Origin of the sequence: Streptomyces sp. NPDC051452 (assembly GCF_044454765.1) — a bacterium.
In the GTDB taxonomy this organism is placed as follows: domain Bacteria; phylum Actinomycetota; class Actinomycetes; order Streptomycetales; family Streptomycetaceae; genus Streptomyces.
On sequence record NZ_JBITEB010000004.1, the window covers coordinates 54,604 to 165,869 of the forward strand.

102 protein-coding genes, 1 pseudogene and 1 riboswitch (2 of these 104 only partly in view) are annotated in these 111,266 nt (G+C 71.9%); of the genes and pseudogenes, 42 read left to right on the forward strand and 61 right to left on the reverse strand.

Translation table 11 applies throughout. The features are described from left to right. The 3 genes from ACIBA9_RS12490 to ACIBA9_RS12500 all read right to left on the reverse strand — a co-directional run. Positions 1-1,236, reverse strand: the 5' portion of a protein-coding gene (locus tag ACIBA9_RS12490) for a hypothetical protein (RefSeq protein WP_399362220.1). It extends 177 nt beyond the left edge of the window; 1,236 of the gene's 1,413 nt are visible here — the first part of the coding sequence; the start codon lies at positions 1,234-1,236; its stop codon lies beyond the left edge, outside the window. Between the two features lie 355 nt (positions 1,237-1,591). Beyond that, entirely contained in the window at positions 1,592-2,719 is a 1,128-nt protein-coding gene (locus ACIBA9_RS12495; RefSeq protein WP_399362222.1) for an alpha/beta hydrolase, read from the reverse strand. 175 nt (positions 2,720-2,894) lie between these two features. After that, the gene (locus tag ACIBA9_RS12500) at positions 2,895-3,671 is read right to left on the reverse strand and encodes a class II aldolase/adducin family protein (RefSeq protein ID WP_399362224.1); all 777 of its coding nucleotides are present in this window, start codon (positions 3,669-3,671) and stop codon (positions 2,895-2,897) included. A 233-nt stretch (positions 3,672-3,904) separates the two neighbouring features. Here ACIBA9_RS12500 and ACIBA9_RS12505 point away from each other — a divergent pair, with 233 nt between their 5' ends. The 8 genes from ACIBA9_RS12505 (at position 3,905) to ACIBA9_RS12540 (ending at position 13,449) form a co-directional block, all read left to right on the forward strand. After that, entirely contained in the window at positions 3,905-4,792 is an 888-nt protein-coding gene (locus tag ACIBA9_RS12505; RefSeq protein WP_399362226.1) for a lysozyme, read from the forward strand. Positions 4,793-4,945: 153 nt separating this feature from the next. Beyond that, on the forward strand, positions 4,946-6,214 hold the full coding sequence (locus tag ACIBA9_RS12510; RefSeq protein WP_393900828.1) for an anion permease: 1,269 nt from the start codon (positions 4,946-4,948) through the stop codon (positions 6,212-6,214). 31 nt (positions 6,215-6,245) lie between these two features. Then, on the forward strand, positions 6,246-6,473 hold the full coding sequence (locus ACIBA9_RS12515) for a hypothetical protein (protein WP_362162002.1): 228 nt from the start codon (positions 6,246-6,248) through the stop codon (positions 6,471-6,473). Positions 6,474-6,630: 157 nt separating this feature from the next. Then, positions 6,631-6,773: riboswitch (cobalamin riboswitch) on the forward strand. 99 nt (positions 6,774-6,872) lie between these two features. Beyond that, a complete protein-coding gene (locus ACIBA9_RS12520; protein ID WP_399362229.1) occupies positions 6,873-7,817 on the forward strand; it encodes a cobalamin biosynthesis protein in 945 nt (314 codons plus the stop codon). After that, on the forward strand, positions 7,814-9,322 hold the full coding sequence (locus ACIBA9_RS12525) for a cobyric acid synthase (RefSeq protein ID WP_399362231.1): 1,509 nt from the start codon (positions 7,814-7,816) through the stop codon (positions 9,320-9,322). The genes ACIBA9_RS12520 and ACIBA9_RS12525 overlap by 4 nt, the downstream gene beginning before the upstream one ends. A gap of 73 nt (positions 9,323-9,395) precedes the next feature. Beyond that, positions 9,396-11,429, forward strand: a complete 2,034-nt coding sequence (locus ACIBA9_RS12530) for a putative cobaltochelatase (protein WP_399362233.1) — start codon at positions 9,396-9,398, stop codon at positions 11,427-11,429. Beyond that, positions 11,429-12,028, forward strand: a complete 600-nt coding sequence (gene cobO / locus ACIBA9_RS12535) for a cob(I)yrinic acid a,c-diamide adenosyltransferase (protein WP_399362235.1) — start codon at positions 11,429-11,431, stop codon at positions 12,026-12,028. The genes ACIBA9_RS12530 and cobO overlap by 1 nt, the downstream gene beginning before the upstream one ends. Further along, on the forward strand, positions 12,028-13,449 hold the full coding sequence (locus tag ACIBA9_RS12540) for a cobyrinate a,c-diamide synthase (protein WP_399362236.1): 1,422 nt from the start codon (positions 12,028-12,030) through the stop codon (positions 13,447-13,449). Before cobO ends, ACIBA9_RS12540 begins: the two co-directional genes overlap by 1 nt. Before the next feature lie 47 nt (positions 13,450-13,496). Here ACIBA9_RS12540 and ACIBA9_RS12545 read toward each other — a convergent pair whose 3' ends face one another. Next, on the reverse strand, positions 13,497-14,228 hold the full coding sequence (locus tag ACIBA9_RS12545) for a ZIP family metal transporter (RefSeq protein ID WP_362162019.1): 732 nt from the start codon (positions 14,226-14,228) through the stop codon (positions 13,497-13,499). A 116-nt stretch (positions 14,229-14,344) separates the two neighbouring features. On the opposite strand from ACIBA9_RS12545, the gene cobC reads away from it, so the two are divergent. Continuing rightward, positions 14,345-15,931, forward strand: coding sequence for an Rv2231c family pyridoxal phosphate-dependent protein CobC (gene cobC / locus ACIBA9_RS12550; protein WP_399362239.1), 1,587 nt, complete (start codon positions 14,345-14,347; stop codon positions 15,929-15,931). A 180-nt stretch (positions 15,932-16,111) separates the two neighbouring features. Here the strand turns inward: cobC and ACIBA9_RS12555 are convergent, their stop codons facing one another. The 5 genes from ACIBA9_RS12555 to ACIBA9_RS12575 all read right to left on the reverse strand — a co-directional run bounded on the left by ACIBA9_RS12555 (position 16,112) and on the right by ACIBA9_RS12575 (position 20,743). Further along, entirely contained in the window at positions 16,112-17,020 is a 909-nt protein-coding gene (locus tag ACIBA9_RS12555) for an SCO1860 family LAETG-anchored protein (protein ID WP_399362241.1), read from the reverse strand. 142 nt (positions 17,021-17,162) lie between these two features. Then, on the reverse strand, positions 17,163-18,254 hold the full coding sequence (locus ACIBA9_RS12560; RefSeq protein WP_399362243.1) for an amidohydrolase family protein: 1,092 nt from the start codon (positions 18,252-18,254) through the stop codon (positions 17,163-17,165). A gap of 19 nt (positions 18,255-18,273) precedes the next feature. Continuing rightward, positions 18,274-19,068, reverse strand: a complete 795-nt coding sequence (locus ACIBA9_RS12565) for an amino acid ABC transporter ATP-binding protein (RefSeq protein WP_399362245.1) — start codon at positions 19,066-19,068, stop codon at positions 18,274-18,276. Continuing rightward, positions 19,065-19,898 carry an amino acid ABC transporter permease gene (locus ACIBA9_RS12570; protein ID WP_399362247.1) on the reverse strand — a complete coding sequence of 278 codons (834 nt, stop codon included), beginning with the start codon at positions 19,896-19,898 and terminating at the stop codon, positions 19,065-19,067. The genes ACIBA9_RS12565 and ACIBA9_RS12570 overlap by 4 nt, the downstream gene beginning before the upstream one ends. Further along, positions 19,895-20,743 (reverse strand): transporter substrate-binding domain-containing protein, encoded by an 849-nt coding sequence (locus tag ACIBA9_RS12575; protein WP_399362249.1) that lies wholly within the window; start codon positions 20,741-20,743, stop codon positions 19,895-19,897. Before ACIBA9_RS12575 ends, ACIBA9_RS12570 begins: the two co-directional genes overlap by 4 nt. A 197-nt stretch (positions 20,744-20,940) precedes the next feature. Here ACIBA9_RS12575 and ACIBA9_RS12580 point away from each other — a divergent pair, with 197 nt between their 5' ends. From ACIBA9_RS12580 to thpD, 5 genes are all read left to right on the forward strand, one after another. Further along, entirely contained in the window at positions 20,941-22,041 is a 1,101-nt protein-coding gene (locus ACIBA9_RS12580) for a pyridoxal-phosphate-dependent aminotransferase family protein (RefSeq protein ID WP_399362963.1), read from the forward strand. 430 nt (positions 22,042-22,471) lie between these two features. Beyond that, positions 22,472-22,984 (forward strand): diaminobutyrate acetyltransferase, encoded by a 513-nt coding sequence (ectA, locus tag ACIBA9_RS12585; RefSeq protein WP_399362251.1) that lies wholly within the window; start codon positions 22,472-22,474, stop codon positions 22,982-22,984. 13 nt (positions 22,985-22,997) lie between these two features. Further along, on the forward strand, positions 22,998-24,269 hold the full coding sequence (gene ectB, locus ACIBA9_RS12590; RefSeq protein WP_399362253.1) for a diaminobutyrate--2-oxoglutarate transaminase: 1,272 nt from the start codon (positions 22,998-23,000) through the stop codon (positions 24,267-24,269). Positions 24,270-24,302: 33 nt separating this feature from the next. Next, the gene (locus ACIBA9_RS12595) at positions 24,303-24,707 is read left to right on the forward strand and encodes an ectoine synthase (protein WP_362162044.1); all 405 of its coding nucleotides are present in this window, start codon (positions 24,303-24,305) and stop codon (positions 24,705-24,707) included. A 15-nt stretch (positions 24,708-24,722) separates the two neighbouring features. Further along, entirely contained in the window at positions 24,723-25,610 is an 888-nt protein-coding gene (thpD, locus tag ACIBA9_RS12600; RefSeq protein WP_399362255.1) for an ectoine hydroxylase, read from the forward strand. Positions 25,611-25,695: 85 nt separating this feature from the next. Here the strand turns inward: thpD and ACIBA9_RS12605 are convergent, their stop codons facing one another. The 3 genes from ACIBA9_RS12605 to ACIBA9_RS12615 all read right to left on the reverse strand — a co-directional run bounded on the left by ACIBA9_RS12605 (position 25,696) and on the right by ACIBA9_RS12615 (position 28,665). Further along, entirely contained in the window at positions 25,696-26,757 is a 1,062-nt protein-coding gene (locus tag ACIBA9_RS12605; protein ID WP_399362257.1) for an aminotransferase class V-fold PLP-dependent enzyme, read from the reverse strand. A 95-nt stretch (positions 26,758-26,852) separates the two neighbouring features. Continuing rightward, positions 26,853-27,572: a DsbA family oxidoreductase gene (locus tag ACIBA9_RS12610; RefSeq protein ID WP_399362259.1), complete on the reverse strand. Its 720-nt coding sequence runs from the start codon at positions 27,570-27,572 to the stop codon at positions 26,853-26,855. Positions 27,573-27,681: 109 nt separating this feature from the next. Further along, positions 27,682-28,665, reverse strand: coding sequence for a GlxA family transcriptional regulator (locus tag ACIBA9_RS12615; RefSeq protein WP_399362262.1), 984 nt, complete (start codon positions 28,663-28,665; stop codon positions 27,682-27,684). A gap of 71 nt (positions 28,666-28,736) precedes the next feature. Between ACIBA9_RS12615 and ACIBA9_RS12620 the strand changes: the two genes are divergently transcribed. After that, entirely contained in the window at positions 28,737-30,125 is a 1,389-nt protein-coding gene (locus ACIBA9_RS12620) for an MFS transporter (protein ID WP_399362263.1), read from the forward strand. On the opposite strand, the gene ACIBA9_RS12625 is transcribed toward ACIBA9_RS12620, so the two are convergent. Together ACIBA9_RS12625 and ACIBA9_RS12630 are read right to left on the reverse strand one after the other, a co-directional pair. Next, the gene (locus ACIBA9_RS12625) at positions 30,085-30,693 is read right to left on the reverse strand and encodes a DUF1349 domain-containing protein (RefSeq protein ID WP_399362265.1); all 609 of its coding nucleotides are present in this window, start codon (positions 30,691-30,693) and stop codon (positions 30,085-30,087) included. The genes ACIBA9_RS12620 and ACIBA9_RS12625 overlap by 41 nt on opposite strands. 35 nt (positions 30,694-30,728) lie before the next feature. After that, on the reverse strand, positions 30,729-32,258 hold the full coding sequence (locus tag ACIBA9_RS12630; RefSeq protein ID WP_399362267.1) for an aldehyde dehydrogenase (NADP(+)): 1,530 nt from the start codon (positions 32,256-32,258) through the stop codon (positions 30,729-30,731). A gap of 156 nt (positions 32,259-32,414) precedes the next feature. On the opposite strand from ACIBA9_RS12630, the gene ACIBA9_RS12635 reads away from it, so the two are divergent. The 3 genes from ACIBA9_RS12635 (at position 32,415) to ACIBA9_RS12645 (ending at position 35,605) form a co-directional block, all read left to right on the forward strand. Further along, positions 32,415-33,188, forward strand: coding sequence for an IclR family transcriptional regulator (locus ACIBA9_RS12635; protein ID WP_362162060.1), 774 nt, complete (start codon positions 32,415-32,417; stop codon positions 33,186-33,188). Between the two features lie 400 nt (positions 33,189-33,588). After that, complete coding sequence (locus ACIBA9_RS12640; RefSeq protein ID WP_399362270.1) at positions 33,589-34,083, forward strand: GNAT family N-acetyltransferase; 495 nt, start codon at positions 33,589-33,591, stop codon at positions 34,081-34,083. A 64-nt stretch (positions 34,084-34,147) separates the two neighbouring features. After that, positions 34,148-35,605, forward strand: a complete 1,458-nt coding sequence (locus tag ACIBA9_RS12645) for a peptidoglycan D,D-transpeptidase FtsI family protein (protein WP_399362272.1) — start codon at positions 34,148-34,150, stop codon at positions 35,603-35,605. A gap of 21 nt (positions 35,606-35,626) precedes the next feature. Here ACIBA9_RS12645 and ACIBA9_RS12650 read toward each other — a convergent pair whose 3' ends face one another. From ACIBA9_RS12650 to ACIBA9_RS12675, 6 genes are all read right to left on the reverse strand, one after another. Further along, positions 35,627-37,078, reverse strand: coding sequence for an NCS2 family permease (locus ACIBA9_RS12650; protein ID WP_399362274.1), 1,452 nt, complete (start codon positions 37,076-37,078; stop codon positions 35,627-35,629). 157 nt (positions 37,079-37,235) lie between these two features. Beyond that, positions 37,236-38,033: an HAD family acid phosphatase gene (locus ACIBA9_RS12655; protein WP_399362276.1), complete on the reverse strand. Its 798-nt coding sequence runs from the start codon at positions 38,031-38,033 to the stop codon at positions 37,236-37,238. A gap of 188 nt (positions 38,034-38,221) precedes the next feature. Next, positions 38,222-39,958: an L-arabinonate dehydratase gene (araD, locus tag ACIBA9_RS12660; protein WP_399362278.1), complete on the reverse strand. Its 1,737-nt coding sequence runs from the start codon at positions 39,956-39,958 to the stop codon at positions 38,222-38,224. Next, the gene (locus tag ACIBA9_RS12665) at positions 39,955-40,866 is read right to left on the reverse strand and encodes a dihydrodipicolinate synthase family protein (RefSeq protein ID WP_399362280.1); all 912 of its coding nucleotides are present in this window, start codon (positions 40,864-40,866) and stop codon (positions 39,955-39,957) included. The genes araD and ACIBA9_RS12665 overlap by 4 nt, the downstream gene beginning before the upstream one ends. After that, entirely contained in the window at positions 40,863-41,612 is a 750-nt protein-coding gene (locus ACIBA9_RS12670) for a GntR family transcriptional regulator (RefSeq protein WP_399362282.1), read from the reverse strand. The genes ACIBA9_RS12665 and ACIBA9_RS12670 overlap by 4 nt, the downstream gene beginning before the upstream one ends. A gap of 82 nt (positions 41,613-41,694) precedes the next feature. Further along, positions 41,695-42,288 carry a TIGR03086 family metal-binding protein gene (locus tag ACIBA9_RS12675; RefSeq protein WP_399362284.1) on the reverse strand — a complete coding sequence of 198 codons (594 nt, stop codon included), beginning with the start codon at positions 42,286-42,288 and terminating at the stop codon, positions 41,695-41,697. Positions 42,289-42,433: 145 nt separating this feature from the next. On the opposite strand from ACIBA9_RS12675, the gene ACIBA9_RS12680 reads away from it, so the two are divergent. Continuing rightward, on the forward strand, positions 42,434-43,666 hold the full coding sequence (locus ACIBA9_RS12680) for an MFS transporter (protein WP_399362286.1): 1,233 nt from the start codon (positions 42,434-42,436) through the stop codon (positions 43,664-43,666). Here the strand turns inward: ACIBA9_RS12680 and ACIBA9_RS12685 are convergent. Then, positions 43,603-44,766: a hypothetical protein gene (locus ACIBA9_RS12685; RefSeq protein ID WP_393900268.1), complete on the reverse strand. Its 1,164-nt coding sequence runs from the start codon at positions 44,764-44,766 to the stop codon at positions 43,603-43,605. The genes ACIBA9_RS12680 and ACIBA9_RS12685 overlap by 64 nt on opposite strands. A 79-nt stretch (positions 44,767-44,845) precedes the next feature. Beyond that, a complete protein-coding gene (locus ACIBA9_RS12690; protein ID WP_399362288.1) occupies positions 44,846-45,787 on the reverse strand; it encodes a 5-dehydro-4-deoxyglucarate dehydratase in 942 nt (313 codons plus the stop codon). A gap of 222 nt (positions 45,788-46,009) precedes the next feature. Here ACIBA9_RS12690 and ACIBA9_RS12695 point away from each other — a divergent pair, with 222 nt between their 5' ends. The 7 genes from ACIBA9_RS12695 (at position 46,010) to ACIBA9_RS12725 (ending at position 53,378) form a co-directional block, all read left to right on the forward strand. Beyond that, positions 46,010-46,819 carry an NAD-dependent epimerase/dehydratase family protein gene (locus ACIBA9_RS12695; protein ID WP_399362290.1) on the forward strand — a complete coding sequence of 270 codons (810 nt, stop codon included), beginning with the start codon at positions 46,010-46,012 and terminating at the stop codon, positions 46,817-46,819. Between the two features lie 274 nt (positions 46,820-47,093). Next, a complete protein-coding gene (locus ACIBA9_RS12700; RefSeq protein WP_399362292.1) occupies positions 47,094-47,864 on the forward strand; it encodes a DeoR/GlpR family DNA-binding transcription regulator in 771 nt (256 codons plus the stop codon). A 132-nt stretch (positions 47,865-47,996) separates the two neighbouring features. Next, positions 47,997-49,367: an ABC transporter substrate-binding protein gene (locus ACIBA9_RS12705; protein WP_399362294.1), complete on the forward strand. Its 1,371-nt coding sequence runs from the start codon at positions 47,997-47,999 to the stop codon at positions 49,365-49,367. Further along, positions 49,364-50,302, forward strand: a complete 939-nt coding sequence (locus tag ACIBA9_RS12710) for a carbohydrate ABC transporter permease (protein ID WP_399362296.1) — start codon at positions 49,364-49,366, stop codon at positions 50,300-50,302. Before ACIBA9_RS12705 ends, ACIBA9_RS12710 begins: the two co-directional genes overlap by 4 nt. Beyond that, positions 50,299-51,132, forward strand: a complete 834-nt coding sequence (locus ACIBA9_RS12715) for a carbohydrate ABC transporter permease (RefSeq protein ID WP_399362298.1) — start codon at positions 50,299-50,301, stop codon at positions 51,130-51,132. The genes ACIBA9_RS12710 and ACIBA9_RS12715 overlap by 4 nt, the downstream gene beginning before the upstream one ends. Continuing rightward, positions 51,129-52,118, forward strand: coding sequence for a zinc-dependent alcohol dehydrogenase family protein (locus tag ACIBA9_RS12720; protein ID WP_399362300.1), 990 nt, complete (start codon positions 51,129-51,131; stop codon positions 52,116-52,118). The genes ACIBA9_RS12715 and ACIBA9_RS12720 overlap by 4 nt, the downstream gene beginning before the upstream one ends. 60 nt (positions 52,119-52,178) lie before the next feature. After that, a complete protein-coding gene (locus ACIBA9_RS12725) occupies positions 52,179-53,378 on the forward strand; it encodes a TerD family protein (protein WP_399362302.1) in 1,200 nt (399 codons plus the stop codon). Between the two features lie 151 nt (positions 53,379-53,529). On the opposite strand, the gene ACIBA9_RS12730 is transcribed toward ACIBA9_RS12725, so the two are convergent. From ACIBA9_RS12730 to ACIBA9_RS12740, 3 genes are all read right to left on the reverse strand, one after another. Further along, on the reverse strand, positions 53,530-54,096 hold the full coding sequence (locus ACIBA9_RS12730) for a TetR/AcrR family transcriptional regulator (protein WP_399362304.1): 567 nt from the start codon (positions 54,094-54,096) through the stop codon (positions 53,530-53,532). 64 nt (positions 54,097-54,160) lie between these two features. Next, positions 54,161-55,615, reverse strand: coding sequence for an alkaline phosphatase PhoX (locus ACIBA9_RS12735; RefSeq protein ID WP_399362307.1), 1,455 nt, complete (start codon positions 55,613-55,615; stop codon positions 54,161-54,163). A 393-nt stretch (positions 55,616-56,008) separates the two neighbouring features. After that, positions 56,009-57,436, reverse strand: coding sequence for a hypothetical protein (locus tag ACIBA9_RS12740; protein ID WP_399362309.1), 1,428 nt, complete (start codon positions 57,434-57,436; stop codon positions 56,009-56,011). Positions 57,437-57,701: 265 nt separating this feature from the next. Here ACIBA9_RS12740 and ACIBA9_RS12745 point away from each other — a divergent pair, with 265 nt between their 5' ends. Then, the gene (locus tag ACIBA9_RS12745; RefSeq protein WP_399362311.1) at positions 57,702-59,528 is read left to right on the forward strand and encodes an endonuclease/exonuclease/phosphatase family protein; all 1,827 of its coding nucleotides are present in this window, start codon (positions 57,702-57,704) and stop codon (positions 59,526-59,528) included. 18 nt (positions 59,529-59,546) lie between these two features. Here the strand turns inward: ACIBA9_RS12745 and ACIBA9_RS12750 are convergent, their stop codons facing one another. From ACIBA9_RS12750 to ACIBA9_RS12775, 6 genes are all read right to left on the reverse strand, one after another. Continuing rightward, a complete protein-coding gene (locus ACIBA9_RS12750) occupies positions 59,547-60,284 on the reverse strand; it encodes an SRPBCC domain-containing protein (protein ID WP_399362313.1) in 738 nt (245 codons plus the stop codon). A gap of 13 nt (positions 60,285-60,297) precedes the next feature. Then, positions 60,298-60,900 (reverse strand): ArsR/SmtB family transcription factor, encoded by a 603-nt coding sequence (locus ACIBA9_RS12755; RefSeq protein ID WP_399362315.1) that lies wholly within the window; start codon positions 60,898-60,900, stop codon positions 60,298-60,300. 115 nt (positions 60,901-61,015) lie between these two features. After that, the gene (locus tag ACIBA9_RS12760) at positions 61,016-61,606 is read right to left on the reverse strand and encodes a DUF3618 domain-containing protein (protein ID WP_399362316.1); all 591 of its coding nucleotides are present in this window, start codon (positions 61,604-61,606) and stop codon (positions 61,016-61,018) included. Beyond that, a complete protein-coding gene (locus ACIBA9_RS12765; protein ID WP_362162120.1) occupies positions 61,603-62,022 on the reverse strand; it encodes a phage holin family protein in 420 nt (139 codons plus the stop codon). Before ACIBA9_RS12765 ends, ACIBA9_RS12760 begins: the two co-directional genes overlap by 4 nt. Before the next feature lie 53 nt (positions 62,023-62,075). Continuing rightward, entirely contained in the window at positions 62,076-62,789 is a 714-nt protein-coding gene (locus ACIBA9_RS12770) for a hypothetical protein (protein ID WP_399362318.1), read from the reverse strand. Further along, positions 62,786-62,926, reverse strand: coding sequence for a hypothetical protein (locus ACIBA9_RS12775; protein WP_399362320.1), 141 nt, complete (start codon positions 62,924-62,926; stop codon positions 62,786-62,788). Before ACIBA9_RS12775 ends, ACIBA9_RS12770 begins: the two co-directional genes overlap by 4 nt. Before the next feature lie 179 nt (positions 62,927-63,105). Here ACIBA9_RS12775 and dapA point away from each other — a divergent pair, with 179 nt between their 5' ends. Further along, a complete protein-coding gene (dapA, locus tag ACIBA9_RS12780) occupies positions 63,106-64,008 on the forward strand; it encodes a 4-hydroxy-tetrahydrodipicolinate synthase (protein WP_399362322.1) in 903 nt (300 codons plus the stop codon). A 77-nt stretch (positions 64,009-64,085) separates the two neighbouring features. Here dapA and dapD read toward each other — a convergent pair whose 3' ends face one another. From dapD to ACIBA9_RS12795, 3 genes are all read right to left on the reverse strand, one after another. Continuing rightward, positions 64,086-65,072, reverse strand: coding sequence for a 2,3,4,5-tetrahydropyridine-2,6-dicarboxylate N-succinyltransferase (gene dapD / locus ACIBA9_RS12785; protein ID WP_399362324.1), 987 nt, complete (start codon positions 65,070-65,072; stop codon positions 64,086-64,088). A 73-nt stretch (positions 65,073-65,145) separates the two neighbouring features. Further along, positions 65,146-65,682, reverse strand: coding sequence for a TetR/AcrR family transcriptional regulator (locus tag ACIBA9_RS12790; protein ID WP_399362327.1), 537 nt, complete (start codon positions 65,680-65,682; stop codon positions 65,146-65,148). Beyond that, on the reverse strand, positions 65,682-66,005 hold the full coding sequence (locus tag ACIBA9_RS12795; protein ID WP_362162138.1) for a multidrug efflux SMR transporter: 324 nt from the start codon (positions 66,003-66,005) through the stop codon (positions 65,682-65,684). Before ACIBA9_RS12795 ends, ACIBA9_RS12790 begins: the two co-directional genes overlap by 1 nt. A 158-nt stretch (positions 66,006-66,163) precedes the next feature. Here ACIBA9_RS12795 and ACIBA9_RS12800 point away from each other — a divergent pair, with 158 nt between their 5' ends. Further along, positions 66,164-66,916, forward strand: coding sequence for an AbfB domain-containing protein (locus ACIBA9_RS12800; protein WP_399362329.1), 753 nt, complete (start codon positions 66,164-66,166; stop codon positions 66,914-66,916). Positions 66,917-66,973: 57 nt separating this feature from the next. Here the strand turns inward: ACIBA9_RS12800 and ACIBA9_RS12805 are convergent, their stop codons facing one another. From ACIBA9_RS12805 to ACIBA9_RS12840, 8 genes are all read right to left on the reverse strand, one after another. Continuing rightward, on the reverse strand, positions 66,974-67,306 hold the full coding sequence (locus tag ACIBA9_RS12805) for a metal-sulfur cluster assembly factor (RefSeq protein ID WP_307064113.1): 333 nt from the start codon (positions 67,304-67,306) through the stop codon (positions 66,974-66,976). After that, complete coding sequence (sufU, locus tag ACIBA9_RS12810) at positions 67,303-67,770, reverse strand: Fe-S cluster assembly sulfur transfer protein SufU (RefSeq protein WP_362162144.1); 468 nt, start codon at positions 67,768-67,770, stop codon at positions 67,303-67,305. The genes ACIBA9_RS12805 and sufU overlap by 4 nt, the downstream gene beginning before the upstream one ends. Before the next feature lie 18 nt (positions 67,771-67,788). Next, positions 67,789-69,045: a cysteine desulfurase gene (locus tag ACIBA9_RS12815; protein WP_399362332.1), complete on the reverse strand. Its 1,257-nt coding sequence runs from the start codon at positions 69,043-69,045 to the stop codon at positions 67,789-67,791. Next, complete coding sequence (gene sufC / locus ACIBA9_RS12820; RefSeq protein WP_362162149.1) at positions 69,042-69,806, reverse strand: Fe-S cluster assembly ATPase SufC; 765 nt, start codon at positions 69,804-69,806, stop codon at positions 69,042-69,044. The genes ACIBA9_RS12815 and sufC overlap by 4 nt, the downstream gene beginning before the upstream one ends. Before the next feature lie 7 nt (positions 69,807-69,813). Further along, positions 69,814-70,131 carry a non-heme iron oxygenase ferredoxin subunit gene (locus ACIBA9_RS12825; protein WP_362162152.1) on the reverse strand — a complete coding sequence of 106 codons (318 nt, stop codon included), beginning with the start codon at positions 70,129-70,131 and terminating at the stop codon, positions 69,814-69,816. Next, positions 70,128-71,312, reverse strand: a complete 1,185-nt coding sequence (sufD, locus tag ACIBA9_RS12830; protein WP_399362334.1) for a Fe-S cluster assembly protein SufD — start codon at positions 71,310-71,312, stop codon at positions 70,128-70,130. Before sufD ends, ACIBA9_RS12825 begins: the two co-directional genes overlap by 4 nt. Positions 71,313-71,376: 64 nt before the next feature. Beyond that, entirely contained in the window at positions 71,377-72,798 is a 1,422-nt protein-coding gene (gene sufB / locus ACIBA9_RS12835; protein WP_362162158.1) for a Fe-S cluster assembly protein SufB, read from the reverse strand. Beyond that, positions 72,795-73,529: a helix-turn-helix transcriptional regulator gene (locus tag ACIBA9_RS12840; RefSeq protein ID WP_399362336.1), complete on the reverse strand. Its 735-nt coding sequence runs from the start codon at positions 73,527-73,529 to the stop codon at positions 72,795-72,797. Before ACIBA9_RS12840 ends, sufB begins: the two co-directional genes overlap by 4 nt. 183 nt (positions 73,530-73,712) lie before the next feature. Here ACIBA9_RS12840 and ACIBA9_RS12845 point away from each other — a divergent pair, with 183 nt between their 5' ends. From ACIBA9_RS12845 to ACIBA9_RS12860, 4 genes are all read left to right on the forward strand, one after another. Next, positions 73,713-74,549 (forward strand): aminoglycoside N(3)-acetyltransferase, encoded by an 837-nt coding sequence (locus tag ACIBA9_RS12845; protein WP_399362339.1) that lies wholly within the window; start codon positions 73,713-73,715, stop codon positions 74,547-74,549. 11 nt (positions 74,550-74,560) lie between these two features. Beyond that, entirely contained in the window at positions 74,561-75,484 is a 924-nt protein-coding gene (locus ACIBA9_RS12850) for an ABC transporter ATP-binding protein (protein ID WP_399362341.1), read from the forward strand. Next, the gene (locus tag ACIBA9_RS12855; RefSeq protein WP_399362342.1) at positions 75,481-76,251 is read left to right on the forward strand and encodes an ABC transporter permease; all 771 of its coding nucleotides are present in this window, start codon (positions 75,481-75,483) and stop codon (positions 76,249-76,251) included. The genes ACIBA9_RS12850 and ACIBA9_RS12855 overlap by 4 nt, the downstream gene beginning before the upstream one ends. Positions 76,252-76,323: 72 nt before the next feature. After that, positions 76,324-77,340 carry a heme A synthase gene (locus ACIBA9_RS12860; protein ID WP_399362344.1) on the forward strand — a complete coding sequence of 339 codons (1,017 nt, stop codon included), beginning with the start codon at positions 76,324-76,326 and terminating at the stop codon, positions 77,338-77,340. A gap of 54 nt (positions 77,341-77,394) precedes the next feature. Here ACIBA9_RS12860 and ACIBA9_RS12865 read toward each other — a convergent pair whose 3' ends face one another. The 3 genes from ACIBA9_RS12865 to ACIBA9_RS12875 form a co-directional block, all read right to left on the reverse strand. After that, positions 77,395-78,501, reverse strand: coding sequence for an amidohydrolase family protein (locus tag ACIBA9_RS12865; protein ID WP_362162176.1), 1,107 nt, complete (start codon positions 78,499-78,501; stop codon positions 77,395-77,397). 206 nt (positions 78,502-78,707) lie between these two features. Further along, the gene (locus tag ACIBA9_RS12870; protein ID WP_399362347.1) at positions 78,708-79,040 is read right to left on the reverse strand and encodes a hypothetical protein; all 333 of its coding nucleotides are present in this window, start codon (positions 79,038-79,040) and stop codon (positions 78,708-78,710) included. A gap of 77 nt (positions 79,041-79,117) precedes the next feature. Then, positions 79,118-80,104: a heme o synthase gene (locus tag ACIBA9_RS12875; RefSeq protein ID WP_399362965.1), complete on the reverse strand. Its 987-nt coding sequence runs from the start codon at positions 80,102-80,104 to the stop codon at positions 79,118-79,120. Positions 80,105-80,482: 378 nt separating this feature from the next. Between ACIBA9_RS12875 and tkt the strand changes: the two genes are divergently transcribed. The 6 genes from tkt (at position 80,483) to ACIBA9_RS12905 (ending at position 87,763) form a co-directional block, all read left to right on the forward strand. Further along, positions 80,483-82,570, forward strand: coding sequence for a transketolase (tkt, locus tag ACIBA9_RS12880; protein WP_399362349.1), 2,088 nt, complete (start codon positions 80,483-80,485; stop codon positions 82,568-82,570). A 33-nt stretch (positions 82,571-82,603) separates the two neighbouring features. Beyond that, a complete protein-coding gene (gene tal, locus ACIBA9_RS12885) occupies positions 82,604-83,722 on the forward strand; it encodes a transaldolase (protein WP_399362351.1) in 1,119 nt (372 codons plus the stop codon). A gap of 1 nt (position 83,723) precedes the next feature. Further along, entirely contained in the window at positions 83,724-85,253 is a 1,530-nt protein-coding gene (zwf, locus tag ACIBA9_RS12890; RefSeq protein ID WP_362162191.1) for a glucose-6-phosphate dehydrogenase, read from the forward strand. Beyond that, positions 85,250-86,329, forward strand: coding sequence for a glucose-6-phosphate dehydrogenase assembly protein OpcA (gene opcA, locus ACIBA9_RS12895; protein ID WP_399362353.1), 1,080 nt, complete (start codon positions 85,250-85,252; stop codon positions 86,327-86,329). The genes zwf and opcA overlap by 4 nt, the downstream gene beginning before the upstream one ends. Continuing rightward, positions 86,326-87,108, forward strand: a complete 783-nt coding sequence (gene pgl, locus ACIBA9_RS12900) for a 6-phosphogluconolactonase (RefSeq protein WP_362162195.1) — start codon at positions 86,326-86,328, stop codon at positions 87,106-87,108. The genes opcA and pgl overlap by 4 nt, the downstream gene beginning before the upstream one ends. Positions 87,109-87,268: 160 nt before the next feature. After that, complete coding sequence (locus ACIBA9_RS12905; protein ID WP_399362355.1) at positions 87,269-87,763, forward strand: lamin tail domain-containing protein; 495 nt, start codon at positions 87,269-87,271, stop codon at positions 87,761-87,763. A 25-nt stretch (positions 87,764-87,788) separates the two neighbouring features. On the opposite strand, the gene ACIBA9_RS12910 is transcribed toward ACIBA9_RS12905, so the two are convergent. From ACIBA9_RS12910 to ACIBA9_RS12930, 5 genes are all read right to left on the reverse strand, one after another. Continuing rightward, on the reverse strand, positions 87,789-88,628 hold the full coding sequence (locus tag ACIBA9_RS12910) for a carbohydrate ABC transporter permease (protein WP_362162201.1): 840 nt from the start codon (positions 88,626-88,628) through the stop codon (positions 87,789-87,791). A 24-nt stretch (positions 88,629-88,652) separates the two neighbouring features. Beyond that, complete coding sequence (locus ACIBA9_RS12915) at positions 88,653-90,005, reverse strand: ABC transporter permease subunit (RefSeq protein ID WP_399362357.1); 1,353 nt, start codon at positions 90,003-90,005, stop codon at positions 88,653-88,655. Between the two features lie 11 nt (positions 90,006-90,016). Further along, positions 90,017-91,342: an ABC transporter substrate-binding protein gene (locus tag ACIBA9_RS12920; protein ID WP_399362359.1), complete on the reverse strand. Its 1,326-nt coding sequence runs from the start codon at positions 91,340-91,342 to the stop codon at positions 90,017-90,019. Positions 91,343-91,401: 59 nt separating this feature from the next. Further along, the gene (locus ACIBA9_RS12925; RefSeq protein ID WP_399362361.1) at positions 91,402-93,027 is read right to left on the reverse strand and encodes a glycoside hydrolase family 13 protein; all 1,626 of its coding nucleotides are present in this window, start codon (positions 93,025-93,027) and stop codon (positions 91,402-91,404) included. A 133-nt stretch (positions 93,028-93,160) separates the two neighbouring features. Then, positions 93,161-94,432: an ABC transporter substrate-binding protein gene (locus tag ACIBA9_RS12930; protein WP_399362363.1), complete on the reverse strand. Its 1,272-nt coding sequence runs from the start codon at positions 94,430-94,432 to the stop codon at positions 93,161-93,163. A gap of 123 nt (positions 94,433-94,555) precedes the next feature. Between ACIBA9_RS12930 and ACIBA9_RS12935 the strand changes: the two genes are divergently transcribed. From ACIBA9_RS12935 to ACIBA9_RS12945, 3 genes are all read left to right on the forward strand, one after another. Next, positions 94,556-95,071: a PadR family transcriptional regulator gene (locus ACIBA9_RS12935; RefSeq protein ID WP_362162214.1), complete on the forward strand. Its 516-nt coding sequence runs from the start codon at positions 94,556-94,558 to the stop codon at positions 95,069-95,071. Next, positions 95,068-95,820 carry an ABC transporter ATP-binding protein gene (locus ACIBA9_RS12940; protein WP_362162217.1) on the forward strand — a complete coding sequence of 251 codons (753 nt, stop codon included), beginning with the start codon at positions 95,068-95,070 and terminating at the stop codon, positions 95,818-95,820. Before ACIBA9_RS12935 ends, ACIBA9_RS12940 begins: the two co-directional genes overlap by 4 nt. Positions 95,821-96,202: 382 nt before the next feature. Further along, positions 96,203-98,485 (forward strand): ABC transporter permease, encoded by a 2,283-nt coding sequence (locus tag ACIBA9_RS12945; RefSeq protein ID WP_399362366.1) that lies wholly within the window; start codon positions 96,203-96,205, stop codon positions 98,483-98,485. Positions 98,486-98,647: 162 nt separating this feature from the next. On the opposite strand, the gene ACIBA9_RS12950 is transcribed toward ACIBA9_RS12945, so the two are convergent. The 11 genes and pseudogenes from ACIBA9_RS12950 to yvcK all read right to left on the reverse strand — a co-directional run. After that, a complete protein-coding gene (locus tag ACIBA9_RS12950) occupies positions 98,648-99,406 on the reverse strand; it encodes a DsbA family protein (RefSeq protein WP_399362368.1) in 759 nt (252 codons plus the stop codon). A gap of 103 nt (positions 99,407-99,509) precedes the next feature. Continuing rightward, the gene (pgi, locus tag ACIBA9_RS12955) at positions 99,510-101,162 is read right to left on the reverse strand and encodes a glucose-6-phosphate isomerase (RefSeq protein WP_399362370.1); all 1,653 of its coding nucleotides are present in this window, start codon (positions 101,160-101,162) and stop codon (positions 99,510-99,512) included. Between the two features lie 283 nt (positions 101,163-101,445). Next, positions 101,446-101,661, reverse strand: a pseudogene (locus ACIBA9_RS12960) (MFS transporter); the annotation flags it as partial. 121 nt (positions 101,662-101,782) lie between these two features. Continuing rightward, the gene (locus ACIBA9_RS12965) at positions 101,783-102,118 is read right to left on the reverse strand and encodes an RNA polymerase-binding protein RbpA (RefSeq protein ID WP_003957010.1); all 336 of its coding nucleotides are present in this window, start codon (positions 102,116-102,118) and stop codon (positions 101,783-101,785) included. Positions 102,119-102,351: 233 nt separating this feature from the next. Continuing rightward, the gene (gene secG, locus ACIBA9_RS12970; protein ID WP_362153563.1) at positions 102,352-102,588 is read right to left on the reverse strand and encodes a preprotein translocase subunit SecG; all 237 of its coding nucleotides are present in this window, start codon (positions 102,586-102,588) and stop codon (positions 102,352-102,354) included. Between the two features lie 108 nt (positions 102,589-102,696). Then, on the reverse strand, positions 102,697-103,473 hold the full coding sequence (gene tpiA / locus ACIBA9_RS12975; RefSeq protein WP_399362372.1) for a triose-phosphate isomerase: 777 nt from the start codon (positions 103,471-103,473) through the stop codon (positions 102,697-102,699). A gap of 5 nt (positions 103,474-103,478) precedes the next feature. After that, a complete protein-coding gene (locus tag ACIBA9_RS12980; protein WP_399362374.1) occupies positions 103,479-104,690 on the reverse strand; it encodes a phosphoglycerate kinase in 1,212 nt (403 codons plus the stop codon). Positions 104,691-104,825: 135 nt separating this feature from the next. After that, a complete protein-coding gene (gene gap / locus ACIBA9_RS12985; RefSeq protein WP_393900308.1) occupies positions 104,826-105,836 on the reverse strand; it encodes a type I glyceraldehyde-3-phosphate dehydrogenase in 1,011 nt (336 codons plus the stop codon). A 297-nt stretch (positions 105,837-106,133) separates the two neighbouring features. Next, positions 106,134-109,088: a M14 family zinc carboxypeptidase gene (locus tag ACIBA9_RS12990; protein WP_399362376.1), complete on the reverse strand. Its 2,955-nt coding sequence runs from the start codon at positions 109,086-109,088 to the stop codon at positions 106,134-106,136. A 244-nt stretch (positions 109,089-109,332) separates the two neighbouring features. Continuing rightward, positions 109,333-110,322, reverse strand: a complete 990-nt coding sequence (whiA, locus tag ACIBA9_RS12995; RefSeq protein WP_089100932.1) for a DNA-binding protein WhiA — start codon at positions 110,320-110,322, stop codon at positions 109,333-109,335. Continuing rightward, positions 110,313-111,266: the 3' portion of a uridine diphosphate-N-acetylglucosamine-binding protein YvcK gene (yvcK, locus tag ACIBA9_RS13000; protein WP_399362378.1), read on the reverse strand. It continues 141 nt past the right edge of the window; the window shows 954 of its 1,095 coding nt (coding positions 142-1,095); its start codon lies off the right edge, out of view — the gene reads right to left on this strand; its stop codon occupies positions 110,313-110,315. Before yvcK ends, whiA begins: the two co-directional genes overlap by 10 nt.

The following is a 111,266-nucleotide window of genomic DNA, read 5'->3' on the forward strand; positions in this document are numbered from 1 at the left end:
CAGCATCGGCGCCTCGCCGTGGTCGGCGACGGCGGCGGCCGTGTCCACCCACAGCCAGGTGGCCTCCTCACGGGTGAGGGCCTCGTGGGCGTCCTCCGGGTCGACGCCGTCGTGTTCGGCGAGCCACAGCAGGGCGTACGGTCTGAGCGCCGGTTCGTCCACGACGGCCCGTACCTCGGGCTCGGCGGGGGCGCCGACGACCCGCAGCGCCTCGAAGGCCAGGCCGCGCGAGAGGGCGTCCTCGCCCCGGGCGGCCTCGATCAGCTCGGTGACGGCGCTGCCCACGGGGCGGGCGGCGAGCCAGGCGCGGTACTCGGCGCGGGCCGCGTTGGGGCGCAGCTGGGCACAGCCGCGCAGCATGTCCTCGGCGGACTGCTCGATGTTCCCGGCGGGGCTCTGCGCGGCCACGCAGATCTGCTCCAGCTTGACCCAGACCGCCCAGCTGCCCAGTGAGGTCAGCGTGGCCTGTCCCTCGCCGTAGGTCAGGGCGCCGACGGAGGCGAGCGCCCGCAGCGCCCAGTCGAGCAGGGGCGCGAGCGGGGCGTGAGCGGCGGGGGCGGCCAGGCCCGAGGGGCCGGTGGACCGCTCGGTGCCGGGCCCGTAGGGGACCTCGCAGCGCTCGGTGCGCAGTTCGGTGACCCGCTGCTGGAGCAGGTCGAGCAGCTGCTCGACCGGGACCGGCCCGGCGGACAGCTGGAGAAAGGAGAGCACCTGGGGCATGGCGGAGACGACCTCGGCGACCTCGGCCGCTTCATGGCCCCCGGGTTCGGGGTAGGCCAGCGACCAGGCGTCGAAGAGGGCGACCCAGCCGCGCAGTACGGCACTGTCGTCGCGGTCCCAGGCGCGCAGCCGCCAGCCGGGGCGCGCGCTGTCGCCGTGCACCTCGACGAGTCCGGCGAGCCGGGCGGTGTCCCAGTCCGCGCAGACCTGAGCGGCGCTCAGGCCGAGGTCGGCGGCGGCTCGTTCGGCGCTCGCCTCGGAGAGGGTGGCCTTGCCGTCGGCGGTGGCGCTGTCGCTTCCGGGGCCGAGGGCGGTGTCGGCCCAGCGGGCGACGCGGACCGGGCCGGCCAGGCGGGTGCGTGCCGTTCTGGCCAGTTCGGCGGGGGCGGGGGTGCCCTCCGGCGGCCGGGGTGCGGGGCGGCGCGGGCGCCGCTGGTTCACAGCTCTGGGGGCGGCGGCCAGGGGTCGCGGACGGACGAGTCGAAGCCTGGAGTCGCGCGGGATACGGGACGTCACGGGTGCAGTCTTCCGGTTGACGGTCCGAAAACCCAAACGGAATGTCACGGCGGGCGACGAGGCTGGCCAACGCACCGCCTCCGAAGCGGGCGCGGCAGGCGCGATCAGGCCGGCCGCGCGTCCTCGACCGGAACGGTCCGGGGCCCGGACCGGAACGGCGGGCGGGCGTGATCGAGACGGTGGGTGCGGCGGTGGCGGCGGTGAGGGCTGAGGGTGGACGACGGGCGGGCGACGGCTTGACGAACCCGGCCGGGAGGGCTGGGGAGGGCTGACGGAGACGGCGGGCGTTCGACAGGGACGAGTGACGCCCGGTCGGGTACGGCCCCGGCGCGGCAGCGGCTTCCGACGGGTGCGGTTACATCAGGGGCGTCAGGAAGCGGCGCAGGCGCTCCTCGTACTCCTTCGGGTCGGCGTTCCACATCGCCGCGTGCGGGGCGTCCGGGACGGTGTGCAGCGCCACCAGGTCGGGGCGGTGCCGGGCGAGCGCGCGCGAGTACTCCCACGGGGCCACCTGGTCGTCGGGGCCGTGGATGATCAGGGTGGGCACGGCGAGCCGGGCGGGGTCGGCGATCTCGGCGACCCGGTCGGGGTGCAGTCCGGCCCGGCCCTGGGCGGCCCGCACCGCGAGCGGCAGCAGCGACTGCGGGGTGTGGCGGGCCCGGGCGAGGGCGCGCAGCGTGGCCTCCCAGCTGAGCACCGGGGAGTCGAGGGCCAGTCCGGCGATGTGCTCGCGCACGGTGGAATGCTCGGCCGCGCGCAGCGCCATGGTGGCACCGGTGGACCAGCCGAGCAGGACGACCCGGCGGGCGCCCTGTCGGACGGCGTAGCGGATCGCCGCGTCCACGTCCCGCCACTCGGTCTCGCCGAGGTGGTTCAGCCCGTCCGGCGACCGGGGGGCGCCGAGGTCGCCGCGGTAGGCGAGCGCGAGGACGGGCAGGCGGCGGGAGTGCAGGAAGCCCATCACGTTCATGACCTGCTCGCGGGTGGTGCCCAGGCCGTGCACGGCGATCACCCAGGTGTCCCGTTGGCCCGGCAGGAACCAGGCGGGCAGGGTGCCCAGCTCGCCGGGCACGTCGACGTCGGCGTGGTCCAGGCCCAGGGCGGCGCGCGGATTGCCGACGTAGACGTTGGGGGTCAGCCACACCGCGTCGCCCGCGGCGAAGGTGCCGTGCGTGACGCGCTCCAGGCGGCGCACGACGGTGTCGGCGGTGTGCGGGGCCGAGTGCAGGACGGGCCCGACGACGGCGTGGGAGCCGTCTCCCGCGAGGCCGTAGGTGCCCGGGCGCAGGGACGCCAGGTCGCGGGTGAGCGTGATCCGGCCGGGGTCCGTGCCGTGCACGGTGAGCCGGGGCTCCGTGGGCAGCGGGCGCCCGGGAGGCGCCTTCAGCGCGGCATCGCTGGCCAGCCGCCCGGCGGCCACGGATGCCACGCCGGCGGCGAGGACGGCGGTGAGTGCGCTGGTGGTCGCTTTGGCTGGGCCCACGGCTCCAGTGTCCCGGTGGTTTTCGCCACCGGCCAGCGGAAGGGCGCCACGGAGCGCCGTACGGGTCGGCTTGCGTGGACGGGAGAGCCGGGACAGAGCGGGGAGACCGGAAAGCCCGGGCAGGCCGGACAGTCGGTCGAGGGCGCGTCGGGACACAGGACCGTGCAGCAATGGGTCACCTCCGTTGGCCGTATCCCTTCAAACGTGCCCCGGCTTCGGCCACTTGTGCCTCGGTCAGCAAGGAGGGCGTCAGCCCCGGTACCGAGGAGGCCGCCAGCCACAGACGGCACATCCATTCCAGCTGGGCGGTGCGGTCGTAGGCCTGGTCGAGGTCCGCGCCGTAGGTGATCGTGCCGTGGTTGCGCAGGAGGCACCCGGAGCGGCCGGCGAGGGCGCCGAGCATGTGGTCGGCGAGCTGCTCGCTGCCGTACGTCGCGTACGGGGCGACCCGGACGGTTCCGCCGAGGGCGCCCGCCATGTAGTGGACCGGCGGGAGTTCGGTCACGAGCGTGGAGACGGCGGTGGCGTGCACGGCGTGGGTGTGCACCACCGCGCGGGCGTCGGTGGTGCGGTAGACGGCGAGGTGCATGGGCAGTTCGCTGGTCGGCACCAGGCTGCCGAGCACCTGGCGTCCGGTGAGGTCGACGCCGGTGAGGTCGGCCGGGGTGAGCCGGTCGTAGGGCACGCCCGACGGGGTGACCAGCACGAGGTCCCCGACGCGCGCGGAGACGTTGCCGGAGGTGCCGACGACCAGTCCGTCGGCGACCGTCCTGCGCGCCGTCGCGACCAGCGCCTCCCAGACCGCCGCCACCTCCGCCACCGCGTCCGTGTCCGGCTGCGCCACCGCCTCCGCGTTCGTCTGCCCGGGGCCCGCCGTCCGGTCGCGGCCCGGTACCCCGCCCGGTTCGCGATCCGCCGCTTCCCCTGACGCGTCCCGCCGCTGATCAGCCATGCGGCGATCCTGCCAGCCGGACGGCACGGACGGCAGCCCGCGGCACCGCACGCCATCCGACGGATCCGCGACCCGCCGGTCCCGCAACCCGGAGGCGGCCGGACGGCTTACCGCCGAACGGATGGATGTCGTATGAATCACCGCATTCCGTCACCAATCCGGCATGCACCGGCCCTTGAATGATCTCTCTTGCCCGCCCGGCGATCCCTCGCCCGCCATCCCGGGGAGACCACATGGCCCGTGTACGCACTCTCGCCCGGCACCGCGCCGGTGTCCTCGTGGCGGCCACCGCGGCGCTCGCCGTCGCCCTGACCGGCCCCGCCACCGCCACCCCCGCCACCACCCCCGCCCCATCGGACTCGTCGGACCCGGGCGACCCCTACCCGAGCGACCCCGACGCGGGCATTCCCGTCGCCGGCGCTCTCGAGGCGGGCACCCCCGACGCGACCTCCGTCAAGGCGTTCACGCCGGCCCTGGCCGCACAACTGCCCCGGGGCCACGACGTGTCGTCCTACCAGGGGCGGGTCGACTGGACGGCCGCCCGGCGGAAGGGCGCGCGCTTCGTCTACGTCAAGGCCACCGAGTCCACGAGCTACCGCAACCCCCGCTTCTCACAGCAGTACGACGGCGCCCGCAAGGCCGGCCTGATCCGGGGCGCGTACCACTTCGCGCTGCCGGACAGGGCCTCCGGCACCCGGCAGGCGGCGTACTTCGTGCGGCACGGTGGCGGCTGGCGCGCGGACGGCTGGACCCTGCCGCCGGTGCTGGACATCGAGTACAACCCCTACAGCGAGAAGCACAAGTGCTACGGGCTGAGCGCGCAGCGGATGGTCCGCTGGATCCGCTCCTTCAGCGACGAGATCAAGCACGAGACCGGCCGCCGCCCGATGATCTACACGACCACCCAGTGGTGGAAGCTCTGCACCGGCAACAGCCGGTCCTTCTCCTCGTCCCATCCTCTCTGGGTGGCCCGGCACGGCACCGCGCGGCCCGGGACGCTGCCCGGCGGCTGGCGGTACTGGACGTTCTGGCAGTACAGCATCAAGGGCGGGCTGCCAGGTGACCAGGATCTCTTCAACGGGTCGCCGAGCCGGCTGCGGACCTTCGCCCGCGACCGGTAACCAAGGGACGCCTGGGCCGCCGATCGCCGCCGACCGTAAACGGAACCCCAAGCATGGATCCCGGTCACCACCACGCCCGTCCCAGTTCATCTTCCGTTCACCCAGGTTGCCTACGTTCATCCAGCCAACAACCTCGAACGATTGCCTGGGTAAATGGAAAGCTTCTCGCTGATCCTCGCGATTGTGGTCGTAACCGCACTCGCGTTCGATTTCACGAACGGTTTCCACGACACCGCGAACGCGATGGCGACCACCATCTCCACAGGCGCCCTGAAGCCCAAGATCGCGGTGGCCATGTCCGCCGCCCTCAATCTTGTGGGCGCCTTCCTCTCCGTGGAGGTCGCGAACACGATCTCCAAGGGTCTCGTCGACGAGACCGGCATCCGTCCCGAGGTCATCTTCGCCGCCCTGGTCGGCGCGATCCTCTGGAATCTGCTGACCTGGCTGGTGGGCCTGCCCTCCAGCTCCTCGCACGCCCTGATGGGCGGCCTGATCGGCGCCACCGTCGCCTCCGCGGGCTTCGGCGCCGTCCACGCCGACGCCCTGGTCACCAAGGTGCTGCTCCCGGCGGTCGCCGCGCCGATCGTGGCGGGTCTCGCGGCCATGCTGGCCACGCGCTTCTCCTACGGCATCGGCGACAAGGCCGAGAGCGAGGCCACCCGCAAGGGCTACCGCGCCGGCCAGATCGCCTCCGCCGGCCTGGTCTCCCTCGCCCACGGCACCAACGACGCCCAGAAGACGATGGGCATCATCACCCTCGCGCTGATCGCGGGCGGCGCCATCGCCCCGGGCTCGAACCCTCCCACCTGGGTGATCCTCTCCGCCGGTCTGGCGATCGCGCTCGGCACCTACATCGGCGGCTGGCGCATCATCCGCACCATGGGCAAGGGCCTGACCGACCTGGAGCCGCGCCAGGGCTTCGCCGCCCAGACCAGCGCCGCGACCGCGATCCTGGCCTCCGCCCACCTCGGCTTCTCCCTCTCCACCACCCACGTCGTCTCCGGCTCGGTGATGGGCGCCGGTCTGGGCCGCAAGGGCGGTGTGGTCCGCTGGTCCACCGCGACCCGCATGGTCGTCGCCTGGGTGCTGACGCTGCCGGCCGCCGCGCTGGTCGGCGCGGGCGCCGAATCGGTCACCGACCTCGGTGACTGGGGCACCGCCCTCGTCGCCGTCTTCCTGGTCGCCGCGAGCGCCGCGATCTGGAAGATCTCCCGCCGTGAGGTCGTCGACCACACGGACGTCGTCACCGAGACGGAGGAGCCGGCCGGGGTGGTGACCACCGCCATCGCCGCGGTGATCCCGCCTCCCACGGCCGCCGTCGCCGAGCAGTCGGCTCTCGCCTTCCCGCAGCAGGCCGCCGGCCCCGCGCAGCCCGCCGCCTCGGTCCCCGCTCCGGCGACCCCGCCGGCCGCCACGGTCTGACCCCGAGCCCTCAGGTACTGAAGGAAACATCATGACGATCGACTGGGCGGCCCTCGGCTCCGTCTTCGGCACCAGCCTGGTGTTCACGGTGGGCCTGGTGGCCCTGTTCACCCTCGGCATCAACGGCCTGTCGCGGCGCGAGAAGGCCGCGGCCCAGGGCGGCTCGGCCACCCTCGCGGTCACCGGCGCCTACGTCTGCTTCGCGGCCTGCGCGGCGGCGGTGGCGTACGGCATCTACCTGATCGTGGCCAAGGCCTGAACCGCCCGCCGATCGTGGCCGCGTCCTGATCGAACACGCCCGAGGCTCCCCTCCCGTCGCCCGGGAGGGGAGCCTCCGGCGTGTCCACGCCTGCCGGGGGCGGGCGTCGGCGCTCCCTCCCCCCGCAGGTCAACGGCTGGTCAACGGCAGGTTGACGGCTGTTCGGGGCGCATGGTGGACTGCCCGGGCCATGTACGGCGGCAAGAGAGGAAGCCGGTGCGAATCCGGCGCGGTCCCGCCACTGTCACCGGGAGGAGACTCCCGGGAAGCCAGGAACTCTCACCGCCGAATCTCGTCGAACCAGGGCGTGGACACCCTGAGTGAGGACCCGGATCGCCATGCTCGGCCGCCGAAGGACCAGTACCAGGCCCACCCCCCTACCCACGGCCGTCTGAGCCGATGGGTGCCGATCGCTCCTACGCGTACGGCGCCGCCGCCGGCCTGCTGGGTGACCTGATCCTGGGCGATCCGCGCCGGGGGCACCCGGTCGCCGCGTTCGGACGGGCCGCCGCCGCGGTGGAAGGCGCCTTGTGGCACGACCACCGGGGCTGGGGCGCCGTGCACACCGCGGTGTGCGCCGGCGGCGCCGTCGCGCTCGGCGCGCTGACCGCACGGGCCGTACGCCCCTCGCCTGCCGCGTCCGCCGCGCTGACCGCCGCCGCCACCTGGGCGGTCGTCGGCGGCACCTCGCTCGCCCGGGAGGCACTCGGCATCGGGCGCGCCCTGCGGGCCGGTGACGTCGAGGCGGCCCGGGCGCGGCTGCCCCATCTGTGCGGCCGGGACCCGCAGGCGCTGGACGCCGACGGGATCGCCCGGGCCGTGGTCGAGTCGGTGGCCGAGAACACCTCCGACGCCGTCGTGGGCGCGCTCGTCTGGGGCGCCGTGGGCGGAGTGCCCGGTCTGCTCGGGTTCCGGGCGGTCAACACCCTGGACGCGATGGTCGGTCACAAGTCGCCTCGTCTGCGCCGCTACGGCTGGGCCTCCGCCCGCCTGGACGACGTCGCCGGGTGGCCGGGGGCCCGGCTGACCGCCGTACTCGCCGCCGCGGCCGGGCCCGATCCGCGCGGCGCGCTGCGCGCCTGGAAGGCCGACGCGCGAAGGCATCCGAGCCCCAACGCCGGACCCGTGGAGGCCTCCTTCGCGGGCGCGCTCGGGGTACGCCTGGGCGGGACGCTCGCCTACGGCGGCCGGGTCGAGCACCGCCCGGTGCTCAACGGGGCGGCCGGGCGCCCCGTCCATGTCAACGACATCGAGCGGGCGGTACGGCTGTCCCGCCGGGTCGGCCTGCTCGCGTTCGGCGTCACACTCGCCGCGCGCCGACTCGTGAAGGGAGCGGGGAAGTGACCGGGGGTCTCCTCGTCGCCGGCACCACCTCCGACGCCGGCAAGAGCGTCGTGACGGCCGGAATCTGCCGGTGGCTGGTGCGCCAGGGCGTGAAGGTCGCGCCGTTCAAGGCGCAGAACATGTCGCTCAACTCCTTCGTGACCCGGGAGGGCGCGGAGATCGGGCGGGCCCAGGCCATGCAGGCCCAGGCGTGCCGGGTCGAGCCGACCGCGCTGATGAACCCGGTGCTGCTCAAGCCCGGCGGTGAGCGCAGCAGCCAGGTGGTGCTGCTGGGCAAGGCCGTGGGCGAGATGAGCGCGCGCGGCTATCACGGAGGTCGCCAACAGCGGCTGCTCGGCACGGTGCTGGACTGTCTGGCCGAGTTGCGGGGCACCTATGACGCGGTGATCTGCGAGGGGGCGGGAAGCCCGGCCGAGATCAATCTGCGGCGCACCGACATCGTCAACATGGGCATCGCCCGCAACGCGCGCCTGCCCGTGCTCGTCGTCGGCGACATCGACCGCGGCGGCGTCTTCGCCTCGTTCTTCGGCACCGTCGCCCTGCTCTCGCCGGAGGACCAGGAACTGGTCGCCGGGTTCCTGGTGAACAAGTTCCGGGGCGATGTCGGCCTGCTGGAGCCCGGGTTGGAGATGCTCCGGGGCCTGACCGGGCGGCGGACGTACGGTGTGCTGCCCTTCCGGCACGGACTCGGCATCGACGAGGAGGACGGGCTGCGGATGTCCCTGCGGGGCACCGTCCGGGAGTCCACCGTCGCTCCCCCCGTCGGCGAGGACGTGCTGCGGGTCGCGGTGTGCGCGGTCCCGCTGATGTCCAACTTCACGGACGTGGACGCGCTGGCGGCCGAACCGGGCGTCGTGGTGCGGTTCGTGGACCGTCCGGAGGAACTGGCGGACGCCGACCTCGTGATCGTCCCGGGCACCCGTGGGACCGTACGGGCGCTGCGGTGGCTGCGGGAGCGGGGGCTGGCGGACGCCCTCGCCCGAAGGGCCGCCCAGCACCGGCCGGTCCTCGGCGTCTGCGGCGGCTTCCAGCTCCTCGGCGAGCACATCGAGGACGACGTCGAGTCGCGCGCCGGTGAGGTGCCCGGGCTCGGCCTGCTGCCCGTACGGGTGCGGTTCGCCCGCGACAAGACCCTCGCCCGGCCGGCCGGAGAGGCCCTCGGCGAGCGGGTCGAGGGGTACGAGATCCATCACGGGGTCGCCGAGGTGACCGGGGGCGTCCCGTTCCTGGACGGCTGCCGGGTCGGCCAGACGTGGGGCACGCACTGGCACGGCTCCCTGGAGTCGGACGGTTTCCGGCGGGCCTTCCTGCGCGAGGTGGCCGCCGCGTCGGGCCGCCGCTTCGTGCCGGCCCCCGACACGTCCTTCGCCGCGCTCCGCGAGCAGCAGCTCGACCGGCTGGGCGACCTTGTCGAACAGCACGCGGACACCGACGCACTCTGGCGGCTGATCGAGTCCGGCGCGCCCCCGGGGCTGCCGTTCGTCCCACCGGGAGCACCCGCGTGAACGCCACTCGCGTGAACACCGGCCGTGTGCACGCCACTTACCTTGATCCGGAAGGCGACCTGGAGGGCGCTTCGTGACAACCCCCTTCCCATTCACGGCCGTTGTCGGTCAGGACGATCTGCGGCTCGCGCTGCTGCTGAACGCGGTCTCCCCGGCGGTCGGCGGCGTGCTGGTACGCGGCGAGAAGGGCACCGCCAAGTCCACGGCCGTGCGTGCCCTCTCGGCGCTGCTGCCCGCCGTGGACGTCGTCCCCGGATGCCGGTTCTCCTGCGATCCGGCGGCACCCGACCCGTCCTGCCCGGACGGCCCGCACGAGCCGGGTCCCGGTACGGCACGACCGTCCCGCATGGTCGAGCTGCCCGTCGGCGCCTCCGAGGACCGGCTGGTCGGCGCCCTCGACATCGAGCGGGCGCTCGCGGAGGGCGTGAAGGCGTTCGAGCCGGGCCTGCTGGCCGACGCGCACCGCGGCATCCTGTACGTGGACGAGGTCAACCTCCTCCACGACCACCTGGTCGACCTGCTGCTGGACGCGGCGGCGATGGGCGCCTCCTACGTGGAGCGCGAGGGCGTCTCGGTGCGGCACGCGGCCCGCTTCCTGCTCGTCGGCACCATGAACCCCGAGGAGGGCGAGCTGCGGCCGCAGTTGCTGGACCGGTTCGGACTGACCGTGGAGGTCGCCGCCTCCCGGGAGCCGGACCAGCGGGTGGAGGTCGTACGGCGCAGGCTGGCGTACGACGACGACCCCGCCGCCTTCGCCGCCCGGTGGGCCGCGGAGGAGGCGGACGTACGGCAACGGGTCGTGGCGGCGCGGGAGTTGCTGCCGCAGGTCCGGCTGGGTGACGCGGCGCTGCGGCAGATCGCGGCGACCTGCGCGGCCTTCGAGGTGGACGGCATGCGGGCCGACATCGTGATGGCGCGTACGGCGACCGCGCTGGCCGCGTGGGCCGGGCGCACCGACGTGCTCGCCGACGACGTGCGCCAGGCCGCGCTGCTCGCGCTGCCGCACCGGCGCCGGCGCAACCCGTTCGACGCGCCGGGGCTGGACGAGGACAAACTGGACGAGACGCTGGAGGAGTTCGCCGGCGACGACGACCCCGGCACGGGCGACGGCGGCCCCGACGGCGACGACGATCCCGGCCCGGGCGGCCCTGGCGGAGGCGGCGGAGGCGGCGGACGGCCCGAGCCGGACACCGGTCCGCGGGGCGGCGACGCCGCCGCCCGGCCGGAAGCCGGCGAGGGCGGCGAGCCACGGCCCGCGGGCGATGGCGAGCGGGCCCCCGCACGGGCCGCCGAGCCGTTCAGGACCAAGGTGCTGAGCGTGCCCGGCCTCGGGGAGGGTGCCGCCGGCCGGCGTTCGCGGGCCCGCACCGAACACGGGCGCACGACCGGGGCCCGGCGGCCCCGGGGCGCGCTGACCAAGCTCCACCTGGCGGCGACCGTGCACGCCGCCGCCCCGCACCAGCGGGCCCGCGGCCGGTCCGGGCCGGGGCTGGTGGTCCGCAGGGACGATCTGCGGCAGGCGACCAGGGAAGGGCGCGAGGGCAACCTCGTGCTGTTCGTGGTGGACGCCTCGGGTTCGATGGCGGCGCGGCGACGGATGAGCGCCGTGAAGGGCGCCGTGCTGTCGCTGCTGCTGGACGCCTACCAGCGCCGGGACAAGGTGGGTCTGGTGACCTTCCGGGGCACGGGAGCCGAGGTCGCGCTGCCGCCGACCTCGTCGGTCGACGCGGCCGCCGTACGGCTGGAGTCGCTGCCCACGGGCGGCCGGACACCGCTCGCGGCCGGGCTGCTGAAGGCCCACGAGGTGCTGCGGGTGGAGGGGCTGCGGGATCCGGCGCGGCGGGCGCTGGTCGTGGTGGTCACCGACGGGCGGGCCACCGGCGGCCCGGAGCCGGTCGCGTTCGCGGAGCGGGCCGCGCGCCTGTTCGCGGCCGCGCAGGTCGCCTCGGTGGTCGTGGACTGCGAGACGGGTCCGGTACGGCTCGGGCTCGCCGGACGGCTCGCGGGTGAGCTGGGCGGCACGGCCGTCACGCTGGACGAGCTGCGGGCCGACTCGATCGCCGGTCTGGTCAGGGATGTGCGGGAAACGTCTAGGAGGGCCGCGTAATGCCGCAGGGACAGCCGAGTGTCGTGCCGGAGGACGGACTGACGACCCGGCAGCGCCGCAACCGTCCGCTGGTGCTCGTGCACACCGGGGTCGGCAAGGGGAAGTCCACCGCCGCGTTCGGGCTCGCGCTGCGCGCCTGGAACCAGGGGTGGCCGATCGGGGTGTTCCAGTTCGTCAAGTCGGCGAAGTGGAAGGTCGGCGAGGAGAACGCGCTGCGCGTGCTCGGCGACTCCGGGCAGGGGGGCACCGTCGACTGGCACAAGATGGGCGAGGGCTGGTCCTGGGTCCAGCGCGATGACCAGCTGGACAACGAGGAGAAGGCCCGGGAGGGCTGGGAGCAGGTCAAGCGGGACCTGGCCGCCGAGACCTACCGGCTGTACGTGCTCGACGAGTTCGCCTATCCGCTGCACTGGGGGTGGGTGGACACCGACGAGGTGGTGGAGGTGCTGCGCGAGCGGCCCGGTACCCAGCACGTGGTGATCACCGGGCGGAACGCGCCGCCCAAGCTGCTCGACTTCGCCGACCTCGTCACCGACATGTCCAAGGTCAAGCACCCCATGGACGCGGGGCAGAAGGGCCAGAAGGGCATCGAGTGGTGATGTCGTCGATGCCCCGCCTGGTCGTCGCCGCGCCTTCCTCGGGCAGCGGCAAGACCACCGTCGCCACGGGGCTGATGGCCGCGTTCGCCGCGCGGGGGCTCGCCGTGTCCCCGCACAAGGTCGGCCCGGACTACATCGACCCCGGCTACCATGCGCTCGCGACCGGCCGGGTGGGGCGCAACCTCGACGCCTATCTGTGCGGGCCGGGGCTGGTCGCCCCGCTGTTCCTGCACGGGGCCCGGGGGTGCGACCTCGCCGTGGTCGAGGGGGTGATGGGGCTGTACGACGGGGCCGCCGGCGAGGGGGAACTCGCCTCCACGGCCCATGTCGCCAAGCTGCTGCGGGCGCCGGTGGTGCTCGTCGTGGACGCGTCGTCGCAGTCGCGGTCGGTGGCGGCGCTGGTGCACGGGTTCGCGTCCTGGGACCCCCAGGTGCGGATCGGGGGCGTGATCCTGAACAAGGTGGGCTCGGACCGCCACGAGTGGCTTCTGCGCGAGGCGCTGGAATCCTCCGGGGTGCCGGTGCTGGGCGTCGTACGGCGGGCGGCCCGGGTGGACACGCCCTCAAGGCACCTGGGGCTGGTGCCGGTCGCCGAACGGCACTCCGGCGCGGTCGACGCGGTGGCGGCGATGGCGGCGCAGATCTCCGCCGGGTGCGACCTGGACGCGCTGCTGGCGCTGGCCCGCGGTGCCGGGCCGCTGCCGGGCGCGGCCTGGGACGTGGCCGCCGAACTCGCCTCGGCCCAGCGTGGCAGCGGCACCGGCCGCGACGACGGTGCCGGCCGGCCGACCGGATCGGCCGGATCGGCCGGGGGGCGGGCGCCGGTGGTGGCCGTGGCCGGCGGGGCGGCGTTCACCTTCTCCTACGCCGAGCACACCGAGCTGCTCACCGCCGCCGGTGCCGAGGTCGTCACCTTCGACCCCCTGCGCGACGAGCGGCTGCCCGAGGGCACCTCGGGCCTGGTCATCGGCGGCGGGTTCCCGGAGGTGTACGCCGCCGAGCTGTCCGCCAACGAGGGCCTGCGCAAGTCCGTCGCCGAACTGGCGCTGAGCGGGGCCCCCGTCGCCGCCGAGTGCGCGGGGATGCTGTACCTGTGCCGGGAGCTGGACGGGCAGCCCATGTGCGGTGTGCTGGACGCGACCGCGCGGATGAGCGAGCGGCTGACCCTCGGCTACCGGGACGCCGTGGCCGTGGGTGACAGCGTGCTGGCGGTGGCGGGGACGCGGATGCGGGGGCACGAGTTCCATCGCACGGTCGTGGAGCCCGGCGCCGGTCCCGCGCCCGCCTGGGGGGTGCGGACCCCCGCCCGGCGCGTCGAGGGCTTTGTGTGGCGGGGCGTGCACGCGAGCTATCTGCACACGCACTGGGCGTCCGAGCCCGCTGTCGCCCGGCGGTTCGTGGAGAGCTGTCGGGGGTCATGAGCGGCGGGCCGGCCGGGGGCACCGGGGATCACGCGTGGCCGGGGCGGTCAGCCGCCGGAGATGCCGACCACCAGCCAGATGAAGGCCGCGCCGGCCACCGTGCACAGCAGGGTGGAGCGGGCGGGGTGTTCATGGTGGGCCTCGGGGAGGATCTCGGCCGCGGCGAGATACAGCAGGACACCGCCGAAGAGGCCGAGATAGCCGCCGAGCACCGGTTCCGGAATGTGGAAGAAGATCGTCGACAGCGCTCCCAGCAGGGGGGCGCAGGCATCGGCCACGAGCATGCCTATCGCCCGGCGGCGCGCGTTGCCGTACAGGCTCGTGAGGGTGAAGGTGTTGAAGCCGTCGGCGAAGTCGTGCGCGATCACCGCGAGCGCGACGGAGGTGCCCATGCCGCCGCCCACCTGGAAGGCCGCGCCGATCGCCACTCCGTCCATCGCACTGTGGCCGACCATCGCGGCGGCCGCCGTCAGGCCCACCTCGGGCGCCCGGTGGGTGTGCTCACCGGCGCCGTGCGCCGCCTGGCGGGCGGCGAGGAGACGTTCCACCAAGTGGGCCAGCAGGAAGCCGAGCACGAACAGCAGCAGCGCGGCGGGCACGCCGAACACCTCGCGGTCGGCCGCGTGCAGCGCCTCCGGCAGCAGGTCAAGGCCGACCACGCCCAGCATCAGGCCGCCGGCCAGTCCCAGGACGAGATGGCGACGGTCGGTAACCCGCTGTGCCGTCCAGCCGCCGGCCAGCGTCATCAGGAACGCGCCGAGCGCGACGAAGACCGCCATAGGCACTTGCTATCCGATGGAGCCGCCTTCGCGCACATCCGGCGCCGTCCACACCCGGGCAGACCTTGACATTTCACCCATCTCTTAGTCGCTTTCCCCTACGAGAGGACCTTCCCATGCCCGACGCCTCCACCGGTGGGGTGACGCCCGCCGTCGCCGGTCCGAGCGGGCCCCCGGGACGGCCGTCGCCCCTGGTGGTCGGGGTGGGTGCGGCCAGGGGCGCGTCGGCCGAGGAGGTGCTCGCCCTGATCGAGGAGGCGCTGCGCGAGGCCGGGCTCGCGCCGGAGTCCGTGGCCGAACTCGCCACCGTGGACGGCAGGGCCCGGGAGCCGGGTCTCCTCGCGGCCGCCGCGCGGATCGGGGTGCCCCTGGTGTCGTACGCCGCCGAGGAGTTGGCGGCCGTCGAGGTGCCCACCCCCTCCGGCGCGCCCCTCGCGGCCGTCGGCACCCCCTCGGTCGCGGAGGCCGCCGCGCTGCTCGGTGGCGGCGAGCTCCTCGTCCCGAAGCGGAAGTCGTCGGCGCGGCCCGCGAGGGTGACCTGTGCCGTCGTGCGGCGGCGGACCGAGGACCGGGGGGCGGCCACCACCGAGGACAGGTACAGGCACACGGACAGGGACACGAGCACGGACGCGGACATGGATACGGATATGGGCACGGACGCCGGGCACGACCTTCTTCGTCATCACGGGGACGCCGAGGTGCGCGACGACGGGGCCGCGCTGGTCGACCTCGCCGTCAACGTCCGGGCGAACACCCCTCCCCCGTGGCTGCGCGAGGAGATCGCCGCGTCCCTGGCGTCCCTCGCGGCCTACCCCGACGGTCGGGCCGCGCGGGCGGCGGTGGCGGCGCGGCACGGGCTGCCGGTGGAGCGGGTGCTGCTGACGGCGGGGGCGGCGGAGGCCTTCGTGCTTCTCGCGCGTGCGCTGCGGGTCCGGCGGCCGGTGGTCGTGCACCCGCAGTTCACCGAGCCCGAGGCGGCGCTGCGGGACGCCGGGCACCAGGTGCGGCGGGTGCTGTTGCGGGCGGAGGACGGTTTCCGGCTGGATCCGGCGGCGGTGCCGCAGGACGCGGACCTGGTGGTGATCGGGAATCCGACGAACCCGACGTCGGTGCTGCATCCGGCCGGGGTGCTCGCCGGGCTCGCGCGTCCGGGACGGGTGCTGGTGGTCGACGAGGCGTTCATGGACGCGGTGCCGGGTGAGCGGGAGGCGCTCGCCGAGCGGACGGATGTGCCGGGTCTGGTCGTGCTGCGCAGTCTGACGAAGACGTGGGGGCTCGCGGGGCTGCGCATCGGGTACGTGCTGGCCGACCCCACGGTCATCGCCTCGCTGGAGCGGGCCCAGCCGTTGTGGCCGGTGTCCACGCCCGCGCTGGCCGCCGCCGAGGCGTGTGTGGCGCCGAGGGCGCTGGCCGAGGCGGGGCACGCGGCGCATCGGATAGCGGCGGACCGGGGGCATCTGGTCGCGGGGCTGGCCGGGTACGCCGATCGTGGCGTGCGCGTGGTGGGGCCGTCGGAGGGGCCGTTCGTCCTGGTGCGGATGCCGGGTGCGGAGGGGGTACGACGACGGTTGCGCGAGCTTGGCTACGCCGTGCGGCGTGGGGACACGTTTCCCGGGCTCGGTGAGGAGTGGGTGCGGGTGGCGGTACGGGACCGAGCGACGGTGAGCGGATTCCTCCGGGCGCTGTCGACCGCGCTGGGGTAGCGGGGGCCCCGCCCTCCACCCGGACCGCCCTCACCCCCAACCGGTCGGCCGAGCAGTGCCCGAGGGGCGTCGCCGGACTGGGGCCCCGGACGACCGTCCCCCCGCCCCCCGGGGCCCACCGCCGCGGACCCGAGCCCTCCCCCGGGGAGCTCGGGTCCGCGGAAGCGGCGGGAGCCGGGGTCAGCTCTTGCGGCGGCGGGCGATCGTCACCGCTCCTCCGCCCGCCAGGAGCAGGGCGACGGCGCCGCCGGCGATGTACGGCGTCACCGGGCTGCCGCCGGTTTCCGCCAGGTCGGCCTTGGCGGGGGCGCCCTGGGGGCGGACGTCGGCGGCCGGGTCGTGGCTGGGCACGGGGTGCTTGGTGGGCGGGGCCACCGGCGTCTCGCAGGTGGCCTTGGCCAGCGTGACCGTGCCCTCGACGTCGGCCACGTTGAGCTTCAAGGGGTTGATGGAGACCTTGAGTTCGAGGGCGGTCGCGGCGGCCGTGCGGGTCGTGGTGCTGCGCCGGGAGAGGTCGAGCCGGACCTCGCCGACCCCGGGCACCTTCACCTCGACCGGGCCGCCCGCGGTCAGCGTGACGCGCTTGCCGAGGACGCTGACCGCGCCGAGGACGTTCGACGACGCGGCCGGTGCCTTGCCGGCCTCGCAGGTGGCCTTGGCGGTGACCGTGTCGGCCTCGACGAGGGACAGCAGGGGCAGACCGGGGACGTGCAGCCTGGCGTGGGCGAGCCGGACCGAGCCCTCGGCGCGGCGCCCGGTCACCGTGGCCTTCGCCGAGGCGACGTCCGCGTCGAGCACGCTGAACGGCTTGTCGCCGGCCACGCCGTCGAGCCGGGCGGACAGCGCGGTCCGGTCGGCGCTCCGCGGGGCCTGGACCTCGTCGAGGGAGACCGCGAGCGGGACGTGCACGCTGTTGTCGAGCAGGGAGACGTCGAGCCCGGTGCGCAGGACGACGGCGGAGGCGCGACCGTGGGCGCCGGTAGCGTGCGCGGCGCTCGCGCCCAGCACGGCGGGTGCCGCGCAGAGCGCGGTGACCGTCGCGACGGCCGCGAGACGGCGTGCGGGCATGCGGAAGTTGTTGCTGTTCAAGGCGGTGGGACCCCCAGACGAGACTTGCTTGGGACCCGTCAACCATTACGCACTGTGGGTGAACGGTCAGCGATCCTGAGTCACTTCACCCGATCGAGGTGTTTCAGCACGCCTCTTCGAATCACCGGGCACAGGCGTTCCCCTACTCGACCACGGCCCCGTTCAGCACCACCCTGCGCGGCGCCGCCAGCACCCGTACGTCGGCCCGCGGGTCGCCCTCGTAGACCACCAGGTCGGCCGGTGCGCCCTCCTCCAGGCCCGGTCGGCCGAGCCAGGCCCGCGCACCCCAGCTCGTCGCCGACACCGCCCGCACCGGTGGGATGCCGGCGGTGACCAGTTCCGCCACCTCCGCCGCGACGAGGCCGTGGGCCAGCGAGCCGCCGGCGTCGGTGCCGACGTAGACGGGGACGCCGGCGTCATAGGCGCCGCGCACGGTGTCGTAGCGGCGTTCGTGCAGCCGTCGCATATGGGCCGACCAGCGCGGGTAGCGGCTGTCGCCGCCGGCCGCGAGCCGCGGGAAGGTGGCGATGTTGACGAGGGTGGGGACGATCGCGACGCCCCGTTCGGCGAACAGCGGGACCAGGTCCTCGGTCAGGCCCGTGGCGTGCTCGACGCAGTCGATGCCCGCCTCGACGAGGTCGCGCAGCGAGTTCTCGGCGAAGCAGTGCGCGGTGACCCGGGCACCGAGCCGGTGGGCCTCGGCGATGGCGGCCTCGACCGCTTCACGGGGCCAGCAGGGGGCCAGGTCGCCGAGGTCGCGGTCGATCCAGTCGCCCACCAGCTTGACCCAGCCGTCCGAGCGCCGGGCCTCCTGGGCGACGTAGGCGACGAGGTCCTCCGGCTCGACCTCCCAGGCGTAGTTGCGGATGTAGCGGCGGGTGCGGGCGATGTGCCGGCCGGCCCGGATGATCTTCGGGAGGTCCTCGCGGTCGTCGATCCAGCGGGTGTCGGAGGGTGAGCCCGCGTCGCGGATCAGCAGGGTGCCGGCCTCCCGGTCGGTGAGCGCCTGCTTCTCGGCGGTGTCCGCGTCGACCGGGCCGTGGGCACCGAGGCCGACGTGGCAGTGCGCGTCGACCAGGCCGGGCAGCGCCCAGCCCTCGACGGTGGTGATATCGCGGGCCCCGGCGGGCCGGTCGTAGGAGATCCGCCCCCCGACCACCCACAGCTCGTCACGGACGTCCTCGGGGCCCACCAGTATCCGGCCCTTCACGTGCAGCACCGCGCCATCGCTCATGACACCGCACCTTAACGACCTACGGGGTGTCCCGGCCCGCCCGGTCGGTGCTCTCCTCCTCCACCTCGGCCATCGCGGGGTCGAGCAGCCGGGAGAGGAAGTGGCGGGTGCGCTCGTGCCGCGGGGCGCCGATCACCTGGTCCGGGGCGCCGTCCTCGACGACGACACCGCCGTCCATGAAGACGACCCGGTCGGCGACCTCGCGGGCGAAGGTCATCTCGTGGGTGACGACCATCATCGTCATGCCCTCCTGCGCGAGTCTGCGCATGACGGCGAGGACGTCCCCGACGAGTTCGGGGTCGAGGGCCGAGGTCGGCTCGTCGAAGAGCATCACCCTGGGTCCCATGGCGAGCGCGCGGGCGATGGCCACCCGCTGCTGCTGGCCGCCGGACAGGGAGGAGGGGTAGGCGTCCGCCTTCTCCGCGAGGCCGACGCGGGCGAGGTTCTCGGCGGCGGTCCTGGCGGCCGTCGCCTTGTCCCGCCGCAGGACCCGACGCTGCGGCAGTGTCAGGTTCTCGGTGACGCTCAGGTGCGGGAAGAGGTTGAACTGCTGGAAGACCATGCCGATACGGCGGCGTACGGCGTCGATGTCCACGTCGGGATCGGTCACCTCGGTGCCGCCGACGAAGACCCGGCCCTCGGTGGGCTCCTCCAGCAGGTTCACACAGCGCAGCAGTGTGGACTTGCCGGAGCCGGAGGGGCCGATGACGCAGACGACCTCGCCCTGGCCGATCTCCAGGTCGATGCCGCGCAGCACCTCGTTGTCGCCGAAGGACTTGTGCAGCCCCCGTACCTCGATCTCGGGGGGGTTCACCGGATCGCCTCCTGGGTCTTGGTCTCCATGCGGCGTACGACGAAGCTGAGCGGGATGGTGACCAGCAGATAGCACAGGCCCGCGACCAGGATCGGCGTGGAGTTGGCGGTCGTACTGGCCAGATCGCGGCCGAACTTGGACAGTTCCCGCTCCTCCAGCGTGACGCCGAGGAACAGCACCAGCGAGGAGTCCTTGAAGAGCAGGACGAGTTCGTTGGTGAGCGGCGGCAGGATGATGCGGAAGGCCTGCGGGGCGATGATCGAGATCATGGCCCTGGCCGGTGAGAAGCCGAGCGAACGCGCCGCCTCCATCTGCCCCTTGGGCACGGCCTGGATGCCGGCGCGGATGGTCTCCGCCATGTAGGCGGCGGAGACCAGGCCGAGCGCGATGGCGACCTTGCCGTAGGTGCCGCCGGGGATCTCGGTGCCGGGGAAGGCCAGGGGCACGGCGACGCCGACGAAGATGAAGATCAGCAGTGCGGGCAGGCCGCGGAAGATCTCGATGTAGATGCCGGCCAGCCAGCGGTAGGGGCCCACGGAGGACAGCCGCATCAGCGCGATGACCATGCCGAGGGCAAGCCCGACGACGAAGCCGGACACCGTGTACAGCATGGTGTTCTTCAGCGCCAGCGTGATGACCTCGGGGAACATCTGCTTGGCGATGTCGGCCTGGGCGAACTGGTTCTGCAGCCGGCCCCAGTCCGCCGTGACCGCGAAGGCGATCACGGCGGCGACGAAGACGGCGTACTGCGCGCCCCGGGACAACGACCGCCTCTGACGCCTGGTCAGTCCCTTTTTCCGCAGCGGGGGCCGGGTGTCCGTATCGGTCATGAGGCGGCGGGCGAGGCGACGGCGGCGTTGTACGGGCCGATCCACTTCTCGTAGATCTTCTTGTAGGTGCCGTCGGCCTTGGCGTCCTTGAGCGCCTTGTTGAGGGCGGCGAGGAGCGCCTTGTTGCCCTTCTTCACGGTGAAGCCGTACTGCTCACCGGTCTTGAGGTTCTCGACGACCTTGAACTTGCCGGCGTTGGCCTTGTCCTTGAGCCAGCCCTGGACGACCGGGTAGTCGATGACGACGGCCTGGACCTGGCCGGTGCGCAGACCGTTGAGGACCGCGTCGGAGGACTCGAAGGAGATCGGGTCGTAGCCCTTGCCCTTGACGTAGTCCTCGCCGGTGGTCTGCGCCTGGGCGCCGAGCTTCTTGCCCTTGGCCTTGACGTCGGCGAGGGAGCCGATGCCGCTGTTCTTGTCGACGAGGACGGCCTGGGTGGCCTCGAAGTAGGGGTCGGAGAAGTCGACGTTCTTCTTGCGCTCGGCGGTGATCGTCATACCGGCGGCGGCGAGGTCGCACTGGCCGGAGTTGAGGAAGGCGCCGGTCTTGAAGTTCTCGAACGGCGTGTCGAGGATCTGCTGCTTGACGCCGAGGTTCTTGGCGACGAGGTCGACCAGGGAGACGTCGAAGCCCTGCACCTTGCCGTCGATCTCCGACTGGAACGGCGGGTACGGCAGGTGGGTGCAGGTGGTCAGCCGGCCGGCCTTGGCCAGATGGACGCCCTTGACGGTGGTCTTGCCGCCCCCGGAGTCGCTGGAGGAGCAGCCTGCCGCGAGGAGGACCAGTCCGGTGGTCGCGGTGGTGGCGGCCAGGAGGCGGGTCCGGCGCCCGAGGAGCGTTTTCATGGGGGGATCTCCCTGGTGGCGGAATGAGGGTTCCGATTATAAGGAAATGTTTGGGTCTCTCAAATTAAACCGATGGCCACGGAGCCGTCCGGCCTGAGAAGTCGCCGGTCGTCGGGGGCCGTGGAGCGAGAGTTACTCTCGTCACCGTCGGCCGTCGGCCGACCTCGTGGACCCTCGTGAGCGAAGAGAGCACCGCCGTGACCCACCCCTTCCTCGACCTGCCCCCGCTGAGTGCCGAGGGCTTCGCCGCCATCGAGGACCGGGTGGCGCGACTGCTGGACACCCGGCAGGACGTGCTGATCACCCAGGGCGAGGCGCTGCTGCCGCTGGAGGGCGCGATCCGCGCGGCGGCCGGTCCGGGCACGGTGGCCCTGAACGTGATCACGGGCCCCTACGGGCAGACCTTCGGCGACTGGCTGCGGGACGCCGGCGCGACCGTGCACGACCTCTGCGTCCCCTTCCACACGGCCGTGACCGCCGAGCAGGTCCGGGAGGCGTTCGCCGAGCACCCGGAGATCGACTTCGTGTCGCTGGTGCACGCGGAGGCGGCGACCGGCAACACCAACCCGGTGGCGGCGGTCGGCGAGGTGGTGCGGGAGCACGGGGCGCTGTTCTACCTGGACGCCGTCGCCTCCGTGGGCGCCGAGCCGGTCCTGCCGGACGCGTGGGGCGTGGACCTGTGCGTGATCGGCGCGCAGAAGGCGATGGGCGGTCCGGCGGGCGTGTCGGCGATCTCGGTGAGCGAGCGGGCGTGGGCCCGGATGGCGGCGAATCCGCAGGCCCCGCGCCGCTCCTATCTGTCCCTGCTGGACTGGAAGGACCGCTGGATCGACGGCGGCCGCAAGGTGCTGCCGCACGCTCCCGCGCAGCTGGAGATGCTGGCGCTTCAGGCGTGCCTTGAGCGCATCGAGTCGGCGGGGCGGGACGCGGTGATGGCCCGGCACGCTCGCGCCGCGCGGGCGACACGGGCCGGCGCGGTGGCGCTGGGCGGGGGGCTCGAGCCCTACGTGACCGAGGAGCGCGACGCGGCGCCGGTGGCCACGACGCTGCGCGTGCCGACCGGCGTGGTGGCCTCGGAGCTGGTGGCGCGGGCGCTGGCGAGCGATCCGGCGCTGCCGCTGGCCGCGGGCGGCGGTGCACTGGCCCGGGAGATGATCCGGGTCAACCACTACGGGGCCGACGCGACGCCCGGTGCGGTGCAGGGATCCCTGGCTGCGCTGGGCGCGGCCCTCGCGGAGCAGGGGCGGCAGATCGATCCGATGGCCGCGCGCCGCGCCGCGGAGCGGGCCTGGCGCTGACGCCACCACCGGCACGGAAAATCGGCAGGACCGGCAGGACCGCTGCCATCGGTACGGCCCGCGCACACCGCGCGGGCCGTTGTCGTGTCCGCCGGTGTCGACGCCGTGGCCGCCGTACCCGCGCGGCACCTTTTCCCGGGAACGAATCACGGGACCAGCAGAGCGTGAATTGAATTCCCTTTCACGATTCTCTTCCATTCCCCAATTCCCTGGAGTGGGTTTCCCACCTTCTTCTGCCCGATTTTTGCAAAGCTAAACGGGAAAATTTTCCGGCAGATTTCAGACGGTTTCCGTGCTGTGACACACTCCACAACACTATACTTTTGTCCGTATTTTCCCTGGGTCAATTCGGGCATACCGCACTCGCCTCCTGGTCGCACCGAGACAGCGGCCGTGCATTTTCGAATTCGCCTCGCTAAATTCGTGCCGCATGACTGCCGCACCAGCAGACCTGCTCATCGACCGACCGGCGATGTCCGACGGAGCCGCCCTCTGGCGTCTCGCCAAGGACTCCAAAACCCTCGACCTGAACTCTTCGTACAGCTATCTGCTGTGGTGCCGGGACTTCGCCGACACCTCCGCGGTGGCGCGCGGCGCCGACGGGGAGCCGGTCGGCTTCGTCACCGGCTATGTGCGGCCGGACCGCCCCGGCACCCTGCTCGTCTGGCAGGTGGCCGTGGACTCCCGCCACCGCGGGCTCGGCATCGCCGCCGCGCTGCTGGACGGGCTGACCGCGCGGCTCACCGCCGAACGCGGCATCACCGACGTGGAGACGACCATCACCCCCGGCAACACCGCCTCCGAGCGCCTGTTCACCTCCTTCGCCGCCCGGCACGGAGCGCAGGTCGGCCGTGAGGTGCTGTTCCCCGCCGACCTCTTCCCGGACAGCCCGCACGACCCGGAAGTCCTGTACCGCATAGGCCCGCTGACCACCGCCCACTGAGGAGCCATCCACCGTGACCATCACCCAGCCCGACCTCAGCGTCTTCGAAACCGTCGAGTCCGAGGTGCGCAGCTACTGCCGCGGCTGGCCCACGGTCTTCGACCGCGCGCAGGGCAGCCGGATGTACGACGAGGACGGACACGCCTACCTCGACTTCTTCGCCGGTGCCGGCTCACTCAACTACGGCCACAACAATCCCGTGCTGAAACGGGCGCTGATCGACTACCTGTCCCGGGACGGGCTCACCCACGGCCTGGACATGTCGACCACGGCGAAACGTTCCTTCTTGCAGACGTTCCAGGATCTGGTGCTGCGCCCGCGCGACCTGCCGTACAAGGTCATGTTCCCGGGCCCGACGGGCACCAACGCCGTGGAGTCGGCGCTCAAGCTGGCCCGGAAAGTGAAGGGCCGCGAGGCGATCGTGTCGTTCACGAACGCCTTCCACGGGATGTCACTCGGCTCGCTCGCCGTCACCGGCAACGCCTTCAAGCGGGCCGGCGCCGGTATCCCGCTGGTGCACGGCACGCCCATGCCGTTCGACAACTACTTCGACGGCCAGGTCCCGGACTTCCTGTGGTTCGAGCGGCTGCTGGAGGACCAGGGCTCCGGCCTCAACAAGCCGGCCGCCGTGATCGTGGAGACCGTGCAGGGCGAGGGCGGCATCAACGTTGCCCGGCCCGAGTGGCTGCGCGCGCTCAAGGAGCTGTGCGAGCGGCAGGACATGCTGCTGATCGTCGACGACATCCAGATGGGCTGCGGACGCACCGGCGCCTTCTTCTCCTTCGAGGAGTCGGGGATCGTGCCCGACATCGTCACGGTGTCGAAGTCGATCAGCGGGTACGGGCTGCCCATGTCGCTGTGCCTGTTCAAGCCCGAGCTGGACGTCTGGGAGCCCGGCGAGCACAACGGCACCTTCCGCGGCAACAACCCCGCGTTCGTCACGGCCACCGCCGCCCTGGAGACGTACTGGACCGACGGCTCGGCCATGGAGAAGCAGACCCGCGCCCGGGGGGAGCAGGTCGAGCAGGCGCTGATCTCCATCACCGAGGAGAACCTCGCCGACGTGAAGGAGTACCGCGGCCGCGGTCTCGTGTGGGGTCTGGAGTTCCGTGACAAGGACCGGGCCTCACGGATCGCCAAGCGCGCGTTCGAACTGGGGCTCCTCATCGAGACGTCCGGCCCGGAGAGCGAGGTCGTCAAACTGCTGCCCGCCCTCACCATCACCCCCGACGAGCTGGACGAGGGGCTGAGCATCCTCGCCCGTGCCGTCCGGGAAACCGCCTGACCCCGCCCACCGACCAGGAGGAAGAGCACCACCGTGATCGTTCGTTCGTTCAAGGACATCGAAGGCACCGACCGGCACGTCAAGGCGAAGTCCGGCACCTGGGAGAGCAAGCGGATCGTCCTCGCCAAGGAGCGGGTCGGCTTCTCGGTGCACGAGACCATCCTGTACGCCGGGACCGAGACGTCGATGTGGTACGCCAACCACATCGAGGCCGTCGTCTGCACCAAGGGCGAGGCCGAACTCACCGACCACGAGGCCGGGAAGACGTACACGATCACTCCCGGCACCATGTACCTCCTCGACGGGCACGAGCGGCACACGCTGCGCGTCAAGGAGGACTTCCACTGCCTCTGCGTGTTCAACCCGCCGGTCACCGGACGGGAGGACCACGACGAGAACGGCGTCTACCCGCTGCTCACCGAGCCCGAGGAGGTGTGACATCCAGTGACCACCATGACCACCGTCACCGATCTGTACCCCACCCGCGGCACCACCGAGGTGACCGTCCCCCGCAAGGACCCGGTCGTCTGGGGCTCCCCGGACACGCCGGGGCCGATCCCGACCGCCGATCTGGGGGCGTTCGAGCGTGACGGTTTCCTCGCCGTCGACCAGCTGATCACCCCGGCCGAGGTCGAGGTGTACCGGGCCGAGCTGGACCGGCTGGTCACCGACCCCGCGATCCGCGCCGACGAGCGCTCCATCGTCGAGCCGCAGTCCAAGGAGATCCGCTCGGTCTTCGAGGTGCACAGGATCAGCGAGGTGTTCGCGAAGCTGGTGCGCGACCCACGCGTGGTCGGCCGGGCCCGGCAGATCCTCGGCTCGGACGTGTACGTCCACCAGTCCCGGATCAACGTCAAGCCGGGCTTCGGCGCGAGCGGCTTCTACTGGCACTCGGACTTCGAGACCTGGCACGCCGAGGACGGCCTGCCCAACATGCGCACGGTGTCCGTCTCGATCGCGCTGACCGAGAATCTCGACACCAACGGCGGACTCATGATCATGCCGGGTTCGCACCGGACGTTCCTCGGCTGCGCCGGGCAGACGCCCAAGGACAACTACAAGAAGTCGCTGCAGATGCAGGACGCGGGCACGCCGTCCGACGAGGCGCTGACCGCGCTGGCGGGCGAGCACGGCATCCGGCTGTTCACCGGCAAGGCCGGCTCGGCGACCTGGTTCGACTGCAACTGCATGCACGGCTCGGGCGACAACATCACGCCGTTCCCGCGCAGCAACGTCTTCATCGTGTTCAACAGTGTGGAGAACACGGCCGTCGAGCCGTTCGCGGCACCGGTGCGCCGGCCGGACTTCATCGGCGCGCGTGACTTCACTCCGGTGAGGTGACACCCCCCGAGCACCGGGCCGGGGCCTTCTCGTGTGGGACGGGAGGCCCCGGCCCGGTCGTGTCATCCCACCGGGCCGGGCCGGGTCACTCGGACAGCGCCGCCAGCAGGCGGTCCACGTCCGCGGCCGTGTTGTAGAGGTGGAAGGCGGCGCGCAGGTTGCCCGAGCGGTCCGAGACCTCGATGCCCGCCTCGCTCAGCGCGGCCTGCCGGTAGCCGAGGCCGGGCACCGAGACGATGGCCGAGCCGGGAGCGGGCAGCGGCTCGTGGCCGAGGCCGGCGAGCCCGGCGCGGAACCGGCCGGCGAGGCCGACGGCGTGCGCGTGCAGCGCGGGCGCCCCGAGTTCCTCGATCAGTTCCAGCGAGCGGCGCAGGCCGGCGTAGCTGAACAGGGCGTGGGTGAGGTCGAACCGGCGGGCGGAGTGGGCCAGTTCGGCTACCGGGCCGTAGCAGCTGTCCCAGGGGGCCTCGCCCGCGACCCAGCCCGCGAGGATCGGGACGAGGCCGCCGAAGTCCTCGGGGACGGTGAGGAAGGCCGCGCCGTGCGGGCCGAGCAGCCACTTGAAGGAGACGCAGGCGGTGAAGTCGTAGGCGCCGGCGTCCATCGGCAGCCAGCCGCCGGCCTGGGAGAAGTCGACGTAGGTGCGTGCGTCGTGCTCGCGGGCGGCCTCGCGCAGGGCGGTCAGGTCGGCGAGGCGGCCGTCGGCGGACTGGGCCGCGCTGATCGCGACGAGCGCGGTGCCGGGGCGGACGGACTCGGCGATCCGCTCCAGCGGGACCGCGCGGACCTTGAGGTCGCAGCGGACGTGGAACGGGTTGAGCACGGAGGTGAAGTCGTCCTCGGCGGTGAGGACTTCGGCGCCGGCCGGCAGCGAGGCGGCGATCACGCCGCTGTGCGCGGCGACGGAGGCCCCGGCCGCCACGCGGTCGGCGGGCACACCGGCCAGCCGGGCGTACCCGGCCCGGCATGCCTCCACGTCCTCGATCAGCGGGAGCAGCGGCCGGCCCTCCGCCCGCAGCAGCGCCGCCTCGTGCAGGGCCGTGACGGTACGGGCGGGCAGCAGACCGCTGCTCGCGGTGTTGAGGTAGGTGTTCCTCGGGTTGAACTCGGCGCGGACGCGGCTCTCGAACGTCTCCGTGGTGTCCATGGGACCACTTTGCGGCCCGGTGAAGTCGCCGTCCATCGCCGATTTTTACGTGGAACCGCTCAGCGTTGCTTATACATCCGCTCCGACCTGCGGTTTCAGTGGTGTCGCGGGACCGCGCACCCGTCCGGGCCGCAGGCCTCGGCGTCACCCTGGTCGACCAGCGTCAGCGGGGAGCGCTCGCCCCAGGCCTGGGTCAGCGCCCGGGTGAAGACCTCGGCGGGCTGGGCGCCGGAGACGCCGTAGGTGCGGTCGAGGACGAAGAAGGGCACCCCGTTCGCACCGAGCCGGGCGGCCTCGCTCTCGTCGGCCCGGACCTCCTCGGCGTACGCCTGCGGATCGGCGAGCACCGCGCGCACCCGGTCGGCGTCCAGTCCGGCCTCGACGGCCAGCTCCACGAGGCGTTCGTCGCCCTCGGTGAAGACCGACCGCTCCTCGGCGAAGTTGGCCCGGTAGAGGATCTGGACCAGCTCGTCCTGCCTGCCGTGCTCCTTGGCGAGGTGCAGCAGGCGGTGCATGTCGAAGGTGTTGCCGTGGTCGCGGTCCCGGGTGCGGTAGTCCAGACCCTCGGCGGCGGCCTGGGCGCCCAGGTTGTCCTCGCCGGCCTGGGCCTGCGCCTCGCTCATGCCGTACTTGCCGGTGAGCATGGTGATCACGGGCTGGACATCGCCCTTGGCGCGGCCGGGGTCCAGCTCGAAGGAGCGGTGCACCACTTCGACCTCGTCGCGGTGCGGGAAGGCTGCCAGCGCCTTCTCGAAGCGGGCCTTGCCCACATAGCACCAGGGGCAGGCGATGTCGCTCCAGATCTCGACGCGCATTCTTCGGCTCTCTTCGGGTCGTGCGGGTGCGGGGGCTCTCCCCGCGGGCTATATGTGAACGTTCAAGCAGCGGGTCTCATTCCCTCGTGCCCGTGCGCCGCCACCGGGGTCACGCCACCGCCCGGGGCCCGGTGCCGTGCCGGCTGAACTGGGCGCGGTAGGCGCTCGGAGTGAGGCCGGTGCGGCGGGTCAGATGGGTGCGCAGGGAGTCGGCGGTGCCGAGGCCGCAGGCGGTGGCCACCTGGTCCATGGGCAGGGTGGTGGTCTCCAGCAGTTCCTTGGCGCGCTCGATGCGCTGGTGCAGCAGCCACTGCAGCGGGCTGACCCCGCTCTCGGCGTGGAAGCGCCGGGTGAGGGTGCGGACCGAGACGCCGGCGTGCCGGGCGAGGTCGGTGAGGGTGAGCGGCTTGTCCAGGTTGCGCATGGCCCAGCCGCGGGTGTCGGCGCAGACGGTGCCGCGCTCGGGCGGCAGCGGGGTCTGGGTGAACTGGGTCTGGCCGCCGGGGCGGACCGGGGCGACCAGGGCCCGGCGGGCCACCTCGTTGGCGACGGCGGCGCCGTAGTCGGTGCGGATGACGTGCAGGCACAGGTCGATGCCGGCCGCGTAGCCGGAGGAGGTGAGGAACGGGCCGTCCTGCACGTACAGCACGTCTCCGCGCAGGTCGACCTGCGGGTAGCGCCGGCGCATCTCGTCGGCGTGCGCCCAGTAGGTGGTCGCCTTGCGGCCCTGGAGCAGGCCCGCCGCGGCCAGCTGGAAGGCGCCGGTGCAGATGGAGGCGACGCGCTTGCCCTCGGCGGCCGCCTCGCGAACGGCGGCCACGATCCGCGGGTCGGGTTCGAAGGGCGCACCCGTGCCGGCGACGACCACCGTGTCCGCGTCCCGGACGGCGTCGAGGCCGTGCGGGACGTACAGGTCCAGTCCGCCGGTCGTGGGCAGCGGGCCCGGCTCGGCCGTGCAGACGAGCACCTCGTAGCCGGGCCGGCCGTCCACCTCGACCTTGCCGAAGAGCAGTTCGGGCATCGCGAGGTTGAACAGGGAGACGGGGGACGGGGCGATGACGGTGACGCGGTGCGGGACGAGCCTGTCGGGCATGGCCAGAACCTCCGGGTGCATGGCGTTCGGGCCACTACTGTACGGCGCGGCGGCCCCGCAGCATGAGGGGCATGTCGACGAACCAGATACCGAAGGCTCCGCAACTCGCCCCGTCCCGGCCCCGACCGGAGTCCGCGAGGACCTCCTCCGCCCTCACCCTCACCGCCTCGCTGCTCGGCTTCGCGCTGATCTGCCTCGACGCGTCCGTGGTGAACGTGGCCCTGCCCGCCATCGGTTCCACCCTCGGGGCCGGCATGTCCGGCCTGCAGTGGGTGGTGGACGCCTACACGCTGGCCTTCGCCGCGCTGATGCTGTCCACCGGGGCCTTCTCCGACCGGGCCGGGGCGAGCCGGGCCTTCGCGCTCGGCACGGTGGTGTTCACGCTGTCCTCGGCGGCCTGTGGGCTGGCGCCGGACCTCGCCTCGCTGATCGGCGCCCGGGTGGTGCAGGGCGTGGCCGCGGCGGTCGTGCTCCCGGCCTCGCTGGCGCTGGTGCGGCAGGCGTACACCGATCCGGCGCGGCGGGCCCGGGCGGTGGCCGCGTGGGCGGCGGGCGGTTCGCTGGCGGTGGCGCTCGGCCCGGTGGCGGGCGGCGCGTTGACCACGGTGTGGGACTGGCGCGGCGTCTTCTTCGTCAACCTGCCGGTGGGCGCGGTGATCCTGGCGCTGCTCGTCCGGGCCCCGCGCTCACGGCCCCGCCCCGCCCCACTGGACCTGCCGGGCCAGCTGACGGCGGTGGTGGCGCTGACGGCGCTGACGTTCGCGGTGATCGAGGGCGGCGCCCTGGGCTGGGCCGCCCTGGTGGTGGCCGTCGTCGCGGGCGCCGCGTTCCTGCGTGTCGAGGGGCACCGGCCGCATCCGGTGGTGCCCCTCGGCCTCTTCCGGGAGCGGGCCGTGGCCACGGCGGTCGCGGCGGGCGCCGCGGTCAGTGTGGCCTTCTACAGCATGGTGTTCGTCTTCTCCCTCTTCTTCCAGCAGGTGCAGCGGCACTCCGCCCTGTACACGGGGCTGATGTTCCTGCCGATGACGGGCCTGATCGCGGTGACGAACGTGGTGGCGGGCAAGGTCGCCGGCCGCTACGGCCCGCGGCTGCCGATGCTCGTGGGCCAGCCCGTCGCCGTCGTCGGCCTGCTCGTGCTCCTGTACGTCGACGCCGACACGCCGCCGCTGCTGGTGGCCGCGCTGCTGATCCCGCTGGCGCTGGGCTGCGCGCTGACGGTGCCACCGCTGACCGCCGCCATGATGGACGCCGTACCGGCCGACCGCGCGGGTCTGGCGGCCGGGGTCCTCAACGCGGCCCGGCAGGTGTCCGGAGGGCTCGGCATCGCGGTGTTCGGGGCGCTGGTCGCCGACGGTTTCGAGGCCGGACTGCGGGTCAGCCTGGCCATCAGCGCGGCCCTGCTGACGGTGACGTTCGCCCTCAGCTTCCGTCTCGCAGGTCCTGCGGCCAGGCGGCCTTGAACTCGATGTGATCGTAGGTCACCACGCACCCCTCTCCCAGCGGCGACTGGGTCATGAACCCGACCAGCGCGGCGCCCGTCTCCTTCTCCTCGGCCAGGGTGAAGAGCCGGACGAACGTCCAGCGCGCACCGTCGCGCGAGGCGTGGAAGGCGAAGGCCCGCCCGGTCCGGCTGATCCGCAGCCACACCGAACTTCCCTCCACGGTGAAGGAGTTGGCGTCGTCGGAGTGTCCCCGGGTGACCACCGTGCAGACGGTGGCCACGTCCGGGGAGTACTCCAGACAGAGCTTGGCCCAGGCCCGCTCGCCGACATGGACGTAGAGCACGCCGGCGTCGAACGCGGCGCGGAACCCGACGGTGACCCGCGCGATCAGCTGGAAGTCCCCCTCGGGCGCCCCGAGCAGCCGGGGCGCGTCGGAGGCGGGGTCCAGCGCCTCCCCGGTGGGCGGCACGAAGCGGTCCTGCCGGGGGCCGGCCCAGCCGGTCAGCACACCGTCCTCGTGGCTCCAGTGACCGTCTGGTCCATACGTCCGCAACGGGAAAGGGAGTTCGGGAAGTTCCACGTCCATCGTCCGATTGTCGCAGGGCGGCCGGAGCCGGGACGCTACCGCTCCAGCACCCCGTCGAACCGGCGGGGAAGCCCCAGGGGGTTGTCGTCGCGCAGTTCCCTCGGCAGCAACGCCTGCGGCGCGTTCTGGTAGACGACCGGCCGCAGCCACCGTTCGATGGCGCTGCCGCCCACGGAGGTGGAGGTGGAGGTGGTCGCCGGGTACGGGCCGCCGTGATGCTGGGCCGGCGCCACGGCCACCCCCGTCGGCCACCCGTTCACCAGCACCCGGCCGGCCAGCGGGGTCAGCTCGGCGAGGATCTCCGCTCCCCGCCCCTTGCCGGCCGCCTCCTCGGCGGACAGGTGGACGGTCGCCGTCAGATTGCCGGGCAGCCGCGACAGCACCGCCTTCGCCTCGGCCTCGTCCGCGTAGCGGACCACGACGGTGACCGGCCCGAAGCACTCCTCCAGCAGCAGGTCGTGAGCGCCCTGCCCGACCAGTCGGCTCGCCGCCACCGTGAGGAATCCGGCGCCTACCGTGTGCGCGCCGTCCGCGCCCGGGACCACCGGGGCCTGCACGCCCTCCAGCCCGGCGCGCCGGGCCACCCCGGCGATGAAGTCGTCCCGCATGCGGTGGTCCAGCAGCACCCCGGCGCGGGTACCCGCGACCGCGTCGGCCAGGGACTTCACCAGCCGGTCGCCGCCCGCGCCGGACGGCACGAGCACGAGCCCCGGCTTGACGCAGAACTGGCCGGTGCCGAGCGTCATCGACCCGGCGAGCCCGCCGCCGATCTCCTCCGCGCGCTCGGCCGCGGCCGCCTCGGTGACCAGCACCGGGTTCAGCGAACCCAGTTCGCCGTGGAACGGGATCGGCACCGGGCGCGCGGCGGCCGCGTCGAAGAGGGCACGGCCGCCCCGTACGGAGCCGGTGAAGCCCGCGGCGGCGACCAGCGGGTGCCTGATCAGCTCGACGCCCGCCTCGAAGCCGTGGACGAGTCCGACGACGCCCTCGGGGATGCCGTGACCGGCGGCGGCCCGGCGCAGCACCCGCGCGACCTGCTCGGACAGCGCCGGGTGGTCGGGGTGGGCCTTGACGACGACCGGGCAGCCGGCGGCCAGCGCGCTCGCGGTGTCGCCGCCCGCGACGGAGAAGGCGAAGGGGAAGTTGGAGGCCGAGTAGACGGCGACGACACCGAGCGGGACCTTGTAGCGGCGCAGGTCCGGGACGGGCGGGGTCGCCGTGTCGTCGGGGTGGTCGATGATGACGTCGAGGAAGGCGCCCTCGTCGACGATGTCGGCGAAGGCCCGCAACTGGTAGGAGGTGCGGGCGAGTTCGCCGGTCAGCCGGACCGGCCCCAGCGCGCTCTCGGCGTCCGCGGTCTCCACCAGGCCGTCCCTGGCCGCGTCCAGGCCCTCGGCGGCCGAGCGCAGGAACGCCGAGCGGACCGCCCGGTCGGCCAGGGCGGCGCGGACGGCGTGAACCGCCCGGACCGCCTCGTCCACCTCCCGGGCTGTGGCTTCCACCGCAACCTGTTCCCGCTGCTTCCCGGTGCGCGGGTCGACACTCCAGACTGGTGCTGCTGCCACCGCGGGTTCCCTCCCAGTAAGGCCGCACTGTCTCGGTCATCCCTCAGCCGCGTTCTATATACTGAACGCCGTCTCTGATGATGAATACGCTGCTCGGAGACTATCCACCTGGGTCCTCAATATCCAGGTCCTCGTCGAACGAAGGAGTCAGGGGCGATGACGGCAGGCGACGCAGGGGGCGGGGCGCAGGTCAAGTCCGCGGTACGGACCGTTGAACTCCTGGAGTACTTCGCGGGCCGGCCCGGTATGCACTCGCTCGCGGCCGTCCAGGAGGCCGTGGGCTACCCCAAGTCCAGCCTGTACATGCTGCTGCGCACGCTCGTGGAGCTGGGCTGGGTGGAGACGGACGCGACGGGCACGCGGTACGGCATCGGGGTGCGGGCGCTGCTCGTGGGCACGTCGTACATCGACGGCGACGAGGTGGTGGCCGCCGCCCGCCCGACCCTGGACCGGTTGTCCGACGACACCACGGAGACCATCCACCTGGCCCGGCTGGACGGCGTCAACGTCGTCTACCTGGCCACCCGCCAGTCCCAGCACTACCTGCGCCCCTTCACCCGGGTAGGGCGCCGGCTGCCGGCCCACTCGACCTCGCTGGGCAAGGCGATCCTCGCCACGTACACCGACGAGCAGGTGCGCAAGCTGCTGCCGGAGACGCTGCCCGCGCTCACCGAGCACACCATCACCGACCGCGAGAAGCTCATCGGGGAACTCCACCAGGTCCGGGAGCAGGGCTTCGCGGTCGACCGCGAGGAGAACACGCTGGGTCTGCGCTGCTTCGGGGTGGCCATCCCCTACCGCACGCCCGCCCGCGACGCCATCAGCTGCTCGGTCCCCGTGGCCCGGCTGACCCCCGCCCACGAACAGCTGATCAGGGACGCCCTGTTCGACGCCCGCGACCGCCTCACCCTGGCCACCCGCCGCCTCTGACGAACCGGCCCGGTGGCCGCCGCCCGCCCCGAGCGCCTGGGCGCGGGGCCCTTGCGGAGACCCGCCGGGGGAAGGCCGTGGACCAGAGCCCGGCCGGATGGCGCACGCCCGGTCCCGACACGGCTGCCCCACGGCGCGGGGCACATCACGACCCCAGGCACACCCACCACCCACCACCCGGCCGCGAACACCCCGTCGGCGCCGCGCCGGTGGTCGCCGTACGCCCCGAGGCGGGTGGCTCGTCCGCTTCGACGGGGCGAGGCCGGGCATGGCGGCCGAGGGCGTCCGGGCGTGATGTCCGCGCGCAGGTCGGGGATCGCGCTCAGGCGCGGGCCGGGCGCCTCCCCGGCTGGGGCGGCGGGAGCGTGTGGGCGGGGGTGGGGGGTCGTAGGCTCGGGGGATGGAGATCGCTCTGCGGGCCGTGAAGGACGACGATCTGGCGCTGTTCTTCCGGCAGATGACCGACCCGGAGGCCGCGCGGATGGCCGCCTTCGGGCTGCCGGACGCGGCCGACCTGGACGCCTTCGAGGCCAGGTGGAAACGGCTGCGGACGTCCTGCGACGTCGTGCGCACGGTTCTCGCCGACGGGCGGGTGGCGGGCAGCGCGGCGGTCTACGGCGAGCCCGGCGAGCGCGAGGTGACGTACTGGATCGACCGCGCCTACTGGGGCCGGGGCGTGGCCACGGCGGCCCTGCGGGCGCTGCTCGCCGAGGTGCCCGAGCGGCCTCTGTACGCGCGGGCGGCGGCCGACAACGCGGCCTCGCTGCGCGTGCTGGACAAGTGCGGGTTCCGGGAGACGGCCCGCGCCCGGGGGTACGCGAACGGACGCGGCCGGACGATCGAGGAGGTCGTCCTGGTCCTGGCGGGCCGGCCCTCCCCGCCCCGGGGTTCCTGAGCGCTCCATGAGAAAGCGGGCGGGAGGGAACGATCACCCCCCTTCCGGTCGTCTTCCAGGCGGGATGAACAAGACGATCAGGCGGGCATCCGTCTTCGCGCTGCTGCTCGTGCTCGCCCTGCTGGTCAGGGCGACATGGGTGCAGTTCTACGACGGCACGGCCCTCGCGGACGACAAGGCCAACCGGCGGAACGCGATCGAGACGTACTCGCGGCCGCTCGGGAACATCATCGTGGCCGGAGAGGCGATCACCGGCTCCACGCGCACGAAGGGGGGTGACCTGGCGTACAAGCGGACGTACAAGGACGGCGAGCTCTACGCCGCGGTGACCGGTTACGCGTCGCAGGCCTACGCGCCCACCCAGTTGGAGGGCATCTACGCGGACCTGCTCAACGGCACGGACACCCGGCTGAAGACCGTGATGGACACCGTCACCAACCGCCGCGCCGATCCCGGCGAGGTCCTGACGACGATCGACCCGGACGTGCAGAAGGCGGCGTACCGCGCGCTGGGCGACAAGAAGGGCGCCGCCGTCGCGATCGACCCCAGGACCGGCAAGATCCTCGCGGCGGTGTCGACCCCGTCCTACGCCCCCTCCTCGCTGACCGACGCGAACACGGCCGGCTCGGCCTGGAAGTCGCTCAACGCGGACAAGGACAAGCCGCTCACCAACCGCGCGCTGCGCCAGCCGCTCCCGCCGGGCTCCACGTTCAAGCTGGTCGTGGCGGCCGCCGCGCTGGAGGACGGGCTGTACAAGAACGTGGACGAGTCCACCGACAGCCCGGACCCCTACATCCTGCCGGGCACCGTGCGCCCGCTGGACAACGAGAACAAGTCAGCGCCGTGCAAGGACGCTCCGATCCGCGTCGCCCTGAAGTACTCCTGCAACAACGTCTTCGGTCATATGGCCGCCCAGCTCGGGCAGGACAAGGTCAGGGCCATGGCCGAGAAGTTCGGCTTCAACGACCGGAAGCAGGACGTGCCGGTGCGGGCCTACCCGAGCGTCTACCCCTCCGGTATGGACAAGGCGCAGACGGCGCTGTCCGGCATCGGCCAGTTCGACGTCACCGCGACCCCGTTGCAGATGGCCATGGTCTCCGCGGCCATAGCCAACGGCGGCAAGCTGGTCTCGCCGCACATGGTGTCCCAGATCACCGACAGCGGCGGTGAGGTGCTGCGGAACTACGACGACAGCGCCGGCACCCGGGAGGTCATCAGCTCCTCGACCGCCGAGCAGCTGCGGTCGGCCATGGAGACGGTCGTCAAGGACGGTACGGGCACCAACGCGCTGATCGACGGCGTGACCGTCGGCGGCAAGACCGGCACCGCCCAGCACGGCGAGAACAACAGCAAGACGCCGTACGCCTGGTTCACCTCCTACGGCAAGTCCGACGGCAACGGCAAGGAGGTCGCCGTCGCGGTGATGGTCGAGCAGTCGGACGCGGCCCGGTCGGAGGTCAGCGGCAACGGTCTGGCGGCGCCGGTGGCCAAGGCGATGATGCGGACGGCGCTGAAGCGCTGAGCGGGGGCCGGGGCGGGGTGCCTAGCGCACCCCCAGCACCTGCTCCAGCGGATCGATCGCGAAGTAGAGGAGGAACAGCGCCGTCACCCCCCACAGCAGCCAGCCCACTTCCCTCGCCCGGCCGAGGACGGTCTTGATGACGACGTAGGACACGAAGCCGGCGCCGATGCCGTCGGTGATGGAGTACGTGAACGGCATCGCGGCGATGGTCAGGAACGCCGGGATCGCGATCTCGTAGGTGTCCCAGTCGATGTGCTTGACGTGGGTCATCATCAGGAAGCCCACCGCGATCAGCGCGGGTGCCGCCGCCTGCAGCGGGACGATGGTGAGCAGCGGGGTGAGGAAGAGGGCGAGGCCGAAGAGGCCGCCGGTGACGAGGTTGGCGAAGCCGGTGCGGGCGCCCTCGCCGACGCCGGCCGCGGACTCGATGTAGGCGGTGTTGGAGGAGGCCGAGCCGACACCGCCGGCGACGGCCGCGGCACCGTCGATGAACAGGACGCGGCCGATGCCCGGCACCTGGCCCCCCTCGTCGAGCAGCCCGGCCTCGGCGCTGATGCCGACGATGGTGCCCATGGCGTCGAAGAAGTCCGACAGGATGAGCGTGAAGACCAGCAGGACGGCGGTGAGGACTCCGGCCTCGGCGAAGCCGCCGAACAGGCTGAAGTGACCGACCAGCGCGAAGTCCGGGGCGGCGACGAGCCGGTCCGGCACCTTTGGAGTGGTCAGGCCCCAGCTCCTGATGTCGGCGACGGCGTCGACGACGATCGCGACGACGGTCATCGTCACGATGCTGATGAGGATCGCGCCCCTCACCTTGCGGGCGACCAGCGCGATGGTGAGCAGGACGCCGAGGCAGAAGACGAGGACGGGCCAGCCGGTGAGGCGCCCGACGGCACCTAGCTGCACGGGCACGGTGGTGTGCGCGGCGTCCGGGATCCGGCTGACGAACCCGGCGTCGACGAAGCCGATGAAGGCGATGAACAGACCGATGCCGACGCCGATCGCCTGCTTCAGCTGCTGCGGGATCGCGTCCATGATCGCTCTGCGCAGACCGGTGAGCACCAGCAGGCAGATGATCAGGCCCTCGATGACGACCAGACCCATCGCGTCGGACCAGCTCATCAGCAGCGCGAGCTGGAAGGCGACGACGGCGTTGAGGCCGAGGCCGGCGGCGATCGCGAGCGGCAGGTTGCCGCCGACGCCCATGACGATCGTCATCACACAGGCCACCAGGGCCGTGGCGGTGGCGAGTTGTCCGGTGTCGAGGGTGTGGCCGTACTTGTCCTTGGCGCTGCCCAGGATGATCGGGTTCAGGACGAGGATGTAGGCCATGGTGAAGAACGTGGCGAAGCCGCCGCGTATCTCCCGGCCGAACGTGGAACCCCGCTCGGTGATCCGGAAGTACCGGTCGACACGGTTCGGGGCGGGCGGCACGGCGCCGGTGCGCTGATCCACCTTCTGCGTCTCGGACATGACCAACTCCTGGGGCCTGAAGAGGGGTGCGGGATGCTGGCTGGATTGTTCCCTCGTCCGGCCCGCTTCAGGTTTTCTCCGTGTTACGACTCGCCGCGACGAGGGCACCCATCCGCGATGGGTGCCCCGGCGCCGCCGGTCGTGCGCCCGGACCGGATCAGCTGACGAAGTACGTCGGGTTCGGCAGCTTGTACGTGCGGTCCGCGTAGCCGCCGTCGAGGTCCGAGTACTGGTCGCCGAAGTTGGCGATGATCTCGTATCCGAGGTCCTGTTCGATGTGCCTGCGGGTGCCCGCCTTGTACTGGACGGTCGTGCAGGTCCAGGCGCCCGGCGTGGCGCAGTCCTTCAGGTAGGCCGGCGGGTTGGCCTTGTCCTTGAGGAACATGTGGTCGGCGTCGAGGTCGACGTCGGCACCCACCTTCTTCAGGTTGGCGACGGCGGCGGCTCGCTGGGCCTCGGTGAGACCGGAGTTGTAGAAGACCTCGACGCCCTTGGACTGGGCGTACCGCACCAGTTCGGGGCTGCCGAAGACGGCCGGCCGGTCGGCCTTGTTCACGTAGTCGTTCCACGTGGTGGAGTTGTACGTGTAGTTGTAGCGCTTCTCGTAGTCGAGGCTGAGCAGCAGCGTGTCGTCGACGTCGAAGACGACGGCCGGCTTCTCGCCGTGCCGGCGCGCCGCGCGGGCCTCCTTGTCGATGTGGTGCCGGGCGTCGGCGTCGATGCGCGCCAGGTCCTTGGCGTACTGGCTGTCCGGGGACGCCTGGTAGACGCCGTTCGCGTCGGCGGTGGTGCCGTAGTACGTGTCGATGTCCTTCACCAGGAGCCCGATGTTGTAGGGCTCGTGGGTGGAGTTCGCCGTCGACTGACCGGCGGTGGCCGCGCCCGCGCCGTAGAGCGCGGCACCGGCGACGACACAGGCGGCGCCGGCGGCGGCCGCTCTGAGGGACTTCCGCATGGGTTCTCCGGATCTGGTGGATGAGGTTGGGTACCAGGTCAGAGACTGTCTACGCGCATCACAAGCGCACGGCGAGCCCTGTTATCCGATCGATACGCGCCAGTTCGCGCGCATCAACTCCTCGCCACAAGTGGAGCATTACCTTCCATCGACCCGGACATGGTGTTCCGTTGGCCCGATCGGGCGCCTCAGCCGGCGTACGGATCCGCCACCGTGCCGGGCCGGGCCAGGAACTCGAAGTCGCAGCCGGTGTCGGCCTGGGTGATCTGTTCGGTGTAGAGGGCACCGTAGCCCCGCTCGTAGCGCACCGGTGGCGGGGTCCAGTCGGCACGTCTGCGTGCCAACTCCTCCTCGCTCACCTGGAGGTGCAGGCCGCGGGCGGCGACGTCCAGGGTGATGAGGTCTCCCGTGCGCACCAGCGCCAGCGGCCCGCCGACGTACGACTCGGGCGCCACGTGCAGCACGCAGGTGCCGTAACTGGTGCCGCTCATCCGGGCGTCGGAGATCCTGACCATGTCCCGCACCCCCCGCCTCAGCAGATGGTCCGGGATGGGCAGCATGCCGTACTCGGGCATGCCGGGACCGCCCTTGGGGCCCGCGTTGCGCAGCACCAGCACGCTGTCGGCCGTGATGCCCAGCGAGGGATCGTCGATGGTGCGCTGCATCGTGCGGTAGTCGTCGAACACGACGGCCGGTCCGGTGTGCCGGAGCAGCCGGGGCTCGGCGGCGATGTGCTTGACGACCGCGCCGTCCGGGCAGAGGTTGCCGCGCAGGACGGCGACCCCGCCCTCGTCGGCGACCGGGTTGTCGCGGGTGCGGATCACCTCGTCGTCGTGCACCCGGGCGCCCCGCAGCTGCTCGCGCAGGGTGTCGTGCGCGACGGTCGGCCGGTCGAGGTGGAGCAGATCCGGGATCCGGGAGAGGAAGCCGGGCAGGCCGCCCGCGAAGTGGAAGTCCTCCATCAGATACCGCTGTCCGCCGGGCCGGACGTTCGCGAGGACGGGCACGGTCCGGGCGATGCGGTCGAAGTCGTCCAGGGTGAGCCGCACTCGGGCCCGGCCCGCCATGGCGATCAGATGGATCACGGCGTTGGTGGAGCCGCCGAGACCCAGGGCGGTCGTCACGGCGTCCTCGAAGGCCTCCCGGGTGAGGATGTCACTCGGCCTGCGGTCGCGGTGGACCAGGTCGACGGCGGTCAGGCCCGCCCGGGCGGCCATCCGTTCGTGCCCCGAGTCCACCGCCGGGATGCTCGACGCGCCCGGCACGGTCATGCCGAGCGCCTCGGCGGCGGCCGTGAGCGTGGACGCCGTACCCATGGTCATGCAGTGGCCGGGCGAGCGGGCCAGGCCGCTCTCCAGTTCGGTCAGCTCGCAGTCGCCGATGAGCCCGGCCCGTCTGTCGTCCCAGTACCTCCACATGTCGGTACCGGAGCCCAGGACTTCGCCGCGCCAGTGGCCCGGGAGCATGGGGCCGGCCGGTACGAAGACGGCCGGCAGGTCCACGGAGGCGGCGCCCATGAGGAGGGCGGGGGTGGACTTGTCGCAGCCGCCCAGGAGCACCGCGCCGTCGACCGGGTACGACCGCAGCAACTCCTCCGTCTCCAGGGCGAGCAGGTTGCGGTAGAGCATCGGGGTGGGCTTCTGGAAGGTCTCGCTGAGGGTGGAGACCGGGAACTCCAGCGGGAAGCCGCCCGCCTGCCACACCCCGCGCTTGACGGCCTGGGCCCGGTCACGCAGGTGGACGTGGCAGGGGTTGATGTCGGACCAGGTGTTCAGGACGGCGATGACGGGCTTGCCGAGGTGCTCCTCGGGCAGGTAGCCGAGCTGGCGGGTGCGGGCGCGATGGCTGAAGGAGCGCAGCCCCTCGGCGCCGTACCACTGGTGGCTTCGCAGTTCCTCCGGCCGCTTGTGCGGCGGTGCGGTCACCTCTGCCACCCGCCCGCGATGGCGGCGACCTCGGCGCGCTTCTCCTCGGGCAGCGTCCCGCCCGGCGGGCGGACGTCCCGGCGGCACAGGCCGAGGGAGGCGAGTGCCTCCTTGACGACGGTGACGTTGTCGGCGGAGCCGTGGGCTGCGCGCAGTTCCTCGAAGCGGCGGATCCGTTCCCACACCGTCATGGCGGCCGGGTAGTCGCCGCGACGGAGCGCCGCCAGCATCGTCAGCGGGAGGTCCGGGGCGACGTTCACCAGGCCGGAGGTGAAGCCGGTGGCGCCCGCGGAGAAGTAGGAGGGGGCGTAGGGCTCCGCGAGACCCGCCACCCAGACGAACCGATCGAGGCCCGCGTCCCGGGCGAAGGCGGCGAACCGCGCGGCGTCCGGGACGGCGTACTTCACGCCGATGACGTTCGGGCAGTGGCCGGCCAGCTCGGCGAGGCGGTTGCCGGGCAGCCGGGCGTCGCGGACGTACGGCACCACGCCCAGCTCGGGGACGGCCTCGGCGACGGCCCGGTGGTAGTCGACCCAGCCGGCGCCCGAGACATAGGGGTGGACGGGCTGGTGGACCATGACCATCCGGGCGCCGAGGCCGCGGGCGTGCCGGGCCGAGGCGACCGCGGTGGGCACGTCGTGCCCGACACCGGCGAGGACCGTCGCCCGGTCACCCGCCTCGCGCACGGCCGACTCCGTGACCAGACGGCGCTCCTCGGGGGTGAGGGCGTAGAACTCGCCGGTGTTGCCGCCCGGGGTCAGGGTACGGATCCCGCCGTCGAGCAGACGGCGCAGCAGGCGGCGCAGGGCGTCCCGGTCGACGGAGCCGTCCGCGGCGAAGGGGGTCACCGGGATGGCCACCACGTCGGCCAGGGCGGCGCGTTGGTCCGCGAACGTCACGCCGCTCATCGGGGACCGCCTTCCGGGCGGGTGTCGGGGCGGCCGTCGGGGAACGCGCGCCGCACGAAGGACGCGATGTGGGCGTGCAGGGCGCTCGCGGCGCCGTCCGCGTCACCGTCGAGCGCGAGCCGCAGGATCTCCCGGTGCTCGGCGGCCTCCCCTGCCCAGGACGGGTCGGCCGCCCAGGCGACGGTGGAGACGAGGGCGGCCTGGTCGCGGACCTCGTCCAGCATCCGGCCGAGCAGCGGGTTGCCGCAGGGCAGATAGAGGGCGCGGTGGAAGTCGCGGTTGGCGAGCGAGCGTTCGGCGGTGTCGGTGGCCTCGTCGGCGCGGGCCAGCGCCTCCCGGGCGGCGTCCAGGGGGGCTCCGCGGCCGACCGCCCGGCGCAGGGCCTCCGGTTCCAGCAGCAGCCGCACGTCGTAGACCTGGTGCGCCATGTCCGCGTCCACCGTGCGCACGGTGACGCCCTTGTACTGGCTCATCACGACGAGTCCGGTGCCGGCGAGCGTCTTCAGTGCCTCGCGCACCGGCGTCTTGGACACCCCGAACAGCGCGGCGAGTTCCGTCTCGACCAGGGCCTGACCGGGCGCCAGCCGTCCCGTCAGGATGCGGTCCCGGATCGCGTCCAGCACGAACTGCGTGCGGGACGGGATCGGGGTGGGGGTGGGGGCGGAGCTGGTGCCGGAACTGACGGCGGGGCTGGTGGCGGGACTGGCGGCGGCGGTCATGCGGCCCTCTCGGAGGTCACGCGTCATGTATCGCGTCTCATATATGACGTACGAAGTTCGACGCGTCGACGGTAGGAGGGGGTACCCGTCACGTCAAGGCTTTGGTGGCTCAACCGGCCATGCCCGGCCGCCACTTCGGGTCCCGGCCGCTCAGTCCCACCGCCCGGTCCAGGGGCGACGCGTCCTCCGGGAGCCGCACGACCGGGCCGAACAGGCCGTTGCCGCGGTTCGGGTCGTCGGCGGCGGCGTGCAGGAAGACCTGGGCCGAGTCGAGCGCGGCCGGATCGGGGGCGTAGTCCTGGCCGGTGGCGCGGGCCAGGTCCCAACCGTGGATGACCAGTTCGTCGGCGACGACGGCGCCGGCGATCGCGCCCGGCAGGTCCACCCCGCCGGCCCGGGTCAGACCGGTCCAGGCGGCCGGGTCGCGCCAGGCCTCGGCCAGCTCGTCCAGCGCCTTGGGCAGCTCCGCCCGCCAGCCGGGGCCGATGTCCGGTACGGCGCTGCCGGGGCTGGTGTCGGTGGTGGCGTCGAGGTCCTTGCGGGCGGCGTCGCGGAAGGCCACGGACAGTCCCAGCAGATGGCCCAGCAGATGGCGCACCGCGAGGTCCGGGCAGGGGGTCGGGCCGGACAGCAGGCCGTCGGGCACGGACTCGGCGAGCCGTGCCAGGATCCGGGTCTGCGGTCCGAGGTCCACCATGGTCATGTCGCACTCCTTCGAGGTCGCGTTGCTCGTATGAGGGGGTGACCGGCCGACCGCCCGGAACTCATCGGTACGGCGTGCCCGCGCCCGGGCCCTAAGGCATCCTGCCGATCCCGTGGCTCCCTCCTTAGGCCCACGATGACCAGGCATGACGACGTATCGGACCGTGCCCGCCGTACTGCGGGACCGCAACGCGGGGCTGTACCTCACCGGCCTGGTGGTGTCCTCCTTCGGCACCTCCTCGCTGTGGCTGGCGTCGGGTGTGTGGGTGAAGGACCTCACCGGCTCCGACGGCCTGGCCGCCCTGTGCATGCTCGCCATGTGGGCACCCGTCGTGGCGGGCCCGGCGCTGGGCACGGTCGCCGACCGGCTGCGGCGCCGGCCCCTGCTCGTCGGCCTGAATCTGGGCCTCGCCGCCCTGCTCCCCACCCTTGTGACCATCGACTCCCCGGGCCGGCTGTGGCTGCTGTTCGTCGTCCTGTTCCTGTACGGCACGGCCGGTGTGGTCCAGGACGCCGCCGAGTCGGCCCTGCTGGCCACCGCCGTCGCCCCGGACGTCCTCGCCGGGTTCAACGGGCTGCGCATGGCCGTCACGGAGGGCATGAAGCTCGTCGCCCCCCTGACCGGAGCGGGCCTGTACACCGTCTACGGCGGTCCGGCCGTGGCCTGCCTGGACGCCGCCACCTTCCTGGTCGCCGCCGGGCTGTGCGCGCTGCTGCGGGTGCGCGAGGAGCGGCCCGCCCGCTCGGCCGAGGACCTGCGCCGGCTGACCACGGCTGGCGTGCGGCACCTGTGGGGGCACCCGGTGCTGCGCCCGCTGGTCCAGGCGGGCGGTACGACCATGCTGCTGACCGCCCTCGCCGGCAGCACGGTGTACGCCGTGGTCGACCGGCTCGGCCACTCCCCCGCCTACACGGGTGTGCTGTACGCCGTCCAGGGCGCCGGTTCGGTGGCGGTCGGCCTGGTGACGGGGCCGGTGCTGCGTCGGCTCGGCGAGCGCCGGTTCGCGGCGGCGGGGATCGCGCTGACGGGGGTCGCGGTGGCCGCGCGGGCCGTGCCGTCGGACCCGGTGGCCCTGGTGTCCGGGGTGGCGGCCGGCCTGGGACTGCCCTGCGTGCTGATCACCGCGCTCACCGCCGTCCAGCGGGAGACGCCGGGGCCGTTGCTCGGCCGGGTGACCGCCACCGCCCACACGCTGGTCTTCGCGCCGACCGCGCTCGGGCTCGCCCTCGGGGCCGGCCTGGTCGAACTGGCGGGACCCGCGCTGCTGTTGCCCCTGTACGGGCTGGCCCTGCTGCTGACGGCGGCCCGGCTCGCTCAGCGTGCCGACAGTGCCTCGCGCACCGCGGCCAGGTCGCCGTCCGACGCCAACCCGGCGTGATACAGCCGCAGCTCCGTCGCGCCGTGCGCACGCGCGCGTGCCGCGTCCGCCGCGAGCGTGCCCGGGCTGCCGCCCATCCCGGTGACGATGGTGAGGTTGGCGGCCAGCACCGTCCCCGGACGGGCGTGTTCGGCGAAGGGCGCCAGCAGGGCCGTACCGCCCGTGCAGGGCACCACGACACCGTCGGCCACGGCCAGGATGTGGGCGGGCTCGACGCCCGCGTTGGCGCCGCAGTGGTAGGAGACCGGGTCGGCGTGCAGCAGGACCTGAAAGCCGTCGGGCGCGGCGGCGCGCACGGCGGCGACGGCCTCCTCCTGCAAGGTCCGGGCGGTCCGCGTCCGCCACGCGCGCGTGGCGGACGCCGTCTCCTCGCCGAGGAGTTCTCCGACGGTGGACCAGCCCGCGTCGTCCGCCGTGCCCCGCCACAGCGGCTCCAGAGCGGCGCGCACGGCCGCCGCCAGCGCGTCGGCGTCGAGGGCGTGACCGTCGTAGCCGGCGCGGCAGGAGGGACAGAAGCACAGGGACATCAGGTACTGCCCGGCGTCCCCGAGAGCCACGCCGGCGATCTTGTCGTGGGCGTGCAGGTGCTGCATGCCGTACCAGCCGAGGGACTCCAGCTCGGTGCCGTGTGCGCCGGGGCGTACGGCGGCCTCGGCGGCCAGGTCGACCAGGTACGCGCGCGTGGCGGGCTGGGCGATGCAGGGCGCCCAGGGGTAGCGGTCCCCGTAGGCGTTGACCACCGAGGTGTCCGGGTGCTCGGCGCCGAGGCGGGAGCTGTGGGCGAGGACGACCCAGGTGTGCACCTGGAGACCGGCCTCGGCGAGCGCGTGGGAGGCCTCTCCGTAGGCGTTGCCGGGGGCCCATCGGCCGGCGGGGTACGGGCGCAGTCCGCGGCCCGCCCAGCGGTCGTCCGGCGGGTAGAGGGTGGCCGCGTACTCGGCGGTGACGATCCGCCGGCGCGGGTGGCGGGGGGTCAGGGCGCGCGTGGAGTGGTAGGCGGCGGCCAGCGTCACCTGCTCCACACCGAGCCCGGCCAGTCGCGCGGGGGCCTCGGGGTCCCCGTTGACGTCCCACGGGTAGACGAACGCCGACGCCTTCACAGTCCCTCCCCCGGCAGCGCGGAGGTCCGCCCGGGCCGACCGGTCGTGTGGCCCTGCCTCGGCCCGTGGCCACACGCCCTCACGCGTCGTCCTCCAGCAGCGCCTGCCCGCGGTCGATCAGCTGGGCGAGTTGTTTGACGTGGTCCTCGTGCGGCTCGTGCAGCGGGGGCCGGACCTCGCCGACGTCCAGGCCGCGCAGCCGTACGCCCGCCTTGACCAGGGAGACGGCGTAGCCGCGGCCCTGGGCGCGCAGTTCGACGAACGGGCGGTAGAAGCCGTCCAGGAGGCGGTGCGCGGTGGCCGCGTCGCCGGTCTCCAGGGCACGGTGGAAGGCGAGGGCGATCTCCGGGGCGAAGCAGAAGACGGCCGAGGAGTAGAGGGTGATACCGAGGGCCCGGTAGGCGAGCTGGGTCTGCTCCGCGGTGGGCAGCCCGTTGAAGTAGAGGAAGTCGCCGCCGGCCTCGGTGCGGACGGCGCTGACGATCCGCTGCATGAGGTCGAGGTCGCCGAGGCCGTCCTTGAGGCCGATGACGCCTTCGGTGCGGGCGAGTTCGGTCACCGTGGGTGGGGTGAAGACCGCGTTGTCGCGCTGGTAGACGACGACCGGCAGGGCGGTGGCCGCGGCGACCTCCCGGTAGTGCCGCAGCAGCCCCTCCTGTCCGGCGAGCACGAGGTACGGCGGCATGGCGAGCAGCCCGTCGGCACCCGCGCCCTCGGCCAGACGCGCGTAGCGGACGGCGAGCGCGGTGCCGTAGCCGGCGCCCGCGACGACCGGGACGCGCCCCCCGGCCGCCTCCACGGCCGCCTGGACGCAGGCCTCGAACTCCTCCGGCAGCAGCGCGTGGAACTCCCCGGTGCCGCAGCAGGCGAACACGGCGGCGGCGCCGGCCTCGACGCCCCGGCGCACATGGGTGCGGTAGACGTCGAGGTCGAGTGAGCCGTCGGGGCCGTAGGCGGTGACGGGGAAGAAGAGCGGCCCGCTCGGATCGCGGAGCCGGGCGGCGAGAGGGGCAGGCGGCACAAGCGCTCCCTGTCGGTGCATGCTTCTGATCGTTGTCTATATTTCTGAACGCCCTCACGCTACGGGCCCACGTCGGAGCGGGTCAAGCGCGAGAGCGGAGGGGAAGGTGGCGAAATCGCCCCGGCCACGAGCCACTTGACGCGGCATGTCGGCGCTCCCTAGCGTGTCCACGCATGTGAATCCGATCCACGCATACGGCCGCTGACGCCAAGGAGACCGAGGATGTCCGCTCCCCGCACCGTTCTGCTCACCGGCGCCACCGGCGGGGTCGGCACCCTGATGCGGTCCCTGCTGCCGCGATACGGCTACACGCTGCGCCTGTTCGACATGCGCCCCGTGGAGGGCGAGCCGGACGCGATCACCGCCGACCTCTGCGACAGGGCGGCTCTGCGCGAGGCGGTGCGGGGCGTGGACGCGATCGTCCACCTCGCCGGGATCTCCCTGGAGGCACCCTTCGAGAAGATCCTCAGGTCGAACATCGAGGGCACCTACAACCTGTACGAGGCCGCCCGCCTCGAAGGGGTGCCCCGGATCGTCTTCGCCTCCTCCAACCACGCCGTCGGCTTCACCCCGGCGCCGGGCGCGGGCGATCCGCTCATCCCGGTCGACACCCCGCGCCGCCCGGACACCTTCTACGGTCTGTCGAAGTCCTTCGGCGAGGACCTGGCCCAGCTCTACTGGGACAAACACGCTCTGGAGACCGTCTCGGTGCGCATCGGCTCCTGCTTCCCGGAGCCGACCAGTGTGCGCATGCTCTCGGTGTGGCTGAGCCCGGCCGACGGCGCCCGGCTCTTCCACGCGGCGCTGACCGCCGAGCACGTCGGCCACACGGTGGTCTACGGCTCGTCCGCCAACACCCGCCTGTGGTGGGACCTGACGACCGCGCGGGCGCTCGGCTACGAGCCGCGCGACGACTCCGAGCCGTACGCCGAGAAGCTGATCGCCGAACAGGGCGAGCTGGACCCGGGGAATCCGGCCCACGCCCACCTCGGCGGCCACTTCGTCAACGACCCCCCGATCTGGCCGTACTGAGCCGGCGCGCGCCCCCCGATCGCGGGGCGACCGGCCTCCACGCGCGCGGGCGGGCACCGAACGGGCCCGCCCGCCCCCGCGTTCGGGCATCCGCGGCGCCCGCTCCCACCCCGTCGACCACGCCCCCGCAGGTCCGCGCCGGTCACGCCGTGCGCCAAGCGGGCGCAACCGGGCAGTATCGGGCCCCCAACAAGCCTGGTCAGCGCCGCGCACCCCCTGTAGAACTTCCTCCATGAGTCCGAACGGGCAGCTCCCTGGGGAAGCGGGTGACGACATGAGCACGCGGACGGCGGAGGAACGCCAGCGCGAGATCGTACGGACCGCGCGTGCCGCCGGCTCGGTGGACGTCACCGCGCTCGCCGCCGCGCTGGGCGTCGCCAAGGAGACCGTCCGGCGGGATCTGCGCGCCCTGGAGGACCACGGACTGGTCCGCCGTACCCATGGGGGCGCCTATCCGGTGGAGAGCGCCGGTTTCGAGACGACGCTCGCCTTCCGCGCCACCAGCCATGTGCCCGAGAAACGCAGGATCGCGACCGCCGCCGCCCAGCTGCTCGGCGACGCCGAGACGGTCTTCGTCGACGAGGGCTTCACCCCGCAGCTCATCGCCGAGGCGCTGCCGAGGGACCGGCCGCTGACCGTGGTCACCGCGTCCCTGCCGGTCGCGGGCGCCCTGGCGCAGGCCGAGCAGATCTCCGTGCTGCTGCTCGGCGGCCGCGTCCGCTCCGGCACGCTGGCCACCGTCGACCACTGGACGACGAAGATGCTGTCCGGGTTCGTCCTCGACCTCGCCTACATCGGGGCCAACGGCGTCTCCCGCGAGCACGGCCTGACCACGCCCGACCCGGCCGTCGGCGAGGTCAAGGCGCAGGCGATCCGGGCCGCGCGGCGGACGGTGTTCGCGGGCGTGCACACCAAGTTCGGGGCGGTCAGCTTCTGCCGGTTCGCCGACATCGGCGCGCTGGAGGCGATCGTGACGAGCACCCTGCTCCCGGCCCCCGAGGCCCACCGCTACTCCCTGCTGGGCCCGCAGGTCATCCGCGTCTGAACCTCCCCCGCACACCCCTTCCCGCCCCCCCGGGCGCCCGCACTCCACCCGACGCGTCTCCAGTACGCCCCTTATGCCCTTGAACCTCCATTTTCTTCCCCTCTCCCTCTCCCCTATCTCCAGGAGCGATCCATGCGCACCCCGAGCCGACGGAGGCCGCGAGCCACGCTCGCCATGGCCGCCGCAGGGACGCTGCTCGCCCCGCTGCTCTCCGGCTGCTGGGTCGGTGCGGGCGGGACCGGTTCCGGCGGCGACTCCATCAACGTCCTGATGGTCAACAACCCCCAGATGACGGAGTTGCAGAAGCTGACCGCCGCGCACTTCACCAAGGAGACCGGCATCAAGGTCAACTTCACGGTCCTGCCCGAGAACGACGTCCGCGACAAGATCAGCCAGGACTTCGCCAACCAGGCCGGCCAGTACGACGTGGCCACCCTGTCCAACTACGAGATACCGATCTACGCCCGCAACGGCTGGCTGCACGAGATGAACACCTATCTCGCCAAGGACCCGGCCTACGACGAGCGGGACATCCTGGGGCCGATGCGGGAGTCCCTCACCGGTGACGACGGCAAGCTCTACGGGCAGCCCTTCTACGGCGAGTCGTCGTTCCTGATGTACCGCAAGGACGTGTTCGCGGCGAAGGGACTGACGATGCCGGCGCGTCCCACCTGGCGGCAGGTCGCCGACCTCGCCGCGAAGGTGGACGGGGCGCGACCCGGCATGAAGGGCATCTGCCTGCGCGGACTGCCCGGCTGGGGTGAGCTGATGGCACCGCTGACGACGGTCGTGAACACCTTCGGCGGCACCTGGTTCGACAAGCGGTGGAAGGCCCGCCTGGACGCCCCGGGGTTCGAGAAGGCGACGAAGTTCTATGTCGACCTCGTCCGTGCGCACGGCGAGTCCGGCGCCGCCCAGTCCGGCTTCGCCGAGTGCCTGAACAACATGACCCAGGGCAAGGTCGCCATGTGGTACGACGCCACCTCCGCGGCCGGACTGCTGGAGGCGGCCAAGTCGCCGGTCAAGGGGAAGCTCGGGTACGCCCCCGCGCCGGTGGAGAGGACGAACTCCTCCGGCTGGCTCTACACCTGGGCGTGGGGCGTGCAGAAGGCGTCCCGCAACCCCGACAAGGCCTGGAAGTTCGTCTCCTGGGCGTCCGGGAAGGGCTATGAGCGGCTGGTCGGCGAGACCAGCGGCTGGCCGAACGTCCCGGCCGGCAAGCGGGCGTCGACCTACACGAACGCCGACTACCGCGAGTCGGCCGCCGCCTTCCAGGACATGACCCGCAAGGCCATCGAGAACGCCCGCCCGAACGACCCCGGCGTGCAGCCGCGCCCCGCGCCCGGCATCCAGTTCGTCGGCATCCCCGAGTTCACCGACCTCGGCACCAGGGTCTCCCAGGAGATCAGCGCGGCCATCGCCGGACGCCAGTCCGTCGCCTCGGCCCTGGAGAAGTCCCAGCAGCTCGCCGAGAAGATCTCCAAGGAGTACGAGGGACGATGACAGCGACGACGACGGCCCCGCTCACGGCCGGTTCCGCGACGGCGGTGCGGCAGCCCTCGGCCCGGCTGCGCGCCTGGGCGACCCGGGCCCCGCTGCTGCCGGCCCTGGTCTTCATGATCGTGGTGACCCAGCTGCCGTTCGTGGCGACACTGGTGATCTCCTTCTTCGACTGGAACGCCCTCTACCCCAAGGCCCGCCGCTTCACCGGGTTCGACAACTACCGCCAGGTGCTGACCGACGCGGACCTGCGCCACTCGGTGTGGACGACCGTGCTGCTCACCGCGGCGGTGGTGGTGGCCAGCCTGGTGCTGGGACTGGCCCTGGCCCTGCTGCTGGACCGGCGGTTCCGCGGCCGGGGCATCGTCCGCACCCTGCTCATCGCGCCCTTCCTCGTGGTGCCGGTGGCCGCGGCCCTGCTCTGGAAGCATGTGCTCTACAACCCCGAATACGGGCTGTTCAATGGGTTGTTGCACTATGTGGGCGGCCCACAGCCGGACTGGGTCTCGAAGACCCCGCTGCTCGCGGTCGAGGCCTCCCTGGTGTGGCAGTGGACACCGTTCATGATGCTGATCCTGCTGGCCGGGCTGCAGAGCCGGGACCAGCAGCAGATCGAGGCGGCCCGGGTCGACGGCGCGAGCGACTGGCAGATATTCCGCCATCTGACCCTGCCCCATCTACGCCGTTATCTGGAACTCGGCGCCCTGCTGGGGTCGATCTACATCGTGCAGAACTTCGACGCGGTCTTCACGATCACCTCCGGCGGCCTCGGCACCGCCAACCTGCCCTACACCGTCTACCAGAGCTTCTACCAGGCCCATGAGAACGGGCTCGCCTCCGCCGCGGGCGTCCTGGTGGTCATCGGCTCGATCGTCATCGCGACCTTCGCCCTGCGCGTGGTGTCGTCCCTGTTCCGCGAGGAGGTGTCCCGCGCATGAAGGCCCTGAACGCCCTGCGACGAGGCGGGCTGGGCCTGCTGGCCTGGCTGACCGGAATCGTGTTCTTCCTGCCGATCGCGTGGATGGCGCTGACGTCGTTCCACTCGGAGTCCGACGCGGCCACCAACCCGCCCTCCCTCGCGGCGTCGCTGACGCTCGACGGCTACCGCGACTTCTTCGGCAGCGGGGGCGGCGCCAGCCCCTGGCCCGCGCTGATCAACTCCACGGTGGCGTCGGTCGCCTCGACCCTGCTCGTCCTGCTGCTGGCCCTCCCGGCGGCCTACGCGCTGTCGATCCGGCCGGTGCGGAAGTGGACGGACGTGCTGTTCTTCTTCCTGTCCACCAAGATGCTGCCGGCCGTGGCAGGCCTGCTGCCCATCTACCTCTTCGCCAAGAACGCCGGGATGCTCGACGACATCTGGCTCCTGGTCGTCCTCTACACCTCCATGAACCTGCCGATCGCGGTGTGGATGATGCAGTCCTTCCTCGCCGAGGTGCCCGTCGCCGTCATCGAGGCGGCGCGCGTGGACGGGGCGCGGCTGCCGGTGATCCTCGCGCGCGTGGTCGCCCCCATCGCCCTGCCCGGCATCGCCGCCACCGCCCTGATCTGCTTCATCTTCAGCTGGAACGAGCTGCTGTTCGCCCGGGTCCTGCCGGGCGTGGTCGCCGAGACCGCCCCCGTCTTCCTGACCGGCTTCATCACCAGCCAGGGCCTGTTCCTGGCCAAGGTGTGCGCCGCGTCGATCGTCATCTCCCTGCCGGTGCTCGCCGCGGGATTCGCCGCCCAGGACAAACTGGTCCAGGGCCTGTCGTTGGGAGCCGTGAAATGAAGGCCGCCGTCATCGAGTCCGTGGGCCGCGCCGTCGTCACCGACGTGCCGGACCCCACTCCCGGGCCCCGCGAGGTCGTCGTCGAGGTCGCCGCGTGCGGGCTGTGCGGCACGGATCTGCACATCCTCCAGGGCGAGTTCGCGCCCAAGCTGCCGATCGTTCCCGGTCACGAGTTCGCGGGCGAGATCGTCGGAGTCGGCTCCCAGGTCACCGAGGTGGCGGTCGGCGACCGGGTGGCCGTGGACCCCTCCCTGTACTGCCACGAGTGCCGGTACTGCCGTAACGGCCACAACAACCTGTGCGAGCGGTGGGCCGCGATCGGGGTGACGACGGCAGGCGGCGCGGCGCAGTACGCGGTGGCGCCCGTGGCGAACTGCGTGAAGCTGCCCGAGCATGTGCGCACCGAGGACGCCGCCCTGGTGGAGCCCCTGTCCTGCGCGGTGCGCGGCTACGACGTCCTCCGTGCCCGCCTCGGCGCCCATGTGCTCATCTACGGCTCCGGGACCATGGGCCTGATGATGCTGGAGCTGGCCAAGCGGACCGGCGCGGCGAGCGTGGACGTGGTCGACGTGAACCCGGTCCGGCTGGAGACGGCCCGCCTGCTCGGCGTCTCCTGTGCGGCGGCCGGCGCGGACGAGCTGGACCGGCCGCAGGGCTGGGACGTCGTGGTGGACGCCACCGGCAACGCGGCGGCGATCCAGGACGGCCTGGGACGGGTGGCGAAGGCGGGCACGTTCCTGCAGTTCGGGGTCGCCGACTACGCGACCCGGGTGACGATCGACCCGTACCGCGTCTACAACCAGGAGATCACCATCACCGGGTCCATGGCCGTGCTGCACAGCTTCGAGCGGGCGGCCGAGCTGTTCGCCGGCGGGGTGCTGGACCCGCGGGTGTTCATCAGCGACCGGGTCCCGCTGGAGCGGTATCCGCAGGCCCTGGAGCAGTTCGCGGCGGGCGTGGGGCGCAAGATCGTGGTGGTGCCGTAAGCCGTTCGGCGGGTAAGGGAACGGTAAAGCGGTGTTGTTCGTTCACCCGGCATGACAGCTATGACCCCTGGCTCGAACATCCCTCTTACCGCCGCGCGCGTGACGGTGGACGTCGCCGCTCCGGTGCGGCTCGACGTGTCGGGCCTGCTGCTCACGGCCGACGGCAAGGTGCGTTCCGACGCCGACTTCGTCTTCTACAACCAGCCGGCCGGACCGGGCGTGACCTACCGGTCCGGCGGCGGTTCCGCGCCCGACGCGATCACGGTGGACACCGCCGCCGTGCCGCCGGACATCGACAAGATCGTGGTCACGGCCAGCCCGGACGCGGCGGGCCAGACCTTCCAGGGCATCGAGCCGACGGCCACGATCCGGGACGCGGACGGCGGCGCGGCGCTGGCCTCGTTCACACCGCCGCGGCTCGGCGCCGAGACCGCGCTGGTCGTCGTGGAGATCTATCGCCGGGGCGACCAGTGGAAGGCCCGCGCGGTCGGCCAGGGGTACGCGGACGGGCTCGCCGGCATCGCTACCGACTTCGGTGTGACGGTGGAGGAGCCGGCCGCCGCTCCGGCCGCCCCGCCGCAGCGGCCGGCCGCCCCGCCGGCGCCCCCGGTGGCCACGCCGATGGCGCCTGCGGCCCCGCCGGCGCCGCCGGCCCCGCCCGCTCCCCCGGTGCCGGGGGCCGGGAAGGTCAACCTGGACAAGGGCCGCGTCAGCCTGCAGAAGAACCAGACCGTATCGCTGGTCAAGGGCGGCCGGCCGCTGCTCTCCCGGGTGCAGATGGGCCTCGGCTGGGAACCCGCCTTCCGCGGCAAGGACATCGACCTGGACGCCTCGGTCATCGCCTACGGCCCGCAGCGCAACCACATCGACAGCTGCTACTTCGGCAAGCTGACGATCCTGAACGGCGCGATCAAGCACTCCGGGGACAACCTGACCGGTGAGGGCGGCGGCGACGACGAGGTGATCGTGGTCGACCTGGGCCGTATCCCGCAGGAGGTCACCGGCCTGGTCTTCACGGTGAACTCCTTCTCCGGCCAGAAGTTCACGGAGGTCGCCAAGGCGTACTGCCGTCTCGTCGACCCCGCGACCGGTGAGGAACTGGTGCGCTTCGACCTCACCGGCGCCGAGCCGCAGACCGGCGTGATGATGGCCAAGCTCATCCGCCAGTTCTCCGGCGAGTGGGACATGACGGCCCTGGGCGACTTCGTCAAGGCCCGCACGGTCCGCAACATGGTGAAGCCGGGGGCGGCCGCGCTGTAGCGATCACGGGCGGGGCGCCCGGCCGGCCCCGGTGGCACCGGCGCGGGGAGCGGTTCTTCCGCGGGGCGAGGGCGGGGGCCGACCGGGCCGCCGGGCCGCACGGCTCGGGGCACCGGCGGTGACCGACGGCACCCGTCTCCTGGCCGAGAGGTTACGGTCGCAGGCCCTCGGTCAGGAGTGTCAGATAGCGGCGGATCTCCTCGGGGTGGCCGTTCCCGAGTTCCGACGCCGTCGCGATGCCGTGTGCCAGCCGCAGCATCTCGATCGGCTGAAGGTCGGCCCGCAGGGTCCCCTCCGCCTGTGCCGCCTCCACCAGCCGGCTCGCCGCGCCCTGCACCGCCGTACCGCACACCGTGCGCGCCGCCGCGCCGGCGTCGGTGACCGCCGCCCCCAGAAGGGACTTCATGCCCCGCAGTCGGAGCGTGGCGACGCACAGCTCGGTCAGCCACTCGGTCAGCGCCTCGCCCGGAGGCAGCCGCTCGGCCAGCTCACCGGCCCGGTCCCCGAGCGCCTCGATCCGGTCCACGTACGCCGCCTCCAGCAGTGCCCGCCGGGTGGGGAAGTGCCGGTAGAGCGTGCCCGAGCCGACGCCCGCCCGCTTGGCGATCTGGTCGAGCGAGGCGTTCTCCCCCTGCTCGGCGAACGCCTCCGCCGCCACCTCGAGCAAGCGCTCGTAGTTGCGCCGGGCGTCCGCGCGCATGGGCCTGACCGGCGTCATCCTGCAACTCCTCGGGAACCGGCGACTTACTCCGCATGGTACCGAGCATGGGCGAGGGCGGAGTTCAGCGGCGCTTCTGCCGCTTCCAGGGCCCGGTGATCGCGAGCATGATGCCGGGCGTCTGGATGTTGGCGAACAGAGTCCGGCCGTCGGGCGAGAAGGTGACGCCGGTGAACTCGGAGTACTCGGGCTCCGCCGCGGTGCCGATGTTCAGCTCGTTGCGGGCGATCGGGTAGGTACGGCCGCTGTCGGTGGCGCCGAACAGGTGCTGCACGCCCTCGCCGTCCTCGGCGACGACCAGCCCTCCGTAGGGGGACACCGTGATGTTGTCCGGGCCGTCGAAGGCGCCGTCCGCCGCCGGGTCGGGGTTCACGCCGAACAGGATCTTGAGGGTCAGCGTGCGGCGCTTGGGGTCGTAGAACCAGACCTGGCCGTCGTGCTGGACGGGGCTCTCGGCGCGGGCGTAGGAGGAGACGACGTAGACGCCGCCGTCTCCCCACCACATGCCCTCCAGCTTGCGGGCGCGGGTGATCTGGCCGTCGGCGAACTGCTTGCGGGTCGAGACGGTCCTGGCGTCGCGGTCCGGGACGTCCACCCAGTCGACGCCGTAGACGGTGCCGGTCCTCGTGGCGCGCGAGAGGTCGTCGACGAACCTGCCGCCCGAGTCGAAGCACTTGAAGGCCTGGAGGACTCCGGCGTCGTCGGCGAGGGTGCGCAGCCTGCCGCGGCCGTGCCGGAAGCCGTGCGGCGGGGTCCAGCGGTAGAACAGGCCGTTGGGGCCGGAGGCGTCCTCGGTGAGGTAGAGATGGCCGCGGCGGGGATCGACGACGACGGCCTCGTGGGCGTAGCGGCCGAGGGCCTTGACGGGCTTGGGGTGGCGGTTGGCCCGGTGGTCCTCGGGGTCGACCTCGAAGACGTAGCCGTGATCCTTGGTGAAGCCGTGCTTGCCGGCCTTGTCCTCGGTCTCCTCGCAGGTAAGCCAGGTACCCCAAGGGGTGCGGCCGCCCGCGCAGTTGGTGGCGGTGCCGGCGATGCCCACCCACTCGGCGACCTCGCCGCCGCGACGGACCTCGACGACGGTGCAACCGCCGGCCGCCGCGGGGTCGTAGACAAGACCGTCGGTGAGCGGCACCGGGTGCGGCCAGTCGGCGCGGGCGCCGGCCAGCTCGTGGTTGTTGACGAGGAGGGTGGTACCGCGGGGGCCTTCGAAGGCGGCGGTGCCGTCGTGGTTGGACGGGGTGAACTCGCCGGATTCCAGTCGGGTCCGGCCGCTGTAGGTGACGACCTTGTAGGTGAAGCCCGCGGGCAGGGCCAGGATGCCGTGCGGGTCGGCGATCAGCGGGCCGTAGCCGACGCCGTGGTGGTCGCGCTCCGGGGCGCCGTCCGTGATCTCGGTGTCGGTCTCCGTGGACGCGAGAGCGTTCGGCGCGGTGGCGAGCGCGCCGACGCTGCCCGCCAGCGCGACCCCGGCCCCGGTGATCGCGGAGGTTCTGGCGAAGTCCCTGCGGGTGAGCGACATGGTGTCTCCTGTGACGGTGGGTTGCCGTGGAGGGTGGCGCCTCGGTTCGGCGCACACGCTCCCGCCCACCTGTGAACGCCGGTTGAACACCGCGCTACTTCAAGGCCCCGTGTTCCATGAACCCGTACGCCCCACCCCAACGCCCTCCCAAACCGCGCCCCTTGACGTCGACCAGTGTCACGGGTCGCGTTCACGGGGGCGGCTGGGCGCCGAGGCGGGCGGAGGGCTTCGCGCAAGGCCGGACCGGGCCCGCTTCTCCCCCGTCCGGCGCCGCTCGTTCGGACGCGCCTCCACGGCACTCCTGGGGCGCGGGACCCGAGCGCACCACCTCGCGCACCGGCGAGGGGCCGCGCCGCGTCGGATCGAGCAGGCCTGCCCCGGCCCGGGGCGGTCCTATCCCGCCTGTTGGGAGCGGGCCTTGAAGGCCGCCTTTCGGGCCTCCTTCGCCACCTTCTTGTCCGGGTGCAGTCGTCCCATCGCCTCCAGCACGTCGGCCGTGGCCGGATGGTCCACCCGCCAGGCCGCCGCGAAGAAACCGCCGTGCTGCTCGGCGAGGCCCTCCACCAAGGCCTGCAGCTCGTCCGAGTTGCCCTCGGCGGCCAGTTGGGCGGCCACCGTGTCGACGGTCAGCCAGAAGACCAGGTCCTGCGAGGGCGCCGGCACCCCGGCGGCGCCGCGCTCGCTCAGCCACACCCGGGCGAGACCGCCCAGCTCGGGATCGTCCAGCACCTCGCGCAGCGCGGGTTCGGCCTCCGCGCCGACCAGCGACAGCGCCTGCTGGCAGCGCAGCCTGCGCAGCGGCGCACCCGCGTCCGCGCCCCGCGCCGCGTCGAGCAGTTCCCGCGCGGCGGCGAGGGGTTCGCGACGGTCGAGCCAGTGCTCGGTCTCGGCCTGCGCGGCGGACTGCCCGAACCGCGCCGTCGCCTGGAGCAGCGCGTCCGCGCCCTTGTCGGCCAGCTCGCCGACGGCCGGTGCCTCGAAGCCGGCCTCCAGCAGCCGCGCCCGCAGCCCGAAGGCGCCGAGCGGGGTGAGCCGGACCATGCCGTAGCGGGCGACGTCGGTGTCGTCGACCGCCTCGGCGGGCTCCTCGTCGGCGTCGGCCATCAGCGCCTCGTCCACCGGCTGGTACTCCACCAGCCCGATCGGCTCCAGCACCCGGAACTGGTCGTCCAGCCGCATCATGGCGTCGGAGACCTGTTCCAGGACGTCGTTGGTGGGTTCGCCCATGTCGTCGGGCACGATCATCGACGCGGCGAGGGCGGGCAGCGGCACGGGGGCCTGACCTGGTCCGTCCTCACTCACGGTCAGCAGATAGAGGTTGCCGAGGACGCCGTCGAGGAACTCCGCCTCGGCCTGCGGGTCCCAGCCGAGTGACGAGAAATCGATCTCACCGCTCTCGTCCAGCGCCTCGACCAGTGCGTCCAGGTCGGGGACGCTCGCGTCCGCGATGACGGTCTCCAGGCCGGCGAGCCACACGGTCAGCACGTCGTGCGGGGCGCCACCGGTGAGCAGCGCCAGGTCGGCGCCGGCCGTCACGGTGCCGGCCTCCTCGTCCACGATCTCGACCAGTCCGGCGTCCAGGGCGACCCGCCAGGCCTCGCTCGCGTAGGCGGCGGCGTCGTCGCCGCTCAGCCCGAGCAGCTCGGCGGCGGCCGGCAGCTGCTCCTCGACGAGCCCGCCTCCGGCGTCCACCCGGGTCTCGGGCCCGGCCCAGCGGGCGAGGCGGGCGGCGCGGGACAGCAACGGCGTGGACAGCGCGGCACGCGCCAGCTCCGCTTCGGAGTGCAGCCGTACGGGCGGCAGGGGGGAGCTGTCTGACATCGGCTGGTTCTCCTCGGACCGTGAACGGACTCAGCCGCTCAGCCTAGACGGATTTCCACCCATGCCGCCCGGTTCATCTCTCCGTCGGCCTGTGTACATGGCCGAAACCTTGACAACTCCCCACGCCAGGCAGGAGATTGACGCGCGTAGAAGTTGGGGGGACAACTGTTCACTCGGCTCTACGCGTGTCACGCAGGGCCACCAGCCCGGCACGCTCCCGTTCCACCCTCGTCCCGGCGTTCTGTCATGTCCCCGGAGGGATCCCTTGCCGAGCAGGTCTTCCGCGCGTCTCGCCGCGCTCACCGTCGCCGCCGTCTGTTCCGCCGCGTCGGCCGTCGTCGTCACCTCACCCGCGCACGCCGACTCGGTGCGCGTCCACGACATCCAGGGCACGACCCGGATATCACCGTTCGCCGGGCAGAAGGTGACGGACGTACCCGGCATCGTCACGGCCACGCGCACCTACGGTTCCTCCAAGGGTTTCTGGCTGCAGGACCCGACCCCGGACGACAACCCGGCCACCAGCGAGGGCGTGTTCGTCTTCACCGGCTCCACGCCGAAGGTCGCGGTCGGCGACTCGGTGACGGTGACCGGCACGGTCTCCGAGTACGTCCCGGGCGGCGCCTCCAGTGGCAACCAGTCGGTCACGGAGATCACCAAGCCGGCGATCACGGCCGTCTCCACCGGCAACGCCGTCCCGGCGCCGGTCGTGATCGACGAGCACTCGGTGCCGGGCCAGTACACCCCGGCCGGCGACGCGGCCGCGGGCGGCTCCATCGACGGCCTCGCCCTGGAGCCTTCGAAGTACGCCCTGGACTACTACGAGTCCCTGGAGGGCATGAACGTCCAGGTGGCCGACGCCCGGGTGGTCACCCGCACCGACCCCTACAGCGAGCTGTGGGTGACGGTGAAGCCGCACGAGCACCGCACCCCGCGCGGCGGCACCCGCTACGGCTCCTACACGTCGCAGAACACCGGCCGGCTGCAGATCCAGTCGCTGGGCTCGACGGCCGACTTCCCGAAGGCGAACGTCGGCGACACCCTCGCCGGCGCCACCACCGGCCCGCTGGACTTCAACCAGTTCGGCGGCTACACGCTCGTCGCGAGCGAGCTCGGCACGCTGAAGAGCGGCGGGCTGCAGCGGGAGACGACGAAGAAGCAGTCGCGCGGCGAGCTGGCGGTCGCGACCTACAACGTCGAGAACCTCGACCCGTCGGACGCCACCTTCGACCAGCACGCCGCCGCGATCGTGCACAACCTGCAGTCCCCCGACATCGTGTCGCTGGAGGAGATCCAGGACGACAACGGCGCCAAGGACGACGGCACGGTCGACGCGAGCCAGACCGTGAACAAGCTGATCGACGCGATCGTCGCGGCGGGCGGCCCGAAGTACGACTGGCGCTCGATCGACCCGGTCAACGACCAGGACGGCGGCGAGCCGGGCGGCAACATCCGCCAGGTGTTCCTGTTCAATCCGCAGCGGGTGTCCTTCGTGGACCGCGCGGGCGGCGACTCGACCACCGCCGTCGGCGTCACCAAGGTGCACGGCAAGGCGCAGCTGACGGCGTCCCCGGGCCGGGTCGCACCGGCCGACACGGCCTGGGCCAACAGCCGCAAGCCGCTGGCCGGCGAGTTCGCCTTCCGCGGCGAGACGGTGTTCGTGATCGCCAACCACCTCAACTCCAAGGGGGGCGACCAGGGGCTCACCTCGCGGTACCAGCCGCCGGTGCGCGGCTCGGAGGTGCAGCGCCACGCGCAGGCGACCCTGGTGAACGCGTTCGTCAAGGACATCCTGCACGTGCAGCGCAACGCGAACGTGATCGCGCTCGGCGACATGAACGACTTCGAGTTCTCCGACACGGCGAAGATCCTGGAGGGCCAGGGCGAGCTGTGGTCGGCGATCAAGTCGCTGCCCAGGAGCGAGCGTTACACCTACGACTACCAGGGCAACCAGCAGGTCCTGGACCAGATCCTGATCAGCCCGTCGATCCGGCGCGCCGACGACTTCACGTACGACAGCGTGCACATCAACTCGGAGTTCAACGACCAGATCAGCGACCACGACCCGCAGGTGCTGCGGTTCCGCCCGTAATCCGGAGGGCCGGCGAGGTCAGGACCGGCTGAACACACCGTTCAGCCAGTCCTGCCAGGCGGTCTCGTTCACCCGCGCGTCCGCGTCCGGCGCGAAGTCGTGCACGCTGATGCCGAGCGGGGCGCCCCAGTGGCCGCGTCCGAAGAAGCGGATGAGGGCGTTGTCGGTGCGCAGCCCGATGAAGTAGGGGTTGCGGTAGTCGAGTACGGCGTCCAGGGTCCGTCCGCCGGGGCCCTGGGCGCCGACCTTCGTGCCCGCGGGCGCGTCGTCGGCCAGCCCGAGCGCCCGGGCGACGGCGGCGAGCGCGCGGGGAGACCGCGAGGCCTCGGGGCCCGCCAGCTGGACGAAGGTCACCGGGCGGGGCGCGAAGTGCGTGAGGTACTCGCGCAGGGTGTGCAGATAGAAGTTGGTGTGCTTGCTGGCGCCGTCGTACTGGTTGTTCCAGTCGTCGGTGAAGATGCCGCTGTGGACGTAGCGCACCCAGGCGCGGCGGCCCTCGTCGCGGGGCTCGATGGTGTAGTCGAGTCGGTTGAGCGACTGGGCCGGAAAGCCGACGTCCTCGCTGCGGTTGCCGTAGTGGTGCGGCGGGTCCCAGGCGGTGACCGTGGACCCGAAGGGACCCCGGCCACCCTCGCGGGGCTCGGGCGGATCCATCGGCCACAGATGGCCGCCGGTTCCGGTGGTGATCGCCTCCCACACCTTCTCCGGTGGGACGTCGACCTCGAACTCGCGGACGATCTCGAATTCCTTGGACATGGCGGGCTCCTGCTCAGCTCTCGACGGGGGGCTGGTCCTTGACCGTGGGATGCAGCGCGACGACGATCCGGTGGTCGCGGCCGCCCTCGGCGTCGGGAGCGTCGTACTTGCGGATCAGGGCGCTCACGCCCGCCGTCAGTTCCTGCGCGAAGGCGGCGCGGTCGGCCGCGGAGGCGAAACGGACCCCGCCGTCCAGGGCATAGGTCGCCAGCCGCTGACGGGCCTTGGCGGCACCGGTGATCAGCGTGCCGACGTCGTGGACCAGACGGGCGCCGAGCGCGAGCAGCCAGCGCGCGGAGAACTGGTCGCGGAAGCGGTCCGGGTCCGGCCGTACGGCGGGGAGGGCGGCCGGCGAGATGACGTACGACGCCGCGGTCGCGCGCATCAGCCGCTCGGTGACGTTGCCCTTGCGGCGCTCGCCGGCCAGTTCGACCAGGCCGTGCCGCTCCAGCGCCTTGAGGTGGTAGTTCACCTTCTGCCGGGGCAGTCCGACCCGGCCGGCCAGCATCGCCGCCGACGCGGGCTCGGCGGCCAGTTCGGCGAGCAGCCTGGCTCGTACGGGGTCGAGCGACACGGCCGCCGCCTCGGGATCCTCGATCACGCTCACGTCCAGCATGCGCCCACCCTCCCACCGAAAACTTTTTTTGTCCAGGAGGACAAAGTGTTCGGTGAGAGGGTGGGCCGAAGTGCTGTCGGCGGCGGTGGGAACCCGCTGTGCGCGGTCCCCGCCGTCAGTTGTGGTGCCGTCGGCGCCAGACGACGGCGGCGGACACCGCCGCTACACCCAGCACGCCCACCGCGAGGAGCGGGCCCGGGCGGCGCCGGCCCGAACGCAGCGCGCCGCGCACCGACCTCGGGACGGCGACCTGCACGGCCTGGCCCGCGCGTCCCGCCCGGTCCTGCGCGGCGTGCCCGGCGTGGAGCGCCCGGTCCTGCACGGCGTGCCCGGCGTGGAGCGCCCGGTCCTGCATGACATGGCCGGTCTGCGACGCCCGGTCCTGCACCGCGTGTCCGGTCCTGGCCGCCGTGTCCTGCACCGCGTGTCCGGTCCTGGCCGCCGTGTCCTGCACCGCGTGTCCGGTCCTGGCCGCCGTGTCCTGCACCGCGTGTCCGGCGTGGGCGGCACTCGCGCGCAGCTGGACGGTCATGGCACCGGCCTTGTCCCTCAGGTCGGCGGCCCGGGCGCGGGCGCGCCCCTTCACGTCGGCCTTCCCCACCAGCTGCGCGACGGTGTCGCCGAGCTGGCTCCTGGTCTGCTCGATCTGTTGCCGCAGCTCGTCGGGGCCCTTGGCACCCGAGCCGTGCGGATTGCGGTTCTTCATCGGTGTGCCCTTTCCCTGATCGTGTCGACGTCCGCCCGGACACTGCCGAGCGTCTCCTCGGGCGCTGGCGGGGCCGCGCGGCGCAGCTGGCCTCGGCCGGTCGCGGCCAGCACACCGGCGACGGCGAAGAACACCGCGGCCACGATCAGTGCCGCCGCCCACACGGGCAGCGCCAGAGAGAGGGCTGCGGTGGCGGCGCCGGCCAGGACGATCAGGCCGACGTAGCCGACGGCGCCCGCGGCGCCCAGCAGCCCGCCCCCGCGTCCGGCACGACGCCCCTTCTCGGTCAGCTCCTCCTTGGCGAGGGCGACCTCCTGCCGCAGCAGCTGGGAGAGCTGTTCGGTGGCCCGGCCGACCAGCTCACCCGTGGAGGGGTGCCCGTCGGCCGCGGTCCGTGCGTGTGATGTCACGGTCACGGTGTTCCGCCTCCTTACGGTACGGGACTCCCGAGTACCCGACCCACCATCCCTTAGCCCTGTTCCGGCCCCCCGACACCGCGTTCGCCGAGGCGGGCCAGTTGGGTCTGGAACCAGTCCAGACGGGCCTGCAACAGGGCCGCCTCGGCGACGAGTTCGGGCACACCGAGGCCGGTGCGCACAGTCAACCCGGTTTCCGGCGGCAGGCCGGCGCCCGGGCCCGCCGGGCCGCCCCGCGCCGCGATCATCCGCAGGCCGTCCCCGGCCAGCCGGGCGAACCCCGCGGGGGAGATGGACGTACGCCCGCCCGTACAGCCGGCGCAGGCCGGCGCGAGAACCCGCCAGCCGGGCCGGCCCCAGCCGGCGTCGACCAGCCCGACCGCGGCGGCACCGCAGTCGCAGGGGCCGACGGTCGCCGTGCGCACCCGCTGCCGGGCGTAGCGGAAGCCGCGTTCGAAACGGATGTAGGCGCCGAGTACGAGGACCTCCAGCAGGACCGCCCCCCGATGCTCGGCGGTGCACAGCAGGGCCTCGGCGGTCGTGCGGTCGTGGACGCAGTGGAAGCCGCAGTCGCACAGCCGCGCGGGCGGGCGGTGGCGGCGCCCGTAGACGCAGGAGGCGTCGTCGAGCACGCGGTACGGCAGTGCGCCGCCCAGTGACACGCCGGTGAAGGCGGCGCGGGTGCCGTCGTGGGACAGCACCGGGCGGGCGATCTTGTATCCCGTCGGCGGCTCCGCCGGGTGTTCCGCCGGGAGCCGCAGCCTCATCGGGCGGCCGGAGCCTCTTCGGGGGCCGGCTCGGCCGGTTCGGTGCGGACGGTGCCCTCGGGGAGTGGTGTCTCCTCGTCCCGGACGAGCGGCCGCTCCTCGGCGACCCCGGTGGCCAGTGCCCTGCCCAGTTTCATGGTGCCTCCCATGACCTGACGTCGGTGACCCTTCGGCCATGGTGCCCCATGGCCGCCGAGTTGGACACAGGGCGGATGCCCGGCCGCCGCGCGCCCGCGCAGAAACGTAAGCGATGCTAATCAGTATCTGTCAGGAGAATTAAGTAGAGCTTCACGACTGCGGTGCCGAGACTACTCCCATGACGAGCACTCGCAAGCCCGCCCCGCCCTTCGGCCGCACGCTGTGCGCCATGATCACGCCGTTCGCCGAGGAGGGCGCCCTCGATCTCGACGGGGCCGGGCGGCTGGCCGCGCGGCTGGTGGCGGAGGGCTGCGACGGACTGGTCCTCAACGGCACGACCGGTGAGTCCCCCACCACCACGGACGAGGAGAAGGCGGAGCTGGTCGCGGCCGTCCGCGGGGCGGTCGGCGACCGGGCGGCACTGGTCGCGGGCGTCGGCACGTCCGACACCCGGCACACCGTCGAACTGGCCCTGGCCGCACGCAAGGCGGGCGCCGACGGCGTCCTGGTCGTGACGCCGTACTACAGCAGGCCGCCACAGGAGGCCGTGACCGCCCACTTCCTGGCGGTCGCCGACGCGGCCGGTCTTCCGGTGATGCTCTACGACATCCCGGGCCGCACCGGCACCCGCATCGAACCGGACACGATGATCCGGCTCGCGGACCATCCCGGCATCGTGGCCGTCAAGGACTGCTCCTACGACCTCCTCGGCACCCAGAAGGTGCTGGAGCGCACGGAGTTGGCGTACTACGCGGGCTGCGACGAGCAGGTGCTCGCGCTGTACGCGGTCGGCGCGGTGGGCTGCGTCAGCACGGCCGCCAACGTCGTCCCGGCCCACGTCGCCGCGATCCTGGACGCCTTCGACGCGGGCGACACCGGCCGGGCGAGGGAACTCCAGCTGCGGGCGACGCCGTTGATCGAGGCGACGACCGGCGCGGGTCTGCCGGGCACGGTCACCGCGAAGGCCCTGCTGTCCCGCCTCCGCCTCCCGGCGGGCCCGGTGCGCGCACCCCTCCTGCCCGCGAGCCGGGAGGCCGGCGACACCCTGCTGGCACTGCACACCCACCTCACGACGGGCTGACCCGGCCACTCGCCCCGCGCTCACGCCAAGGCGCCCTCCCCGGGCCGGGCCGGCCGTGAAGGGCGCCGTGGGTGCGATCAGTTGTGGCTGTGCAGGATGTCGTTCAGGCCGCCCCAGACGGCGTTGTTCGGGCGGGCCTCGACCTTGCCGGTGACCGAGTTGCGGCGGAAGAGGATGTTGGAGGCGCCGTTCAGCGCGCGGGCCTTGACGATCTGGCCGTCGGGCATGGTGACCAGGGTGCCCGCGGTGATGTAGAGGCCGGCCTCCACCACGCACTCGTCGCCGAGCGCGATACCGACGCCCGCCTCGGCGCCGATCAGGCAGCGCTCGCCGATGGCGATGACGACGTTGCCGCCACCCGACAGGGTGCCCATGGTGGAGGCGCCGCCGCCGATGTCGGAGCCGTTGCCGACCACGACACCCGAGGAGATCCGGCCCTCGACCATGGAGGTGCCGAGGGTGCCGGCGTTGAAGTTGACGAAGCCCTCGTGCATGACCGTGGTGCCCTCGGCGAGGTGGGCGCCCAGGCGGACCCGGTCGGCGTCGGCGATGCGGACGCCCTTCGGGGCGACGTAGTCCGTCATCCGCGGGAACTTGTCGATCGAGGTCACCTGAAGGTGCAGGCCCTCGGCGCGGGCGTTCAGCCGCACCTTCTCGATCTCGTCCACGGCGACCGGGCCGAGCGAGGTCCACGCGACGTTGGCGAGGTGGCCGAAGATGCCGTCCAGGCTCTGGCCGTGCGGCTTGACCAGGCGGTGCGAGAGCAGGTGGAGGCGCAGGTAGACGTCGTGCGCGTCGATCGGCTTCTCGTCCAGCGAGGCGATGACCGTGCGGACCGCGACCACCTCGACGCCTCGGCGGCTGTCCGGGCCGACCGCCGCGGTCGCTCCGCCGCCCAGCAGCTTCGCCGCCTGCTCGGCGGTCAGCCGCTCGGTGCCGGCGGGCCCCGGCTCGGCGACCAGTTCGGGCGCCGGGAACCAGGTGTCGAGAACGGTGCCGTCGGAGGCGATCGTGGCGAGGCCGGCGGCCACGGCGCCGGTGGTGCGGGAAGCAGAGTCGGTCATGGGGGAAAACCTAACGTGGGCGGGGTCGCGGAGGCCAACCGCCACCGGGGCGTCTCAGGTGCCGGGCGGTGATTCAGGGGATCAGCCGAGCCAGCGCCTCGCGGGCGTACTCCTCGTCGTACGAACCGCCCGTCAGCAGCACCTGGAGACAGATGCCGTCCATCAGCGCGAGCAGGGCCCGCGCCGTCACCGGATCCACCCGCTCGGCCAGCCGCTCGGCCGTCTCCTCGGTCCACTGGGCGGCGACGGGACGCAGGGCGGGGCGGCGCAGGGCCGCGAGATACAGCTCGTACTCCAGCTCGACGCCCGGCCGGTCACCGCCCAGCCACTGTCCGAGGACCCGGGCGAGACCGGTCGCGAGGTCGCCGGCGGTGTCCCGCAGCACCCCGCTGGCGCCCAGGACCCCGGCGAACCCCTCGTTGGTCTGGCACAGGGCGGCCACCAGCAGGTCGTCCAGGGTGGCGAAGTGGTAGGTGGTGGAGCCGAGCGGCACATCGGCCTCGGCGGCGACCGAGCGGTGGCTCAGCCCGGCGAGGCCGTCCCGGCCGGCCACCCGGATCGCCGCGTCGATGATCCGCCGGCGCCGCTCGGGGTCGTAGCGGCGGGGCATCAGTGGCTCGCCCCGCCCAGGTTGAGGACCACCACGCCACCGATGATCAGCAGGATGCCGGCGACCTTGGCCGTGCTCAGCCCCTCGCCGAACAGCAGCAGACCGAGGACGGCGATGGCCGCGGTGCCCACGCCGGACCAGATCGCGTACGCCGTGCCGATCTGCACGGACTTCAGCGTCTGGGCGAGCAGCGCGAAGGAGACGACATAGCCCAGAGCCGTCAGGAGGGAGGGCCAGAGTCTGCTGAATCCGTCGGTGTACTTCATCGCCGTCGTGGCGGCGACCTCGGCGGCTATGGCGCCGGCGAGCGTCAGGTAACCCATGTGTACGAGCGTACATAACCGGGTGGACGGGAAGGCACACAACCCGAAAGTCACACTTTCGTGGGCGGTACTTCGCGAAACGGCCCCCGGAGGGCATCGGGGTCACTAATGTCCGGCCCTCGGCACGACACCGCGGAGAACCACATATGCCTGAAGAGATGTCCGATGACACCAGCACCTCGCGCACCACGGCCCGCGCCTCGCGTGTGCGAAGACTCTGGCCCGTCGGCGCGCTGGTCCTGGCGGCCGTCGCCGCCTGCGTGACCGTGACGGCCCTGAACGACCGGGCGCCCGGCCACGAGGCGGCCTCGCACCGCCGAGGCGCGCCGGCCCCGAGCGGCGCACCGGCGGACAGCGGCTCTGCGTCGCCCTCCGCCGGCCCCTCCACCGGCCCCTCCGCCGGGGGGCACGCCGGTGGGGGCGACGGTGGGCAGCGGTCCGGGTCGCCGGCGGCGGCCGGGGGCAAGGGCGGTTCCACGCACCCTGCGGCGAGCCGTAAGTCCGTCCGCTCCCTCGACCACCCCGACCGCTACTGGCACGTCAGCGGCGGCCGGGTGCGGCTCGACCCGGTCGCCTCGGGCGCCGCCCGCCGGGCCGCCACCTTCACCGTGATCAAGGGACTCTCCGACGCCCGGTGCTATTCCTTCGCCACGTCCGACGGCGGGTATCTGCGCCACCGGGACGACGACGGGCTGCGCGCCGAGCACGACGACGGCTCCGCGCGGTTCGAGCGGAACGCCACCTTCTGCCCGCGCCGGTCGTCCTTCGCCGGGGCGACCCAGCTGGAGTCGGCCGACCGTCCGGGCCGCTTTCTGCGCCAGCGCGACTACCGGCTCACGCTGGCCCGTTCCGAGGACAACGACCTCTACCGAGCGGACTCGGCGTTCCTGCTGGTGGCCGCGCTGGCCTGAGACACACGAAAGCGGCGGCACCACCAGGGTGCCGCCGCTGTACGCGAAGGGGTCCGCTCAGACGTTGAACCCGAGCGCCCTGAGCTGCTCGCGGCCGTCGTCCGTGATCTTGTCCGGGCCCCACGGCGGCATCCAGACCCAGTTGATGCGCAGCTCGTTGACGAGGCCGTCCGTGGCGGACTTGGCCTGGTCCTCGATGACGTCCGTCAGCGGGCAGGCCGCCGACGTCAGGGTCATGTCGATGGTGGCGATGTTGGCGTCGTCGACGTGGATGCCGTAGATCAGCCCGAGGTTGACGACGTCGATGCCCAGCTCGGGGTCGACGACGTCCATCAGGGCCTCGCGGAGTTCCTCCTCCGAGGCCGGCTTCATCTCCACGGTGTCAGTCATGCGGTCTTCCTTTCGGCGTCGGCGCCGCCCAGCGCCTGGGCCGTCGCGTCCTTCCACGCCATCCAGCTCAGGAGGGCGCACTTGACCCGCGCGGGGTACTTGGAGACTCCGGCGAACGCGACCGCGTCCTCCAGGATCTCCTCCATCGCGTCGTCCGGCTCGATCCGGCCCTTGGACTGCATCAGCTCCAGGAACGTCTCCTGGATCTTCTGCGCGTCGGCCAGCTCCGCGCCGACGAGCAGCTCGTTCAGCACGGAGGCGGAGGCCTGGCTGATGGAACAGCCCTGCCCCTCGTAGGAGACGTCCGCGATCCGGGTGCCGTCGTACTTCACCCGGAGGGTGATCTCGTCGCCGCAGGTCGGGTTCACGTGGTGAACCTCGGCGTCGCCGTCCCGCAAGCCCCGCCCGTGCGGGTTCTTGTAGTGGTCCAGGATGACTTCCTGGTACATCGAGTCCAGCTTCACGGTTTCAGCTCACGCCTCTCAGCCGAAGAAGTTCCGTACGTGCTCCAGCCCGTCGACCAGTGCGTCGATCTCGGCAGGCGTGGAGTACAGATAGAACGACGCTCGCGTGGTCGCGGGAATTCCGTAGCGGAGGCAGACGGGTCGCGCGCAGTGGTGGCCGACGCGGACCGCGATGCCCTGCTCGTCGAGGACCTGGCCCACGTCGTGCGGGTGGATGTCGCCCAGCGTGAAGGAGATCGCTGCCCCGCGGTCCTCGGCCGTGGTGGGGCCGATGATCCGCAGGTCCGGGACCCTCGTCAGCCGCTGGACGGCGTACTCCGTCAGCGCGTGCTCGTGGGCGAGGATCTTGTCCATGCCGATCGAGTTCAGGTAGTCGATCGCGGCACCGAGACCGACCGCCTGGGCGACCGGCGGGGTGCCCGCCTCGAACTTGTGCGGCGCCGGGGCGTAGGTGGAGGAGTGCATCGAGACGGTCTCGATCATCTCGCCGCCGCCCAGGAACGGGGGCAGGTCCTCCAGCAGTTCCTGGCGGCCCCACAGGACGCCGATGCCGGTCGGGCCGCACATCTTGTGGCCGGTGAAGGCCACGAAGTCGGCCTGCAGCGCCTGCACGTCCAGCGGCATGTGCGGGGCGGCCTGCGAGGCGTCGATGCAGACGAGCGCGCCGACCTCCTGAGCGCGGCGGACTATCGCCTCGACCGGGTTGACCGTGCCCAGGATGTTCGACACCAGCACGAAGGAGACGATCTTCGTCTTCTCGGTGATGACCTCGTCGATGTTGGAGAGGTCGAGCCGGCCGTCGTCGTCCAGGCCGAACCACTTCAGCTTCGCGCCCGTGCGCTGCGCCAGCAGCTGCCACGGCACGATGTTGGAGTGGTGCTCCATCTCCGTGATGACGATCTCGGTCTCGTGGTCCACGCGGTAGGGCTCGTCGGCCCAGCCCAGCATGTTCGCCACGAGGTTCAGCGACTCGGAGGCGTTCTTGGTGAAGATCACCTCGTCGCGGCTCGGCGCGTTGATGAACTCCGCCACCTTGTCGCGCGCGCCCTCGTACAGCGCCGTGGCCTCCTCGGCGAGCACATGCACACCGCGGTGGACGTTGGCGTTGTAGCGCTCGTAGTACTCGCTCAGGGCGTCCAGTACCTGGCGCGGCTTCTGCGAGGTCGCCGCGTTGTCCAGGTAGACGAGCTTCCGGTCGTCGTGGACCAGTCGGTCCAGGATGGGGAAGTCCTTGCGGATCGCCTCTGTGTCGAGGAGGCCCGGCAGCTGTGTCACGCGGATACGCCACCCTTCGTGTATGCCTCGTAGCCCTCGTTCTCCAGCTTGTCGGCGAGCTCGGCGCCGCCGGACTCGACGATCCGCCCGGCGGAGAAGACATGGACGAAGTCGGGCTTGATGTAGCGCAGGATGCGCGTGTAGTGCGTGATCAGCAGGGTGCCGACCTCGCCGGTCTCGCGGACGCGGTTGACCCCCTCGGAGACGATGCGCAGGGCGTCGACGTCCAGGCCGGAGTCGGTCTCGTCGAGGATCGCGACCTTCGGCTTGAGCAGCTCGAGCTGGAGGATCTCGTGGCGCTTCTTCTCACCGCCGGAGAAGCCCTCGTTCACGTTGCGCTCGGCGAAGGACGGGTCCATGTGGAGGCGCTCCATGGCTCCCTTGACCTCCTTCACCCAGGTGCGCAGCTTGGGGGCCTCGCCGCGGATGGCGGTGGCGGAGGTGCGCAGGAAGTTGGAGACCGAGACGCCGGGGACCTCGACCGGGTACTGCATCGCCAGGAACAGGCCCGCGCGGGCGCGCTCGTCGACGGACATCTCCAGGACGTCCTCGCCGTCGAGGGTGACGGTGCCGCCGGTGATCGTGTACTTGGGGTGACCCGCGAGCGAGTAGGCGAGGGTCGACTTGCCGGAGCCGTTGGGGCCCATGATGGCGTGCGTCTCGCCCTGCTTCACGGTGAGGTCGACGCCCTTGAGGATCTCCTTCGTGGCGTTGTCGGCCTCGACGGTGACGTGCAGGTCTCGGATTTCAAGCGTTGCCATGGGTGCCTCAGGACTCCTGGGTGACGGAGACGAGAACGTCGTCCCCTTCGATCTGTACGGGGTATACGGGGACGGGGCGCGTCGCGGGGAGGCCGGACGGCTTGCCGGTGCGGAGGTCGAAGGAGGATCCGTGCAGCCAGCACTCGATCTGGCAGTCCTCCACCTCGCCCTCGGAGAGCGAGACGTTCGCGTGGGAGCAGATGTCGTGGATCGCGAACACCTCCCCCTCGGTCCTCACGACCGAGACAGGCGTGCCGTCGACTTCGACCCGCTTCGGGGTGTCGTCGGCCAGCTCGCTCAGCCCGCAGGCGCGTACGAAGGTCATGCGACCGAAGCCTCCAGCTCGTCCTCGATCTTGGCGAGCAGGCGCTCCTCGATGTCGGCGACGCCGATCTGCTGGACCAGCTCGGCGAAGAAGCCGCGGACCACCAGACGGCGGGCCTCGTGCTCCGGGATGCCGCGGGCCATCAGGTAGAAGAGCTGCTCGTCGTCGAAGCGGCCGGTGGCGGAGGCGTGGCCGGCGCCGACGATCTCGCCGGTCTCGATCTCCAGGTTGGGCACGGAGTCGACCCGCGCGCCGTCGGTGAGGACGAGGTTGCGGTTCATCTCGTAGGTGTCGGTGCCCTCGGCCGCCGCCTCGATCAGCACGTCACCGATCCACACGGCGTGCGCGCCTTCGCCCTGCAGCGCGCCCTTGTACATGACGTTGGACTTGCAGTGCGGGGTGTTGTGGTCGACGAGGAGGCGGTGCTCCTGGTGCTGGCCGGAGTCGGTGAAGTACAGACCGAACAGTTCGGCCTCGCCGCCGGTGCCGGCGTAGGCGACGCGCGGGTGCAGCCGCACCAGGTCGCCGCCGAAGGTGACCACGAACGACTTGAAGGTGGCGTCCCGGCCGATCAGCGCGTTGTGCTGGCCCACGTGGACGGCCTTGTCGTCCCAGTCCTGGACGGAGACGACGGTCAGCTTGGCGCCGTCGCCGATGATGTAGTCGACGTTGGCGGCGAGCACGGCGTCACCGGTGTGGTCGATGACGACGACGGCCTCGGCGAAGGGCTTCAGCTCCACGACTTGGTGGCCGTAGGCGACGCCGCCCTCGCCGTGCACGGCGATGCGGATCGGCTCGGCGACCACCGTCTCCTTGGGGACGGTGATCACGCCGGCCTGCTCGAAGGCCGAGTACGCCTGGGCGGCGACGCGGTCCACCGGGGTGCCGGCCCGGCCGAGGCGCGCGTCGTCACGGCCGACGGTCTCGACGGTCACGCCCGCGGGAGCCTGGACGTCCACCTTCACGCCGTCTCCGGTGGCGGTCGCGGTGCCGTCGTGCAGCCCGCGCAGCCGCTCCAGCGGCGTGAACCGCCAGTCCTCCTCGCGGCCGTGGGGGACGGGGAAGTCCGCCACGTCGAAGGACGGGGGCGCGCTCATGCGCGTGGCGACGGTCGACTCTGCGGCCACCGCGATCTGGCCGGCGGTGGTGGACCCGACCGGGTAATTCTGAGCCTCAGCCATGGCTGTCGGTCTGCTCTCTTTCCTGCGTCAGTTTCGCTGGGCTGTCGTCCGGGGGTGCGGGGCCTCAGCCGACCGCGCCTTCCATCTGCAGCTCGATCAGCCGGTTGAGTTCCAGGGCGTACTCCATGGGCAGCTCCTTGGCGATGGGCTCGACGAAGCCGCGCACGATCATCGCCATCGCCTCGAACTCGCTCAGACCGCGGCTCATCAGGTAGAAGAGCTGGTCCTCGGAGACCTTGGAGACGGTCGCCTCGTGGCCCATGGAGACGTCGTCCTCGCGGACGTCCACGTAGGGGTAGGTGTCGGAGCGGGAGATCGTGTCGACGAGCAGCGCGTCGCACAGCACGTTCGACTTCGATCCGGCCGCGCCCTCACCGATCTCGACCAGACCGCGGTAGGAGGTACGGCCGCCGCCGCGCGCCACCGACTTGGAGACGATGTTGGAGGAGGTGTTCGGCGCCATGTGGACCATCTTGGAGCCGGCGTCCTGGTGCTGGCCCTCGCCGGCGAAGGCGATGGAGAGGGTCTCGCCCTTGGCGTGCTCGCCCATCAGGTAGACGGCCGGGTACTTCATGGTGACCTTGGAGCCGATGTTGCCGTCGATCCACTCCATGGTCGCGCCCTCGTACGCCACGGCGCGCTTGGTGACCAGGTTGTAGACGTTGTTCGACCAGTTCTGGATGGTCGTGTAACGACAGCGGGCGCCCTTCTTCACGATGATCTCGACCACCGCGGAGTGCAGGGAGTCCGACTTGTAGATCGGGGCGGTGCAGCCCTCGACGTAGTGGACGTAGGCGTCCTCGTCGACGATGATCAGCGTCCGCTCGAACTGGCCCATGTTCTCCGTGTTGATACGGAAGTAGGCCTGGAGCGGGATCTCGACGTGCACGCCCTTCGGCACGTAGATGAAGGAGCCGCCCGACCACACGGCGGTGTTCAGCGAGGCGAACTTGTTGTCGCCCACCGGGATGACCGTGCCGAAGTACTCCTTGAAGAGCTCCGGGTGCTCCCTCAGGGCGGTGTCGGTGTCGAGGAAGATGACGCCCTGCTCCTCCAGGTCCTCGCGGATCTGGTGGTAGACGACCTCCGACTCGTACTGGGCGGCGACACCGGCGACCAGGCGCTGCTTCTCGGCCTCGGGGATGCCCAGCTTGTCGTAGGTGTTCTTGATGTCCTCGGGCAGGTCCTCCCAGGACTCCGCCTGCTTCTCCGTGGAGCGCACGAAGTACTTGATGTTGTCGAAGTCGATGCCGGAGAGGTCCGAGCCCCAGTTCGGCATGGGCTTCTTGTCGAAGAGCCGCAGACCCTTCAGGCGCAGCTTCGTCATCCACTCCGGCTCGGACTTCTTGCCCGAGATGTCGCGGACGACGTCCTCGTTCAGGCCACGGCGCGCGGACGCACCGGCCACATCGGAGTCGGCCCAGCCGTATTCGTACTTGCCCAGGCCCTCGAGTTCGGGGTGAGCAGTCTCCGTGGGGAGAGTCATGCGGGGTTCCTCCCGGCCGTACTTGCAGGTGCGTCAGTGGAAATCTTGGGGATGAACGTCGTGCAGACGCCGTCGCCGTGCGCGATGGTCGCCAGTCGTTGGACGTGAGTACCCAGCAGCTCGGCGAAGATCTCGGTCTCCGCCTCGCACAGCTGCGGGAACTGTTCCGCGACGTGGGCGACCGGGCAGTGGTGCTGACAGAGCTGCTCGCCGACCGGTGCGCTGCGCGCCGTAGCAGCGTACCCGTCGCTGCTCAGCGCCTTGGCCAGCGCTTCGGCGCGCTTGTCGGGGCTCGCGCTCTCGACCGCCGCGCGGTAGGCGCGCGCCTGGGCGGCGAACCTGGCGCGGGCGAAGGCGGCGACCGCCTCCGGGCCGCCCTCGCGCTCGCCGATCCAGCGCAGGGCGTCCACGGCCAGCTTGTCGTACGACTGGTCGAAGGCGTCGCGGCCGCAGTCGGTGAGCGCGAAGACCTTCGCGGGCCGGCCGCGGGTACGCGCGCCGTACACGCGCTGCTCGCGGGCCTGTACGACGTCGTCGGCGACCAGCGCGTCCAGGTGGCGGCGGACGGCGGCCTGGGTGAGCCCGAGGCGGCCGGCGAGTTCGGCGACGGTCGACGGGCCGTGGTCCAGGATGGACCGCGCGACCCGGTTGCGCGTCGAGCGCTCTCCGGTCGCTAGCTCCTCCTGCGGGGCCCCTGTCGGGGTCTCCCGAGCCTCGCCGACGTTTTTCACAACGCCATTGTTGCGTAATTCCTCGGGGACTGACAAGCGGCGTCCCGATCATCGACCGGTGCCCTGCGTCACTTAGGTAGACCTAATCCGACCTGCGGAAACGATCTTTGATCGATCACGCGCGGCACCCCGCCAAGGCAATCCGGTGGCGTTCCGAGCCCCCTTGGGGAAGACTCCATCACCATGCCCACACCCCCTCCGACCGGCCCTCTTGTCACCCGGAACACAGTCGCCGCACAGCTTGGCCGGCTGGGTGTCGAAACCGGCGAGATCCTCCTCGTGCACTCCTCGCTGAGTTCCCTCGGCTGGGTCAACGGAGGAGCCGTGGCGGTCGTCCAGGGAATTCTCGACGTTCTCGGCCGGTCGGGCACGCTCGTCGTCCCCACCCAGACCGGTGACCAGTCCGATCCGGCCGTCTGGGGAGACCCACCGGTGCCCGGGGAATGGTGGGACCGGATCCGGGCCACCATGCCGCCGTACGATCCGCTGATCACCCCCTCGCGTGGGGTCGGCGTGCTCCCGGAGACCGTGCGGACCTGGCCCGGCGCCGTGCGCAGCGCCCATCCGCAGACCTCGTTCGCGGCCCTCGGCCGGCACGCGAAGGAGATCACCGACGGCCACGCGCGCGACTGCCGGCTCGGCGAGCTGAGCCCGCTGGCCCGGCTGGAGCGGCTGGGCGCCCGGGTGCTGCTGCTCGGCGCCGGCTACGGCGCCTGTACCAGCTTCCACCTGGCCGAGTACCGGATACCGGCGCCCCATGTCGAGGTCGGCCGGCCCGCTCCTGGCGGCGGCTGGGAGACGGTCGTCGAGGTGTCCATCACCTCCGACCGCTTCGACGAGCTGGGCCACGACTTCGAACGGGACCGGCCCGTGGTGCGCGGGAAGGTCGGCGCGGCGGACGTACGCCTGTTCCCGGTGGCGGACGCGGTGGCCTACGCGCGGCGGTGGCTGCCGCTGCACCGGCCCCGCGCGGAGGACTTCCCCCCACCCCCGCGCCTGAGCGGCAGGCGGTCTCCCTAGACTCTGCAACCATGCGAAGTGAGCCCGTGGTCCAGGTCCAGGCCCTGGTGAAGCGGTACGGCACGAAGACCGCGGTGAACGGCCTCGACCTGGCGGCCGAGGCGGGAGTCACCGCCGTACTCGGCCCCAACGGGGCGGGCAAGACCACCACGATCGAGACCTGCGAGGGGTACCGCAAGCCGGATTCCGGCACCGTGCGGGTCCTGGGCCTCGACCCGGTACGGGACTCCGCCGAGCTGCGCCCGCGCGTCGGTGTGATGCTCCAGTCCGGCGGGGTCTACTCGGGCGCCAGAGCCGACGAGATGCTGCGCCATGTCGCCCGGCTGCACGCCCACCCGCTGGACGTGGACGCGCTGATCGAACGGCTCGGGCTCGGCTCCTGCGGCCGGACGAGCTACCGGCGGCTGTCCGGTGGCCAGCAGCAGCGGCTCGCGCTCGCCATGGCCGTCGTGGGGCGCCCGGAGCTGGTGTTCCTGGACGAGCCGACGGCCGGCCTCGACCCGCAGGCCCGCCGGTCCACCTGGGACCTGGTGCGGGACCTGCGCGCCGACGGCGTCTCGGTCATCCTCACCACGCACCACATGGACGAGGCCGAACAGCTCGCCGACGACGTGGCGATCATCGACGGCGGCCGGGTCATCGCCCAGGGTTCGCCCGAGCAGCTGTGCAAGGGCGGCGCCGAGAACACCCTGCGCTTCACCGGCCGCCCCGGCCTCGACGTGGGCTCCCTGCTCAAGGCTCTCCCGGCCGACTGCACGGCCGCCGAGCTGACCCCGGGCGGCTACCGGGTCGTCGGCAACGTCGACCCGCAGCTGCTGGCCACCGTGACCTCGTGGTGTGCCCAGCACGGGGTGATGCCCGACCGGATCTCGGTGGAGCGGCACACCCTGGAGGACGTCTTCCTGGAACTGACCGGCAAGGAGCTGCGCTCATGACCACCGCGTCGGGCACCTACACCCCGAAGCCGGGCGCCGCGCCGCTGTCCCGCATGATCGCGGCGCAGGCGGCGCTGGAAACCCGGATGCTGCTGCGCAACGGCGAACAGCTGCTGCTGACGGTCGTCATCCCGACCCTGCTGCTGGTGCTGTTCAGCTCCGTGGACGTCGTGGACACCGGCAAGGGCGAGGCGGTCGACTTCCTCACGCCGGGCGTGCTGGCGCTGGCGGTGATGTCGACGGCGTTCACCGGACAGGCCATCGCGACGGGCTTCGAGCGCCGCTACGGCGTCCTGAAGCGGCTCGCGTCCTCGCCGCTCCCGCGCTGGGCCCTCATGGCCGCCAAGACGGTCGCCGTGCTGGTCACCGAGGTCCTCCAGGTCGTCCTGCTGACGGTGATCGCGTTCGCGCTGGGCTGGTCGCCGCACGGCGATCCCGCCGCCGTGCTGCTCCTGCTGGTCCTCGGCACGGCCGCCTTCTCCGGGCTCGGCCTGCTGATGGCGGGCACCCTGAAGGCGGAGGCCACGCTGGCCGCCGCCAACCTGGTGTTCCTGCTGCTGCTCGTCGGCGGCGGGGTGATCGTGCCGCTGGAGAAGTTCGGCTCGGCCCAGCACGTCCTCGGTCTGCTGCCGATCTCGGCGCTCTCGGACGGTCTGCGGGACGTGCTCCAGCACGGTGCCGGGACGCCCTGGGGCGACCTCGGGATCCTCGCCGTGTGGGCGGTGCTCGCCCTCGCCGCCGCGGGACGGTTCTTCCGCTGGGAGTGACCGCCGGTCGGGGGGTCCCGCCCTGGCTCCGGGAGTGACCCTCGTGAACGCGTGCACAAGCGGCGGCCTACGATGGTGCGCGTGGCAAAGCTGACCCCCACCGACGCCCTGGCGGCCCTGCGCAATCCGCTCGCCTTCATCGCCGACCGCTGGACCCCGGACCCCCGGACCGTCCGGCGGGCGGCCTTCGCCGCTCTCGTGATGTCGGTGGTCATCGTCGTCACCGGCGGCGCCGTGCGCCTGACCGGCTCCGGCCTCGGCTGCCCGACATGGCCCACCTGCACCGACGACTCGCTGACCACCACCAGGCAGATGGGCTTCCACGGGGTCGTCGAGTTCGGCAACCGCATGCTGACGTACGTGCTGTGCGCGGCCGTCGGCTGGGCGATCGTCGCGGCCCGCTCCCAGAAGCCCTGGCGGCGCACCCTGACCCGGCTGGGCTGGGCGCAGTTCTGGGTGGTCATGGGCAACGCGGTGCTCGGCGGCATCGTGGTGCTGGTCGGGCTCAACCCGTACACGGTCGCCGCGCACTTCCTGCTGTCCACCGCCCTGATCACCGTCGCGACCCTGACGTGGCAGCGCACCCGCGAGGGCGACGCCGCGCCACGGCCGCTGGTCGGCACGGCGGTACGGCAGCTGGTGTGGTGCCTGGTGGCCGGGACCGCGCTGCTCATCGCGGTCGGCACGGTGGTGACCGGCGCCGGCCCGCACGCGGGCGACTCCAGCGAGGTGGACCGCATCCCCATCGACTGGGAGACCGTCGCCAAGCTGCACGCGGTGCTGGCCTGGATCGTGGTGACGCTGACCTTCGCGCTGTGGTTCGTCCTGAAGGCGGTGGACGCGCCCAAGGGCCCGCTGACGCGGACCCGGGTGCTCTTCCTGATCCTGCTCGCCCAGGGCGTGATCGGCTACGTGCAGTACTTCACGCATCTGCCCGAGATCCTGGTCGGCCTGCACATGCTCGGCTCGTGCCTGATCTGGATCGGCGTCCTGCGCGTCCTGCTGTCGCTGCGCGAGCGCCCCTCGGCCGACGCGGACGAGCTGCCCGCTCCCGCGGCGGAGGTGCCGACCGCCGCCGCCCGCGCGTGAACCACACGAACGAGTGAACTTCGGGTCGCCCCGGCGCACGCAGGGCGATCCGGGTCATTCCAGCCCGTACACCCGGCGCGCGTTGCCCGCCGCGAGCATCCGGGCGACCCGCTGGGCGTCCTCCAGCGACCACGCGCCCTCCGCCACCCAGGTGCCCAGGACCCGGCCCAGGGCCTCGCGGAACAGGCGGGCGCCGACGACGTGCAGCTCGGGCAGGCCGTGGGCGCCGGTGGAGAAGAGGATCTTGCCGAACGGGGCGAGCTCCAGGATCTCGGCGAGGACCGTGGCCGCGCGGGCCCCGGTGCGCACGAGCGCGGCGCCCGAGTCGGCGTAGACGTGGGGGAAGACACCGGCCAGGTGGGCGGCGTGCCGGTGGTACGGGTAGCCGTGCAGCAGCACCAGGTCGGTGCCGAGACCCGCCGTGGCCCGCGCGAAGTCGGTCAGCAGCACCGGGTCGGCGCGGTCGGTGCGGGAGCCGACCTCGCCCAGTCCCGCGTGCAGTTGCAGCGGCAGCCCGGAGGCGACCGCGATCCACAGCAGATGTCCGAGCAGGACCGGATCGCACAGCGGCCCGCCGACCCGGCGCCCGGCCAGCCAGCGGCCCGCAGCGCCCCGCACCTCGCCCGGCCCCGGCGGCTCCGGCGCGAGCGCCAGACCGTGCCTGAGGCCCGCGACGGAGGTGAAGGCGACGGCGTTCGCGGCGGCGCCGTGCACCGACTCGGCGAGGTTGGCGAGGAAGGCCTCGACGGTCCCCGAGGTGTCGGCGACCTGTTCGGCCAGCAGCTCCAGCCGGACGATCTCGCGCGCGTCGGCGCCGCCGTCACTCGCCATCTCGGCGGGGCCGGTGAGGTCGCCGGGCAGGCTCGTGTCGACGAGATAGGTGGTGATCCCGCTGCCCCGCAGCAGCCTGCGGGCCGCTTCCAGGACGCCCAGCTCCCGGCGCCGGGCCAGATAGCGGGCGGGCGGGCAGTGCGGTTCCAGGCCGAGCAGCGGCGGGCACCAGCGCCGCACGGCGAAGCCGGTCTGGGTGTCGAACAGGGTGGTGCCCGGGGCCGGTGGCCCCTCGGTGCGGGCCAGCTGGGCCTCGAAGGTGCCAAGGCCCAGCTCGGTGCGCAGCACCCCGTGGCAGTACTGGTCCACGAGGGACGGCGTTTCGATCATTCCCGGCTCCCCGTGGGACGCGTGGTCGCTGCGCTGGCTCACACGGCTTAACGGGTGCAGGGGGTGCGAGGTCGCGGACGACCTCACGACGGACGCATGTCCGGGTGGGGCGGGTGGACCGGCCGTACGGCGGCGGGTGCGGGTGGACCGGCCGTACGGCGGCGGGTGCGGGTGGAGCGGCCGCCGGGCGGACGGGCCGGGGTGGTTCAGCCGCCGAGCTGGATGCCGGCCATCCGCTTCCACTCGTACGGGCCCGTGCGGACCTTCGCCGCGAACGGGCCGTCGAAGGACTCGTGCACGGTGATGCCGGCCTCGCGCACCGCCCGCTCGGCGATCGGCGTGCTGGGCGCCACGAGATCGCCCCAGCCGCCGTCCTCGCCGACGAGCACGATGCGGGCGCCGCGTTCGCCGATGTAGGCCACGTGGCCCTCGGCACCGCCGTGGGCCTTGGCGAAGGCGCTGATCTGCCGGGCCAGCTTCGCGGCCGTGCGCTCGGCCTTGGCGTCGGCCTTCGGGTCAACCTGCTGCGTGTCTGCCATGACCAGGATGCTACTCACCGGTAGATCGACTGGCGAGGGCAGGCCCCTGTGACGTACGTCGGCGTGGGCGCCGCTCGTCAGCGCAGGAAGGGGTCCACCGCGACGGCGACGAACAGGATCGACACATAGGTGATCGACCAGTGGAAGAGACGCATCTCCTTCAGCTTGGCCCCGCTCACCTCGGCCTTCGCCCGGTTCTGCAGCCCGTGCGCCTCCCACAGCCAGAAGCCGCCGGCCGCGAGGGCGACCACCGTGTAGAACCAGCCGGTGTAACCGAGCGGGGTCAGCAGCAGCGAGACGGCCACCATCACCCAGCTGTAGATGACGATCTGCCGGGCGACCACCTTGTTGGAGGCGATGACCGGAAGCATCGGCACCCCCACGCGCGCGTAGTCCTCCCGCACCTTCATGGACAGCGGCCAGTAATGCGGCGGCGTCCAGAAGAACATGACGAGGAAGAGGACGATCGGCGCCCACGACATCGAGTTCGTGACGGAGGACCAGCCGATCAGCACCGGCAGACAGCCCGCGATACCGCCCCACACGATGTTCTGGGAGGTACGCCGCTTGAGCAGCATGGTGTAGACGACGACGTAGAAGAGCAGCGCTCCGAGTGACAACCAGGCGCTCAGCCAGTTGACGGTGAACCCGAACAGCAGCGTCGAGACGACCGCGAGGGTGATACCGAAGGCCAGACACTCGCGCGGGCTGACCATGCCGGTCACCAGGGGCCGCTGCGAGGTGCGGTCCATGAGGGCGTCGATGTCGCGGTCGATGTACATGTTCAGCGCGTTGGCGCCGCCCGCGGAGAGATAACCGCCGAGGCAGGTGAGCAGGACCAGCTTCAGGTCGGGCACACCCTGCTGCGCCAGGAACATCACCGGAACCGTGGTGATGAGCAGCAGCTCGATGATCCGCGGCTTGGTCAGCGCCACGAACGCCTTGACGCGGGCTCCGAACGGCCGCTGAGCCGGGCCCCGGCTCTCACCGCGCGCACCCTCCCCCAGGGCCTTAACGGCCTGGGAGGTGCCCCCAGGACGGGATTCGACGGCCGTCACGCACACCCCTGACAGAGACATCCCAGCAAGCCCTCCGCGTGTGAAGTCGCGGTAAAGGCTCGCGCGTACCACGCCACTTTAGACGTTGCCCATACCCCGGCCTTCGCGGGGGTGGGGTCGTGTTGGCGCACGCTCCATTCGAGGTGCCCCACCACTCGATTGAGCGGACAGATGAGCGCCTCCGTATTCAAGTGCCACATGCGTTGACGGCCAGTCGGGAGGCGGATCGCACAGAGTCCCGGCAGTCTGGAAACACTCGAAAAAACGCACGTCTTCACGGGGGTAGGCTCGACAGCGGCCGGCGGGCAGAAGCACGCCGGCGGCCGGGTGGGGGCATGCCCCTGAGACCGGCGACCGACATGTGGAGAGGAGCCCTGACCCAGGGTGAGCACCAAGCCGACCACCACAGACCTTGAGTGGACCGACCTGGACCAGCGGGCCGTGGACACCGCCCGCGTCCTGGCCGCCGACGCCGTACAGAAGGTCGGCAACGGCCATCCCGGTACGGCGATGAGCCTGGCCCCGGCCGCCTACACCCTCTTCCAGAAGGTGATGAGGCACGACCCGGCCGACCCCGAGTGGGTGGGACGCGACCGCTTCGTGCTGTCCGCCGGCCATTCGTCCCTGACTCTCTACACGCAGCTCTACCTGGCCGGGTTCGGTCTGGAGCTGGAGGACCTCGAGTCCTTCCGCACCTGGGGCTCGAAGACCCCCGGGCACCCGGAGTACGGACACACCAAGGGCGTCGAGACCACCACCGGCCCGCTCGGCCAGGGTGTGGCCAACGCGGTGGGCATGGCGATGGCCGCCCGCTATGAGCGCGGTCTGTTCGACCCGGAGGCCCCGCAGGGCGAGTCGCCCTTCGACCACTTCATCTACTGCATCGCCGGTGACGGCTGCCTGCAGGAGGGCATCTCCGCCGAGGCGTCGTCGCTGGCCGGCCACCAGAAGCTCGGCAACCTGGTCCTGCTGTGGGACGACAACCACATCTCGATCGAGGGCGACACCGAGACGGCCGTCTCCGAGGACACCGTCAAGCGGTACGAGGCCTACGGCTGGCACGTCCAGCGCGTGGCGCCCAGGCCGGACGGCGACCTGGACCCGGAGGCGATCTTCGCCGCGATCCAGGAGGCCAAGCGGGTCACCGACCGGCCGTCCTTCATCGCGATGCGCTCGATCATCGCCTGGCCTGCCCCGAACGCCCAGAACACCGAGGCCGCGCACGGCTCGGCGCTGGGCGAGGAGGAGGTCGCGGCCACCAAGCGCGTCCTCGGCTTCGACCCCGAGCGGTCCTTCCAGGTCGACGACGAGGTGCTCGCCCACACCCGCCAGGCCCTCGACCGGGGCAGCCGGGCCAAGGCCGAGTGGGAGAAGCCGTTCCGGGAGTGGCGTGAGGCCAACCCCGAGCGCGCCGCCGAGTACGACCGGATCAGCAAGGGCGAGCTGCCCACCGGCTGGGAGCAGAAGATCCCGGTCTTCGAGCCGGGCAAGGCCGTCGCCACGCGCGCCGCCTCCGGCAAGGTGCTGCAGGCCCTCGGCGCGGTCATCCCCGAGCTGTGGGGCGGCTCCGCCGACCTCGCGGGGTCGAACAACACCACGATCGACAAGGACAGCTCGTTCCTGCCCGAGGGCAACCCGCTGCCCGAGGCGGACCCCTACGGCCGCACGATCCACTTCGGTATCCGCGAGCACTCCATGGGCGCGGAGCTGAACGGCATCACGCTGCACGGCAACACCCGCGTCTACGGCGGCACGTTCCTCGTCTTCTCCGACTACATGCGCAACGCGGTGCGCCTGTCGGCCCTGATGCACCTGCCGGTGACGTTCGTGTGGACGCACGACTCCATCGGTCTCGGCGAGGACGGCCCCACCCACCAGCCGGTCGAGCACCTCGCCTCGCTGCGCGCCATCCCCGGCCTCAACGTCGTCCGCCCGGCGGACGCCAACGAGACCGCGATCGCCTGGCGCGAGATCCTCAAGCGGTACACCAAGGAGTTCGGCAAGGGCCAGCCGCACGGCTTCGCCCTCACCCGCCAGGGTGTGCCGGCCTACGAGCCGAACGAGGACGCCGCCCGCGGCGGCTACGTCCTGTTCGAGGCCGAGGGCGGCGACGCCCAGGTGGTGCTGATCGCCACCGGTTCCGAGGTGCACGTGGCCGTCGAGGCCCGCGAGCGGCTCCAGGCGGAGGGCGTGCCCACCCGGGTCGTGTCCATGCCGTGCGTGGAGTGGTTCGAGCAGCAGGACCAGGGGTACCGGGAATCCGTGCTGCCGCCGTCCTTGAAGGCCCGTGTCGCCGTGGAGGCGGGAATCGGGTTGACGTGGCACAAGTACGTCGGGGACGCCGGCCGCATCGTTTCCCTGGAGCACTTCGGTGCTTCCGCCGACGGCAAGGTGCTTTTCCGCGAGTTCGGCTTCACCGCCGAGAACGTGGCCGACAAGGCCCGGGAATCCCTCGCCGCCGCCCAGCGCTGACGCTCACATACGACACGTAGGAGATGTAATTCCATGACAGACGCACTCAAGCGCCTCTCCGAAGAAGGCGTCGCGATCTGGCTGGACGACCTGTCGCGCAAGCGGATCACGTCCGGCAACCTCGCCGAGCTGATCGACCAGCAGCACGTCGTGGGCGTCACGACCAACCCGACGATCTTCCAGAAGGCGATCTCGCAGGGCGACGGCTACGACCAGCAGCTCTCCGACCTCGCCGCCCGCAAGGTCACGGTCGAAGAGGCCATCCGCATGATCACCACGGCGGACGTCCGGGACGCCGCCGACATCCTGCGCCCCGTCTTCGACGCCACCGGCGGCAAGGACGGCCGGGTCTCCATCGAGGTCGACCCGCGGCTCGCGCACAACGAGAAGGCGACCGTCGCCGAGGCCAAGCAGCTGGCCTGGCTCGTCGACCGCCCGAACACCCTCATCAAGATCCCGGCCACCATGGCGGGTCTGCCGGCGATCTCCTCGACGATCGGGCTCGGCATCAGCGTCAACGTCACGCTGATCTTCTCCATCGAGCGGTACCGGGCCGTCATGGACGGCTACCTCTCCGGTCTGGAGAAGGCCAAGGAGCGCGGCCTGGACCTGTCGAAGATCCACTCCGTGGCCTCCTTCTTCGTGTCCCGCGTGGACACCGAGGTCGACAAGCGCCTGGACGAGATCGGCACCGAGGAGGCCAAGGCACTGCGCGGCAAGGCCGCTATTGCCAACGCCCGCCTCGCCTACCAGGCCTACGAGGAGGTCTTCTCCTCCGACCGCTGGAACGCGCTGGAGAAGGCGGGCGCCAACAAGCAGCGTCCGCTGTGGGCGTCGACCGGCGTCAAGGACCCGGCGTACTCCGACACCATGTACGTCACCGAGCTGGTCGCGCCGAACACGGTCAACACCATGCCGGAGGCCACGCTGGAGGCCACCGAGGACCACGGCGAGATCCGCGGCAACACGATCGCCGGCACCTACGAGCAGGCGCGCGCCGACCTCGACGCGCTGGAGAAGCTCGGGATCTCCTACGACGACGTGGTCCGGGTGCTGGAGGAGGAGGGCGTCGAGAAGTTCGAGGCGTCCTGGAACGACCTGCTGAAGTCGACCCAGGCGGAGCTCGAGCGCCTTGCCCCCTCGGAGGGCTGACTTGTCCGGTTCCGGAGCGAACCCGCTTCGTGACCCGGCCGACCGACGGCTCCCGCGGATCGCGGGGCCGTCGGGCCTGGTCATCTTCGGCGTCACGGGCGACTTGTCGCGCAAGAAGCTGATGCCCGCGGTGTACGACCTCGCCAACCGGGGTCTGCTGCCGCCGGGCTTCTCCCTGGTGGGCTTCGCCCGCCGCGACTGGGAGCACGAGGACTTCGCCGAAGTCGTGCACGATGCGGTCAAGGAGCACTCGCGCACGCCGTTCCGCGAGGAGGTCTGGCAGCAGCTCATCCAGGGGATGCGCTTCGTCCAGGGCACCTTCGACGACGACGATGCCTTCGAACGGCTGCGCGCCACCATCGAGGAGCTGGACAAGGCCCAGGGCACGGGCGGCAACTTCGCCTTCTACCTGTCGGTGCCCCCGCGCTCCTTCCCGGTGGTCATCCAGCAGCTGAAGAAGCACGGCCTGGCCGACCAGTCGGGCGGTTCCTGGCGGCGCGCGGTCATCGAGAAGCCGTTCGGCCACGACCTGAAGTCGGCCGAGGAGCTGAACAAGGTCGTGCACGAGGTGTTCGAGCCGGAGCAGGTGTTCCGGATCGACCACTACCTCGGCAAGGAGACCGTCCAGAACATACTGGCCCTGCGCTTCGCCAACACGATGTTCGAGCCGATCTGGAATCGGTCCTTCGTGGACCACGTGCAGATCACCATGGCCGAGGACATCGGCATCGGCGGCCGGGCCGGCTACTACGACGGCATCGGCGCCGCCCGTGACGTCATCCAGAACCACCTGCTCCAGCTGATGGCCCTCACCGCCATGGAGGAGCCCGCCTCGTTCTCCGCGGACGCCTTGGCCGCGGAGAAGGAGAAGGTGCTCGGCGCGGTGCGGCTGCCCGACGACCTCGGCCGGCACAGTGTGCGCGGCCAGTACGCGGCCGGCTGGCAGGGCGGCCAGAAGGTCGTCGGCTACCTGGAGGAAGAGGGCATCGACCCGAAGTCGAAGACCGACACCTATGCCGCGGTGAAGCTGGAGATCGACAACCGCCGCTGGGCGGGCGTCCCCTTCTATCTGCGCACCGGCAAGCGGCTGGGCCGCCGGGTCACCGAGATCGCGGTCGTCTTCCAGCGCGCCCCGCACTCCCCCTTCGACCACACGGCGACGGAGGAGCTGGGCCAGAACGCGATCGTCATCCGCGTCCAGCCGGACGAGGGCATCACGGTCCGCTTCGGCTCCAAGGTGCCGGGCACCTCGATGGAGATCCGGGACGTTTCCATGGACTTCGCCTACGGCGAGTCGTTCACGGAGTCCAGCCCGGAGGCGTACGAGCGGCTCATCCTGGACGTGCTGCTCGGCGACGCCAACCTCTTCCCGCGCACGGAGGAGGTCGAGCTGTCCTGGAAGATCCTGGACCCGATCGAGGAGCACTGGGACAAGCACGGCAGGCCGGCCCAGTACAAGTCGGGCACCTGGGGTCCCGCCGAGGCGGACGAGATGCTCGCACGAGACGGACGGAGCTGGCGCCGCCCATGAAGATCGACCTGACCGACACCGACTCCGGGGACATCAACAAGGCGCTCGTCAAGGGCCGCCGGGCCATCGGCACCCCCGCCGTCGGCATGGTGCTGACCCTCGTCATCGTCACCGACGAGGAGAACGCCTACGACGCGCTGAAGGCCGCCAACGACGCCTCGCGCGAGCACCCCTCACGCACGCTGGTGGTCGTCAAGCGGGTCTCCCGCAACCCGCGGGGCCGCACCTCCTCGCGGCTGGACGCCGAGGTGCGGGTGGGCGCGGACGCGGGCTCCGGCGAGACGGTCGTGCTACGGCTGTACGGCGAGGTGGTCGACCACGCGGACTCGGTCGTGCTGCCGCTGCTGCTGCCGGACGCGCCGGTGGTCGTGTGGTGGCCGGTGAACGCCCCGACGGATCCGGCCAAGGACCCGCTGGGGGCGCTGGCCCAGCGCCGGGTCACCGACAGCTACACCGCCGAGCAGCCGGTGCGGGAGCTGTCCGCCCGCGCCGAGGCGTACACGCCCGGCGACACCGACCTGTCCTGGACCCGGATCACGCCGTGGCGCTCGATGCTCGCGGCCGCCCTGGACCAGGTCACCTGCGAGGTCGAGGCCGTCGAGGTGGAGGGCGAGGAGTTCAACCCGAGCTGTGAGCTGCTGGCGATGTGGCTCGCGGACCGGCTGGACGTGCCGGTGAAGCGGTCGCTGTCGTCCGGCCCGGGGCTCACGGCCGTCCGGATGGACACCACCTGCGGCCCGATCGCCCTGCACCGCGGGGACGGCTCGCTGGCCACGCTCTCCATCGAGGGCCAGCCGGCCCGCGCGGTGGCGCTCAACCGGCGGGACACCGCCGAGCTGATCGCCGAGGAGTTGCGCCGGCTCGACCCGGACGACACCTACGCGGCGGCGCTGCGCTACGGCGTGGAGCGGCTGAACACGGTCCCGGAGCAGTCCTCGGCCGAGGCCGGGGCGGACACCGCGGCCTCGGCGGACGCCGAGCCGGCACCGGTCGAGGAGGCCGCGAAGGCGCCGGCGAAGAGGGCCGCGGCCAAGACCGCGAAGAAGGCACCGGCGAGGAAGGCGGCGGCGAAGTGAGCACACCCCAGCTGGTCGTCCACCGCGACAAGGAGCTGATGGCGCAGGCCGCGGCGGCCCGTCTGATCACGAAGATCGTGGACGCGCAGGCCTCCCGGGGCAGCGCGTCCGTGGTCCTCACGGGGGGCCGCAACGGCAACGGCCTGCTGGCCGCGCTGGCGGCGGCCCCCGCCCGGGACGCCATCGACTGGGCCCGGCTGGACCTGTGGTGGGGCGACGAGCGTTACCTTCCCGAGGGCGATCCCGAGCGCAATGTCACGCAGGCCCGTGAGGCGCTGCTGGACTCCGTGCCGCTGGACCCGGAGCGCGTGCACGCCATGCCCGCCTCCGACGGCCCGTACGGCACGGATGTCGAGGCGGCTGCGGAGGCCTACGCGGCGGAGCTGGCGAAGGCGGCCGGCCCGGAGAACCACGGCTCGGTCCCGACGTTCGACGTCCTGATGCTGGGCGTCGGCCCGGACACCCATGTGGCCTCGCTCTTCCCGGAGTTGCCGGCCGTGCGGGAGACCGAGCGGACGGTGGTCGGCGTGCACGGCGCTCCCAAGCCGCCGCCCACCCGCATCTCCCTCACGCTGCCGGCCATCCGGGCGGCCCGTGAGGTGTGGCTGCTCGCCGCCGGCGAGGACAAGGCCGAGGCGGTGGCCATCGCCCTGTCCGGCGCGGGCGAGATCCAGGCCCCGGCGGCGGGCGCGTACGGCCGGCAGCGCACGCTGTGGCTGCTGGACGCGGCGGCGGCCTCCCAGCTGCCGCGAACGCTGTATCCACCGGCTTCGCCGTGAGGCACGGAGGCGGCGGGGAATGATTCCCCGCCGCCTCCGCCGTCTCCACAACATCCCCCTTCCACCAGGGACTTCACGCTTTCCTCACGAGATGGCCACGCGCCGTACGTCTTTTGGATGAGCTCCTGGCGCTCCATCCGCACCATCGAGGGGGGACCTCATGCACATACGCTTCGCGCTGGCCACCGCTGTCACGGCCGGAACGCTCGCCGTCGTCGTCGCCGCTCCGGCCCAGGCCGCCGAATACTCGTCGTCCCTGAAGATCAAGGGCGTCCAGTACGACGCACCCGGGCGGGACTCCAACAGCTGCCGTACGGGCAACAGCACGAGCGAGTATCTGACGATCAAGAACTACTCGCGCACCGCGACGGTGAACCTCAAGGGCTACGTCGTCGAGGACGCCACCGGCAACAGGTTCACGTTCGCCGCCGACCACTACCTCCAGCCCGGCGACTACGTCCGGCTGCGTGGGGGCCACGGCACCGACTCGGACGCCAAGAACGTCGTCTACCGCCAGAACTGCAACTTCATCTGGAACAACGACGGGGACACCATCCACCTGTACAAGCCGTCCGGCGCTCACGCCGACACGCACGCCTACACCAAGTCCCGCGACGACCGGGACGGCAACGGCTACATCACGTACCACGGCTGACGCACCGGCGGCCGGGCGGGTCCGGTCACTTGACCGAGCCCGCCATCACGCCCTGTACGAAGTGCCGCTGGAAGGCGAAGAACACCACCACCGGCACGATCAGGGACAGGAAGGCGCCCGGCGCGAGGACGTCGATGTTGCTGCCGAACTGCCGGATCTGCGACTGGAGTTCCACGGTCAGCGGCTGGGACGAGCTGTCCGCGAAGAGCAGGGCGACCAGCATGTCGTTCCAGACCCACAGGAACTGGAAGATGGCGAGGGAGGCGATCGCCGGGCGGCCCACCGGCAGGACCAGCCGTGTGAAGATGCGCCACTCGGTGCCCCCGTCCATCCGCGCCGCCTCCAGCATCTCCTTCGGCATCTCGGCGAAGTAGTTGCGCAGCAGGAACACCGCGAACGGCAGTCCGTAGGCCACGTGGAAGAGGACGACCCCGGGGATCGTGCCGAACAGGCCGAGCTGTCCGAAGAGTTTGGCCACCGGCAGCAGACCGATCTGCACCGGCACCACCAACAGGGCCACCACCAGCAGGAAGAGCGGTTCCCTCAGCGGGAAGTCCAGCCATGCGAAGGCGTATCCGGCCAGGGCCGCGATCACGACGACCAGGGTGGTCGCCGGCACCGATATCAGTACGGTGTTCCAGAAGGCCTGGGTGATACCGGCGTTCTTCAGCAGCGCCGAGTAGTTGTCGAAGGAGAGCTGCCCGGGGCTGGCCAGCGCCGTCCACCAGCCGCCCTTCGCCGTGTCCCGCGCCGAGCGCAGGGAGGACAGGAACAGTCCGGCCAGCGGGGTCAGCCAGACCAGGCCGACCACCACCAGGAAGGCCTGCACCAGGCCGTTGCCCAGCCCCCGCCTGACCGTGTTCATCGCTGGCTCCTCATCGGTGACTCCTCATCGCTGACTCTGTCGGAAACGGCGGACGTTGAAGACCATCGCGGGCACCACCATCAGGAGCAGGAGCACACCGAGCGCGCTGCCGAGTCCCTGGTTGTTGCCGCCGCCGAAGGACACCAGCCACATCTGGGTCGCGAGGACGGTGGCGTCCTCCTGCACCGGGCCGGGCGCGATGATGTAGACGAGGTCGAAGACCTTCATCACGTTGATCACCAGGGTCACGAAGACCACGGTGAGCACGGGCGCGAGCAACGGCACGGTGATCCGGCGGAAGATCTGCCACTCGTTCGCGCCGTCCATCCGGGCCGCCTCCAGCGCGTCCCGGGGAAGCGAGGAGAGACCCGCGCCGATCAGCACCATCGCGAAGCCCGTCCAGATCCACAGGTAGGCGCCGATGATCGCCGGTGTGACGAGGGCCGGGCCGAGCCAGGAGATGCCCTGGTAGGGCGCGGCGAAGTTGGCGGCGGGCAGCTTCACCGTGTACGAACCGTGGTCGAGTCCGGGGAAGCGGAAGGAGCCGTCGGCGGCGGTCGTCGTGCTCGCGATCGCCTTGCCGTCCCGCACGGCCTGGACCCGCATCCCCGGCAGTCCGCTCTCCCGCCGGTCGACCCTGCCCGGCCGGCCTCCGCCGCCGGGCGTGAAGTCCAGGTAGACCACACCGCGCAGTTCACCGGAGGCGGCCTTGGCGCCGGCCGCCGGATAGGCGGGCGCCGCGTCCGCGGGCAGGTCCTTGGGCAGGACGCCGACCAGCGGAAGCGTCACCGTGTGGCCGGTGGCGGCGGTCGTGCCGTAGGAGCCGTCCCGCTCCTGAGGCAGCGAGCCCTGGCGTCCGCGGGCCGTCGGGTAGGTCGACGTGCCCTGGAACGCGTCGTGCACGGAGACGACGGCCGCGTTCAGGACGCCCTTGTCGGGGTCCTCGTCGTAGGCGAGGCGGAAGATGATGCCGGCGGCGAGGAAGGACACCGCCATCGGCAGGAACAGCAGCAGCTTGAACGCGGTGGCCCAGCGCACCTTCTCCACGAGCACGGCGAGGATCAGGCCGAGTCCGGTGAGCAGGGCGGGGGCCACGACGACCCAGACGACGGTGTTGCGGATGGCCTTCAGGGTGGCCGGGTCGCGGAACATCTCGGTGTAGTTGCCGCCGCCGACGAACCGGGTGCCGGAGGCGTCGAAGAAGCTGCGGCCGACGGAGAACAGCACGGGGTAGACGACGAGGGCGCCGAGCAGGAGCAGCGCCGGGAAGACGAAGAGCAGCGCGACGAGCCGGGCGCGCCGCCGGCCGCGGCGCGCGGGCGCCGGGCCGGCGGCCCGGGGGCCCGCCTGCCGTTTCACGAGTGTGGTGACGGTCATGGCGGGGCCGCTCAGTCCTGGTAGGCCTTGGCCGCCGCGGCTTCGAGCCTGGCCGCGGTCCCCTTCGGGTCCGAGGGGTCGCGCAGGAAGTCCTGCAGCAGCTTCCACTCCCCCGCGCCCTTGGTGCCGCCGAACGCGGCGGGTGCCTGGTCGGACATGTCGAAGCGGACCGAGTCCCCGGCGCCGACGAGGGACTTGGCGGTGGCGCGGGTGACGTCGTCGCCGTACTGGGCGAGGTCGAGCTTCTTGTTCGGGGACAGGAAGCCGCCCGCCTTCGCCCACACGCCCGCCGCCTCGGGGGTGGCCAGGTACTCCAGGAGTTTCATGCCGGCCTTGGCGTTCTTGCCGTCCTTGAGGACGACCGCCGCGTCGCCGCCGCTGACGACCGGTGCGCTGCCGCCGTCGACCGCGGGGAAGGGGAAGAAGTCGGCGTCCTTGCCGATGGTCTTGCCGTACTGGTCGTGGGCGACCCCGGCGACGAAGTCGCCCTCGTACACCATGCCGGCCTCGGGCTTGGGACCGAAGACCTTCTCCACCGAGCCGGGGAAGTCGGTGTTCAGGGCCTCGTCGCGGCCCCCGGCGACGAGTTGCTTGTCCTTGAACAGCTTGCCGAGCGTGGTGAGCGCCTTGACGACGCTCGGGTCGGTCCACTTCAGCCGGTGGGTGGCGAGGGCGTCGTACTTGTCGGGGCCGGCCTGGAAGAGGTAGACGTTCTCGAACCAGTCGGTGAGGGTCCAGCCGTCCTCGCCGGCCACCGCGAAGGCGGCGAGACCGGAGTCGGAGACGGTGTGCCCGGCCTTCAGCAGCTCGGCGTACGTCTTCGGCGGCTTGACGCCGGCCTGGGCGAGTGCGTCGGGGCTGTACCAGACGGTGGACTTGTGGGCGGCCTTGAAGTAGAGGCCGTAGAGGGTGTTGCCGACGCTGCCGTACTTCTTCCAGACGGGCGCGTACCCGGCGTCGACGGACTTCTCGACGGTGGCGGACAGCGGCCTCAGCCAGCCCTTTTTCGCGAACTGCTGGAGCACGCCGACCTGCGGGACCATGACGACGTCGGGCGCGTTGCCGCCCTCGATCTTGCTGCCGACGACGGTGGAGACGTTGTCACCGGTGGAGAGGAAGCGTGTCTTGGCGCCGGTCTTGGCGGTGAACGCGTCCAGCACCTTCTGGAAGTTCTTCTGTTCACTGCCGGTCCAGACTCCGGCCACGGTGACGGTCTGGCCGCTGAGGGCCTTGTCGCCGCCGCCCGCGGAGACCGCTGTGCCGCCGCAGGCGGTGGCGCCGAGGGCCAGCGCGAGCGCGGTACAGCCGGCGAGCAGGTTCCTACGTCGTCGCATCATCGTCGATGTCCTTTTCGAGAGGCGTTCGAGGGTGGGTCGAGGGTGGGAGTTGCCGGGGGTCAGAGGTCGGTGAGCCACCAGGCAGCCGTGGAGCCGGACAGCACACCGGCCGGGCAGGGGCCGCTGGAGAGCAGGGGGGTGCCGGAGACCGGGGCGGGGGTGGGGGCCGTACCGAAGTTGACGGCGCAGACCAGGCCGTCGCCGCGGACGAAGCCGAGGACGCCCGGCGGGGTGTCCAGCCAGCGCAGCGTGCCCTCCCCCAACTGGGGCAGGGAGCGGCGCAGTTGGAGTCCGTCGCGGTACAGGTGCCAGAAGGAGCGGGTGTCGGCGAGCGCGCGGTCGGTGGCGTACTCGGCGAAGTACTCCGGCTGCGGCAGCCACGGTTTGGCACTCTCGGCGCCGGAGGTGAAGCCGAACGGGGAGGCCTGCCCGGACCAGGGCAGCGGCACCCGGCAGCCGTCGCGTATGCGGGCGCGGCTGCCGGTGCGGCGGAAGATCGGGTCGGTGAGCACGTCGTCGGGCAGGTCGACGACCTCGGGCAGCCCCAGTTCCTCGCCCTGGTAGACGTACGCGGCCCCGGGCAGCGCCAGCATCAGCAGCGCGGCGGCGCGGGCCCGGGCGGGGCCGAGGCGGCTACCCTCGACGGCGGGTTCGCCGTAGCGGGTGACGGTGCGGACCTGGTCGTGGTTGTTGAGGACCCAGGTGACGGTCGAGCCGGTGCCGGCGATGTCCTGCATGGCCTCGGTGATGACCTTGCGGAACGCCTCGGCGTCCCAGGGGGCGCCGAGCAGGTCGAAGAAGAAGGCCTGGTGGAGTTCGTCGGGGCGGACGTAGAGGGCGTGTTCGCGGGCGGTGGGGACGGAGACCTCGCCGACGAGGAGACGTTCGCGGCCGTCCCGTGCGGTGTACTCCTCGCAGGTGGCCCGCCACTGCCGCCACACGGTGTGCACCTCGGGCCGGTTCCAGGCCAGGGGGTTGACCGAGTCGCGGGTGCGGGCGTCGGCCTCGGGGTCGTCGGAGTCGGGCAGCCCGGGGTGCTTGTACAGGCCGGCCGCCACGTCGATGCGGAAGCCGTCCACACCACGGTCGAGCCAGAAGCGCAGGACGCGGTCGAATTCGGCGGGGATCTCGGGGTAGCGCCAGTTCCAGTCGGGCTGCTCGGGGGTGAACATGTGCAGGTACCACTGGCCCGGGCGGCCGTCGGGCTCCGTGACACGGGTCCAGGCGGGGCCACCGAACATGGCGTGCCAGTTGTTGGGCGGCTCGGCGCCGTCGGGGCCGCGGCCGTCGGCGAAGTGGAAGCGGGCGCGGGCCGGGCTGCCGGGTCCGCCCCGCAGTGCCTCGCGGAACCACGGGTGCTCGCTTGAGCAGTGGTTGGGGACGATGTCGAGGAGCACCTTGATGCCGAGCCGGTGGGCGGCGGCCATCAGCAGGTCGAACTCGGCGAGGTCGCCGAAGACCGGGTCGACGCCGCGGTAGTCGGCCACGTCGTAACCGTGGTCGTGCTGCGGCGAGGGGTAGAACGGGCTCAGCCAGATGCCGTCGACACCGAGCTTCTTCAGATACGGCAGTCCGGCCCGGACGCCGGCCAGATCGCCGATGCCGTCACCGGTGCTGTCCAGGAAGCTGCGGACGTACACCTGGTAGATGACGGCGTCGCGCCACCAGTGGTGCTTGCTCAACATGCATGCATGTTAGGTAGGCGTGTCGGAGGGGTGTCAATGAAAAGAACAGAGCTACTGCGCAGTTGGGGAGGTAAATCCGGACTTAATACCCGGCTAACCGACAGATGAGATGTCCGCGTTACCTAACATGTAACTAGCGGTCGGAGATGGCCGCCAGCTCGCGGGCCAGTCGCCGCACCGCCGCCGCGGGCGTCTCGCGCCCGGCGAGGGCGTCCTGGACGACCGCCTGCACCGCCAGGCTGACCTGGTCGTAGTGCGCGCTCTTGGGGCGCGGCGCGGCGGTGAGGACGGCGGTGCGCAGGGTGGGCAGATAGGGGAACCGGCGCACCAGGGCGGGGTCCTCGTACAGCGCCGCGCGCACCGGTGGCAGGGAACCCCGGGTGAGCACCTGCCGTTGGACCGGCGCGCTGGTGAGGTAGGCGATCAGCCGTGCGGCGGAGTCGGGGTGCCGGGCGTGGGCGTTGACCGCGAGGTTGGAGCCGCCCAGGACGCTCGTCCCCGGCCCGTGGGGCCCCGGCAGTGGTACGGCGCCGATCTTCCCGGCGACCTTGGATCCCCTGGCGGAGGCGACGGCGTAGACGTAGGACCAGTTGCGCAGGAAGAGCAACTTGCCGTCCTGGAACGCCTGTTTGGACTCCTCCTCCTTGTACGTCAGCGCCTGCCTGGGTATCCAGCCCTCGCGGATGCCGCGGGCGAGGAAGCCGATGCCCTCGCGGGCGGCGGCCGAGTCGACGGTGACGCGGGTGCCGTCGGCGCCCAGGATCGTGCCGCCCGCCGAGTAGACCGCCTCGGCCGCGTTCACGGTCAGGCCCTCGTAGGGCAGGAACTGCCCCGCGTAACCGGCGAGGCCGTGCTTCGGCGCGATGACCTTGGCGTCGCGCTCCAGCTCGGCCCAGGTGCGCGGCGGGCGGACGCCCTCCTCCGCGAGGACGTCCTTGCGGTACAGCAGGAGACCCGCGTTGGTGACGTACGGGACGGCGTACAGGCGTCCGTCGTAGGTGGCCGTGTCCACCACCGGCGGCAGGAAGCTCTTCAGCGGGAAGCGGGCGCGTGGCAGCGGGCGGATCCAGCCGGCCGCCGCGAACTCCGAGGTCCAGTCGACGTCGATGTTGAGGACGTCGAAGCGGCCGCGGTCGCCGCCGCGCAGGTCGGTGGCCATCTGCGCATGGGTCTCGTCGGCGGAGTCCGGCAGCTCCACGAGGGTGACCCGCTCGCCGGGGTGGGTGCGGTTCCAGCCCCTCAGGAGCGGACCGAGATAGCCGGTGAGGTCGCCGGCGGTGGCCAGGGTGAGCGGTCCACGACCGCCCCCGCCGCCCTCGTCGACGCGGGCACCGGAAGCGACGTACCCTGCCATGATCACAACGAGAACGAGAAGGCCCCTACCGGCGGCGTGTATCCACCGCATAGGTTCCTCCCTGTACACCGGCACCGCGGGCACCCTCGCCCGGGATCAGAGGCCATGTATACCTGTTAGGTATGGGCGATACTAGGGCCTGGAGCACATTGAGCAGACAGGAGGAGAGCACGAGTGCGCCTGCCCCTCCTGGCACTCCTGGCCCGCGGCCCGGCCCACGGCTACGAGCTGAAACAGGACCTTGAGCAACTGCTGGGCTCCGCGTACCCTCAGCCGAACGTCGGCCAGATCTACGTCACCCTCGGCCGCCTCGAGAAGTCGGGACTGATCGAGGGCGAGGACATCGAGCAGTCCAGCCGACCCAACAAAAAGGTCTACCACCTCACCGACGCCGGGCGCGAGGCGCTGCTCGCCTGGTTCGAGGAGACCGAGGACGAGCCGCGGGTACGGGACGAGTTCTTCATGAAGCTCGCCCTCGCCCCGCAGACCGGTCTCGCCGACCAGATCGCCCTCATCAACAAGCAGCGGCGCCAGTACCTCAACACCATGCGCAACCTGTCCAAGCTCGCCGCGGCCGAGAACCGCGACAACCGGATCGCCCACCTGCTCATCGAGGGCGCGATGCTGCACCTGCAGGCCGACCTCGACTGGCTGGAGCGGTGCCAGGAGGAAATGGAGGAGCTGGAATGACCGACGGCTCTGCCGCTCCCCTGCTGCGCGCCCAAGGCCTGGTGAAGACCCACCACGGCGAGGGCGCGCCCGCGCATGCCGTGCGCGGGGTCGACCTCAGCGTCACGCGGGGCGAGTTCGTCGCGATCACCGGCCCGTCCGGCGCCGGCAAGTCGACGCTGCTGCATCTGCTCGGCGGACTGCAACGGCCGGACGAGGGCAGCGTCTGGCTGGACGGGCGGTGCACGGACTCCTTCAGCGAGGCGCGCTGGGCGGTGGAGCGCCGCAAGGCCATCGGGATCGTCTTCCAGTTCTTCAACCTGGTCTCGGACCTGTCCGTCGCCGACAACGTCGAGCTGCCCGCCCTGCTGGCCGGGGTGCCGCCGAGGAAGGCCCGCGCCGAACGCGAGGCCCTCCTCGCCGAGCTGGGCCTGCAGGGCAAGGAACGCAGCATGCCCGGCGAACTGTCCGGGGGCGAACAGCAGCGGGTCGCGCTGGCCCGTGCCCTGGTCAACCATCCGCCGCTGCTGCTCGCCGACGAGCCCGCCGGCAGTCTCGACAGCAAGGGCACCCGCGAGGTGACGCGCCTGCTGTCCCGCTTCCACGCGCGCGGACAGAGCATCGTCCTGGTCACCCATGACGCCCGGCTGGCGAGCGCCGCGGACCGGGTGATCAGCTTCTTCGACGGCCGCATAGCCGACGACGCCGCCCTGGACGGCACGCCGCCGCGCCGCGGAGGCATCTCCGGTGTGCTGGAGCTGAGGGACTGATGATGGCGCCGCCGCAGAAAGCGCGAGCGACGAGGTTCGCGGCAGGGGCCGGGGTGAGGTTCGTGGCACGGGCCGGGGTGAGGTTCGTGGCACGGGCCGAGGTGAGGTTCGTAGCACGGGCCGGGGTGAGGTTCGCGGCTCGGGCTGGGACGGGGTTCGCGGCTCGGGCTGGGACGGGGTTCGCGGGACCGCGCGGGACGGGGTTCGTGGGACGGGCCGGGACGAGGTCTGCGGCACGGGCCCAGACGAAGCTCGCGGCACGGGCCGGGACGGGGTTCGGGGCACCGCGCGAGACGAGGTTCGCGGCACCGCGCGAGACGGAGTTCGCGGCACCGCGCGGGACGAACATCTCGGTGTACGCCGGGGCGAGGGGCTGAGGGGCGTGCGGGCCACCCTGCGCTGGGCGCACTCCGATCTGCGCACGCACCGGGGCGAGGCGCTGTTCCTGGTGCTGGCCACGGCCGGCATCGTCGCCTCGCTGCTGCTGGCCACCGCCCTGTTCGGTTACGCCACCAACCCCTGGCAGCGGGTGTTCACCCAGGCGCGCGGCGCCCACGTGTGGATCCACACCGGCCCGTCCGCGGACGCCCGCGAGCTGGGCCGGCTGGCCGGTGTCACCTCCGTCGCCGGCCCCTACCGCACCGAGTCCGCCACCGTCTCCTCACGCGGCTCCCGCGCCTCGGTGGAGCTGCGCGGCACCCCGCGTCTGCCCTCCGTGGGCCGCCCCCTGCTGACCACCGGACACTGGCTGGATCCGGCCGAGCCGGACGGCGTGGTGCTGGAGAGCGGCCTGGCCCGGGCCCTGCTGGCCGAGCCCGGAGACACCCTGACGCTGCCCGGTACCGCCCGCTCCCTCACCGTCGAGGGCATCGCCGACAGCGCCGAACCCCACTACAGCCCGGGTGAACAGCCGGGCCTGGTGTGGGCGCTGCCCTCCGCCGTACGCGCCCCCGGCGGCCAGGTCATCGGGCTGCGACTGGACGATCCCGCCGACACGGACTACGCGGTCCAGCGTGCCGTCACCGTGCTGGGCGCGGGCGCGGTCGACGAGGTCTCCACCTGGCAGCAGGCGCGCTCCGCGGCACAGGGCGACAACCGGCTGCTGGGCCAGGTGCTCGGACTCTTCGGGCTGGGCGCGCTGATCGCCGCCGGGTTCGCGGTGCACGGGGCGATCGCCACGCGGATCCGCGGACATCTGCGAGACCTGTCGGTGCTCAAGGCGATCGGGTTCACGCCGGGCCAGGTGGTGCGGGTCTTCCTGCTCCAGCATCTGGCGTACGCCCTGCTGGGCTCCGTGGCGGCGGCCGCGCTCACCGAGTCCCTCGGCCGCCGGGTGCCCGGCCGGCTCGGGGACGCCGTGGGGGTGTGGCAGGGACTGCCCGGGCACACCCTGGCGTTGTGCCTGGTGCCTGTCGGCGCGGTGCTGTTCATCGGTCTGACCACAGGCCTCGCGGCCTGGCGGGCGGGGCGGGTGCCACCGGTTCCGGTGCCGCGCCCCTCGGCCCCCGCCGGCGGGCGCCTGACCGGTCTGGCCCGGGAGGCGCTGGGGCTGCGGTTGCCCGCCGCGCTGGTCCTCGGCTGCCACCGGGCCTTCACCGGACGCGGCCGGTCATTGGCGAGCGTGGCCCGGCTGACCCTGCCGCTGGTGCTGATCGTGGTGGCGCTGAGCGCGTGGACCACGATCGACCGCTTCCACAGCGACCCCGAACGGGTGGGCCTGCCGACCGCGCTCACGGTCCGCGCGGACGGCGCCGCGGACCCGCCCGGCCTGCGAACCCTGCCCTCACATGACTCCCGGATCGCCGCCGCCTATCCCGGCGTCGAGGTGGCCGCCCTGGTCCCGGGCCAGACCGGGACCATCGCCCTGCGCGGCATCGGCACCCGGGACGAGCCCTACCCCTACGCCCTCGCCGACGGCCGCGCCCCGCGCGGTCCGGACGAGGCGGTGGCCGGCCAGGGCCTGCTGGACCTGCTGCACGCACGAGTCGGCGACTGGGTGCGGATGACGGTGGGCGACCGACCGCAGATCCTGCACATCGTCGGCCGCGGTATCGAACCGCGCAACGCCGGCCGGGTGGTGACGACCTCCCTGGACACCCTCCGCGAGAACGACCCCGGTCTGTCCCCCGCCTTCTACGAGCTGCGGCTGCGGCCCGGCGCCGACCCGGACAAGGTGGCCGCCTCGCTCACCTCGGCCGGCCGGGGGCGCCTGGACGTGCGCCCGCTGACGAACCCCGCCGACGGGCTGTCGCAACTGCGGGCGGTGGTCGCCGGGCTGATCGCCGTCCTGGGCCTCATCGGACTGGTCGAACTGCTCACCGCGATCGGGGGCAGCGTCCGCGAGGGCGCGCGCGATGTCCTGGCACTGCGGGCGATCGGCATGACCCCGCGCCAGATCACCGCGATCACCGTCACGTCGATGAGCTGTACGGCCCTGGCCGCGGCCCTGGCCGCTACGGCGCTGGGGCTTCCGCTGGCCCACCGGCTGATCGACGCCCAGGGCAGCTCCAGCGGCATCGGCGCCGGGATCGCGCGATCCCCCTCCCCCGGGCTGCTGCTCCTGCTGGGCGCCGCCGCGGTGCTGGGAGCGGCGGGACTGGCCGCCCTGCCCGCGGCCCGCGCGGCACGCGGACGCCTCGCGGACACGCTGAGCGCGGTGGCCTGAGCCCGGGGCGGTGGCCCGAGGGCGGCGGTGGCCCGAGGGCGGCGGTGGCCCGAGGGCGGCGGCGTCCCTGACCCGCCTTCGGCCCTCCGGCTTCCGGCAAGCGGCTTCCGGCCCTCAGGCTCTGCGGCTCTCAGGCTCTGTGGCTCTGTGGCTCTACGGCTCTCACGCGGACGAGTCCCGCCATGAGTCGGGGTCTTTGCGGATCTCCGTCAGCAGGTTGCCGAAGGCCTTGCCGCTGAAGAGCAGGCCGTTGTACTGGGACGGGATGCGTACCTCGTCGATCTCGGCGGTGGGTGTGCCGGGAACCTTCGCGCGCTCGTAGGCGTCCTCGGCGTTCGCCACGAATGTGCGGTACTTCATGGTCTTCACGGCGGCGTCGAAGGCAGGTCCCCGCAGCCCGGGAACCCTTCCCGCCAGCTTCAGCAGCGCGGCGTCGGTGAATCCGTCGACGCTCTCGGCGGACTGGTGGGCGTAGAGCACGTCGTGGTACTCGGCGAACTTGCCGGCGTCCAGCGCGGCCCGCAGCGCGTTGACCGCCTTCTTCGAACCGGAGCCGCCCAGCCGGTCGTCCAGGAAGGAGGCGAGGGTGTACTCGGTCTTCGCCTCACGCCGGATGGTCGCCGCGCGCAGCGTCGGTGCGCCGCCGGTGGTCTCGAACTGCTTGCACACCGGGCAGCGCGGGTCCTCGTACAGGCGCACGGTCAGGGGGGCGGCGGGGTCTCCGACCATGATGGTCGTCCCGTCGTTCCCCAGCCGTTCGGGCACGTGCGACAGACCGGTGTAGGCCGGCCGGGCCGTCGCCGTGGCCGTGGGTTCGGGCCGGCCGTCCCCCGCGTCCGACGACCGGTGCCCGCCACAGCCCGCCACCGACAGCCCCACCACGGCGGCCGTGACCGCCGCGGCCCACCCCCTGCGCGTCATGCGTATGTCCTCCCCTTGATCAGCGGAACGAACGATAAGGGATACGCGAGGCGAGCGCGCAGGGGGAGGTTCCGCGAGGGCCTGGCGGCCTGCCCCGGGCGGATCAGCCGCGGCCGCGCAGTCGCCGGTACTCGGCTACCAGTGACTTCGTCGACGGGTCCAGACCGGGCACCTCCGCTCCCTCGGTGAGGGCAGGCTCGACCCGCTTGGCGAGGACCTTGCCGAGCTCCACGCCCCACTGGTCGAAGGAGTCGATGTTCCACACCGCGCCCTGCGTGAACACCTTGTGCTCGTACAGGGCGATCAGCTGGCCGAGCACGGACGGGGTCAGCTCCTTGGCCAGGATGGTCGTCGTCGGCCGGTTGCCCTGGAAGGTCTTGTGCGGGACGAGTTCGTCCGGCACGCCCTCCGCGCGGACCTCCTCGGCGGTCTTGCCGAAGGCGAGGGCCTGCGTCTGGGCGAAGAAGTTCGCCATCAACAGGTCGTGCTGCGCCTTGAGTTCACCGCTCAGCTCGGCCACGGGCCGGGCGAAGCCGATGAAGTCCGCCGGGATCAGCTTGGTGCCCTGGTGGATCAGCTGGTAGTAGGCGTGCTGCCCGTTGGTGCCGGGCGTGCCCCACACGACGGGTCCGGTCTGCCAGTCGACCGGCCGGCCGTCGCGCTGCACCGACTTGCCGTTGGACTCCATGTCCAGCTGCTGGAGGTAGGCGGTGAACCTGGACAGGTAGTGGCTGTAGGGCAGGACGGCGTGCGACTGGGCGTCGTGGAAGTTGTCGTACCAGATGCCCAGCAGACCCAGCAGCAGCGGAACGTTGTCCTCGGCGGGAGCGGTGCGGAAGTGCTCGTCGACGAGATGGAACCCGGCCAGCATCTCCCGGAACCGGTCCGGCCCGATCGCGATCATCAGGGAGAGGCCGATCGCGGAGTCGAAGGAGTACCGGCCGCCGACCCAGTCCCAGAACTCGAACATGTTGTCCGGGTCGATACCGAAGTCGGCGACCTTCTCCGCATTGGTCGACAGGGCCACGAAGTGCTTGGCCACGGCCGACTCGTCACCGAGCGCGTCCAGCAGCCACGTCCGCGCGGAGGTGGCGTTGGTGATCGTCTCGATCGTGGTGAAGGTCTTGGACGCGACGATGAACAGCGTCTCCGCCGGGTCCAGGTCACGCGTCGCCTCGTGCAGGTCGGCGCCGTCCACATTGGAGACGAAGCGGACCGTCAGACCGCGGTCGGCGAAGCTGCGCAGCGCCTCGTAGGCCATCGCGGGGCCGAGGTCGGAGCCGCCGATGCCGATGTTGACGACGTTCCGGATCCGCTTGCCGGTGTGCCCGGTCCACTCGCCGGAGCGGACCCGCTCGGCGAAGGAGGACATCTTGTCCAGGACCGCGTGCACCTTCGGCACGACGTTCTCGCCGTCGACCTCGATCACCGCGTCCCGCGGGGCGCGCAGCGCGGTGTGCAGCACCGCCCGGTCCTCGGTGACGTTGATCCTCTCACCGCGGAACATGGCGTCCCGCAGCTCGAACACACCGGTCGCGACCGCCAGTTCGCGCAGCAGGGTCAGGGTCTCGTCGGTGACCAGGTGCTTGGAGTAGTCGACGTACAGGTCGCCGACCCGGAGCGTGTATGCGTCGCCGCGCTGCGGGTCGGCGGCGAACAGGTCCCTCAGATGGGTGTCGCCCCACTCCTCCCGGTGCTTGGCGAGAGCGGTCCATTCGGGCCTCTGGTTGAGCCTGGTACGGCCGTCTGCGTTCATATCGACTTCAGCCTTCTTTCGTGCCTGTCCCGGTGCGTCCAACCTAATTGATCACCCCTGGCGACAGGCCGTCGTGACATCGCCGTCCGGCGCGGCAACGAATACGTCCGCCTCGCGCGAGAGTCTCAGGGCGACGAGCGCGGGTCTCAGGGCGATCAGCGACGGGACGGCGAGGCGGCGGCGAGCAATACGCGGGCGTTCAGTCCCCAGGCGGTGGCCGGGGCGCCGCCCGGCAGCGCACCCAGGGGCGCCCCGGCGACGGCCATGGTCCGGAAGGGACGGCCGCGAGGCCGGTGACGAGCGCTCCGCGCATCGCGGCCACCGTCCACATCGCCCGCCGCTGGTCGGCCCGGTCGGCGACGGCCCTGCCGAGCAGGCCGAAGACGATCCAGGGCGGATGACGACAGGCGGGCACCGAGGCGATGAGCAGGGGCCACAGCCGGCCCAGGCCCCCGCGCCACGCGGGCGCACCCCTGTTCGCCGTCTCCACCGCCGCCACAACTCCCCCTCGCGGTTCTCGCGTTACGAAAACCGTAGAGGGTGCCACTGACAACGGGGCGGTCGTGCGGGCGGGAACGGCTCCGGCCAGGCGCCCGTGGGCACCTGGCCGGTGAGAAGTCCTAGATCTCGCCCCGCAGTTTGGCGAGCGCCTCGGCGAGGATCGCCTCGCCGTCCGCGTCGCTGCGGCGCTCCCGTACGTACGCGAGGTGCGTCTTGTACGGCTCGGTGCGCGGCGGGTCCGGCGGGTTGTCCCGGTCCTGGCCGGCCGGGAAGCCGCAGCGCGGGCAGTCCCAGGTGTCGGGGACCTGAGCGTCGCTGGCGAAGCTCGGCTGCGTCTCGTGCCCGTTGGAGCACCAGAAGGAGATGCGCAGACGCGGCGCGGACTCGCCGCGCTCGGCCTCGCCCATCGGCCCCGCCCCGACCCGACTTCCTCGGATCGCGTTGCCACTTGCCACGGTCGTAACTCCCTGCGTGATGGTGCCGCGAAGCGAGTCGGCGTTCCGCTTCGCCGCGAGCGCCTCAGTCTACGTAAGGCCCAACGCGCGTCCAGTGGTTGGAGTTACAGCCCCCACACCTAGACGCAAGCCCCATGATAGGCCGCGCTTCGGGGCGCGTACCGAACATGGGGCGTTCCATACGGAAAGTACGTACCGTACGTGCTGTTCGTGCCGGCTGTTCGCCTTCGTCGTCAGCTGTTCGACTTCATCAGCAGGCTGAGCACGATGACACAAGCGAACCAGAGCAGACCGACCACGATGGTGATCCGGTCGAGGTTGCGCTCGGCGACCGAGGAACCGCCGACGGAGGACTGCATGCCGCCGCCGAACATGTCGGAGAGGCCGCCGCCCTTGCCCTTGTGCATCAGCACCAGCAGCATCATCAGCAGGCTGAAGACGATCAGGGCGATCGAGAACCCCAAAACCACGGCTGGACCAACTTCCTCGGATACGGATGGACGACGGGGGCACGGCACCACGGCAGTGCCCCCGCAAGAGTACGACGTATCGTCGCTACCGCCTACTCACAGTCCGTTCTACTGATCGCGGAAACGCACGATCTTGACGAACTCGTCCGCGTCCAGGGAGGCACCGCCGATCAGCGCGCCGTCGATGTCGGCCTGCGCCATGATCTCGGCGACGTTGCCCGACTTGACCGAGCCGCCGTACTGGATACGGACGGTGTCGGCCAGCTCCGGCGAGTACAGCTCGGCGAGCTTGGCGCGGATGGCGGCGCAGACCTCCTGCGCGTCCTCGGCGCCGCAGACCTTGCCGGTGCCGATGGCCCACACCGGCTCGTAGGCGATAACGATGGACTCGGCCTGCTCGGCCGGCAGGTCCTTCAGACCGCCCTCGACCTGGGCGAGGGTGTGGTCGACGTGGTTGCCCGCCTCACGGACGTCCAGTTCCTCGCCGACGCACAGGATGGGGGTCAGGCCGTGCTTGTAGGCGGCCTTGACCTTGGCGTTGACGATCTCGTCGGTCTCGTGGTGGTACTGGCGCCGCTCGGAGTGGCCGACGGCCACGAACGTGCACTTCAGCTTGGCCAGCATCGCCCCGGAGATCTCGCCGGTGTAGGCGCCGGAGTCGTGCTGCGAGACGTCCTGGGCGCCGTACTTGATCTTCAGCTTGTCGCCGTCGACCAGGGTCTGCACGGAGCGCAGGTCGGTGAAGGGCGGCAGGACGGCGACCTCGACGGCCTCGTAGTCCTTGTCGGCCAGGGCGAAGGCGAGCTTCTGGACGTGCGCGATGGCCTCGAGATGGTTGAGGTTCATCTTCCAGTTGCCCGCCATCAGCGGCGTGCGCGTGCTCATTGAGGTCAGTCCTCCAGTGCGGCGAGGCCGGGGAGCGTCTTGCCCTCGAGGTATTCGAGGGAGGCGCCGCCACCGGTCGAGATGTGGCCGAATGCGTTCTCGTCGAAGCCGAGCGTACGCACGGCCGCGGCGGAGTCTCCGCCGCCGACGACGGTGAAGCCGTCGGAGTCGACGAGTGCCTGGGCGACCGCCTTGGTGCCCTCGGCGTAGTCGGGGTGCTCGAAGACGCCCATGGGACCGTTCCAGAAGACGGTCTCGGCGTCGGTGAGCTTCGAGGCGTACAGCTCTCGGGTCTTCGGGCCGATGTCCAGGCCCTCCTGGTCGGCGGGGATCTTGTCCGCGTCGACCACGGTGTGCTCGGTCGGCGCCTTGGCCTTCAGGTCCGGGAACTCCCGGGCGACCACGACGTCGACGGGGAGCAGCAGCTCCACGCCGTTCTTCTCGGCGCGCTGCATGTACTCGGTGACGACCGGCACCTGGTCCTCCTGTAGGAGGGAGATGCCGACCTCGTAGCCCTTGGCCTTGAGGAAGGTATAGGCCATGCCGCCGCCGATGAGGAGGCGGTCGGCCTTGCCGAGCAGCTGGTCGATGACGGCGAGCTTGTCGGAGACCTTGGCGCCGCCGAGGGCGACGACGTAGGGGCGCTTGACGTCGTCGGTGAGCTTCCGCAGGACGCCGACCTCGGTGGCGATGAGGTAGCCGGCGTAGTGCGGCAGCCTCTTCGGCAGGTCGTAGACGGAGGCGTGCTTGCGGTGCACGGCGCCGAAGCCGTCGCCGACGTAGACGTCGGCGAGGGCGGCGAGCCGGTCGGCGAACTCGCCGCGCTCGGTGTCGTCCTTGGCGGTCTCGCCGGGGTTGAAGCGCAGGTTCTCGATGACCGCGACCTGGCCGGGCTCCAGGCCGTCGACGGCGTCGTGGGCGGCGGGGCCCACGGTGTCCTGGGCGAAGGCGACCGGCGCGCCGAGCAGTTCACCGAGGCGCTCGGCGGCGGGCAGCAGCGAGAAGGCGGGGTCCGGGGCACCCTTGGGGCGGCCCACGTGCGAGGCGACGATCACCTTGGCGCCCGCGTCCGCGAGGGCCTTGACCGTGGGCAGGACGGCGCGGATACGGCCGTCGTCGGTGATCGTCCCGTCGGCCAGCGGCACGTTGAGGTCGGCGCGGACGAAGACCCGCTTGCCGCTCACGCCGTCGGCGAGAAGTTCGTCGATCGTCTTCATGGGGTGGACTCCAAAGAAGGGCTCGTGGTGCACCTGATCGTAAAAGGGCGTGGTCCGCACGCGAGAGCAGGGCCCGGACAGCGCGACGGTGCGCTGCCCGAGCCCTGCTCTCGCTTCAAGGTCCTGCTTCGGTGATCAGAGCTGGTGGCCGACGAAGACCGTGAGGTCGACGAGGCGGTTGGAGTAGCCCCACTCGTTGTCGTACCAGCCGAGGATCTTCACCGAGTTGCCCTCCTGGACCATGGTCAGGGAGGAGTCGAAGGTGCAGGAGGCCGGGTCGCCGACGATGTCCGAGGAGACGATCTCGTCCTCGGTGTAGGACAGGTAGCCCTTGAGGTCGCCGTCCTCGGAGGCCTTCTTGAACGCGGCGTTGACCTCGTCCTTGGTGACCTCGCGCTGGAGCGTCACGACCAGGTCGGTGGCCGAGCCGGTCGGGACCGGGACGCGCATCGCGATGCCGTCCAGCTTGCCCTTGAGCTGCGGCAGGACCAGGGCGGTGGCCTTGGCGGCACCGGTGGTGGTCGGGATGATGTTCTCGGCGGCGGCACGGGCGCGGCGCAGGTCCTTGTGCGGGAAGTCCAGGATGCGCTGGTCGTTCGTGTACGCGTGCACCGTGGTCATCAGACCCTTGACGATGCCGAAGTTCTCGTCGAGGACCTTCGCCATCGGGGCCACACAGTTGGTGGTGCAGGAGGCGTTGGAGATGACGTGGTGCTTCGCCGGGTCGTACTGGTCCTGGTTGACGCCCATGACGATGGTGATGTCCTCGTCCTTGGCCGGAGCCGAGATGAGGACCTTCTTGGCGCCGCCCGCGATGTGCTTGGCGGCGTCTTCCTTCTTGGTGAAGATGCCGGTCGACTCGATGACGATGTCGACGCCCAGATCGCCCCAGGGGATCTCGGCCGGGTTGCGCTCGGAGAGCACCTTGATGGTGTGGCCGTCGACGGTGATGGTGTCGGCGGTGTGGGACACGTCCTGCTTGAGGCGGCCCAGGATCGTGTCGTACTTCAGCAGGTGGGCGGTGGTCGCCGTGTCACCCAGGTCGTTGACAGCCACAACCTCGATGTCTGCACCCTGCTCCAGCAGCGCGCGGAAGTAGTTACGGCCGATACGGCCGAAGCCGTTGATGCCTACGCGGATCGTCACGAACCGATCTCCTCGTTGGTACGCCGGCCACGCGGTGCCGGCGAGCTGTATTTGGGATGTCCCCGACCACCACCGACCCTACCTCTCCGATGCCCCCGGAGTGACATTGAGATGCCGCATAGAGGGCAGGCGGTCCGTACCCGCCAGTAGGGGTACGGACCACCAAGGATCGACAGTGGCTTCACCCGTATTTGTTACGGAATGCCGCCCCTGGTTGACGCCCTTGTCACTCGTTCGTGAGCGGGTCGGCTCACCTGTCGACTACCCCTTCCATGCACCGTTGAGACGGGGTCGCGCTCACCTGTCGAGCGATGCGTACGCCTTCCGCAACAGGGCCGCCCGGTCCGCCGCCGACGGCACCTGTTCGAGACCGAAACCGAGCAGCACCGTGTCGTCGGTGGTGACCGCTCCATAGGTCTGGAAAAGGGTGCCGGTGCGCGTCCAGTCCTTCAGCACCGCCGGGCTGCCCTCGGGCGGCCCGGCCGCCTTCCACGCGCCCAGGGACGTCTCGAACCCCTCGGTCTCCCGCGCCGTACCGGCGACGACCAGCGAGGCGTCGTCGACGAGGACGCCGTGACCGCCGCTGCCCGGGTCGGTGATGTAGCCGACCGAGATCTCGACCCGTTTGCCCGCGTAGGCGCTGAGGTCGAAGCCCACCTGCTGCCAGCCGGAGGAGCTGCCGGTGAGGCTGTTCCAGGAGCCGGTGGACCCGGTCGCGATGCAGGTGTTGCCCGCAAGGGTCAGATAGTGCCTGAGCCAGGGGTGCTCACCGATCAGGAATCCGGCGCCGCACTCGGCGGGCACGGCCGTTCTCGTGGCGCCCGAGACCTCCGGCAGGGTCGTCCAGTCGTCGCCGCCCACGGTGTGCGCCTCCACCACCGCGTGGTCGTAACCGGGTTCGGTGTCCCACAGCAGCCGCGCGCGCAGGGCCGGCTTGTCGGCGGCGGGTACCCCGGTGAGGTCGACGGTGCGGGTCAGTCGCTTGTAGGCGTCGTCGGTGTGCACCGCGGCGGCCATGCCGGAGCCCGAGTACGGCCCGTAGGGGTTCACGGTCCCGGCGAACCGGCCCGCGCCCGCGCTGGCGAACTGCGGATGGGTGGACACCGGAAGTTCCTCGGAGGTGACCCCGTAGGTACCGGCCTTGTCCAGCGGGTTGCCGGGCGCGTCGCCGAGGGCCCCGACGAAGCCGTCCAACGCGCCGGACCCGGTCAGTCCGGTGGCGCCCTTCGTCGACGTGCGGCTGTAGGCACCCAGGTAGTACTGGCTGAAGTCGTTCGACAGGGTGCCGTCGCCGAGGTCGACGCTGCCGCCGGCCAGTTCGCCCGCCTCGATCAGCCTGCCGCCCTCGTTGAGGTACGAGCGCAGCTGCAGCTGGGTGGGATTGCCCGGGCCCTGGGTGCCGGAGTAGTGGACGACCGTCCGGAAGTGCTTCAGGACGCCGAGCGCGTCCGGTACGCCCCGGGTGGCGACGTCCCACACGGTCGCCCGGTGCCCGGCCGCCTTCAACGCGTCCACGTACGTCCTCGCCTGCGCGGCGGCCGTGCCCTCCTCGGCGACGACGAGGGTGTCGGCCGCCGGCCGCTCGGCGACCGTGTAGGTGAAGCGGCCGCCGCTGACCTTCCTGCCGCTCGCCGTCTCGCCGGTGAACCACACCTCGACCCTGTCGCCCGGCACTCCGTCCCGCACCTTGGCCCGGTACTCGTCGAAGTGGAGGTCGTCCTCACCGCCGTAGGTCTGTCCGCCCTTCCAGCGCCTGAGCGCCTGGTCGCGCGTGCGGCCGCCGTTGACGCGGTACTTGAGCTCCTTGTCCCGGATCGCCTTGCGGACGACGACGGAGACCTCCTGGTCCGCGCCCCGGGAGTACGAGGTGGAGAACGCGGCCGGTGTGAAGTCGGCGGCGCTCAGCCCGACGGAGGAGACCGGCCTGTCCGGGTGTACGGCGGTCTCGGCGACGGAGAGCGCGAACGGGACGTTCTTCTCGAACTCCTGCCGGATCAGCTTCTCGTCGTCGGGGAAGTTGAACACCGACTGGCAGTCCTCCGGCTTCCAGGCGTCGTCCGGGTCGATGCCCGAGGCGGTCTCGCAGGTCGACATCTCGGGGGTGAACATCGCCATCCCGTTGACGTTCGACGCGTGCCCGTCCGCTTCCCCGTTGGTGGTGTACAGCTCCGAGGAGAGCTGCGAACGGTAGCCCGGGACGGCCGGGTTGTCGGGGGTACCGGCGAGCGCCTTGTAGAGCACGTCGTCCGGGGTCGGGGTGGCCACCTGCCAGCCGACGCCGTAGAGGAGGAGTTCCGCGGCGGAGTGGTAGTTGATGGCGTAACTGAAGCCGACGCGCTTCTCGAAGCCGTCGAGCGCCCTGGTCTCGGGCTCGGACTCGGGGCTCGCTCCGCGGTAGGTCTCGCTGGTGGGGCTCGGGGACGAACCCTCGTCGTCGTAGCCCCACTTGTAGCCGAAGTTGCGGTTGAGGTCGACGCCGTCGCCCGTGCCGATGGTGCCGTCGCCGTTGACGTCGCGCAGGTTCTTGCGCCACAGACGGGTGCCGGAGTCCTTGAAGGTGTAGTCGTAGCCGTCGGGGTTGGCGGAGAGCACGAACCACAGCTCGGTCGAGTCGACGATCTTCTTGACGCGCCGGTCGCTCCTGTAGTGGTCCAGGTAGTAGTGCAGCAGACGCCGGGTCATCTCCGGCGTGATCCACTCGCGGGCGTGCTGGTTGGACATGTACAGCACGGCCGGTTTGGCGCCGTCCTTCGACTTCTTCGCGTTCTTGGTCAGTCTGAGCGCGAGGATGTCCTGGCCCTTGACGGTCTTGCCGATGGACTCGACCTTGGTGAGGCCTGGATGGGCCTTCGCGATGCCGAGGATCTCCTCCTGGAGGCCGCCCTTCCCGCTGTACGGGCGGAACACGCCCTGCGCGGCGTCCTCGGTGCGCGCCTCCGCCCTGGCCGAGAGGGTGTGTTCGGTGAGGACGACGCCCTGCTTGCGGAGCCTGGCGGCCTGTTGGGCGGTGAGGTAGACCTCGACCTCGGTCTTTCCGCCCGCCGTGACCTGGTCGCCGAGTTCCCGGCCGTCCTGCCCGGCCGCCAGGAGCAGCGGCAGCTGCTCGCGCGTGACATCGGCGTGGAAGACCCTGATCTCGCCCGGGTCGGGCCCAGCCGGGCTTCCGTTCTGCGCCTGGGCCATGGGCGCGAGGCTTGCTCCGCCGAGCAGCAGCGCGCCGACAGCGAGGATCGATCTCGCTCTGTGTCTCATGAACCCCCCTGGAGGTGGTCCGCCACAGCGACGAACGCGTTGCCAGGCTCATGTCACTTCATGATCGAGTCAAGAGCGCCTCATGGCCACGTAAACGCGCGGCGGCCGTGCGCCGATCGGCGCGCGGACGGGTGTGCGGAAGAGTGCGACCGGCGTATGGACGAGCACGTCGGCCGCCGGTGTGCCGACGCCGGCGCCGAAGGCTCCAAAGGGCCCTCGGCGCCGGTGTGTTGGCGCGGGGCGGTCAGCCGGCCAGGTTGTCCGCCAGCTCCTCCGAGAGGTTGGCCTCCGTGCCCGGGATGCCCAGGTCCGAGGCGCGCTTGTCGGCCATCGCCAGCAGGCGGCGGATCCGGCCCGCGACCGCGTCCTTCGTCAGCGGCGGATCGGCGAGCGCGCCCAGCTCCTCCAGCGAGGCCTGCTTGTGCTCCATCCGCAGCCGTCCGGCGGCGGCGAGGTGCTCGGGTACCTCGTCGGCCAGGATCTCCAGGGCCCGCTGCACCCGGGCCCCGGCTGCCACGGCGGCCCGCGCCGAACGACGGAGGTTGGCGTCGTCGAAGTTGGCGAGCCGGTTGGCGGTGGCCCGCACCTCTCGGCGCATCCGCCGTTCCTCCCATGCCAGCACGGACTCGTGGGCGCCGAGCCGGGTCAGCAACGCGCCGATCGCGTCACCGTCACGGACGACCACCCGGTCCACTCCGCGCACCTCACGGGCCTTCGCGGCGATCGACAGCCGACGGGCGGCACCGACCAGCGCGAGCGCCGCCTCGGGCCCCGGGCAGGTCACCTCCAGGGAGGAGGAGCGGCCCGGCTCGGTCAGCGAGCCGTGCGCCAGGAACGCCCCCCGCCAGGCCGCCTCCGCGTCACAGGTGGCACCGGAGACCACCTGTGGGGGCAGCCCGCGGATCGGCCGGCCCCGGCCGTCCACCAGGCCCGTCTGCCGCGCCAGCTGGTCACCGCCCGCGACGACCCGCACGACGTAACGAGAGCCGCGGCGCAGCCCACCGGGTGCCATCACGATCAGCTCGGAGCTGTGGCCGAAGATCTCCAGAATGTCCCGCTTGAGGCGGCGGGCCGCCATCGCGGTGTCCAGCTCCGCCTCGATCACAATGCGCCCGCTCACCAGGTGGAGGCCGCCGGCGAACCGCAGAATGGCGGAGACCTCCGCCTTCCTGCAGCAGGTCCGGGTGACGGGGAGCCGGGAGATCTCGTCCTTCACCGCTGCCGTCATCGCCATGGGCCGATCCTTCCATGCATCCGAAAAATACGGTCGTACGCGGCGGCCAACAGCTCCGGGTCGTGCCGGGGGCTTCCGTCGGTCCGGGCCACGGGCGCCAGCTCGACCGCGGCTCCCAGCCGCTTGGCGGCCTCGGTGAGCGAGTCACGATCGGGCACGGCGGCCTCGTCGGCCAGCACCACGTCCAGGGCGAGTTTAGGGGCGTGTCGCCCCAAAACCTCCAAATGACGCTGCGGGGAGAAGCCCTCGGTTTCTCCGGGCTGCGGGGCGAGGTTCAGGGACAGGACCTTGCGCGCCTTCGTCTCGGTGAGGGCGTCCAGCAACTCGGGCACGAGCAGATGCGGGATGACCGAGGAGAACCAGGAGCCGGGGCCGAGCACCACCCAGTCCGCGTCCAGCACGGCGGCGACGGCCTCCGGGACGGCGGGCGGGTCGTTGGGCAGGAGGTGCACCGACTGCACCTCGCCGGGCGTGAGGGCGACGGTCGCCTGCCCCCGCACGGTGTCCACGTCGTCCGGGCGCGCCGGGTCATGGCCCTTGACCAGGGCCTGCAACTCCAGCGGCACGGCCGACATAGGCAGCACGCGCCCGTGCGCGCCGAGCAGTTTGCCGACCAGGTCGAGGGCCTGGACGTGATCGCCCAGCTGCTCCCACAGGGCGACGATCAGCAGATTGCCCACCGCGTGGTCGTGCAGGTCGCCCTGGGACTGGAAGCGGTACTGGATGACCCGGGCCCAGGTCTGGCCCCAGTCGTCGTCGCCGCACAGCGCGGCCAGCGCCTTGCGCAGATCGCCGGGCGGCAGCACGCCCAGTTCGTCGCGCAGCCGGCCGCTGGAACCGCCGTCGTCGGCCACGGTGACGACGGCGGTCAGATCCCCGGTGATCCGGCGCAGCGCGGCCAGCGAGGCGGACAGTCCCATGCCGCCGCCCAGAGCGACGAGCTT

What these genes read in the sequence shown, in the direction of transcription:
- ACIBA9_RS12500 (WP_399362224.1), bottom strand. Translation starts at nt 3,671, where the DNA reads ATGGCTGATCAGCGGCGGGACGCGTCAGGGGAAGCGGCGGATCGCGAA.
- ACIBA9_RS12505 (WP_399362226.1), top strand. Translation starts at nt 3,905, where the DNA reads ATGGCCCGTGTACGCACTCTCGCCCGGCACCGCGCCGGTGTCCTCGTG.
- ACIBA9_RS12510 (WP_393900828.1), top strand. Translation starts at nt 4,946, where the DNA reads ATGGAAAGCTTCTCGCTGATCCTCGCGATTGTGGTCGTAACCGCACTC.
- ACIBA9_RS12515 (WP_362162002.1), top strand. Translation starts at nt 6,246, where the DNA reads ATGACGATCGACTGGGCGGCCCTCGGCTCCGTCTTCGGCACCAGCCTG.
- ACIBA9_RS12520 (WP_399362229.1), top strand. Translation starts at nt 6,873, where the DNA reads ATGGGTGCCGATCGCTCCTACGCGTACGGCGCCGCCGCCGGCCTGCTG.
- cobO (WP_399362235.1), top strand. Translation starts at nt 11,429, where the DNA reads ATGCCGCAGGGACAGCCGAGTGTCGTGCCGGAGGACGGACTGACGACC.
- ACIBA9_RS12540 (WP_399362236.1), top strand. Translation starts at nt 12,028, where the DNA reads ATGTCGTCGATGCCCCGCCTGGTCGTCGCCGCGCCTTCCTCGGGCAGC.
- ACIBA9_RS12545 (WP_362162019.1), bottom strand. Translation starts at nt 14,228, where the DNA reads ATGGCGGTCTTCGTCGCGCTCGGCGCGTTCCTGATGACGCTGGCCGGC.
- cobC (WP_399362239.1), top strand. Translation starts at nt 14,345, where the DNA reads ATGCCCGACGCCTCCACCGGTGGGGTGACGCCCGCCGTCGCCGGTCCG.
- ACIBA9_RS12560 (WP_399362243.1), bottom strand. Translation starts at nt 18,254, where the DNA reads ATGAGCGATGGCGCGGTGCTGCACGTGAAGGGCCGGATACTGGTGGGC.
- ACIBA9_RS12570 (WP_399362247.1), bottom strand. Translation starts at nt 19,898, where the DNA reads ATGACCGATACGGACACCCGGCCCCCGCTGCGGAAAAAGGGACTGACC.
- ACIBA9_RS12575 (WP_399362249.1), bottom strand. Translation starts at nt 20,743, where the DNA reads ATGAAAACGCTCCTCGGGCGCCGGACCCGCCTCCTGGCCGCCACCACC.
- ectA (WP_399362251.1), top strand. Translation starts at nt 22,472, where the DNA reads ATGACTGCCGCACCAGCAGACCTGCTCATCGACCGACCGGCGATGTCC.
- thpD (WP_399362255.1), top strand. Translation starts at nt 24,723, where the DNA reads ATGACCACCGTCACCGATCTGTACCCCACCCGCGGCACCACCGAGGTG.
- ACIBA9_RS12605 (WP_399362257.1), bottom strand. Translation starts at nt 26,757, where the DNA reads ATGGACACCACGGAGACGTTCGAGAGCCGCGTCCGCGCCGAGTTCAAC.
- ACIBA9_RS12610 (WP_399362259.1), bottom strand. Translation starts at nt 27,572, where the DNA reads ATGCGCGTCGAGATCTGGAGCGACATCGCCTGCCCCTGGTGCTATGTG.
- ACIBA9_RS12615 (WP_399362262.1), bottom strand. Translation starts at nt 28,665, where the DNA reads ATGCCCGACAGGCTCGTCCCGCACCGCGTCACCGTCATCGCCCCGTCC.
- ACIBA9_RS12620 (WP_399362263.1), top strand. Translation starts at nt 28,737, where the DNA reads ATGTCGACGAACCAGATACCGAAGGCTCCGCAACTCGCCCCGTCCCGG.
- ACIBA9_RS12625 (WP_399362265.1), bottom strand. Translation starts at nt 30,693, where the DNA reads ATGGACGTGGAACTTCCCGAACTCCCTTTCCCGTTGCGGACGTATGGA.
- ACIBA9_RS12635 (WP_362162060.1), top strand. Translation starts at nt 32,415, where the DNA reads ATGACGGCAGGCGACGCAGGGGGCGGGGCGCAGGTCAAGTCCGCGGTA.
- ACIBA9_RS12640 (WP_399362270.1), top strand. Translation starts at nt 33,589, where the DNA reads ATGGAGATCGCTCTGCGGGCCGTGAAGGACGACGATCTGGCGCTGTTC.
- ACIBA9_RS12645 (WP_399362272.1), top strand. Translation starts at nt 34,148, where the DNA reads ATGAACAAGACGATCAGGCGGGCATCCGTCTTCGCGCTGCTGCTCGTG.
- ACIBA9_RS12650 (WP_399362274.1), bottom strand. Translation starts at nt 37,078, where the DNA reads ATGTCCGAGACGCAGAAGGTGGATCAGCGCACCGGCGCCGTGCCGCCC.
- ACIBA9_RS12655 (WP_399362276.1), bottom strand. Translation starts at nt 38,033, where the DNA reads ATGCGGAAGTCCCTCAGAGCGGCCGCCGCCGGCGCCGCCTGTGTCGTC.
- ACIBA9_RS12665 (WP_399362280.1), bottom strand. Translation starts at nt 40,866, where the DNA reads ATGAGCGGCGTGACGTTCGCGGACCAACGCGCCGCCCTGGCCGACGTG.
- ACIBA9_RS12670 (WP_399362282.1), bottom strand. Translation starts at nt 41,612, where the DNA reads ATGACGCGTGACCTCCGAGAGGGCCGCATGACCGCCGCCGCCAGTCCC.
- ACIBA9_RS12675 (WP_399362284.1), bottom strand. Translation starts at nt 42,288, where the DNA reads ATGACCATGGTGGACCTCGGACCGCAGACCCGGATCCTGGCACGGCTC.
- ACIBA9_RS12680 (WP_399362286.1), top strand. Translation starts at nt 42,434, where the DNA reads ATGACGACGTATCGGACCGTGCCCGCCGTACTGCGGGACCGCAACGCG.
- ACIBA9_RS12695 (WP_399362290.1), top strand. Translation starts at nt 46,010, where the DNA reads ATGTCCGCTCCCCGCACCGTTCTGCTCACCGGCGCCACCGGCGGGGTC.
- ACIBA9_RS12700 (WP_399362292.1), top strand. Translation starts at nt 47,094, where the DNA reads ATGAGCACGCGGACGGCGGAGGAACGCCAGCGCGAGATCGTACGGACC.
- ACIBA9_RS12705 (WP_399362294.1), top strand. Translation starts at nt 47,997, where the DNA reads ATGCGCACCCCGAGCCGACGGAGGCCGCGAGCCACGCTCGCCATGGCC.
- ACIBA9_RS12710 (WP_399362296.1), top strand. Translation starts at nt 49,364, where the DNA reads ATGACAGCGACGACGACGGCCCCGCTCACGGCCGGTTCCGCGACGGCG.
- ACIBA9_RS12715 (WP_399362298.1), top strand. Translation starts at nt 50,299, where the DNA reads ATGAAGGCCCTGAACGCCCTGCGACGAGGCGGGCTGGGCCTGCTGGCC.
- ACIBA9_RS12720 (WP_399362300.1), top strand. Translation starts at nt 51,129, where the DNA reads ATGAAGGCCGCCGTCATCGAGTCCGTGGGCCGCGCCGTCGTCACCGAC.
- ACIBA9_RS12725 (WP_399362302.1), top strand. Translation starts at nt 52,179, where the DNA reads ATGACCCCTGGCTCGAACATCCCTCTTACCGCCGCGCGCGTGACGGTG.
- ACIBA9_RS12730 (WP_399362304.1), bottom strand. Translation starts at nt 54,096, where the DNA reads ATGACGCCGGTCAGGCCCATGCGCGCGGACGCCCGGCGCAACTACGAG.
- ACIBA9_RS12735 (WP_399362307.1), bottom strand. Translation starts at nt 55,615, where the DNA reads ATGTCGCTCACCCGCAGGGACTTCGCCAGAACCTCCGCGATCACCGGG.
- ACIBA9_RS12740 (WP_399362309.1), bottom strand. Translation starts at nt 57,436, where the DNA reads ATGTCAGACAGCTCCCCCCTGCCGCCCGTACGGCTGCACTCCGAAGCG.
- ACIBA9_RS12750 (WP_399362313.1), bottom strand. Translation starts at nt 60,284, where the DNA reads ATGTCCAAGGAATTCGAGATCGTCCGCGAGTTCGAGGTCGACGTCCCA.
- ACIBA9_RS12755 (WP_399362315.1), bottom strand. Translation starts at nt 60,900, where the DNA reads ATGCTGGACGTGAGCGTGATCGAGGATCCCGAGGCGGCGGCCGTGTCG.
- ACIBA9_RS12760 (WP_399362316.1), bottom strand. Translation starts at nt 61,606, where the DNA reads ATGAAGAACCGCAATCCGCACGGCTCGGGTGCCAAGGGCCCCGACGAG.
- ACIBA9_RS12770 (WP_399362318.1), bottom strand. Translation starts at nt 62,789, where the DNA reads ATGAGGCTGCGGCTCCCGGCGGAACACCCGGCGGAGCCGCCGACGGGA.
- ACIBA9_RS12775 (WP_399362320.1), bottom strand. Translation starts at nt 62,926, where the DNA reads ATGAAACTGGGCAGGGCACTGGCCACCGGGGTCGCCGAGGAGCGGCCG.
- dapA (WP_399362322.1), top strand. Translation starts at nt 63,106, where the DNA reads ATGACGAGCACTCGCAAGCCCGCCCCGCCCTTCGGCCGCACGCTGTGC.
- dapD (WP_399362324.1), bottom strand. Translation starts at nt 65,072, where the DNA reads ATGACCGACTCTGCTTCCCGCACCACCGGCGCCGTGGCCGCCGGCCTC.
- ACIBA9_RS12790 (WP_399362327.1), bottom strand. Translation starts at nt 65,682, where the DNA reads ATGCCCCGCCGCTACGACCCCGAGCGGCGCCGGCGGATCATCGACGCG.
- ACIBA9_RS12795 (WP_362162138.1), bottom strand. Translation starts at nt 66,005, where the DNA reads ATGGGTTACCTGACGCTCGCCGGCGCCATAGCCGCCGAGGTCGCCGCC.
- ACIBA9_RS12800 (WP_399362329.1), top strand. Translation starts at nt 66,164, where the DNA reads ATGTCCGATGACACCAGCACCTCGCGCACCACGGCCCGCGCCTCGCGT.
- ACIBA9_RS12805 (WP_307064113.1), bottom strand. Translation starts at nt 67,306, where the DNA reads ATGACTGACACCGTGGAGATGAAGCCGGCCTCGGAGGAGGAACTCCGC.
- sufC (WP_362162149.1), bottom strand. Translation starts at nt 69,806, where the DNA reads ATGGCAACGCTTGAAATCCGAGACCTGCACGTCACCGTCGAGGCCGAC.
- ACIBA9_RS12825 (WP_362162152.1), bottom strand. Translation starts at nt 70,131, where the DNA reads ATGACCTTCGTACGCGCCTGCGGGCTGAGCGAGCTGGCCGACGACACC.
- sufD (WP_399362334.1), bottom strand. Translation starts at nt 71,312, where the DNA reads ATGGCTGAGGCTCAGAATTACCCGGTCGGGTCCACCACCGCCGGCCAG.
- sufB (WP_362162158.1), bottom strand. Translation starts at nt 72,798, where the DNA reads ATGACTCTCCCCACGGAGACTGCTCACCCCGAACTCGAGGGCCTGGGC.
- ACIBA9_RS12845 (WP_399362339.1), top strand. Translation starts at nt 73,713, where the DNA reads ATGCCCACACCCCCTCCGACCGGCCCTCTTGTCACCCGGAACACAGTC.
- ACIBA9_RS12850 (WP_399362341.1), top strand. Translation starts at nt 74,561, where the DNA reads ATGCGAAGTGAGCCCGTGGTCCAGGTCCAGGCCCTGGTGAAGCGGTAC.
- ACIBA9_RS12855 (WP_399362342.1), top strand. Translation starts at nt 75,481, where the DNA reads ATGACCACCGCGTCGGGCACCTACACCCCGAAGCCGGGCGCCGCGCCG.
- ACIBA9_RS12860 (WP_399362344.1), top strand. Translation starts at nt 76,324, where the DNA reads ATGGTGCGCGTGGCAAAGCTGACCCCCACCGACGCCCTGGCGGCCCTG.
- ACIBA9_RS12865 (WP_362162176.1), bottom strand. Translation starts at nt 78,501, where the DNA reads ATGATCGAAACGCCGTCCCTCGTGGACCAGTACTGCCACGGGGTGCTG.
- ACIBA9_RS12870 (WP_399362347.1), bottom strand. Translation starts at nt 79,040, where the DNA reads ATGGCAGACACGCAGCAGGTTGACCCGAAGGCCGACGCCAAGGCCGAG.
- tal (WP_399362351.1), top strand. Translation starts at nt 82,604, where the DNA reads ATGACAGACGCACTCAAGCGCCTCTCCGAAGAAGGCGTCGCGATCTGG.
- opcA (WP_399362353.1), top strand. Translation starts at nt 85,250, where the DNA reads ATGAAGATCGACCTGACCGACACCGACTCCGGGGACATCAACAAGGCG.
- ACIBA9_RS12905 (WP_399362355.1), top strand. Translation starts at nt 87,269, where the DNA reads ATGCACATACGCTTCGCGCTGGCCACCGCTGTCACGGCCGGAACGCTC.
- ACIBA9_RS12910 (WP_362162201.1), bottom strand. Translation starts at nt 88,628, where the DNA reads ATGAACACGGTCAGGCGGGGGCTGGGCAACGGCCTGGTGCAGGCCTTC.
- ACIBA9_RS12915 (WP_399362357.1), bottom strand. Translation starts at nt 90,005, where the DNA reads ATGACCGTCACCACACTCGTGAAACGGCAGGCGGGCCCCCGGGCCGCC.
- ACIBA9_RS12920 (WP_399362359.1), bottom strand. Translation starts at nt 91,342, where the DNA reads ATGATGCGACGACGTAGGAACCTGCTCGCCGGCTGTACCGCGCTCGCG.
- ACIBA9_RS12925 (WP_399362361.1), bottom strand. Translation starts at nt 93,027, where the DNA reads ATGTTGAGCAAGCACCACTGGTGGCGCGACGCCGTCATCTACCAGGTG.
- ACIBA9_RS12930 (WP_399362363.1), bottom strand. Translation starts at nt 94,432, where the DNA reads ATGCGGTGGATACACGCCGCCGGTAGGGGCCTTCTCGTTCTCGTTGTG.
- ACIBA9_RS12940 (WP_362162217.1), top strand. Translation starts at nt 95,068, where the DNA reads ATGACCGACGGCTCTGCCGCTCCCCTGCTGCGCGCCCAAGGCCTGGTG.
- ACIBA9_RS12950 (WP_399362368.1), bottom strand. Translation starts at nt 99,406, where the DNA reads ATGACGCGCAGGGGGTGGGCCGCGGCGGTCACGGCCGCCGTGGTGGGG.
- pgi (WP_399362370.1), bottom strand. Translation starts at nt 101,162, where the DNA reads ATGAACGCAGACGGCCGTACCAGGCTCAACCAGAGGCCCGAATGGACC.
- tpiA (WP_399362372.1), bottom strand. Translation starts at nt 103,473, where the DNA reads ATGAGCACGCGCACGCCGCTGATGGCGGGCAACTGGAAGATGAACCTC.
- ACIBA9_RS12980 (WP_399362374.1), bottom strand. Translation starts at nt 104,690, where the DNA reads ATGAAGACGATCGACGAACTTCTCGCCGACGGCGTGAGCGGCAAGCGG.
- ACIBA9_RS12990 (WP_399362376.1), bottom strand. Translation starts at nt 109,088, where the DNA reads ATGAGACACAGAGCGAGATCGATCCTCGCTGTCGGCGCGCTGCTGCTC.
- whiA (WP_089100932.1), bottom strand. Translation starts at nt 110,322, where the DNA reads ATGGCGATGACGGCAGCGGTGAAGGACGAGATCTCCCGGCTCCCCGTC.